This window comes from Brevundimonas sp. AC546 (assembly GCF_979258305.1).
This window is the reverse complement of the sequence record NZ_OZ409849.1, coordinates 562,166-671,676: the sequence shown is the minus strand read 5'-3', so window position 1 is coordinate 671,676 and position 109,511 is coordinate 562,166. Positions and strand designations below refer to the sequence as shown.

The 109,511-nt window shown below is 65.7% G+C and carries 114 protein-coding genes, 6 tRNA genes, 1 other RNA gene and 2 pseudogenes (2 of these 123 running past the window's edge); 70 read left to right on the top strand and 53 right to left on the bottom strand.

The window, feature by feature from the left end:
- The 3 genes in view from ACZZZD_RS03425 to ACZZZD_RS03415 are tightly spaced (each overlapping or abutting the next) and all read left to right on the top strand, a layout consistent with a single transcriptional unit that may run on beyond the window.
- Positions 1–212: the final stretch of a type II toxin-antitoxin system RatA family toxin gene (locus ACZZZD_RS03425; protein WP_463432667.1), read on the top strand. 241 nt of this gene lie to the left of the window's left edge; 212 of the gene's 453 nt are visible here — the last part of the coding sequence; the start codon falls outside the window, past its left edge; the stop codon is at positions 210–212.
- Positions 209–1,324: an NAD(P)/FAD-dependent oxidoreductase gene (locus ACZZZD_RS03420; protein ID WP_463432665.1), complete on the top strand. Its 1,116-nt coding sequence runs from the start codon at positions 209–211 to the stop codon at positions 1,322–1,324. Before ACZZZD_RS03425 ends, ACZZZD_RS03420 begins: the two co-directional genes overlap by 4 nt.
- Positions 1,321–1,878 (top strand): sugar O-acetyltransferase, encoded by a 558-nt coding sequence (locus ACZZZD_RS03415; RefSeq protein ID WP_463432663.1) that lies wholly within the window; start codon positions 1,321–1,323, stop codon positions 1,876–1,878. Before ACZZZD_RS03420 ends, ACZZZD_RS03415 begins: the two co-directional genes overlap by 4 nt.
- Here ACZZZD_RS03415 and ACZZZD_RS03410 read toward each other — a convergent pair.
- On the bottom strand, positions 1,875–2,834 hold the full coding sequence (locus ACZZZD_RS03410) for an NHL repeat-containing protein (RefSeq protein WP_463432661.1): 960 nt from the start codon (positions 2,832–2,834) through the stop codon (positions 1,875–1,877). The two genes, ACZZZD_RS03415 and ACZZZD_RS03410, sit on opposite strands and share 4 nt — an antisense overlap.
- A 230-nt stretch (positions 2,835–3,064) precedes the next feature.
- Here ACZZZD_RS03410 and rpmF point away from each other — a divergent pair, with 230 nt between their 5' ends.
- The 11 genes from rpmF to ACZZZD_RS03355 all read left to right on the top strand — a co-directional run bounded on the left by rpmF (position 3,065) and on the right by ACZZZD_RS03355 (position 13,086).
- Positions 3,065–3,247, top strand: a complete 183-nt coding sequence (gene rpmF, locus ACZZZD_RS03405; RefSeq protein ID WP_035305966.1) for a 50S ribosomal protein L32 — start codon at positions 3,065–3,067, stop codon at positions 3,245–3,247.
- A 109-nt stretch (positions 3,248–3,356) separates the two neighbouring features.
- Positions 3,357–3,974 carry a hypothetical protein gene (locus ACZZZD_RS03400; protein WP_463432655.1) on the top strand — a complete coding sequence of 206 codons (618 nt, stop codon included), beginning with the start codon at positions 3,357–3,359 and terminating at the stop codon, positions 3,972–3,974.
- An 89-nt stretch (positions 3,975–4,063) separates the two neighbouring features.
- The gene (eno, locus tag ACZZZD_RS03395) at positions 4,064–5,341 is read left to right on the top strand and encodes a phosphopyruvate hydratase (RefSeq protein ID WP_372691918.1); all 1,278 of its coding nucleotides are present in this window, start codon (positions 4,064–4,066) and stop codon (positions 5,339–5,341) included.
- A gap of 138 nt (positions 5,342–5,479) precedes the next feature.
- Entirely contained in the window at positions 5,480–5,779 is a 300-nt protein-coding gene (locus tag ACZZZD_RS03390; RefSeq protein WP_463436066.1) for an FtsB family cell division protein, read from the top strand.
- Positions 5,780–5,912: 133 nt separating this feature from the next.
- Entirely contained in the window at positions 5,913–6,941 is a 1,029-nt protein-coding gene (gene pdhA / locus ACZZZD_RS03385; protein ID WP_135195511.1) for a pyruvate dehydrogenase (acetyl-transferring) E1 component subunit alpha, read from the top strand.
- Between the two features lie 3 nt (positions 6,942–6,944).
- Entirely contained in the window at positions 6,945–8,312 is a 1,368-nt protein-coding gene (locus ACZZZD_RS03380; RefSeq protein WP_463432653.1) for a pyruvate dehydrogenase complex E1 component subunit beta, read from the top strand.
- Positions 8,309–8,632 (top strand): DUF5076 domain-containing protein, encoded by a 324-nt coding sequence (locus tag ACZZZD_RS03375; RefSeq protein ID WP_463432651.1) that lies wholly within the window; start codon positions 8,309–8,311, stop codon positions 8,630–8,632. Before ACZZZD_RS03380 ends, ACZZZD_RS03375 begins: the two co-directional genes overlap by 4 nt.
- Before the next feature lie 4 nt (positions 8,633–8,636).
- Entirely contained in the window at positions 8,637–9,932 is a 1,296-nt protein-coding gene (locus ACZZZD_RS03370) for a pyruvate dehydrogenase complex dihydrolipoamide acetyltransferase (protein ID WP_463432650.1), read from the top strand.
- A 15-nt stretch (positions 9,933–9,947) separates the two neighbouring features.
- Positions 9,948–10,427 carry a glutathione peroxidase gene (locus ACZZZD_RS03365; RefSeq protein WP_463432649.1) on the top strand — a complete coding sequence of 160 codons (480 nt, stop codon included), beginning with the start codon at positions 9,948–9,950 and terminating at the stop codon, positions 10,425–10,427.
- Positions 10,428–10,429: 2 nt separating this feature from the next.
- Positions 10,430–11,836, top strand: coding sequence for a dihydrolipoyl dehydrogenase (lpdA, locus tag ACZZZD_RS03360; RefSeq protein WP_463432648.1), 1,407 nt, complete (start codon positions 10,430–10,432; stop codon positions 11,834–11,836).
- An 89-nt stretch (positions 11,837–11,925) separates the two neighbouring features.
- A complete protein-coding gene (locus tag ACZZZD_RS03355) occupies positions 11,926–13,086 on the top strand; it encodes a low temperature requirement protein A (RefSeq protein ID WP_463432647.1) in 1,161 nt (386 codons plus the stop codon).
- 9 nt (positions 13,087–13,095) lie between these two features.
- Here ACZZZD_RS03355 and ACZZZD_RS03350 read toward each other — a convergent pair whose 3' ends face one another.
- The gene (locus ACZZZD_RS03350; RefSeq protein ID WP_428155476.1) at positions 13,096–13,278 is read right to left on the bottom strand and encodes a DUF3606 domain-containing protein; all 183 of its coding nucleotides are present in this window, start codon (positions 13,276–13,278) and stop codon (positions 13,096–13,098) included.
- 159 nt (positions 13,279–13,437) lie between these two features.
- Here ACZZZD_RS03350 and ACZZZD_RS03345 point away from each other — a divergent pair, with 159 nt between their 5' ends.
- Complete coding sequence (locus ACZZZD_RS03345) at positions 13,438–14,805, top strand: DUF4861 family protein (protein ID WP_463432646.1); 1,368 nt, start codon at positions 13,438–13,440, stop codon at positions 14,803–14,805.
- A gap of 7 nt (positions 14,806–14,812) precedes the next feature.
- On the opposite strand, the gene ACZZZD_RS03340 is transcribed toward ACZZZD_RS03345, so the two are convergent.
- The gene (locus ACZZZD_RS03340) at positions 14,813–17,167 is read right to left on the bottom strand and encodes an ATP-dependent helicase (RefSeq protein WP_463432645.1); all 2,355 of its coding nucleotides are present in this window, start codon (positions 17,165–17,167) and stop codon (positions 14,813–14,815) included.
- A 167-nt stretch (positions 17,168–17,334) separates the two neighbouring features.
- On the opposite strand from ACZZZD_RS03340, the gene ACZZZD_RS03335 reads away from it, so the two are divergent.
- On the top strand, positions 17,335–17,523 hold the full coding sequence (locus tag ACZZZD_RS03335; RefSeq protein WP_463432644.1) for a hypothetical protein: 189 nt from the start codon (positions 17,335–17,337) through the stop codon (positions 17,521–17,523).
- Positions 17,524–17,550: 27 nt separating this feature from the next.
- Here ACZZZD_RS03335 and ACZZZD_RS03330 read toward each other — a convergent pair whose 3' ends face one another.
- Both ACZZZD_RS03330 and ACZZZD_RS03325 read right to left on the bottom strand, forming a co-directional pair.
- Positions 17,551–17,775, bottom strand: coding sequence for a ribbon-helix-helix domain-containing protein (locus tag ACZZZD_RS03330; RefSeq protein ID WP_463432643.1), 225 nt, complete (start codon positions 17,773–17,775; stop codon positions 17,551–17,553).
- On the bottom strand, positions 17,772–18,179 hold the full coding sequence (locus tag ACZZZD_RS03325) for a YbaY family lipoprotein (protein ID WP_463432641.1): 408 nt from the start codon (positions 18,177–18,179) through the stop codon (positions 17,772–17,774). The genes ACZZZD_RS03330 and ACZZZD_RS03325 overlap by 4 nt, the downstream gene beginning before the upstream one ends.
- A gap of 106 nt (positions 18,180–18,285) precedes the next feature.
- Between ACZZZD_RS03325 and ACZZZD_RS03320 the strand changes: the two genes are divergently transcribed.
- The gene (locus ACZZZD_RS03320) at positions 18,286–19,170 is read left to right on the top strand and encodes a DMT family transporter (protein WP_463432639.1); all 885 of its coding nucleotides are present in this window, start codon (positions 18,286–18,288) and stop codon (positions 19,168–19,170) included.
- Between the two features lie 4 nt (positions 19,171–19,174).
- Here ACZZZD_RS03320 and ACZZZD_RS03315 read toward each other — a convergent pair whose 3' ends face one another.
- Entirely contained in the window at positions 19,175–19,363 is a 189-nt protein-coding gene (locus tag ACZZZD_RS03315; protein ID WP_463432637.1) for a DUF4169 family protein, read from the bottom strand.
- 2 nt (positions 19,364–19,365) lie between these two features.
- Entirely contained in the window at positions 19,366–20,625 is a 1,260-nt protein-coding gene (locus ACZZZD_RS03310) for a patatin-like phospholipase family protein (RefSeq protein ID WP_463432635.1), read from the bottom strand.
- A 152-nt stretch (positions 20,626–20,777) separates the two neighbouring features.
- Here ACZZZD_RS03310 and ACZZZD_RS03305 point away from each other — a divergent pair, with 152 nt between their 5' ends.
- Together ACZZZD_RS03305 and ACZZZD_RS03300 are read left to right on the top strand one after the other, a co-directional pair.
- Positions 20,778–21,017, top strand: a complete 240-nt coding sequence (locus ACZZZD_RS03305; protein ID WP_159851440.1) for a DUF2171 domain-containing protein — start codon at positions 20,778–20,780, stop codon at positions 21,015–21,017.
- A gap of 99 nt (positions 21,018–21,116) precedes the next feature.
- Entirely contained in the window at positions 21,117–21,503 is a 387-nt protein-coding gene (locus ACZZZD_RS03300) for a YccF domain-containing protein (RefSeq protein WP_463432633.1), read from the top strand.
- 3 nt (positions 21,504–21,506) lie between these two features.
- Here the strand turns inward: ACZZZD_RS03300 and ACZZZD_RS03295 are convergent, their stop codons facing one another.
- Positions 21,507–22,238: an AAA family ATPase gene (locus ACZZZD_RS03295; RefSeq protein WP_463432631.1), complete on the bottom strand. Its 732-nt coding sequence runs from the start codon at positions 22,236–22,238 to the stop codon at positions 21,507–21,509.
- Positions 22,239–22,242: 4 nt separating this feature from the next.
- A complete protein-coding gene (gene fumC / locus ACZZZD_RS03290; protein ID WP_463432630.1) occupies positions 22,243–23,634 on the bottom strand; it encodes a class II fumarate hydratase in 1,392 nt (463 codons plus the stop codon).
- A gap of 107 nt (positions 23,635–23,741) precedes the next feature.
- Here fumC and ACZZZD_RS03285 point away from each other — a divergent pair, with 107 nt between their 5' ends.
- Positions 23,742–24,101 carry a RusA family crossover junction endodeoxyribonuclease gene (locus ACZZZD_RS03285; protein ID WP_346496818.1) on the top strand — a complete coding sequence of 120 codons (360 nt, stop codon included), beginning with the start codon at positions 23,742–23,744 and terminating at the stop codon, positions 24,099–24,101.
- A gap of 2 nt (positions 24,102–24,103) precedes the next feature.
- Here the strand turns inward: ACZZZD_RS03285 and ACZZZD_RS03280 are convergent, their stop codons facing one another.
- Positions 24,104–24,577, bottom strand: a complete 474-nt coding sequence (locus ACZZZD_RS03280) for an SspB family protein (protein ID WP_372691937.1) — start codon at positions 24,575–24,577, stop codon at positions 24,104–24,106.
- A gap of 161 nt (positions 24,578–24,738) precedes the next feature.
- Between ACZZZD_RS03280 and ACZZZD_RS03275 the strand changes: the two genes are divergently transcribed.
- Positions 24,739–25,830: a sialidase family protein gene (locus tag ACZZZD_RS03275; protein WP_463432625.1), complete on the top strand. Its 1,092-nt coding sequence runs from the start codon at positions 24,739–24,741 to the stop codon at positions 25,828–25,830.
- Positions 25,831–25,836: 6 nt separating this feature from the next.
- On the opposite strand, the gene ssrA is transcribed toward ACZZZD_RS03275, so the two are convergent.
- Positions 25,837–26,204, bottom strand: a transfer-messenger RNA (tmRNA) gene (ssrA, locus tag ACZZZD_RS03270).
- A gap of 10 nt (positions 26,205–26,214) precedes the next feature.
- On the bottom strand, positions 26,215–27,087 hold the full coding sequence (gene miaA / locus ACZZZD_RS03265) for a tRNA (adenosine(37)-N6)-dimethylallyltransferase MiaA (protein WP_463432623.1): 873 nt from the start codon (positions 27,085–27,087) through the stop codon (positions 26,215–26,217).
- Positions 27,088–27,161: 74 nt separating this feature from the next.
- On the opposite strand from miaA, the pseudogene ACZZZD_RS03260 reads away from it, so the two are divergent.
- Both ACZZZD_RS03260 and ACZZZD_RS03255 read left to right on the top strand, forming a co-directional pair.
- Positions 27,162–28,228: pseudogene (locus tag ACZZZD_RS03260) on the top strand (Mrp/NBP35 family ATP-binding protein).
- 78 nt (positions 28,229–28,306) lie between these two features.
- Entirely contained in the window at positions 28,307–29,404 is a 1,098-nt protein-coding gene (locus ACZZZD_RS03255) for an NADH:flavin oxidoreductase (RefSeq protein WP_463432621.1), read from the top strand.
- A gap of 19 nt (positions 29,405–29,423) precedes the next feature.
- Here ACZZZD_RS03255 and ACZZZD_RS03250 read toward each other — a convergent pair whose 3' ends face one another.
- Both ACZZZD_RS03250 and ACZZZD_RS03245 read right to left on the bottom strand, forming a co-directional pair.
- Positions 29,424–29,744 carry a YbjQ family protein gene (locus tag ACZZZD_RS03250; protein WP_159851431.1) on the bottom strand — a complete coding sequence of 107 codons (321 nt, stop codon included), beginning with the start codon at positions 29,742–29,744 and terminating at the stop codon, positions 29,424–29,426.
- A 9-nt stretch (positions 29,745–29,753) separates the two neighbouring features.
- Positions 29,754–30,281 (bottom strand): dihydrofolate reductase, encoded by a 528-nt coding sequence (locus ACZZZD_RS03245; protein WP_463432617.1) that lies wholly within the window; start codon positions 30,279–30,281, stop codon positions 29,754–29,756.
- Positions 30,282–30,338: 57 nt separating this feature from the next.
- Here ACZZZD_RS03245 and ACZZZD_RS03240 point away from each other — a divergent pair, with 57 nt between their 5' ends.
- A complete protein-coding gene (locus ACZZZD_RS03240) occupies positions 30,339–30,923 on the top strand; it encodes a hypothetical protein (protein ID WP_463432615.1) in 585 nt (194 codons plus the stop codon).
- 8 nt (positions 30,924–30,931) lie between these two features.
- Here ACZZZD_RS03240 and ACZZZD_RS03235 read toward each other — a convergent pair whose 3' ends face one another.
- The 4 genes from ACZZZD_RS03235 to ACZZZD_RS03220 all read right to left on the bottom strand — a co-directional run bounded on the left by ACZZZD_RS03235 (position 30,932) and on the right by ACZZZD_RS03220 (position 34,252).
- Positions 30,932–31,237: a phosphoribosyl-ATP pyrophosphohydrolase gene (locus ACZZZD_RS03235; RefSeq protein WP_463432613.1), complete on the bottom strand. Its 306-nt coding sequence runs from the start codon at positions 31,235–31,237 to the stop codon at positions 30,932–30,934.
- Between the two features lie 4 nt (positions 31,238–31,241).
- A complete protein-coding gene (locus ACZZZD_RS03230) occupies positions 31,242–32,105 on the bottom strand; it encodes an alpha/beta hydrolase family protein (RefSeq protein ID WP_463432611.1) in 864 nt (287 codons plus the stop codon).
- 14 nt (positions 32,106–32,119) lie between these two features.
- A complete protein-coding gene (locus ACZZZD_RS03225; RefSeq protein ID WP_463436064.1) occupies positions 32,120–32,977 on the bottom strand; it encodes a thymidylate synthase in 858 nt (285 codons plus the stop codon).
- A gap of 732 nt (positions 32,978–33,709) precedes the next feature.
- On the bottom strand, positions 33,710–34,252 hold the full coding sequence (locus tag ACZZZD_RS03220) for a DUF924 family protein (protein ID WP_463432609.1): 543 nt from the start codon (positions 34,250–34,252) through the stop codon (positions 33,710–33,712).
- Between ACZZZD_RS03220 and ilvC the strand changes: the two genes are divergently transcribed.
- Positions 34,251–35,285, top strand: coding sequence for a ketol-acid reductoisomerase (gene ilvC, locus ACZZZD_RS03215; RefSeq protein WP_463432607.1), 1,035 nt, complete (start codon positions 34,251–34,253; stop codon positions 35,283–35,285). The two genes, ACZZZD_RS03220 and ilvC, sit on opposite strands and share 2 nt — an antisense overlap.
- 65 nt (positions 35,286–35,350) lie before the next feature.
- Here the strand turns inward: ilvC and ACZZZD_RS03210 are convergent.
- Positions 35,351–35,427, bottom strand: a tRNA-Pro gene (locus ACZZZD_RS03210).
- Positions 35,428–35,628: 201 nt separating this feature from the next.
- Here ACZZZD_RS03210 and ACZZZD_RS03205 point away from each other — a divergent pair.
- From ACZZZD_RS03205 to ACZZZD_RS03190, 4 genes are all read left to right on the top strand, one after another.
- A tRNA-Gln gene (locus ACZZZD_RS03205) sits at positions 35,629–35,702 on the top strand.
- A 122-nt stretch (positions 35,703–35,824) separates the two neighbouring features.
- Positions 35,825–36,343, top strand: coding sequence for a Dps family protein (locus tag ACZZZD_RS03200; protein WP_463432605.1), 519 nt, complete (start codon positions 35,825–35,827; stop codon positions 36,341–36,343).
- Between the two features lie 55 nt (positions 36,344–36,398).
- On the top strand, positions 36,399–36,779 hold the full coding sequence (locus ACZZZD_RS03195) for a hypothetical protein (RefSeq protein WP_463432603.1): 381 nt from the start codon (positions 36,399–36,401) through the stop codon (positions 36,777–36,779).
- Positions 36,780–36,829: 50 nt separating this feature from the next.
- A tRNA-Leu gene (locus ACZZZD_RS03190) sits at positions 36,830–36,914 on the top strand.
- An 80-nt stretch (positions 36,915–36,994) separates the two neighbouring features.
- Here the strand turns inward: ACZZZD_RS03190 and ACZZZD_RS03185 are convergent.
- Positions 36,995–38,539: an amino acid permease gene (locus tag ACZZZD_RS03185; RefSeq protein WP_463432601.1), complete on the bottom strand. Its 1,545-nt coding sequence runs from the start codon at positions 38,537–38,539 to the stop codon at positions 36,995–36,997.
- Positions 38,540–38,686: 147 nt separating this feature from the next.
- Here ACZZZD_RS03185 and hrpB point away from each other — a divergent pair, with 147 nt between their 5' ends.
- Together hrpB and ACZZZD_RS03175 are read left to right on the top strand one after the other, a co-directional pair.
- Entirely contained in the window at positions 38,687–41,113 is a 2,427-nt protein-coding gene (hrpB, locus tag ACZZZD_RS03180) for an ATP-dependent helicase HrpB (protein ID WP_463432599.1), read from the top strand.
- A gap of 57 nt (positions 41,114–41,170) precedes the next feature.
- Positions 41,171–42,451 (top strand): MFS transporter, encoded by a 1,281-nt coding sequence (locus ACZZZD_RS03175; RefSeq protein WP_463432597.1) that lies wholly within the window; start codon positions 41,171–41,173, stop codon positions 42,449–42,451.
- Here the strand turns inward: ACZZZD_RS03175 and ACZZZD_RS03170 are convergent.
- Genes ACZZZD_RS03170 through ACZZZD_RS03160 form a run of 3 tightly spaced genes read right to left on the bottom strand, consistent with a single transcriptional unit; the run spans position 42,448 to position 45,572 of the window.
- Positions 42,448–43,245 carry a TrmH family RNA methyltransferase gene (locus ACZZZD_RS03170; RefSeq protein WP_463432595.1) on the bottom strand — a complete coding sequence of 266 codons (798 nt, stop codon included), beginning with the start codon at positions 43,243–43,245 and terminating at the stop codon, positions 42,448–42,450. The two genes, ACZZZD_RS03175 and ACZZZD_RS03170, sit on opposite strands and share 4 nt — an antisense overlap.
- On the bottom strand, positions 43,242–44,153 hold the full coding sequence (locus tag ACZZZD_RS03165) for a class I SAM-dependent methyltransferase (protein ID WP_463432593.1): 912 nt from the start codon (positions 44,151–44,153) through the stop codon (positions 43,242–43,244). Before ACZZZD_RS03165 ends, ACZZZD_RS03170 begins: the two co-directional genes overlap by 4 nt.
- 18 nt (positions 44,154–44,171) lie before the next feature.
- Positions 44,172–45,572, bottom strand: a complete 1,401-nt coding sequence (locus ACZZZD_RS03160; protein ID WP_463432591.1) for a glycosyltransferase family 2 protein — start codon at positions 45,570–45,572, stop codon at positions 44,172–44,174.
- Positions 45,573–45,691: 119 nt separating this feature from the next.
- Between ACZZZD_RS03160 and ACZZZD_RS03155 the strand changes: the two genes are divergently transcribed.
- Genes ACZZZD_RS03155 through ACZZZD_RS03140 form a run of 4 tightly spaced genes read left to right on the top strand, consistent with a single transcriptional unit; the run spans position 45,692 to position 48,862 of the window.
- Positions 45,692–46,321 (top strand): TetR/AcrR family transcriptional regulator, encoded by a 630-nt coding sequence (locus ACZZZD_RS03155; protein ID WP_463432589.1) that lies wholly within the window; start codon positions 45,692–45,694, stop codon positions 46,319–46,321.
- Positions 46,318–47,124: an ABC transporter substrate-binding protein gene (locus tag ACZZZD_RS03150; RefSeq protein ID WP_463432587.1), complete on the top strand. Its 807-nt coding sequence runs from the start codon at positions 46,318–46,320 to the stop codon at positions 47,122–47,124. Before ACZZZD_RS03155 ends, ACZZZD_RS03150 begins: the two co-directional genes overlap by 4 nt.
- Positions 47,124–48,110, top strand: a complete 987-nt coding sequence (locus tag ACZZZD_RS03145) for a FecCD family ABC transporter permease (RefSeq protein WP_463436062.1) — start codon at positions 47,124–47,126, stop codon at positions 48,108–48,110. Before ACZZZD_RS03150 ends, ACZZZD_RS03145 begins: the two co-directional genes overlap by 1 nt.
- The gene (locus tag ACZZZD_RS03140) at positions 48,107–48,862 is read left to right on the top strand and encodes an ABC transporter ATP-binding protein (protein WP_463432585.1); all 756 of its coding nucleotides are present in this window, start codon (positions 48,107–48,109) and stop codon (positions 48,860–48,862) included. The genes ACZZZD_RS03145 and ACZZZD_RS03140 overlap by 4 nt, the downstream gene beginning before the upstream one ends.
- On the opposite strand, the gene ACZZZD_RS03135 is transcribed toward ACZZZD_RS03140, so the two are convergent.
- Positions 48,856–50,916, bottom strand: a complete 2,061-nt coding sequence (locus tag ACZZZD_RS03135; protein ID WP_463432583.1) for a lytic transglycosylase domain-containing protein — start codon at positions 50,914–50,916, stop codon at positions 48,856–48,858. The two genes, ACZZZD_RS03140 and ACZZZD_RS03135, sit on opposite strands and share 7 nt — an antisense overlap.
- A gap of 125 nt (positions 50,917–51,041) precedes the next feature.
- Between ACZZZD_RS03135 and dapA the strand changes: the two genes are divergently transcribed.
- Together dapA and smpB are read left to right on the top strand one after the other, a co-directional pair.
- On the top strand, positions 51,042–51,926 hold the full coding sequence (dapA, locus tag ACZZZD_RS03130) for a 4-hydroxy-tetrahydrodipicolinate synthase (RefSeq protein ID WP_463432581.1): 885 nt from the start codon (positions 51,042–51,044) through the stop codon (positions 51,924–51,926).
- On the top strand, positions 51,926–52,399 hold the full coding sequence (gene smpB / locus ACZZZD_RS03125; RefSeq protein WP_463432579.1) for an SsrA-binding protein SmpB: 474 nt from the start codon (positions 51,926–51,928) through the stop codon (positions 52,397–52,399). The genes dapA and smpB overlap by 1 nt, the downstream gene beginning before the upstream one ends.
- A gap of 3 nt (positions 52,400–52,402) precedes the next feature.
- On the opposite strand, the gene ACZZZD_RS03120 is transcribed toward smpB, so the two are convergent.
- Positions 52,403–53,041 (bottom strand): uracil-DNA glycosylase, encoded by a 639-nt coding sequence (locus ACZZZD_RS03120; protein WP_463432577.1) that lies wholly within the window; start codon positions 53,039–53,041, stop codon positions 52,403–52,405.
- Positions 53,038–53,574, bottom strand: a complete 537-nt coding sequence (locus ACZZZD_RS03115) for a LabA-like NYN domain-containing protein (protein WP_463432575.1) — start codon at positions 53,572–53,574, stop codon at positions 53,038–53,040. Before ACZZZD_RS03115 ends, ACZZZD_RS03120 begins: the two co-directional genes overlap by 4 nt.
- On the opposite strand from ACZZZD_RS03115, the gene folK reads away from it, so the two are divergent.
- The 14 genes from folK to recO all read left to right on the top strand — a co-directional run bounded on the left by folK (position 53,573) and on the right by recO (position 65,036).
- Positions 53,573–54,154: a 2-amino-4-hydroxy-6-hydroxymethyldihydropteridine diphosphokinase gene (gene folK / locus ACZZZD_RS03110; RefSeq protein ID WP_463432573.1), complete on the top strand. Its 582-nt coding sequence runs from the start codon at positions 53,573–53,575 to the stop codon at positions 54,152–54,154. The genes ACZZZD_RS03115 and folK overlap by 2 nt on opposite strands.
- 47 nt (positions 54,155–54,201) lie before the next feature.
- On the top strand, positions 54,202–54,639 hold the full coding sequence (locus tag ACZZZD_RS03105; protein WP_463432571.1) for a cupin domain-containing protein: 438 nt from the start codon (positions 54,202–54,204) through the stop codon (positions 54,637–54,639).
- A gap of 84 nt (positions 54,640–54,723) precedes the next feature.
- Positions 54,724–55,083 (top strand): DNA-directed RNA polymerase subunit omega, encoded by a 360-nt coding sequence (gene rpoZ, locus ACZZZD_RS03100; protein WP_463432569.1) that lies wholly within the window; start codon positions 54,724–54,726, stop codon positions 55,081–55,083.
- Between the two features lie 110 nt (positions 55,084–55,193).
- The gene (locus tag ACZZZD_RS03095; protein WP_463432567.1) at positions 55,194–57,377 is read left to right on the top strand and encodes a RelA/SpoT family protein; all 2,184 of its coding nucleotides are present in this window, start codon (positions 55,194–55,196) and stop codon (positions 57,375–57,377) included.
- Complete coding sequence (locus tag ACZZZD_RS03090; protein WP_463432565.1) at positions 57,374–58,132, top strand: LOG family protein; 759 nt, start codon at positions 57,374–57,376, stop codon at positions 58,130–58,132. The genes ACZZZD_RS03095 and ACZZZD_RS03090 overlap by 4 nt, the downstream gene beginning before the upstream one ends.
- 50 nt (positions 58,133–58,182) lie before the next feature.
- On the top strand, positions 58,183–58,767 hold the full coding sequence (gene pyrE / locus ACZZZD_RS03085; RefSeq protein ID WP_463432563.1) for an orotate phosphoribosyltransferase: 585 nt from the start codon (positions 58,183–58,185) through the stop codon (positions 58,765–58,767).
- Between the two features lie 4 nt (positions 58,768–58,771).
- A complete protein-coding gene (locus ACZZZD_RS03080; RefSeq protein ID WP_463432561.1) occupies positions 58,772–59,512 on the top strand; it encodes a pyridoxine 5'-phosphate synthase in 741 nt (246 codons plus the stop codon).
- Positions 59,509–59,910 carry a holo-ACP synthase gene (gene acpS, locus ACZZZD_RS03075; protein ID WP_463432559.1) on the top strand — a complete coding sequence of 134 codons (402 nt, stop codon included), beginning with the start codon at positions 59,509–59,511 and terminating at the stop codon, positions 59,908–59,910. The genes ACZZZD_RS03080 and acpS overlap by 4 nt, the downstream gene beginning before the upstream one ends.
- Before the next feature lie 56 nt (positions 59,911–59,966).
- Positions 59,967–60,872 (top strand): signal peptidase I, encoded by a 906-nt coding sequence (lepB, locus tag ACZZZD_RS03070; protein ID WP_463432557.1) that lies wholly within the window; start codon positions 59,967–59,969, stop codon positions 60,870–60,872.
- A complete protein-coding gene (rnc, locus tag ACZZZD_RS03065; RefSeq protein WP_463432555.1) occupies positions 60,872–61,582 on the top strand; it encodes a ribonuclease III in 711 nt (236 codons plus the stop codon). Before lepB ends, rnc begins: the two co-directional genes overlap by 1 nt.
- Complete coding sequence (era, locus tag ACZZZD_RS03060; protein WP_135196008.1) at positions 61,579–62,526, top strand: GTPase Era; 948 nt, start codon at positions 61,579–61,581, stop codon at positions 62,524–62,526. The genes rnc and era overlap by 4 nt, the downstream gene beginning before the upstream one ends.
- A gap of 6 nt (positions 62,527–62,532) precedes the next feature.
- A complete protein-coding gene (locus ACZZZD_RS03055) occupies positions 62,533–63,780 on the top strand; it encodes a serine hydrolase domain-containing protein (protein ID WP_463432553.1) in 1,248 nt (415 codons plus the stop codon).
- A gap of 48 nt (positions 63,781–63,828) precedes the next feature.
- The gene (locus ACZZZD_RS03050; RefSeq protein ID WP_463432551.1) at positions 63,829–64,305 is read left to right on the top strand and encodes a nuclear transport factor 2 family protein; all 477 of its coding nucleotides are present in this window, start codon (positions 63,829–63,831) and stop codon (positions 64,303–64,305) included.
- Positions 64,305–65,036 (top strand): DNA repair protein RecO, encoded by a 732-nt coding sequence (gene recO / locus ACZZZD_RS03045; RefSeq protein WP_463432549.1) that lies wholly within the window; start codon positions 64,305–64,307, stop codon positions 65,034–65,036. The genes ACZZZD_RS03050 and recO overlap by 1 nt, the downstream gene beginning before the upstream one ends.
- Here recO and ACZZZD_RS03040 read toward each other — a convergent pair.
- Together ACZZZD_RS03040 and ACZZZD_RS03035 are read right to left on the bottom strand one after the other, a co-directional pair.
- Complete coding sequence (locus tag ACZZZD_RS03040; protein WP_463432547.1) at positions 65,033–66,763, bottom strand: cytochrome c biogenesis protein DipZ; 1,731 nt, start codon at positions 66,761–66,763, stop codon at positions 65,033–65,035. The genes recO and ACZZZD_RS03040 overlap by 4 nt on opposite strands.
- On the bottom strand, positions 66,760–67,914 hold the full coding sequence (locus ACZZZD_RS03035) for an NAD(P)H-dependent flavin oxidoreductase (RefSeq protein ID WP_463432545.1): 1,155 nt from the start codon (positions 67,912–67,914) through the stop codon (positions 66,760–66,762). Before ACZZZD_RS03035 ends, ACZZZD_RS03040 begins: the two co-directional genes overlap by 4 nt.
- A 117-nt stretch (positions 67,915–68,031) precedes the next feature.
- Here ACZZZD_RS03035 and parC point away from each other — a divergent pair, with 117 nt between their 5' ends.
- Complete coding sequence (gene parC / locus ACZZZD_RS03030; protein ID WP_463432543.1) at positions 68,032–70,233, top strand: DNA topoisomerase IV subunit A; 2,202 nt, start codon at positions 68,032–68,034, stop codon at positions 70,231–70,233.
- Positions 70,234–70,266: 33 nt separating this feature from the next.
- Here parC and ACZZZD_RS03025 read toward each other — a convergent pair whose 3' ends face one another.
- Genes ACZZZD_RS03025 through metC form a run of 4 tightly spaced genes read right to left on the bottom strand, consistent with a single transcriptional unit; the run spans position 70,267 to position 76,332 of the window.
- Entirely contained in the window at positions 70,267–71,679 is a 1,413-nt protein-coding gene (locus tag ACZZZD_RS03025; RefSeq protein ID WP_463432541.1) for an FAD-binding oxidoreductase, read from the bottom strand.
- Positions 71,680–71,727: 48 nt separating this feature from the next.
- Positions 71,728–73,809, bottom strand: a complete 2,082-nt coding sequence (locus ACZZZD_RS03020; RefSeq protein WP_463432539.1) for a DNA topoisomerase IV subunit B — start codon at positions 73,807–73,809, stop codon at positions 71,728–71,730.
- Positions 73,784–75,130, bottom strand: coding sequence for an O-antigen ligase family protein (locus ACZZZD_RS03015; protein WP_463432537.1), 1,347 nt, complete (start codon positions 75,128–75,130; stop codon positions 73,784–73,786). Before ACZZZD_RS03015 ends, ACZZZD_RS03020 begins: the two co-directional genes overlap by 26 nt.
- Before the next feature lie 23 nt (positions 75,131–75,153).
- Positions 75,154–76,332: a cystathionine beta-lyase gene (gene metC / locus ACZZZD_RS03010; protein ID WP_463432535.1), complete on the bottom strand. Its 1,179-nt coding sequence runs from the start codon at positions 76,330–76,332 to the stop codon at positions 75,154–75,156.
- 91 nt (positions 76,333–76,423) lie between these two features.
- Between metC and ACZZZD_RS03005 the strand changes: the two genes are divergently transcribed.
- Together ACZZZD_RS03005 and ACZZZD_RS03000 are read left to right on the top strand one after the other, a co-directional pair.
- The gene (locus tag ACZZZD_RS03005) at positions 76,424–77,515 is read left to right on the top strand and encodes an amino acid ABC transporter substrate-binding protein (protein WP_463432534.1); all 1,092 of its coding nucleotides are present in this window, start codon (positions 76,424–76,426) and stop codon (positions 77,513–77,515) included.
- Positions 77,516–77,548: 33 nt separating this feature from the next.
- Entirely contained in the window at positions 77,549–78,871 is a 1,323-nt protein-coding gene (locus ACZZZD_RS03000; protein WP_463432533.1) for a dicarboxylate/amino acid:cation symporter, read from the top strand.
- A 3-nt stretch (positions 78,872–78,874) separates the two neighbouring features.
- Here the strand turns inward: ACZZZD_RS03000 and sseA are convergent, their stop codons facing one another.
- Genes sseA through ACZZZD_RS02985 form a run of 3 tightly spaced genes read right to left on the bottom strand, consistent with a single transcriptional unit; the run spans position 78,875 to position 82,389 of the window.
- Positions 78,875–79,699, bottom strand: a complete 825-nt coding sequence (gene sseA / locus ACZZZD_RS02995) for a 3-mercaptopyruvate sulfurtransferase (protein WP_463432532.1) — start codon at positions 79,697–79,699, stop codon at positions 78,875–78,877.
- Positions 79,696–80,916 (bottom strand): class I SAM-dependent methyltransferase, encoded by a 1,221-nt coding sequence (locus ACZZZD_RS02990; RefSeq protein WP_463432530.1) that lies wholly within the window; start codon positions 80,914–80,916, stop codon positions 79,696–79,698. The genes sseA and ACZZZD_RS02990 overlap by 4 nt, the downstream gene beginning before the upstream one ends.
- A gap of 18 nt (positions 80,917–80,934) precedes the next feature.
- A complete protein-coding gene (locus ACZZZD_RS02985; protein WP_463432528.1) occupies positions 80,935–82,389 on the bottom strand; it encodes a cryptochrome/photolyase family protein in 1,455 nt (484 codons plus the stop codon).
- 112 nt (positions 82,390–82,501) lie between these two features.
- On the opposite strand from ACZZZD_RS02985, the gene kdsA reads away from it, so the two are divergent.
- From kdsA to ACZZZD_RS02950, 7 genes are all read left to right on the top strand, one after another.
- Positions 82,502–83,380, top strand: a complete 879-nt coding sequence (gene kdsA, locus ACZZZD_RS02980; RefSeq protein WP_463432526.1) for a 3-deoxy-8-phosphooctulonate synthase — start codon at positions 82,502–82,504, stop codon at positions 83,378–83,380.
- A gap of 18 nt (positions 83,381–83,398) precedes the next feature.
- Entirely contained in the window at positions 83,399–84,856 is a 1,458-nt protein-coding gene (rfaE2, locus tag ACZZZD_RS02975; RefSeq protein WP_463432524.1) for a D-glycero-beta-D-manno-heptose 1-phosphate adenylyltransferase, read from the top strand.
- Positions 84,853–85,854, top strand: coding sequence for an ADP-glyceromanno-heptose 6-epimerase (gene rfaD, locus ACZZZD_RS02970; RefSeq protein WP_463432522.1), 1,002 nt, complete (start codon positions 84,853–84,855; stop codon positions 85,852–85,854). The genes rfaE2 and rfaD overlap by 4 nt, the downstream gene beginning before the upstream one ends.
- On the top strand, positions 85,854–86,945 hold the full coding sequence (locus ACZZZD_RS02965) for a DUF3089 domain-containing protein (RefSeq protein WP_463432520.1): 1,092 nt from the start codon (positions 85,854–85,856) through the stop codon (positions 86,943–86,945). Before rfaD ends, ACZZZD_RS02965 begins: the two co-directional genes overlap by 1 nt.
- A 76-nt stretch (positions 86,946–87,021) precedes the next feature.
- Entirely contained in the window at positions 87,022–88,011 is a 990-nt protein-coding gene (locus ACZZZD_RS02960; RefSeq protein ID WP_463432518.1) for an SPFH domain-containing protein, read from the top strand.
- Between the two features lie 17 nt (positions 88,012–88,028).
- Entirely contained in the window at positions 88,029–88,487 is a 459-nt protein-coding gene (locus ACZZZD_RS02955; RefSeq protein ID WP_463432516.1) for an NfeD family protein, read from the top strand.
- A 31-nt stretch (positions 88,488–88,518) separates the two neighbouring features.
- Positions 88,519–89,916: an MFS transporter gene (locus ACZZZD_RS02950; protein ID WP_463432514.1), complete on the top strand. Its 1,398-nt coding sequence runs from the start codon at positions 88,519–88,521 to the stop codon at positions 89,914–89,916.
- Here ACZZZD_RS02950 and rnhA read toward each other — a convergent pair.
- Positions 89,913–90,365, bottom strand: a complete 453-nt coding sequence (gene rnhA, locus ACZZZD_RS02945; protein ID WP_463432512.1) for a ribonuclease HI — start codon at positions 90,363–90,365, stop codon at positions 89,913–89,915. The two genes, ACZZZD_RS02950 and rnhA, sit on opposite strands and share 4 nt — an antisense overlap.
- Positions 90,366–90,475: 110 nt before the next feature.
- Between rnhA and ACZZZD_RS02940 the strand changes: the two genes are divergently transcribed.
- From ACZZZD_RS02940 to tatC, 3 genes are read left to right on the top strand one after another with little or no spacing between them, the layout of a single operon-like run.
- On the top strand, positions 90,476–90,694 hold the full coding sequence (locus ACZZZD_RS02940; RefSeq protein ID WP_017503863.1) for a twin-arginine translocase TatA/TatE family subunit: 219 nt from the start codon (positions 90,476–90,478) through the stop codon (positions 90,692–90,694).
- Between the two features lie 23 nt (positions 90,695–90,717).
- Complete coding sequence (gene tatB / locus ACZZZD_RS02935) at positions 90,718–91,305, top strand: Sec-independent protein translocase protein TatB (RefSeq protein ID WP_463432509.1); 588 nt, start codon at positions 90,718–90,720, stop codon at positions 91,303–91,305.
- The gene (gene tatC / locus ACZZZD_RS02930) at positions 91,302–92,192 is read left to right on the top strand and encodes a twin-arginine translocase subunit TatC (protein ID WP_463432507.1); all 891 of its coding nucleotides are present in this window, start codon (positions 91,302–91,304) and stop codon (positions 92,190–92,192) included. Before tatB ends, tatC begins: the two co-directional genes overlap by 4 nt.
- Positions 92,193–92,297: 105 nt before the next feature.
- On the opposite strand, the gene glnA is transcribed toward tatC, so the two are convergent.
- Entirely contained in the window at positions 92,298–93,704 is a 1,407-nt protein-coding gene (glnA, locus tag ACZZZD_RS02925; RefSeq protein ID WP_463432505.1) for a type I glutamate--ammonia ligase, read from the bottom strand.
- An 84-nt stretch (positions 93,705–93,788) separates the two neighbouring features.
- A complete protein-coding gene (locus ACZZZD_RS02920; RefSeq protein ID WP_008261682.1) occupies positions 93,789–94,127 on the bottom strand; it encodes a P-II family nitrogen regulator in 339 nt (112 codons plus the stop codon).
- Here ACZZZD_RS02920 and ACZZZD_RS02915 point away from each other — a divergent pair.
- The gene (locus tag ACZZZD_RS02915; RefSeq protein WP_463432496.1) at positions 94,050–95,066 is read left to right on the top strand and encodes an NAD(P)H-hydrate dehydratase; all 1,017 of its coding nucleotides are present in this window, start codon (positions 94,050–94,052) and stop codon (positions 95,064–95,066) included. The two genes, ACZZZD_RS02920 and ACZZZD_RS02915, sit on opposite strands and share 78 nt — an antisense overlap.
- A gap of 110 nt (positions 95,067–95,176) precedes the next feature.
- Here ACZZZD_RS02915 and ACZZZD_RS02910 read toward each other — a convergent pair whose 3' ends face one another.
- Both ACZZZD_RS02910 and ACZZZD_RS02905 read right to left on the bottom strand, forming a co-directional pair.
- Entirely contained in the window at positions 95,177–95,977 is an 801-nt protein-coding gene (locus tag ACZZZD_RS02910; protein WP_463432494.1) for a DUF1365 domain-containing protein, read from the bottom strand.
- Positions 95,974–97,311 (bottom strand): NAD(P)/FAD-dependent oxidoreductase, encoded by a 1,338-nt coding sequence (locus ACZZZD_RS02905; protein ID WP_463432492.1) that lies wholly within the window; start codon positions 97,309–97,311, stop codon positions 95,974–95,976. The genes ACZZZD_RS02910 and ACZZZD_RS02905 overlap by 4 nt, the downstream gene beginning before the upstream one ends.
- Here ACZZZD_RS02905 and ACZZZD_RS02900 point away from each other — a divergent pair.
- From ACZZZD_RS02900 to ACZZZD_RS02890, 3 genes are read left to right on the top strand one after another with little or no spacing between them, the layout of a single operon-like run.
- Positions 97,207–98,055: a sigma-70 family RNA polymerase sigma factor gene (locus ACZZZD_RS02900; protein WP_463432490.1), complete on the top strand. Its 849-nt coding sequence runs from the start codon at positions 97,207–97,209 to the stop codon at positions 98,053–98,055. The genes ACZZZD_RS02905 and ACZZZD_RS02900 overlap by 105 nt on opposite strands.
- On the top strand, positions 98,052–98,690 hold the full coding sequence (gene chrR, locus ACZZZD_RS02895) for a cadmium/peroxide/UV radiation responsive anti-sigma factor ChrR (RefSeq protein ID WP_463432488.1): 639 nt from the start codon (positions 98,052–98,054) through the stop codon (positions 98,688–98,690). Before ACZZZD_RS02900 ends, chrR begins: the two co-directional genes overlap by 4 nt.
- A gap of 50 nt (positions 98,691–98,740) precedes the next feature.
- Positions 98,741–99,490, top strand: coding sequence for a DUF1295 domain-containing protein (locus ACZZZD_RS02890; protein WP_463432486.1), 750 nt, complete (start codon positions 98,741–98,743; stop codon positions 99,488–99,490).
- Positions 99,491–99,497: 7 nt separating this feature from the next.
- Here the strand turns inward: ACZZZD_RS02890 and trhO are convergent, their stop codons facing one another.
- The 9 genes from trhO to ACZZZD_RS02845 all read right to left on the bottom strand — a co-directional run bounded on the left by trhO (position 99,498) and on the right by ACZZZD_RS02845 (position 104,787).
- Positions 99,498–100,454 carry an oxygen-dependent tRNA uridine(34) hydroxylase TrhO gene (gene trhO, locus ACZZZD_RS02885; protein WP_463432484.1) on the bottom strand — a complete coding sequence of 319 codons (957 nt, stop codon included), beginning with the start codon at positions 100,452–100,454 and terminating at the stop codon, positions 99,498–99,500.
- 28 nt (positions 100,455–100,482) lie between these two features.
- Positions 100,483–100,559 (bottom strand) — tRNA-Arg (locus ACZZZD_RS02880).
- Positions 100,560–100,578: 19 nt separating this feature from the next.
- Positions 100,579–100,884: an ETC complex I subunit gene (locus tag ACZZZD_RS02875; protein WP_463432482.1), complete on the bottom strand. Its 306-nt coding sequence runs from the start codon at positions 100,882–100,884 to the stop codon at positions 100,579–100,581.
- Positions 100,885–100,961: 77 nt separating this feature from the next.
- Positions 100,962–101,038 (bottom strand) — tRNA-Pro (locus tag ACZZZD_RS02870).
- Positions 101,039–101,083: 45 nt separating this feature from the next.
- Positions 101,084–101,563: a DUF192 domain-containing protein gene (locus ACZZZD_RS02865; protein WP_463432480.1), complete on the bottom strand. Its 480-nt coding sequence runs from the start codon at positions 101,561–101,563 to the stop codon at positions 101,084–101,086.
- A gap of 21 nt (positions 101,564–101,584) precedes the next feature.
- A complete protein-coding gene (locus tag ACZZZD_RS02860) occupies positions 101,585–102,124 on the bottom strand; it encodes a cold-shock protein (RefSeq protein ID WP_463432478.1) in 540 nt (179 codons plus the stop codon).
- 223 nt (positions 102,125–102,347) lie between these two features.
- Positions 102,348–102,422: transfer RNA gene (locus tag ACZZZD_RS02855), tRNA-Glu, on the bottom strand.
- Between the two features lie 76 nt (positions 102,423–102,498).
- Positions 102,499–104,310 (bottom strand): single-stranded-DNA-specific exonuclease RecJ, encoded by a 1,812-nt coding sequence (gene recJ, locus ACZZZD_RS02850; protein WP_463432476.1) that lies wholly within the window; start codon positions 104,308–104,310, stop codon positions 102,499–102,501.
- Positions 104,311–104,349: 39 nt separating this feature from the next.
- The gene (locus ACZZZD_RS02845; RefSeq protein ID WP_463432474.1) at positions 104,350–104,787 is read right to left on the bottom strand and encodes a hypothetical protein; all 438 of its coding nucleotides are present in this window, start codon (positions 104,785–104,787) and stop codon (positions 104,350–104,352) included.
- A 96-nt stretch (positions 104,788–104,883) separates the two neighbouring features.
- On the opposite strand from ACZZZD_RS02845, the gene phaC reads away from it, so the two are divergent.
- Positions 104,884–106,824: a class I poly(R)-hydroxyalkanoic acid synthase gene (gene phaC, locus ACZZZD_RS02840; RefSeq protein ID WP_463432472.1), complete on the top strand. Its 1,941-nt coding sequence runs from the start codon at positions 104,884–104,886 to the stop codon at positions 106,822–106,824.
- Positions 106,821–107,198: a hypothetical protein gene (locus ACZZZD_RS02835; RefSeq protein ID WP_463432470.1), complete on the top strand. Its 378-nt coding sequence runs from the start codon at positions 106,821–106,823 to the stop codon at positions 107,196–107,198. Before phaC ends, ACZZZD_RS02835 begins: the two co-directional genes overlap by 4 nt.
- Here the strand turns inward: ACZZZD_RS02835 and msrB are convergent.
- The 4 genes and pseudogenes from msrB to rpsI all read right to left on the bottom strand — a co-directional run.
- Entirely contained in the window at positions 107,195–107,698 is a 504-nt protein-coding gene (gene msrB / locus ACZZZD_RS02830) for a peptide-methionine (R)-S-oxide reductase MsrB (protein WP_463432468.1), read from the bottom strand. The genes ACZZZD_RS02835 and msrB overlap by 4 nt on opposite strands.
- Positions 107,699–107,738: 40 nt before the next feature.
- Positions 107,739–108,675 (bottom strand): annotated as a pseudogene (gene argC, locus ACZZZD_RS02825) (N-acetyl-gamma-glutamyl-phosphate reductase).
- 6 nt (positions 108,676–108,681) lie between these two features.
- Positions 108,682–109,056, bottom strand: coding sequence for a hypothetical protein (locus ACZZZD_RS02820; RefSeq protein WP_463432466.1), 375 nt, complete (start codon positions 109,054–109,056; stop codon positions 108,682–108,684).
- 76 nt (positions 109,057–109,132) lie between these two features.
- Positions 109,133–109,511, bottom strand: partial view of a 30S ribosomal protein S9 gene (rpsI, locus tag ACZZZD_RS02815; protein WP_135195973.1) — the 3' portion only. It continues 116 nt past the right edge of the window; the window shows 379 of its 495 coding nt (coding positions 117–495); the start codon falls outside the window, past its right edge; the stop codon is at positions 109,133–109,135.

The following is a 109,511-nucleotide window of genomic DNA, read 5'->3' as shown; positions in this document are numbered from 1 at the left end:
AGGTCGGCCTGCTGCGCGGCCCGTTCAAGCACCTGAAGAACCGGTGGGAGTTCTTTCCGCACCCCGATGGCGCGCGGCTGGAGTTCATGATCGACTTCGCCTTCAAATCGAAGATGCTGGACCTGATGCTGTCGGCCAACTTCGACCGGGCGGTGGAAAAGCTGATCGGCTGTTTCGAGGCCGAGGCGAAGCGGAGATACTCCAGGCCATGAGTTTCGACTTCGACGCGACCGTCGTGGGCGCCGGGGCTGTGGGCCTGGCCTGCGGTCGGGCGTTGTCGAAACGGGGCCTGACGGTGCTGGTGCTGGAGAAGGAAGGCCACATCGGCCAGGGCGTCTCGTCGCGCAATTCCGAGGTGATTCACGGCGGCCTCTATTATCCGACCGGCTCGCTGAAGGCCCGCTTCTGCGTCGAGGGACGGCGCGCCCTCTATGACTTCCTGGCCAGCCGCAAGATCGATCATCGCAAATGCGGCAAGCTGGTCGTAGCGACGCAAGAAGACGAGGTCGAGCGGATCGAGGCCATCTTCGAACAGGCGACGGCGAACGGGGTCGAGGGGCTGCAACACCTGACCGGCGCCCAGGCGCGGGCGCTGGAGCCCGAACTGAATGCTCATGCAGCCATCCTGTCGCCCGAGAGCGGCCTGTTCGACAGCCACGGCTATATGCTGGCCCTGCAGGGCGAGATCGAGGACGCGGGCGGATCGGTTGTGGTTTCGGCCCCGTTTGAGGGCGTGCAGCCCCTGCCGGGTGGCGGGTTTCGTGTTCGTGTCGGCGGGGAGGGGGCGATGCAGATCACCAGCCGCCTGCTGGTCACCGCGCCCGGCCTGTCGGCGCAAACCGTGGCGGCGGCCATCGACGGCTATCCGGCCGGCGACATTCCTGCGGGCCATTTCGGCAAGGGCGTCTATTTCAGACTGGTCGGCAAAGCCCCGTTCGACCGGTTGATCTATCCGCCGCCCATTCCTGGCGCCCTTGGCACCCATTATCGCAAGGACCTGGGCGGGCAGGCCGTGTTCGGGCCTGACCTCGCTTACGTCGAGACCGAGGATTACTCGGTCGATCCGGCGAAGGCGGAGGATTTCGCCGCCTATATCCGCCGCTTCTGGCCTGGCCTGCCCGACGGCGCCCTGACGCCCGACTATGCCGGCATCAGGCCCAAGCTGCATGGGCCGGGCGAGCCGCAACCGGACTTTCAACTCCACGGGCGCGAGCATCACGGCATCGATGGCCTGATGGCCCTGTTCGGCATCGAGAGCCCCGGTCTGACCAGCTCCCTGGCCATCGGCGAGGCCGTAGCCGCCGCTTTGACGGAGACCACATGACCGAGCGCGAGAAGATGCTGGCGGGCCTGCCCTATGATCCGGGCGATCAGGACTTGCGGGACGGTCGCGCCCGCGCGGTCGGCCTGACCGTCGCCATCAACGCCGAACCGGATCGCGAGCGGCGTGGGGCCCTGTTCAATGAGCTGGTGAACGCTGCCGACGGCAAGGCGGTGATCATGCCGGGCTTCTTCTGCGACTATGGCGTCAACATTCACTTGGGCGCGCGGGCCTTCGCCAACGCCAACTGCGTGTTTCTGGACTGCGCCGAAATCCGCATCGGCGACAACTTCCAGGCCGGACCTGGGGTGCAGCTTCTGACGCCGGAGCATCCGCTGGACGCCGTGGCGCGTCGCGGGGAGGAGACGGCGCGGCCCATCGTCATCGGCGACGACGTCTGGATCGGCGGCGGCTCCATCGTCCTGGCCGGCGTCACCGTCGGCGACCGGTCGGTGATCGGCGCCGGCGCCGTGGTGACCAAGGATGTGCCGTCCGATGTCGTCGTGGTCGGCAATCCGGCGAAGATCGTGAAACGGCTGGCCCCCTCGAACATCTAGTCGAAGGCCGACAGCGGGATCGACACCAGGCTGAACGGAAGGACTGGATCGCCAGAGGCGCGCCGGTTCAGTTGGCTGTTGGCGACGATCAATCGGTCGCCGCTGATGGCCGCTGTCGCGGGCCAGGCCAGTTCGGCGGGCTTGATTCGTTTGGTCTCGGTCGCCGTCAGCATGTCGGAAGACAGATTCAGCGCCACGACCTCGCCCGCCGACTGGCGCACGACGAACAGACGCTGACCGTCCAAGACCAGCCCGTCTCCGCTCGAAAGCTCCGAAGATCCCGCATCGATGGCCGCGATTTCTCCGGTGTCGGTGGCGATTCGGAACAGGCGGCCGGCCTTGGCGTGGACGACGATCAGGAACCGACCGTCCGGCGTCGCCGCGATACCGTTCAGATTGGGCGCCTCGCCGAAGTCGAGCGCGGTCCCTTCGAAGTTTAGCCAAGGCTCCAGCACTGCGTCCGCCACCGCGCCCTGCTGCACGCGCCACATCACCGGCCGCAGGGAATCAGTGAAATAGGCGTGGTCCTGGGTCAGGACGACATCGTTGATCAGCCACGGGCCTTCGGGCGTCGTGAAGCGGGCCACGCGGCGGCCGGTAGCGCTGTCCACCACATGCATGGAACCGTCGCGGGCCCCGGCGACCCATATCCGGCCCTCGCCGTCCGATTTCAGCCCCAGGGCGACGGATTTGGGCGTAGCGGGGCGAACGTCGGCCATGTTTAACGGATCGCCGACTATGGCGGCCGAGCCAGTCGCGGGATTCAGCCGTACGATGACGCCTGTGTTGGCGCTGTTGGCGTAGAGGACGCCAGTCGTGGGATCGACGGCCATGCCTTCCGGATAGGCGGCGGCTTCCGGCAGGGGAATGATCCGAATGCCCTCCTGAGCGGTCACAGGCTGGGCCAGTCCAAGGGCGGCGGTCATGGCCGCGCCGACGATCCATCTGGTCTTCATCGTTCGTCTCCCGTAATCGCTTTTGCGCACTGTGCCTGAGCCGTTCGGCCTAGGCTACCGGGCGGCGATGCGGGTTCGGCATTGGTTTGAAGACCCGCCTTGAAATCCTCGCGAGGTTCATGCATAAGCCGCGCCTCGCGTGGCGGCTCTGTTTGGGCCGCCGCTATTGTTTTCGCGCTTGATCAGGCTTCGGCTCTGGGCGGCGCCCGACTTAGAAGATTGATACGGACATGGCCGTTCCGAAGCGGAAAGTATCCCCCTCGCGTCGCAACATGCGCCGCGCCCACGACGCCCTTAGCTCGAACGTCTATGTCGAGGACAAGGACACCGGCGAGCTGAAGCGCCCTCACCACATTGATCTGAAGACCGGCACCTATCGCGGTCGTCAGGTCATCACGCCGAAAGAAGACTAGTCTTCGACTGGCGCCCGGCTTCGGCCGGATGACGATTTTAACGGCGCGCGGTGACCCGCGCGCCGTTTTCGTGCGTTCAATGCGGTGAAGCTTCCTTTGGAGACGCCGCATGATGATTCGTTTCACCGCCGTCAGCGCCTGCGCGCTGCTGACCCTTGCCGCCTGTGACCGTCAGGAACAGCCCGCGGCTCCGGCTCCAGTAGCCGCTGCGCCTGCTGTGGAGACGCCTGCGACGCCTGTTGCGGACCCCAACGCGCTGACCGCCGAAGGGTTGGGTCCTGTGCGAGTCGGCATGACGCGCGCCGATCTGGTGAAGGTCTGGGGCGATGATTCTCAGCCAAACGCCGTCGGCGGCGCCGATCCAGAGGCCTGCGACGAATTCCATCCGGCCAATGCGCCGGCGGACGTGCGGGTCATGATTCAGAACGGCGTCCTGACGCGAATCACTCTGGCGCGCGGGGCGACGACCAAGACCGATCGCGGGTTCGGCGTCGGCGACACCGCCATGGCGATCAAACAGGCCTACGGCGGCGCCATCTTCGCCCAACCGCACAAGTATCAGGACGCGCCGGCCGAGGACCTATTCGCCTGGTCGCGAGGGGGCTCGACCACCTATGTCACCGACCCGGCGGCGCGCGGCGTCCGTTACGAGATCGGCAGCGACGGCAAGGTGATGATGGTCCATGCCGGCGACCCGTCGATCCAACTGGTCGAAGGCTGTTCCTGACGCTAGGCTGCGATGTCGGCATTGGCGTTTGGCGGGGAGGCGGCTAAACCGTCGGACCTCCCCTGCCCCTTGAGCCAAAGAGCCGAGCCATGACCGACATCGCCGACATCGTCGCCCGCCAGATCCTCGACAGCCGGGGCAATCCGACGGTTGAAGTCGATGTCACGCTGGAAGACGGTTCTTTCGGCCGCGCCGCCGTTCCGTCGGGCGCCTCGACCGGCGCGCACGAAGCCGTCGAACTGCGCGACGGCGACAAGGACATGTGGGGCGGTAAGGGCGTGCAGAAGGCGGTCGACGCCGTCAACGGCGAGATCTTCGACGCCCTGTCCGGCATGGACGCCGAGCAGCAGCGCCGCATCGACGAGGCGATGATCGACCTGGACGGCACGCCCAACAAGGCCCGCCTGGGCGCCAACGCCATTCTGGGGGTCTCCTTGGCGGTGGCAAAGGCCAGCGCCCTGTCGTCCAATCAGGAACTGTATCGCTACCTGGGCGGCGTCTCGGCCCGCGTCCTGCCGACCCCGATGATGAACATCATCAACGGCGGCGCTCACGCCGACAATCCGATCGACATCCAGGAGTTCATGATCCTGCCGACGGGCGCCGAGACCTTCTCGGACGCCGTGCGGATGGGCGCCGAAATCTTCCACGCCCTGAAGAAGCAGCTGAAGGACGCCGGCCACAACACCAACGTCGGCGACGAGGGCGGCTTCGCCCCGAACCTGGCCTCGGCTGACGAAGCCTTGAGCTTCATCACCAAGGCCGGGCAGGCGGCCGGCTATCTGGCGGGTGAGGACTTCCACCTTGGCCTGGACGTCGCCTCGACCGAGTTCTTCAAGGACGGCAAATACATCATGACCGGCGAGGGCAAGACCGTCGACGCCGACGGCATGGCCGCCTATCTGGTCGATCTGTGCGAGCGCTTCCCGATCGTCTCGATCGAGGACGGCATGGCCGAAGACGATTTCGACGGCTGGCGCCTGCTGACCGAACGCCTGGGCGACCGCGTGCAACTGGTCGGCGACGACCTGTTCGTGACCAATCCGGCGCGTCTGGCCGCAGGCATCGGCGAAGGTCTGGCCAACTCCATCCTGATCAAGGTCAACCAGATCGGCACCCTGTCCGAGACCCTGGACGCCGTCGATATGGCCCACCGCGCCGGCTACACCGCCGTGATGAGCCACCGTTCGGGCGAGACCGAGGACTCGACCATCGCCGACCTGGCGGTCGCCACCAATTGCGGGCAGATCAAGACCGGTTCGCTGGCCCGTTCGGACCGGGTGGCGAAATACAACCAGCTGCTGCGCATCGAAGAGATGCTGGGCGACCAGGGCGTCTATTTCGGCGATGGCATGCTGCTGAAATAAGAAACTGAATTGTCGGCGGAGAATCAGCATTCTCCGCCGACTATCTTACGGTCAAGCTACATTTCGTTAGGCATTTTCGGGCACGGTTCCTGAACTGTGTTTTCGCGCTCAGAAGGAGCGTTTTAAGTGCCTGAACGGATGAAACCTTACCGCCTGTCCTTCGCCCTGTTGTTGCTGCTTGCCTATCTTGGGGTGCAAGCGCTGACGGGCGAGCGCGGCTTGTTGAGCGGCTCGTCCCGCGATGCCCTGTTGGGGCAGCGCGAGGTCCAATTGGCGCATCTCACCGAGCAGCGTCGCGACCTGGAGACGCGGGTCCGCTATCTGCGCACCGACAGCCTGTCCCGTGATCTGCTGGAAGAGCGTGCGCGCGCCGTGCTGGGCTTTTCCGACCCCCGTGACTATGTGATCCGCGTCCCGGCGCAACCGGTACATGGCTGAGACCTTCTCCGACTTGAACTATTGTTACAGGGCGGCCTGCACCCCTTTGCGTTCCGGGAAGGAAGGCTGCTAAAGCCCCTTTCCGTAACGATAAGAAGGCGTCGGTTCTCGACGCCTAGCCGGGAGATACCGGATGGCGAAAGCCCCAGCCAAATCCGCTCAGACGACTTCGCCTGACAAACTGCCCAACACGCCAACGGCGTCCAAGGAGGACCTGCTTCGCTTCTATCGCGAGATGGTCCTGATACGCCGCTTCGAGGAGCGTGCAGGTCAGCTCTACGGCATGGGTCTGATCGGCGGCTTCTGCCATCTGTACATCGGCCAGGAAGCCGTGGCCGTCGGCGTTCAGGAGAGCGTCAAACAGGGTCACGACAAGATCATCACCGGCTATCGGGATCACGGCCACATGCTGGCCGCCGGCATGGACCCCAAGGAAGTCATGGCCGAGCTGACCGGCCGCAGCGGCGGTTCGTCCAAGGGCAAGGGCGGGTCGATGCACATGTTCGACGTGCCGACCGGCTTCTACGGCGGCCACGGCATCGTCGGCGCCCAGGTGGCGCTGGGCACCGGCCTGGCCTTCGCCGGCAAATATCGCGGCGACGATTCGGTGGCCTTCGTCTATTTCGGCGACGGCGCTTCGAACCAGGGGCAGGTCTACGAAAGCTTCAACATGGCGCAGCTATGGAAGCTGCCGGCCATCTACATCATCGAAAACAACCAGTACGCCATGGGCACGAGCATCGAACGCTCGTCTTCGACCACGGAACTGTATCAGCGCGGCGCCAGCTTCGGCATCCCGGGCGAGCAGGTCGACGGCATGGACGTGCTGGCTGTGCGCGACGCCACGGCCCGGGCGGTGAAGCGCGCCCGTGAAGGCGGCGGCCCCTTCATCCTGGAAGTGAAGACCTATCGCTATCGCGGTCACTCGATGTCCGATCCGGCGAAATACCGGACCAAGGAAGAGGTCGATGAGGTCAAGAAGACCCGCGATCCGATCGATCACCTGAAGATGCTGCTGTCGGCCGCCAATGCGACCGAGGATGAGCTCAAGGCCATCGACACCGAAATCAAGGCGATCGTCGCCGAAGCTGTTCAATTCGCCCAAGAGAGCCCGGAACCCGATCCGTCCGAGCTCTATACCGACGTCTACGTGGAGGCCTGATCCGTGACCGACATTCTGATGCCGGCGCTGTCCCCCACGATGGAAGAGGGCACGCTGACCAAATGGCACATCAAGGCAGGCGACACCGTGTCGGCCGGCCAGGTGATCGCCGAGATCGAAACCGACAAGGCGACGATGGAAGTCGAGGCCGTGGATGAAGGCGAAGTGCTGGAAATCCTGGTCGCCGAAGGCGCCGAGAACGTGAAGGTCAATACGCCGATCGCGCGTCTGGCGGGCGAAGACGGCGCAGCAGCGCCCGCGCCCAAGGCGGCCGAAGCTGAGGCGCCCAAGGCGGCGGCTGAAGGCAAGACTGGCGATCCCGAGAAGGCCCCGGCCCAGACCTCGACCCCCAAGGTCGAACTGCGAGACCCGGAAATTCCGGCCGACGCCAAACTGGTCAAGACGACCGTGCGCGACGCTCTGCGTGACGCCATGGCCGAAGAGATGCGTCGTGACGACCGCGTCTTCCTGATCGGCGAGGAAGTCGCCCAGTACCAGGGCGCCTACAAGGTCAGCCGCGACCTGCTGCAGGAGTTCGGCGACCAGCGCGTCGTCGACACCCCGATCACCGAGCACGGCTTCGCCGGCCTGGGCGTCGGCGCGGCGATGTCGGGCCTGAAGCCGATCGTCGAGTTCATGACGTTCAACTTCGCCATGCAGGCGATCGACCACATCATCAACTCGGCCGCCAAGACCCTGTACATGTCAGGCGGTCAGATCCGCGCGCCCATCGTCTTCCGCGGTCCGAACGGCGCCGCCTCGCGCGTCGGCGCCCAGCACAGCCAGGACTATTCGGCTTGGTATGCCCAGGTTCCGGGCCTGAAGGTGATCGCGCCCTATGACGCGGCCGACGCCAAGGGACTGCTGAAGGCCGCCATCCGCGACCCGAACCCCGTCGTCTTCCTCGAACACGAGATGATGTACGGCCTGGAGTTCGATGTGCCGGACGTCGAGGACTACGTCCTGCCGATCGGCAAGGCCAAGGTGCGTCGCGAAGGCAAGGATGTGACCATCACGGCCCATAGCCGCATGGTCGGATTCGCCCTCCAGGCCGCCGAGAAGCTGGCCGAAGAAGGCATCGAGTGCGAGGTCGTCGATCTGCGCACTCTGCGTCCGCTGGACACCGACACCATCGTCGAAAGCGTCAAGAAGACCAGCCGTCTGGTCTCGGCTGAAGAAGGCTGGGGCCCAATGGGCGTCGGCGCCGAGGTCGTGGCCCGTGTCATCGAACACGCCTTCGACTATCTGGACGCTCCGCCGCTGCGGGTTCACCAGGAAGACGTGCCGCTGCCTTACGCCGCCAATCTGGAAGTGCTGTCGCTGCCGGGCGTGGACAAGATCATCGCGGCCGTGAAGCAGGTGATGGCATGACGGCTGCGGCGCTTCCCATTCCGGAAGAAATCACTGCCGACGGCGAGAGCGTGACCGAACTCGCCAGAGTTTGGTGGAATGGAGACGTTCCCGCGATGGTCATTCGTCCCGCCTTGCGCGATCCGGTGCTGATGGGCGGCGTCCTTGCCGAACTGGCTTGGAACTTCTCCAGAGCCTACGCCGGAAGTCACGGATTAGACCAGGAGCAGGCGCTCCAAGGGATTGTCCAAGGTTGGCAGGACGCGCACAGACGCGCCGAAGGTCTAAAGGGAACGCCCCTGATGCCGAGCGTTTCCGTCGCCAAAATCTCGGGAGAATGATGGCATGACCGATATCCTGATGCCCGCCCTGTCTCCCACCATGGAAGAGGGCGTTTTGGCCAAGTGGCACGTCAAGGTCGGAGACGTCGTCTCTGCCGGCGACGTGATCGCCGAGATCGAGACGGACAAGGCCACGATGGAAGTCGAGGCCGTCGATGAGGGCGAGATCACGGACATCCTGGTCGCCGAAGGCTCGGAAGGCGTGAAGGTCAATACGCCCATCGCCCGCCTGAAGGACGAAGGCGGAGCCGCTGCGCCCAAGGCTGCGGAAAAGCCCGCCGCCAAGACCGAGGAAGCGCCCAAGGCCGAAGCTGCTCCCACCGCTGAAGCGCCCAAGGCCGCCGCCGCGCCGGCTCCTGCTGCACCGAAATCAGATAACGGCGAACGCATTTTCTCGTCCCCCCTGGCGCGTCGCATCGCCGCCCAGAACGGTGTCGATCTGAAGTCGATCAAGGGCACCGGACCGCACGGCCGGATCGTCAAGCGTGACGTCGAGGGCGCGCCGAAGGGCGCCGCTCAACCGGCCGCCGCCTCGACGGCGACCGCCCCCGCGACTTCGGGCATCGAACCGCGGAAGGCTCAGTCGCTGGCCCAGATGGGCATCCCGGACGGCAGCTACGACCTGATCCCGCTGGACGGGATGAAGAAGGCCGTTGCGCGTCGCATGGTCGACAGCATCCAAAACGTGCCGCACTTCCCGCTGTTCATCGATGTCGAGATCGACCAGTTGATGGCCGTGCGCGCCAAGGTCAACAAGATGCTTGAGCCGCAGGGCGTCAAGGTCTCGGTCAACGACTTCGTCATCAAGGCTGCGGCCCTGGCGTTGAAGGCCGTGCCGGAGGCAAACGCCTCCTACACGCCCGAGGGAATCGCCATGCACCACAACGCCGACGTCTCCATGGCCGTGGCCATCGACGGCGGTCTGATCACCCCGATCATCAAGAAGGCCGAGACCAAGGGCCTGGCGCAGATCGCGACCGAGTCCAAGGATCTTGCCAAGCGGGCTCGCGAACGCAAGCTGAAGCCGGAAGAGTTCCAAGGCGGCACCTTCTCGGTGTCCAACTTGGGCATGTTCGGCATCAAGCAGTTCACCTCGATCATCAACGAGCCCCAGGGCTGCATCATGAGCGTGGGCGCGGGCGAACAGCGCGCGGTCGTCAAGGACGGCCAAGTCGTTGCGGCTACGGTCATGACCGTGACGTTGACCTGCGATCACCGCGTGGTCGACGGCGCGACCGGCGCCCGCTTCCTGCAGGCGTTCAAGCCGCTGATCGAAGATCCCGTCGCGATGCTGGCGTAAGGGGAGGGTGAGGTCATGACCTCGGTCTATGACTTCTCCGCCCGCGCCATCGACGGCACGGACGTCTCGCTGGACCGTTTTCGCGGTCAGGCGTTGCTGATCGTGAATACGGCGTCAAAGTGCGGCTTCACCGGCCAATACGACGGTCTGGAGAAGCTGCATCGGACGTTCGCCGACCGGCCGTTCGAGGTGCTGGGCTTTCCCTGCAACCAGTTTGGCGAGCAGGAGCCGGGGCGGGCGGCGGAGATCGCCGCCTTCTGCGCCACCAGCTTCGACGTGACCTTCCCCCTTTTCGACAAGGTGGAGGTCAACGGGCCGAACCGGCACCCCCTCTATGCCTGGCTGACCGAACAGAAGCGCGGCTTCCTTGGCTCTAAAGCCATCAAGTGGAACTTCACCAAGTTCCTGACCGACCGCGAGGGCAGGGTGGTCGCCCGCTATGCCCCGCAAACAGAACCCGAGGCCATCAAGGCCGACATCGAGAAGTTGATCTGATCATGGCTGCTGAATTCGATCTCGTCGTCATCGGCTCGGGCCCCGGCGGTTACGTCGCGGCCATCCGCGCCAGCCAGCTGGGCCTCAAGGTCGCGATCATCGAGCGGGAAAACCTGGGCGGCATCTGCCTGAACTGGGGCTGTATCCCGACCAAGGCCCTGCTGAAGTCCGGCGAGAAGTTCGAAAGCCTGAGCCATCTGAAGGAATACGGTCTGTCCGCATCGGGCGCGTCGTTCGACTTCGACGCCATCATCCAACGCTCGCGCGGCGTCGCGGCGACGATGAACAAGGGCGTCGCCTTCCTGATGAAGAAGAACAAGATTGAAGTCATCGAAGGCGCGGCAAAGCTGGAGAAGGGCGCTACTGCGCCCAAGGTCGTCATCGCGCTGAAGGCTGGCGGTTCGCGCACGGTCGAGGCCAAGTCAGTCATGTTGGCCGTCGGCGCCCGCGCCCGCGCCCTGCCGCAGATCGGCCTGGAAGCCGACGGCGACAAGATCTGGGCCTATCGCGACGCCCTTGCGCCCAAGAGCCTGCCCAAGTCCTTCGTCGTGATCGGCTCGGGCGCCATCGGCATCGAGTTCGCCAGCTTCTATCGCGCCCTGGGCGCCGAGGTGACGGTCGTCGAGGCGGTCGAACGCATCATGCCGGTCGAGGACGAGGAGGTCTCCAAAGCCGCTCAGAAATCGTTCGAGAAGCGCGGCATCAAGTTCAAGCTGGGCGCCAAGGTGACCAAGGTCACCAAGTCGGCCAAGGGCGTCTCCGTCGCCGTCGAGATCGGCGGCAAGGCCGAAACACTTGAGGCCGAGGTCTGCATCTCGGCCGTTGGCATCACCGCCAACACCGACGGCATCGGCCTTGAGGCCTTGGGCGTCGAGTTGGACCGCGGTCACATCAAGACCGACAGCCACTGCGAGACCAACGTCAAGGGCCTGTTCGCCATCGGCGACTGCGCCGGTGCGCCGTGGCTAGCGCACAAGGCTAGCCACGAAGGCATCCACGCCGCCGAGTTCATCGCCGGCTACAAGACCCCGAACGTCCATTCGCCCATCGCCGGCTGCACCTACGCCCAGCCGCAGGTCGCCTCGGTCGGCATCACCGAACAGGCCGCCCGCGCCGAGAAGCGCGACGTCAAGATCGGCCGTTTCCCGTTCCGCGTGAACGGCAAGGCCGTGGCGGCGGGCGAGGTTGACGGTTTCGTCAAGGTGATCTTCGACGCCAAGACCGGCGCTCTGATCGGCGCCCACATGATCGGCCACGAAGTGACCGAGATGATCCAGGGCTATGTCGCCGCCATCACCATGGAAGCGACGGAAGAAGACATCCACGGCATCGTCTATCCGCACCCGACCATGTCGGAGGCCATGCATGAAGCCGCGCTGGACGCGTACGGTCGCACCATCCACCTCTAGGCCGATCTTGAAGCTCATCCTCCGGCGCGATCCGGAGGATGACGGCGCGCGCGCGCGAGACTAGGCTTTTTCCGAACGGAGAATGTCGGATGGTTTCACTGCTGCGTGAACGGGTGAAGGGCCAGCACGCCCACGTCGGCTTCGTCGAATTGTTCTTCGACCTGGTCTTCGTCTTCGCCATTACCCAGATCAGTCATCTGCTGATCCAGCATCCGACGCCGCTCGGCGCGCTCCAAACCCTGATGCTGATCGCCGCCGTCTGGTGGAGCTGGATCTATACGTGCTGGGTAACCAACTGGCTGGACGTGGAACGGGCGCCGGTGCGGATGGCGCTGTTCGCGATCATGGCGGTCGGTTTGGTGATGTCCATCGCGTTGCCGGACGCGTTCGGTGAAAGAGGACTGATCTTCGCGGGCGCCTTCGTCGCAGTCCACGTCGGTCGAGCCCTGTTCATGTTGTGGGCCGCGCGCAGCGATCGGGTTCTGGCGCGAAACTTCCGACGAATTCTGACCTGGGCGCTGCTGTCCGGAGTCCTCTGGGTAGCGGGCGGGTTCGCCGATCCCGAGCATCGACTGTTTTGGTGGCTGGGCGCACTCGTGGTGGAATACGCCGGCCCGGCGTCGGGGTTTCGCACGCCGGGCCTCGGCCGCGCCGACACCATGGACTGGACGATCGAGGGTGCGCATCTGGCCGAGCGTGTCGGCCTGTTCGTCATCATCTGCCTGGGCGAGACCTTGCTTGTGACCGGCGCCACCTTCGCGGAACTGCCTTGGGGCGCCGCGACCATCGCCGCCTTCGCCTCCAGCTTTCTGACCACCATCGCGATGTGGCAGCTCTACTTCGGCCGCAAGCACGAGGCCGCGTCGGAATTCATCGCTGAGGCGCAGGACGCGGGCGCCATCGCACGTCGGGCCTATACCTACGCACCCATCGTCCTGATCGCCGGCATCATCGTGTCGGCCGTAGGCGACGAGTTCGTGCTGGCTCATCCGCTGGGCCATTCGCAAGCGCACATGGCCGTCGCCATCCTGGGCGGACCGGCCATCTTTCTATTCGGATCGTCGCTGGCGGCCTATTGCGTGTGGGGGCGCTGGGCGATTGATCGGCTGGCGGCTTGCGGAGTTCTGCTGTTGCTGATGGCGTCGGCGCTGACGGGCTTGGCGCCTGTGTCTTCGCTCTGGCTCAGCCTGATTTCGACGTTGGTGCTGCTGGTGGTCGTCGCCTGGGAAGCTCGGCGAGGTCGAGACTGAGCCGCGACCTCACCGCTTCTTGCCCAGCTCCGCAGCGATGTCCTTGGTCATGCGGCCGACCTTGCGGTGGGCGGCGCTGATCTGATCCCGCGTCACGCCCCAGCGCTTCATCCAGTATTCGACTGACTGGCGCTCCGAAAGGTCAATCCGATCCTTGTCGATGAAGCCGCGCTTGTCCTTGAGGCCCGCCATGGTCGGCTCCTGTTTGAGGGTTTGATTTCAGATCTTCGTAAGCGCCTTCGCCGGTCTGGCATAGTACATGTGCGTTCCGCGACCCTGACACCGGTAGACATTTCGCAGTTTCCGGTTGAACCTCTGAGGATGTCGGCGTCAGACCGACGAGGAGGAAATATGGCTGGATGGATGTATGGGGCAGCTCTGGTCGGGCTTGCCGCAAGTCTTGCGACCCCGGCTGCAGCGCAGGAGGCCTGGTACGTCCAAGGCGATTTCGCGCCCGGCGAACGTGTCGCCCTCGTGATCGCCAATGATCTGGATGAGGATCGGCCTAGCGCGCCCGTGGTCATCCGCCGCGATCAGTTGCCGATGCTGGCGGACATCCAGGAGCTGACCGTCACCCTGGTCGATCCGGCGGGTGCCGCGCGTCCGGAGCCGTCGCCCGAATTGCTGGCGCGCCAAGGACCGCACGAGCGTAGGGGCGAGACCAACGGCCGGGCGCTGGATTATCAGTTCGACGATCTGGACCGCGACGGCATTTGGGACGAGCTGTTCTTCGTCGTCGATCTGAAGGCAGGGGAGCGCAAGACCCTGCACCTCTATCGCGGCTTTCAGCAGCGCGGCTGGAACGCCCATCGCACCCACGCCGCCATCGGCAGCTACATGCGCCACACCGTCCCGTTCTGGGAAAGCGAGACCGTGGGCTGGAAGCTGTGGTTTCCCACCGACATCGACCTCTATGCCAAGCGCAAGCCGGTCCTGATGTCGAACCGGCTCTATATGGGCAATCTCGACGGCTATGGCGTCGGTGCCGAGAACCCGGACTATGGCGCCGACATCATGTCGGTGGACGACAGCTTCGGCGGCGGAGGCGTCGGCGTGTTCGAGGGCGAGACCTTGGCCCGGCCGCGCTTCACCCCGACGGCCGACTTGGAGAACCGGTTCAACGCCGGGCAGCAATCAGACACCCGCTACAGCTTCGACGTTCTGGTCAACGGCCCGTTGCGCAGCATGGTGCGAGTGCGGACCATGAACTGGAACACAGGGCAGGGCCGCTACGAGGTCGAGCAGATTTACACAGCCTATGCCGGCCAGAACTATTCGACGGCCCAGGTGCGCTTCCCGGTTTGGGAGCCGGGGCCGCAGGGCGCTGATTTCGCTGTGGGAGTCCGCAAGCGACCGGGGCAGGATTTCGAGCGGCGCGAGGCCAACTGGGTCGTCACCACGGCGCCCGAGGCCCTGCGCAACCCCGATGATGTCGAGGGGCTGCAGCAGCAGGCGCCGATCCTTTATGCGGGCACGGCGCTGATCGTGCCGGAGGCGGATCGGCCCGACTATCGTTTCGTCGAGGCGCGGGGCGGCAATCACATCTTCCGCGTTCCGGCACGGACCGACCGCACCTATCGCTACATGCTCGCCGCCGGCTGGAGTGAAGGCGAGGTCCTGAAGACTCCCCAAGCCTTTGCGGACTATGTCGCTGCCAGCGCCCGGAGTTTCGCCAGCCCGCCGAGGCTCGAGGCAGTGCGTGAAGAAGCGAAAGACTAGAGGATGATCACGCCTTCTCGACGAAGCTGTCGATCACCCGTTTCTCGCCGGCCTTCTCGAACTCGACGAGCAGCTTGTTGCCCTCGATGACGCGGACGTTTCCGTAGCCGAACTTCTGGTGGAAGACGCGTTCGCCTTTTTTCCATCCTGAGCTCGACTTGGGATCGGCCGTGGCGATCAGGCGGCCGTCGCCTTCGATGACGGCTTTGCGGGCGGGGATCTTGTTTGGCGTTTGAGCAGCAGTGAAGGATTGGGCGCGTTTCCAGCCAGGGGAGGAATAGCCGCTGCCAAACGACGGCGCGTCGTCCCAGCGGCTCTTGGCCTCCTTCATGCCGGTGGAGGCGCCGTAATAGCCGGTGTCGGATTGCGGATCGACGTGGGCGATCGGCAGTTCATCGACGAAGCGGCTGGGCAGTTGCGAGGTCCAGCGGCCATAGACCAGACGGTTGGCGGCGAAGCTGATCCGCGCATCCTGCTTGGCGCGGGTGACGCCGACATAGGCCAGGCGGCGTTCCTCCTCCAAGCCCTTCTCGCCCTTCTCGTCGATGCTGCGCTGGCTGGGGAAGACGCCTTCCTCCCAGCCGGGCAGGAAGACCAGCGGGAACTCTAGCCCCTTGGCGCCGTGCAGCGTCATGATCTGCACCGCCCCGTCGCCGTTGGGATCGTCGCTGGTGGCCCGCTCCAGATCCATGACCAGCGAGACGTGCTCCAAATAGGCCTGCAGCGTCTCGAACTGCTGCATCGACTGGGTCAGTTCTTTCAGGTTGTCCAACCGGGTCTGGCCGCTGGTCCGGTCGGCCTTCTGCATGTCGGTGTAGCCGCTTTCCTCCAGCACCGTCTCCATGACCTGCCAGTGGGGCGTGGTCTCGGACAGGGCGCGCCAGCGATCCACATCGCGCACGAAGTTGGACAGGGCGGTGCGGGTGCGGGCCTGAAGCTCGTCGGTGTTGATCAGCCCGCGAACGGCGGTCAGGGCGGACAGGCCGTGCTGGCGGGCGAGTTGCAGCACCTTCTGCACGCTGGTGTCGCCGATGCCGCGCTTGGGTACATTGACGATCCGTTCGAAGGCCAGGTCGTCGTCCTCGGACTGGATCAGCCGCATATAGGCGTGGGCGTCGCGGATTTCGGCCCGTTCGAAGAACCGGGGGCCGCCGATGACCGCGTAGGGGATGGCCAGCATGACCAGCCGCTCCTCGAACGCCCGCATCTGGAACGAGGCGCGGACCAGGATGGCCATATCCTTGTACTTCAGCCCCGGCTCGCCCGCGTGGGGGCGACGCGCGGTCTCGATCTCGTCGGCGATCAGCCGGGCCTCGGCCTCGCCGTCCCAGACGCCGCGCACCCGCACCTTGTCGCCGCTGTGGTCCTCGGTCCAAAGGGTCTTGCCCAGTCGATCGCGGTTGGCGGCGATAAGGCCCGAGGCCGCGCCGAGGATATGGCTGGTCGAGCGATAGTTGCGCTCCAGCTTGACGATCTTGGCGCCGGGGAAGTCGCGCTCGAAGCGCAGGATGTTGTCCACCTCGGCCCCGCGCCAGCCGTAGATCGACTGGTCGTCGTCGCCGACGCAGCAGACATTGCCGGTCGAGGCCGTCAGCAGCCGCAGCCACAGATACTGGGCGACATTGGTGTCCTGATATTCGTCGACCAGGATGTAGCGGAAGCGGCGGCGGTATTCCTCGGCCAGGTCCGCGTGCTGCGACAGGATGGTGATGTTGTGCAGCAGCAGGTCGCCGAAATCGCAGGCGTTCAGGCTGCGCAACCGCGCCTGATAGGCGGCGTACAGGCCCTGTCCCTTGCCGTTGGCGAAATCTTCGCCGGGCGGCAGTTTCTCGGGCGTCCAGCCGCGATTCTTCCAGTGATCGATCAGGCCGCTCAGCGACTTGGGCGTCCAGCGCTTGGTGTCGATATTGGCGGCTTCCAGCAGCTGTTTCAGCACCCGCTCCTGGTCGTCGGTGTCCAAGATGGTGAAGCTGGATTTCAGCCCGACCAGTTCGGCGTGGCGACGCAGGATCTGGGCGGCGATGGAGTGGAAGGTGCCCAGCCAGCGCAGCCCCTCGGCCGACGGACCGATCAGATGGGTGATCCGCTCGCGCATCTCGCGCGCGGCCTTGTTGGTGAAGGTGACGGTCAGCAGTTCCCACGGCTTGGCCCGGCCCGTGGCCAGGATGTGCGCCAGGCGCGTGGTCAGGACCCGGGTCTTGCCCGTGCCAGCGCCGGCCAGAACCAGCACGGGCCCCTCGGTCGTCTCGACTGCCTCGCGTTGTTCCGGGTTCAGCCCCTTCAGATAGTCACGCGACGCCTCGCCCTCGGGCGCGCGGGCTCGCGCCAGGTCGGAAATACGGGGGGCGGGGAGATCGGTCACAGGCGCAGAAACATCCGTCAATCAGATTCGAAACCGGAACATAAGGGGACCGAGCGGCAATGTCAGGACCGCCGCCACAATCAAACCTCGGAACCCGGCGGATCGACGACAGGTTCCTAGGTGCGATGCAGCGAAACACTCACACGAGGAAGGCGGCTTTGGGCCGCATGCCGCAGGGCAAGAAGGCGGGTTGGCTGGCCTTCATCCTGGGCATGGCCGGGATGTTCGTGATCATGGCGGTGTGGGTCACGCTGGTCGAAGTGGGCGAAGACCCGCACGCCGAAGCGGAGTTCATCGGACGATCGCAACCCGCCGAAACTAACTCGACAACCTCTGGCGATTTTAGCGCAGATTAGGTCAAGCCTCGTCGCTGGAATGTGTATTCACCCCTGTCGTCCATGATCCGCTACCCAGTCCAAGGCGAGCAGGCGACAGGCGGAAGCGAGGGGGCGGCGACCGCGATTGGCGTCGATTTCGGCCAGAAGCTGAGCCTTGCTGAGCTCACGCGCAGCGGCGATCCGGTCCAGCACGGCCCAGAACTCGGGTTCCAGCGCGACCGAAGTGGCATGGCCCGCCAGGGCGACCGAGCGTTTGCTCAGGCTGCTCAACGCGCGGACTTCAACACAATCTCGGCCGAGGCCGGCGCGCCGTTGGTCAGGATCGCGTGGCGGGTGTCGGTGACGAAGATCAGGGCGCCGGCCGCATCGCGGATTTCGGCCCGCGCGGCATAGGTGTGGCGCGGATCGATCTGAGACGTCGGGAAGCCCAGGGTGACGCGATAGGGCGGGGCGCCGGTCAGCGGCTCGCTGGCCTCGGCCAGCACCTGGGCCGGGGCGTCGGCCAAGCTGACATCCTCGACCTTGACCGTCAGGACATGGCCGGGCGGCAGCATGATGCGCTCGCGATAGCTGGCGGTCACGTTCACGACGGTCGTTCCCGTCGTCATTTCCGGCACCGTCGCACAGGCGGCAAGAACCAGGGCGGCGGGCAGGATCAGGGGGGCGTTTCGCATGACGATCTCCTTTGTGGGGCACAGTGTGTCACACTCCGGCGCAAGACGTGAGCGGCGCCGGCGTCGTTGCGATGATAAGCGGGCTGTCCGCCGCCGGAGATCGACCTTGAGCCGCCCTTTCACGATCGCCGCCATCGCCATCTGCGCCCTGATCTGGGGCACGACCTGGTATGCGATCACCCTGCAACTGGGGCCGGTCGATTCGATCGTGTCCATCGTCTGGCGGTTCGGCCTGGCCTCGGCGGTGCTGTTCGCCTTCTGCGCCGTGACGCGACGGCCGCTGCGCCTGACCCGCGCCCAGCACCTGGCTGCGATCGGGCAGGGCGCCTTCGTCTTCGCGGTCAGCTATGGCTTCGTCTATGCGGCGGAGGGGCAGGTCGCGTCGGCCGTGGTCGCGGTGATCTTCGCTGCTCTGGCCTTCGTGAACCTGATCCTGTTCCGGCTGATGGGCGGACATACGGCGGCGCCTGCTGCATGGATCGGGGCGGCCCTGGGCGTCATGGGCGTGGGGGTGCTGTCGTACGGTCAGATCACGGCGGCCGGCGCAGGCCTCAATCCGGGGCTGGGCGTTATCTTCGCCCTGACCGCCGTCCTGGCGTCGGCGTTCGGCAATTGGTTCGCCTGGAAGGGACAGCAGGCGGGCGCGCCCGTGATGGCTGCGACCTCCTGGGCCATGGCCTACGGCACGGCGATGCTGGCGCTATATGGCGTGGCCACCGGCGTGACGTGGCGGATCGAGCCGACGCCGCACTATGTGCTGTCGCTGCTCTATCTGTCGCTGTTTGGGTCGGTGATCGCGTTCGGCCTGTATTTCACCATCGCCCGTCAGCGTGGCTATGCCCTGGCCAGCTATATCTCGGCGCTGACGCCGCCCATCGCCATACTCGTGTCAGTCATCTTCGAGGGCGCGCGTTTTGGTTGGAGCGCCTTGATCGGGCTGGCGCTGGTGCTGGCGGGGCAGGTGATGCTGATCCGCGCGCCCAAGACCTGAGCCGTCAGTTGTCCGATTTGGGATCCAGCTTCTGACCGTCCAGCAGCTTGTCCGCGCGATGACGTTCCAGAGCGGACAGCGACTTGTCGACCTTGGTTCGACCGTGGGCCACGCGATTGGCGGCCGCCCGGGCCTTGTCCTCGGCCTTGGCGCGCGTCTTTCGCGCCCTGTTCAGATTGACGATCTCGCCCACGACTATTCCTTGGGCGTATCGGCGGGATGCGTGTCGCCAAGCGGCTTTGTCGAGGGTTCGGGCACCAGGACCGCCGGCACCTGGGAGTCCGAGATGGTCGTCTGAGGGATGAAGGGCTGGTCCGCCGGCCGCTCGCCCAGCCGGGTCCAGGCGTCTGGGCCAAGTCCGCGCTGGCGACCCAGTTCGAACATGGCCGTCATGGTTTCCTGGTCGAACTTGAGGCTTGAGGCGGCGACATTGTCGGGAATGGCCGACAGGGCCATGTCCAAACCGTTGCGCCGTGCGAAAGCCGCCGTCACCGCCAGATGGATGCGCAGCGACGACTTGCTCATGCTGTCATAGGTCCGCGCCAGGATGCCGGACAGGCGGCCGGGTGTGACGCCATCGTTGCGACCGACCTGACCGTTGACGATGACATAGAGGGCGCCGACGCGACCCTCGTCCTTGGGCCGGGTCCACAGCATCAGATCCTCGGGTATCCCCAGGAAGGGCGTGTTGACCCCGCCATCGACGTGCATCTCCAGCACGACCTTGTTGTCGTCCTGAAGGCCCGCGATCAGTACGGGCGGGAAGACGCCCGGAATGCTGGCTGAGGCGACCAGCACCTCCTTGAACAGTTCGCGGGCGTTCTCGTCGCCCTGGGTCGCCAACAGGCCCATGTCCCAGATGACGGTCTGCTCGCTGTCCAGATCCGTGGTGGCGACCAGCAGGCGACGGCCCTTGGCGTGCTCGCGCGCGACGGCCTGCATCAGTTCTGGCGTGACGTTCTCATCGACCAGGTTTCGCAGCGCCTGCGACGAGAACAGGCTGGGGTTCAGGAAGGCGGCGAAACTCCGCCAACTCAGCAGATTGTTCGCCCCGCCGCTGGTGTAGGCATGTTGAAGCTCGTCATCCCATTCCGAACCCAGGAAGGCGAAGGGCGCGGCGAGGGCGCCGGTGCTGACCCCCGTGACGACGTCGAATACTGGACGGTCGCCCTGTTGGCTCCAACCGACCAGAAGCCCGGCTCCATAGGCGCCGTTGGCCCCGCCGCCGGACAGGGCCAGGATCGAGGTGGGATGGTCCGGCCGTAACCGTTCGCCGATTTCTCGGGTGAAGGCCTGCAGTCGTGCGCTGTCGTTGGCGCGGATGCGGGGATCCTCTGCCTTGACCAGAGTGCCGTCGGTGATCCTGAGCGGCCCGGTCGGCCGATCCAGGGTGCCGCACGCGGTCAGCGCCAAGGCCATGACGATGCCGAACAGGCCCGATCCGATCCGCCGCATGCGTTTGTTTCCAACCCTGTCTGGAGAAGTGCTCTTTACTGCGTCGGGGCGGCGCCTGTCACCACATCAGAGAACAAGCGTCGCCGTTTGAAACCCCGGCCCGACGCCGCGTGTTTTCACCGACAGTACAAACTGAACTGTTGGAGACAGACATGGTCGACGTTTCGCTCATCAAGGAACACCTCGAAGTCGTAGGCTCGGACGGCGGCCATGTGGGGCGTGTCGATCACGTCCTGGGCGACCAGATCGAGCTGGCAAAGCTGGATTTCGCCGGCGGCTTCAAGCACCACCTGATCCCGGTCAGCTGGGTCGAGAAGGTCGATGACAAGCACGTCCACCTGAACCTGACCCAGGACGACGCCAAGGCGCGCTGGTCGGAAAAGCCGCACTGATCACGGCGACTTAACGCGAATTCACGAAAGGCCCCGCTGCACAAGCGGGGCCTTATCGTTATCTACAAGACGTCGCATAGGCGACGCTGGAGTTTCGCCTTGATCCGCCTGATCCTAAATATTCTCTGGTTCGTGCTCGGCGGCTGGATTTCCGGCCTGCTGTGGCTGTTTGGCGGCGCGATCCTGGCGCTGACCGTCGTCGGCCTGCCGTGGACGTTCGCGGCGTGGCGCATCGCCAGCTATTCGTTCTGGCCGTTCGGCCGCGAGGTCGTGTGGCAGGATTCGCATCCGGTGGCAGGTTGCCTGGGCGTCGTGCTGAACATCGTCTGGTTCGTCGTCGCCGGCTGGTATATCGCGCTGACGCATCTGATCATCGCGGTGGCGGAGTTCGTCTCCATCATCGGCGTTCCCTTCGCCCTGAAGGACCTGGAGTTGGCCAAGCTGGCGCTTGCGCCGGTCGGCCGCACCATCCGCGACAAGGCCTGACGTTCAGTCGAGGTCCAGCAGGATATCCAGCATCATCTTGCGCCGCGTCAGGAAGTTGCGCGTGACCTGATAATGGTCGGTGTCTTCGTACTCGACCCGCTCAAGCCCGTGGTCCGATGCCTGATAGATCCAGGCATTGGGATACCCGAGCAGGATGGGTGAGTGGGTGGCGATGATTAGCTGCGACCGGGCGTTCACCGGCTCGTGCAACCGGCTGAGGAAGGACAGCTGGCGGCTGGGCGACAGGGCTGCCTCAGGCTCGTCTAGGATATAGAGGCCGGCGCCGATGAAACGATTGTCGAACAGGGCGAAGAAGCTCTCGCCATGCGATTGCTCATGGAGCGGCTTGTCGCCGAAACGGTCGGCGCCGTGATCTTCGAGATAGCTGGCCGTGGTAAAGAAGCTCTCGGCCCTCAGGAAAAAGCCGTCCTGAACACGCTGCGGAGACCGCACGGGACGCACGAAACGGTGCAGTGGCGAATGCGAGGTACGGGTCTGGAACTGATGCTCGCGGCCGCCGCCCTCGGCGTTGAAACCCCACGCTACCGCCAGGGCCTCGATCAGCGTGGACTTTCCAGACCCGTTTTCGCCGACCAGAAAGGTGACGTTGGGGTGGAAGGTCAGCCGATCCAGACTGCGCACGGCAGGCAGATTGAAGGGGTAGGCCTCGGCGTCCCAGCCGTCTCGGCGCTCGAAGATGGCTTCGATCCAGTAGGGACGCTCCAGCGCGGTCATGATGTCAGCCCGGCGAGATCATCTTCTCGGGCCGCACCGCCTCGTCGAACTCGGCGTCGGTCAGATAGCCGCCGCCCACGGCTTCCTCCCGCAGCGTGGTTCCGTTCTTGTGCGCGGTCTTGGCGATCTTGGCGCAGAGGTCATAGCCCAACTTGCCGTTCAGGGCGGTGACCAGCATCAGCGAGTTGTTCAGGCCGCGCGCGATATTGTCCTCGCGGGCTTCGATGCCGACCACGCAGTTGTCGGTGAAGCTGATGGCTGCGTCGGCGACCAGGCGTACCGACTGCAGGAAGTTGTAGGCCATCACGGGGTTGTAGACGTTCAGCTCGAAATGCCCCTGCGAGCCGGCGAAGGTGATGGCGGCGTTGTTACCGAACACTTGGACGCAGACCTGGGTCAGGGCTTCGCACTGGGTCGGATTGACCTTGCCCGGCATGATCGACGAGCCCGGCTCGTTCTCTGGCAGGGCCAGTTCGCCCAGGCCAGAACGGGGGCCGGAGCCCAGGAAGCGGATGTCGTTGGCGACCTTGAACAGCGACGCGGCGACTGTGTTGATCGCGCCGTGGCTGAAGACCATGGCGTCGTGCGCGGCCAGGGCCTCGAACTTGTTCGGCGCCGTGGTGAAGGGCAGGCCGGTGATCTCGGCGATCTGGGCCGCGACCTTCTCGGCGAAACCGATGGGAGCGTTCAGGCCGGTGCCGACGGCGGTGCCGCCCTGGGCCAGTTCCATCAGCTTGGGCAGGGTCTGTTCGATCCGCTCGATTCCGTTGGCGACCTGCTGGGCGTAACCACCGAACTCCTGGCCGAGGGTCAGGGGCGTGGCGTCCTGGGTGTGGGTGCGGCCGATCTTGATGATGTGGGCCCAGGCCTTGGCCTTGGCGTCCAGTGCGGCGTGCAAGTGTTTCAGCGCCGGGATCAGGTCGTTGACGACCTGTTCCGCGCAGGCCACGTGCATGGCCGTGGGATAGGTGTCGTTCGACGACTGGCTCATGTTGACGTGGTCGTTGGGGTGGACGGGCTTCTTGGAGCCCATCTCGCCGCCCAGGATCTCGATGGCGCGGTTCGAGATTACCTCGTTGGCGTTCATGTTCGATTGGGTGCCCGAGCCCGTCTGCCAGACGACCAACGGGAAGTGATCGTTCAGCTTGCCCTCGATGACCTCGTTGGCGGCCTTGACGATGGCGTCGGTCAGGGCCGGGTCCAGCTTGCCAAGATCGCGATTGGTCTCGGCGGCGGCGCGTTTGACGATGCCCAGGGCGCGCACCATCGGCAGGGGCTGCTTCTCCCAGCCGATCTTGAAGTTGCCAAGCGACCGTTGCGCCTGGGCGCCCCAGTAGCGATCGGCGGCGACTTCGATGGGGCCGAAGGTGTCGGTCTCTGTGCGGACGTTGCTCATGCGCGGAATCTCGTCTCTCAGGCGTGGCGATGGGTTGCGCGGCGGTGTAGCACGGTCGTCATGCAGGGCAAGAAGAGCGCGGACATCCTCACACCGGCAGGCGTCGCATGACCGCCGGCTGGATCGGAACCGGCAAGGTCCGGGCGCGCGAAGATGGCGACGCGGTCGAGATCGTCATCGACGGTCTGACCACCCAGGCGAAATACTACAAGCCCCTGGTCTATGAGTTCATGCGCAAGGAATGGCGCGCCGCACGGCCGTCCTGGGGCGACCATGTCGTGGAGATCCGTATGGAGCATGTGGGCGAGCCGCCGTGGATGGATCTCGACAACCTGGCCAAGGCCCTGCTCGATTCCATCAAGGGCTATCTGTTCCACGACGACGCCCAGGTCGCGCGGTTGCTGGTCGAACGGCGCGAAGGCGAAAGAGAGCGGATCACGATCCGCTCCTATCCCCGTCGGGACTGACCCTATTTCTTGCGGAACTGGTCCAGCGACACGACCTTGGGGCCGTCAGAGATCGGCGACGGATCCTGAGGCGGGGTCGGCTCTTCCTCGATCTCTTCCAGAAGCTGCGGATCCTCGAACTGCAGCAGGAACTGCACGCTGGGATCATAGAATCGCGTGACCGCCGAATAGGGGATGACCAGGCTCTTGGGCATGCCGCCAAAACGCAGCTTGACCGAGAAACGCTCGGGCTCGACGCGCAGATCGTCGTACTGATGCTGCAGCACGACCGTCATCTCTTCGGGGTATTTCGCCAGGATGTCGGGTGCGACGCTGACGCCGACGGCGCGGGTCTTGAAGGTGATGTAGAAATGATGCGCGCCGGGGAGACCCTCGGCCAGCACCCGTTCCAGCGCCGCGCGCAGGACGCCGCGCAGCGCCTCGTGCGCCAGCCGCTCATACTGCATCTCATCGACCGGAGGGGCCTGGTCGCTCATCGTCACCTCGCAACAGAGCGCGACTGATAGCGGGCCAAGCGTCCCGGCGAAAGATGCGAGGACGCTAAACCGCATCCCATTATTCGACTATCGGCGCCATTGTGCCGTTCGGCGAGGCGGCATGCTCCGCTTCATGGGGCGAGAGGGGCGAACTTATGGATGTGACCAGACGATTCCTGGGTATCGGCGCCGGCGCGGTTCTGGCGTCGCCGGGCGTTGCTGCTGCGGCGGTTCGCGCCCCGTCGGATGCGATCCTGTCGTCCGCCTTCATCTATGATGACGCGCCCTATCCTCAGGCCCACGCCTCGACCGTTGTTCAGGTTGCCGACGGCACCATCGCGGCCGCCTGGTTCGGCGGGACGCACGAGAAACATCCCGACGTCTGCATCTGGTTCGCGCGTCTGGATGGCGGGAACTGGGATCAGCCGATCCAGGTGGCCGATGGCGTGCAAGCGGACGGCAAGCGCCACCCGACCTGGAACCCGGTGCTGTTCCAATCACCGGGCGGACCGTTGATCCTGTTCTACAAGGTGGGACCCGATCCGTTCTCCTGGTGGGGCATGGTGGTCGAATCGCAAGATGGCGGCCGGACGTGGTCCACGCCGCGACGGCTGCCCGACGGCGTGTTGGGGCCGATCAAGAACAAGCCGGTCGTCATGGCCGACGGCGCCTGGATCTCGCCGTCCAGCACCGAGGCGGGCGAGGGTATGGGCAGCCATGTCGGGGCGAACTGGCGGCTTCATTTCGAGATCAGCCGTGATCAGGGACGAACCTGGAGCCTGACCGAGCCGGTCGATTCGCCGCTGAACATCGACGCCATCCAGCCCAGCGTCTTGTTGCATGAAGGAGGGCGGCTGCAGGCCGTGGCGCGCACGCGACAAGGCGCGCTGGCTTCGACCTGGTCGCGAGATGGCGGCCGAACCTGGAGCCTGCTCGGCGCCATTGATTTGCCCAATCCCAACTCTGGAACAGACGCGGTCACGCTGAAGGATGGGCGTCATCTGCTGATTTATAATCACGCCGCCCATGCGCCCGAGACGCCCGGAAAGGGACCGCGCTGGCCGCTCAACCTCGCTCTCTCAGACGACGGGGTCGCCTGGCGCAATGTTTTGACGCTGGAGGCGGAGCTGGTTCCGGCCGGCTATGCCTATCCGGCGATCATCCAGGCGGCGGACGGCCGTGTCCACGCGACCTGGACGCATGACCGCCGGCGCATAAGCCACGCGGTAATCGATCCATCGAAACTGGGATAGGGGGAAAGCGCCGGGATTCTGTTGCCAGGCTCCCGACAGGCCCCGCCCAAGGATCTGAACCCCTAGGACTTAAGATTCGAAATCACCCGAACCGCATTACGCGGCGAGAGCGACTTCTCCAGCGAAGTTATCGTTCGCAGTTAGAAAATGGCCCGATACGGTGGGCCAGGACGAGCGAAAGCAATCCTCTTTACACGTCCGTCGATGCTAGTCGGCCCCATGCTGCCTCCGCCGATAACGCGGGGAGAAAGTTGGTGGAGCCGCCGGGAATCGCACCCGGGTCCGGTCCGCTTATTACAAGCGCGTTTATCGCTATAGTCCGGCCGAAACCGGACAGAACCAATATAGGCGCTGTCCGAAGGCATTCCAAGCGCCGCGTTGCGTTCACGCGCGGGTCCAGTCGGCCGTCTGGTTTCGAAACCACGTCAGTTGGCGTTTGGCGTAGTTGCGCGTCGCCTGTTTCAGGGCCGAGACCGCATCGTCGCGGGTCAGTTCGCCAGACAGGTGGGCGGCCAGTTCTCGGACGCCGACCGCCTTCATGGCGGGCAGGGCCGGACTCAAGCCGCGCGCCAGCAGAGCCTGAACTTCGTCTAGAGCACCCTGAACCATCATCGTGTCCACGCGCAGGTCGCAGTTCTCGTAAATCCGTTGACGATCGGGTTCGATGACCCGTCCCGTCCATGATCCGGGCGGCAAAAGCGGCAGGGTCTCGGCTTTCCAGGCGCTCAACGACCGCCCGCTGGCGGCGAAGACGCTCATGGCGCGGACAAGTCGCTGCCGGTCGCCCTGTTCGATGGTCTTGGCTGCATCGGGGTCGATCTGGCCCAGGCGAGATCGGAAAATCGCCTCGCCTTGCGTCGCATAGTCGGCCTCGACCATTTCACGTACCGTGTTCGGCACGGCCGGAATGTCCGCCAGACCTCGGGTCAGGCTCATGAAATAAAGGCCCGTTCCGCCGACCAGGATCGCCGGTCGTCCTTCGGTGCGAAGATCGTCGAGCAGCGACAGCGCCTCCCGGCTCCAGCGTCCGACGGACCAGGCTTCCACGGCGTCGGCGACGCCATACAATCGATGATCGGCCAAGGCTTCGTCATCGGCCGATGGCCGGGCGGTCAGGACGCGCAGGTCTGCGTAAAGCTGCTGGCTGTCCGCGTTGATGATCACCGCACCGGTTTCGCGCGCCATCTTCAGCGCGAGCGCCGATTTGCCCGATGCAGTTGGGCCGGCGATCAGGGTGATTGAGGGCGGCTGGGACAAATCGTGGCTCGCGGGACGGGTTCGAGGGCGATAGAACGCGCGCATCATCGCCTGCAAGTCTTCTGGAGACCGCCTTGGTCGAACGTTCCGCCGTCATCGCCGCCCTCGACGCCGTCATCGACCCGGTTTCCGGTCAGGGTCTGGTCGCCGCCGGTCTGGTTCAGGGGCTGGTGGTGGCCGACGACCGGGCAGGATTCGCGCTGGAGGTCGATCGCAGTCGGGCCGCCGCCTATGCGCCCGTCCGCGACGCGGCGGAAGCGGCGTTGAAGGCCATTCCCGGCATGGCGCGCGTGTCCGTCATCCTGACCGCCGAGACCAAGCCCGCTGCTGCGCCGCGCACGGCCGGCCTGTCCAGAGCGGCGGTCGATCAGGGCCGCGCCAAGGCGCCGGTCCCGACCGATCGTCCGGCCCATGTCCGTCGTGTTCTGGCCGTCGCCAGCGGAAAGGGCGGAGTGGGCAAGTCCACGGTCGCCGTCAATCTGGCTGCGGCGCTGGCGGCGCGCGGGCTTTCGGTCGGCATCCTCGACGCCGATGTCTATGGCCCGTCGTTGCCGACCATGCTGGGGATCAGCGGCCAGCCGGCCTATGAGGACGGCGCCATCGTCCCGCACGTCGCCCATGGTCTGAAGGCCATGTCGGTCGGTCTGCTGACGAAGATGGACGACGCCATGATCTGGCGCGGTCCTATGGCGTCCCAGGCCATCACCCAGATGCTGACCCAGACGCGCTGGGGCACGGCAGAGGCGCCGCTGGACGTGCTGGTGGTCGATCTGCCGCCGGGCACAGGGGACGTGCAACTGACCCTGATCCAGAAGACGCCGCTGGACGGGGCGGTCATCGTCTCGACGCCGCAAGAGGTGGCGCTGGCCGACGCTCGCCGCGCCCATACGCTGTTTCAGCGCGTCAACGTGCCGACGCTGGGCCTGATCGAGAACATGAGCGGGCCGGTCTTTGGGCAGGGTGGAGCGAAAGCCGAGGCCGGCCGCCTGGGTATCCCGTTCCTGGGCGACCTGCCGCTGGACGTCGCCCTGCGCGAAGGGGGGACGCTGGTCGTCCGCCTGTCGCCATCCACCAATCGGGAGACGTCGCCGCACGATTCAACGCCATTGCTGGTCAGATCGTGGCTGCTCTCAACCTTTAGAAAATATCTGCGGAGGCGGGGTTTTCAAACGCAACCCTATTCGCCACCTTGGGTCTTACCGATACCCAAGGAGATCCGATGAGCGTCGACGCCCTGTTCAGCCCATTCACCATCAAGGGGCTGACCCTTCCCAACCGCATCGTCATGGCGCCCATGACGCGGTCTTTCTCGCCGAACGGCATCCCGACCTCGGACGTCGCAGCCTACTATCGCCGTCGCGCCGAGGGCGGGGTGGGCCTGATCGTCACCGAAGGGACGGTCGTCGAACGGCCGGCGGCGCGCAATGACGCTGCGGTCCCGGTCTTCCACGGCAAAGCCCTGCCGGAATGGAAATCTGTGGTGGACGAGGTCCATGCGGCCGGTGGCCTGATCGCGCCGCAGATCTGGCATGTCGGTTCGGCGCGCGGTCGCGGCGACGATTGGGCGCCGTTGGGCAAGGTCGACAGCCCCTCGGGGATGACCATGCCGGGCAAGACGAAGCTTGAGCCGATGACCGAGGAGGACGTCGCCGACACCATCGCCGCCTTTGGTCGCTCGGCCCGCGCCGCCCGTGACCTGGGTTTTGACGCCGTTGAGATCCACGGCGCCCACGGCTATCTGATCGATCAGTTCTTCTGGGGCGGACTGAACGCCCGCGACGACCGCTGGGGTGGTCCGACCATCGCCGACCGCGCCCGTTTCGGCGCCGAAGTCGTCAAGGCGGTCCGCGAGGGCGTGGGTGACGACATCCCTGTCATCCTGCGCCTGTCGCAGTGGAAGCTACAGGACTACACCGCCCGCATCGCTGAAACGCCGGACCAGATACTCGAATGGCTGACGCCGCTGTCGGACGCCGGCGTGGATGTCTTCCACTGTTCGCAGCGTCGCTTCTGGGAGCCGGAGTTCGAGGGATCGGGCCTGAACTTCGCCGGCTGGACCAAGAAGCTGATGGGCAAGCCGACCATTACGGTCGGGTCCGTGGGCTTGGACGGCGAGTTCATCGCGGCCTTCGGCGGCGAAGGCTCCAAGCCTGCATCGCTGGACGGTCTGCTGCGTCGTCTGGAGAACGAGGAGTTCGATCTGGTGGCCGTCGGCCGGGCGCTGCTGGCCGATCCTCAATGGGTCAACAAGATTCGCGATGGCCGTTCGGACGAACTGCGTAACTTCGAGCGCGCGGACCTGATGACCCTGTCCTGACCCGATCAGTCGAGCCGGTTTAGGCCGGTTCGACGATCACGCCCGTGCCGTAGCAAAGCACCTCGGTCACGCCCGGCATGATCTCGGTGGCGTCGTAGCGGACAGCCAGAATGGCGTTGGCGCCGTGCGCTTCGGCGTGTTTGACCAGTTCGTCATAGGCTTCCTGACGCCCGGCCTCGGCCAGTTTCACATAGGCGCCGACCCGGCCGCCCAACATCGACTGAACCCCGCCGATGGCGTCGGAAATGGCGTTGCGCGACCGTACCGTCACGCCGCGCACCAGCCCGATGTGGCGGGTGACGCGAAAGCCGGGCAGGTCGTTGGTGGTGGTGACGTACATCTGTCTCTCCTAGCGGCGTTCCAGCACGCGGAAGGTGAAGGCGTGATCGTCCTTCTCCCCCGCCGGGTGCGCTTCCGAAGATACCTCGACCCAGGCCGTTTCGTCGAACGCCGGAAAGACGGCGTCGCCTTCGGGGGCTGCGTCCACCTCGGTGATATAGAGGCGCTTGGCGCGGAGCAGGGCGGCCTCGAACAGGGCGGTGCCGCCGATGACGCAGATCTCGTCCACGCCGTCCTCTTCGGCCGTCTCGCGCCCGATTTCGATGGCTTCATCCAGGGTGGCGCAGACCAGGGCGCCCTTGGACATCCCGTCGGCCTCGTAGGATTCGTCACGCGTCATCACCAGGTTCAGTCGGCCGGGTAGGGGCTTGAGCGGCAGGCTCTCCCAGGTCTTGCGGCCCATCAGGCAGGGCTTGCCCACGGTGATCGCCTTGAACCGCTGCAGGTCCGACCTAAGCCGCCAGGGCAGGTCGCCGTCGCGGCCGATGACGCCATTGCTTCCGCGAGCGACGACCAGAGAAATGATGGGCTGGGGCAAGAACCTTGACCGTATCGATGCGTTGAGGTGGCCCATCCAATGGACGCGAGCCCTGTTATGAGCAAGTACATCCCCGCCATCGCCGTCGGTTTCCTGGTCGCGGCCTTGGTTAGTTTTGGTCTGGCGTTCTTTTTCTCATCCGCGGGCGCGGACGCGGGCTATCTGCCGATGATGGTCGGCGCGTTCCTGGGCGTCTTTACGGCCTATATCATGGCCAATCTGGCCGGGACCAAGCTGGGCAAGGCTGCGACGCCGGAGCAGAAGCAGGCGGTTCTGGAGTCACGGCCCGAACCGGGACAGGCGCTGCTGATCGTTTACCGCGAGGGTTTCGTGGGCAAGGCAGCTGGCATGGACCTGTCGGTGGACGATCGGTTCGTGGCCCAGCTGAAGAGCCCGCGTTTTACCGCCATTTCAGTCTCGCCGGGCGGCCACCAGCTGTCGATGGCGTTCGGCGGCCTGGCGGGCAAGCAGAACAAGCCCACGCTTGAGGGCTTCATCGCTGCGCCGGGCGACGTGATCGCCTTCCGCGCCACGATGCAGATGGGGATGATGAAAAACCGGATCGTGGTGGAACGCATCGAGAGCGACGACGCCCTGATCCAGCGCCTAAAGCCGATGATCATGATCGCGCCGGAAGCTTAGGTCTCGGCCTAGGCCCCGACTTGGGGCTCCAGCCACTTCAGCCATTTGCGCTGCATGGCCTGGTCCAGATCGACCCCGGCCTGCGCGCAGTAGATCAGCAGCATGCCCAGCACGTCCGCCGCCTCGTCGCCCAATGCCTGGGCGTCGGGCGTGCCCCGCGCGCGGTTGGTCAGGCGCAGATGCTCGGCCGTCAGTTCGCCCAACTCCTCCTGAAGTTTCAGTAGCGCCCAATCCCGGTCGCGGTCGATGTCGTGTTCGGCGGCGTAGATGTCGGAAATCCGCAGGACCGAGGCGGTCAGGTCTTTCAGGTCCATGTGTTCAGCGCCACTCCACCGTCACGCCATCGGCGGCGAAGGTCGGGAGCCGCGCGCGAGCGGCGGCATCGTTCAGGGCGTAGGCGTCGAGGAAATCCTCGGTCGCGCGAACGATCTGATCGAATCGCTCGCCGTCCGCCGTTCCCGGCAGTTGATGGTCCGCCCCGGAGAAGATCAGAAGGGTCTTGTCTCCGGAGGGACTGGCGTCGAAGGCGGTGCGATGATCCCGCCAATCGTCGGCGAAACCCGGAACCAGATCCCGGTCGCCGGTGATCATCAACAGCGGACCGGCGAGGGTGCGATAGGTGTCGGGCGTCACGACGTTGGGAATGTTCCCGGCCGAGGAAAAGGCGATCACGCCCTTCACCGCCGGATCGCCGATAGGGCCTGCGACAGTCACGGCCCCGCCCTCGATCAGGGACATCAGGGAGCCGAAGGAATGGCCCGCAACGATCAGGGGCTTGTCAGGATGCGAGCGCGCAGCCTCGGCGCGGGCGACGCCGAGATCGACCAGGCGCGTCACGAAGGCGACCTGGCCCGTCGCGTCGCGATGCGGGTGTTTTTGAGAATCGACATGCAGCGGGGCGATAACGGTGAAGCCATGTTGCGCCCACGCCGACAACAAACGCTGGTAGGCTTCCGGCGCGCCGCCGAAACCATGACTGAAGACGACGACGCCGCGTTCGTCGGGCGCGGCCCAGACGTCCAGCAATACGGTGCGACCGTCCGGGGCAGGAACGGACAGGCGGGTTGAGGTGACCGCAGCCGCTTGCTGGACTGAAACAGCCTGAAGGGCCGCTGCAGGCGTGACGGGCGCGGCGAGAACGAAGAGAGCGGCAAGGCTGGCCAGGGCAGGGCGCATCGGCATCGATAAATCCGAGATCAGACCGCGACCTGAGCCTTGATGTGCGGCCAGGCTTCGTAGCCTTCGAGTGTGAAGTCGGACAGGTCGAAGGCGAACAGGTCGGTCTTGGGGGCGATCTGCATGACCGGGAGGGACAGGGGTTCTCGGGTCAGCTGGAGCTCGGCCTGTTCCAGGTGGTTCAGATACAGGTGGGCGTCGCCAAAGGTGTGGACGAAGTCGCCAGGCTCCAGGCCTACGACCTGGGCCAGCATCATGGTCAGCAGGGCGTAGGATGCGATGTTGAACGGCACGCCCAGGAAGACGTCGGCGCTGCGCTGATACAGCTGGCAGCTCAGCTTTCCATTCGCGACGAAGAACTGGAACAGGCAGTGGCAGGGCGGCAGGGCCATGTCGTCGACATCGGCCGGGTTCCAGGCGGTGACGATGTGGCGGCGGCTGTTGGGGTTGGTCTTCAGGCCGTGAACCAGTTTCTCGATCTGGTCGATGACGCGGCCGTCGGGGGCGGTCCATGAGCGCCACTGCTTGCCATAGACCGGACCCAGCTCGCCGTCGGCGTCGGCCCATTCGTCCCAGATCCGGACGCCATTGTCCTTGAGCCAGCCGATATTGGTCTCGCCGCGCAGGAACCACAGCAGTTCGACGATGATCGAGCGCAGGTGCAGCTTCTTGGTTGTCAGGACCGGAAAGCCCTTGGACAGGTCGAACCGCATCTGACGGCCGAAGACGCCCAGGGTTCCGGTGCCGGTGCGGTCGTCGCGACGCACGCCATTGTCCAGGATGTCGCGCAGCAGGTTCAGATACTGCCGCTCGGGATGATCGGCGGGCGCGGCGGCGATGCGGGCCTGGACGTCGGCCCCAAGCGTGGCATGGATCATCTGGACGGTCATAGGTTCAAGGTGCCTCAGAATTCGATTCGCAGTCCCGGCAAATCGGCGTCTTCCACAGGAATTGATTCGCTCGGACAAGGGTGATCGTCCTCGCGCTTTCGCAGCGAAGTTATTGGAGGGCTGGGCGGAGCGCCGGGCCTTCGCCCGGAGTTGTCTTGTGTTGTTACCGTTTCGACGAAGGGTTGACGCTCCGCGCGGGTGGTTGGCCTGCTGATCCTCGGGTCAAGCCCGAGGACGGGGCGTCGAGCGGTGGCGGTCTTATCGCCTAACCCCATAAGCCTGCGACGGGTCGGCGGGGTCTGCGAACCCCGTCCCGAGTGCGATCGAGTATCCCCCTCGACCCTCCGACACCGCTCCATGAGTCGTGTCAGCGCGAGCCGTTTCAGACCCGCTCCCGTTCCATCCGCTCCCGCCGCCGCAAGGTCGCAGGCCAAGCGAGCCCTCCGGGCGACGGGACGGGTCTAGAATACGCGCGTTTCGGAGGGGGGATGGGAGACGGGGGACATAATTCGGCAAGCGATTGAAATCATTGCGAATGAACCAGCGTCATTGTGATGGTTGACCATCGTCTCCTCCCCATTTCATGGGGAGGTGGCTCGAAGCGTAGCGAAGAGACGGAGGGGGTCTTCATGCATCACCGACGCCTGTGGGACTTCAAGAACCCCTCCACCACGCTGCGCGCGGTCCCCCTCCCCACGATGTGGGGAGGAGATGAGGTGCTCAGCCGCCGAAGCCGCCTTCGTCTAGGAAAATCTGCTCTTCGGCCGTCGTTTCGCGGCCCAGGGCGGCGTTACGGTGGGGGAAGCGGCCGAAGCGGACGATGATGTCGCGGTGGAGATTGCCCCATTTCTCCAGCTCTTCGTCGCCGGCGATCAGGGCCATGTAGCGGTCCTGATCCTCGATCCGTTCGGAGTGTTCGAAGGGCAGCAGGAGGAAGTTCTTCAACTCGGGTTCGACCTGAAGATGCAGGTCGCGCGCCACGGCCTGATTGGCGAACATCAGGGCCAGAGGGTCGGTTGCGAACTGATGCGCCGTGCCGCGAAAACTGTTGCGCGGATACTGGTCCAGCAGGAGCAGCAGGGCGAGAGCGCCGTCCGGTGTTTCCATCCAATCGTCCAGTTCGCGGCGCGCCGCAGCCCAATGGACCGCGCGGCCGCGGTCACGGAACAGGGTGTCGAACGCCTCGTCCTTGGCGAACCACTTTTCGGGACCGGCCTCTTTCCAGAAGGCGACGACGGACGAAGGGGTTATGAAGACGGTCATGAGCCAGACCTTATCCAATCCGCTGCCCGTCTTCCATGACCGTGACTGCGACCTTTCGATCATTCGCGGCAAGCGCGTGGCCGTGATCGGTTACGGCAGCCAGGGACGCACCCACGCGCTGAACCTACGCGATTCGGGCGTGACCGACATCGTCGTGGGGCTGAAGGCTGCCTCCAGGACCCGCGACTTGGCGCGCGCGGACGGATTCGCGGTGATGACGGCCGGGCAGGCCGCCGCCGGCGCCGACGTGATCGCGGTCATGACCTCGGACGAGGCGCATCGCGACCTGTGGCGTGACGAGCTGGAGCCGAACGTGCGGACCGGCGCCGCGTTGGTGTTCGCCCATGGCCTGTCGGTCCGGTTCGGCCTGGTCCAGCCGCGTGCGGACCTGGACGTCATTCTGGCCTCGCCCAAGGGCATCGGGCCGCGCATCCGCGACCTGTACGAGGCGGGGGAGGGGGTCTTCTGTCTGTTCGGGGTGCATCAGGACGCGACGGGCGGCGCCCATGCGCTGGGCCTGTCCTATGCGGCGGCGCTGGGGTGCGGGCGCAAGGGCATTCTGGAAACGACGATGCGCGACGAGTGCGAGAGCGACCTGTTCGGCGAACAGGTCGTGCTGTGCGGGGGGATCGCCGAACTGATCGATTCTGCCTTCATGAAACTGGTGGACGCCGGTTATCCGCCCGAGGTGGCGTGGTTCGAGTGTTTCTATGAGACCAAGCTGGTGACCGATCTGATGTACGAACGCGGCATCGCCGGGGCCTTCGCGAAGATCTCCAACACGGCGGAGTACGGCGCCTATCTGACCGGGCCGCGCATCATCAACGCCGCGTCGCGCGAGGCTATGAACCAGGTGCTGACCGAGGTTCAGGACGGAGGTTTCGTGCGCCGGTTGATGGCGGATTATGACGCCGGGTCGCCCGATTTGCTGGAGCGGCGCAAGGCGTTGGACGTGCGACCCATCGAATCGGTTGGCGCGCATCTGAACGCCGTGGGGCGCCAGGCAATGGAGACAGCGGCGAACGATGACTGATGTGGCAGCCCAGCACGGCGGGTGAAAACCCGCCGTCGCGTCGTCGATGTCTTGAAAAGAGAAGATGGTCGGAGTGAGAGGATTCGAACCTCCGACCCCTGCGTCCCGAACGCAGTGCTCTACCAGGCTGAGCCACACTCCGACCGTGGGGGCGGGCCTGGCGGCGTCGCCCCGAAGTGAGGACGCGGCTTATAGCCATGGGTTCGGGAGGCCGCAAGCGTCCTTTTCACCCCATCTTCCTGGCGCGCGAAAATAGTCCTGAACGAGGGTGTTGCATCCCAAAACAGCTTGGCGTATCTGACCGCCTCCGCCGCACAGAGTGCTTCGGAAACGCCGGTCCTGCTGGGGAATGGTGTAATGGTAACACTACGGTTTTTGGTACCGTCATTCTAGGTTCGAGTCCTAGTTCCCCAGCCATCCGCCGACAAAGGTCGGCGCCGCCGAACCACTTCACAGCTTCAGCATTATGATCTGCACAAGGGCTTCCGTTCGGATGTTCGGCCGCCTAGCTTGACTGCACACCGCTGCTGAGGAGAACGATGATGGTCACCGCCCGTGAAAAGCGCTTGGCGCCGCTCAGAACGCCTACCAGCCTGTCGGAAGAGGCGACGCGAGACATTTCCGCCGCACTGACCACGCTGCTGGCGGATACGTTCGCCCTCTACATCAAGACCAAGAATTTCCATTGGCACGTGTCCGGACCGCATTTCCGCGACTATCACCTGATGCTGGACGAGCAGTCGGCCGAAATCCTGGCCATGACGGACCCGATGGCGGAGCGGGCGCGCAAGATCGGCGGCCCGACCCTGAGGTCGATCGGTCAGATCGCCAAGGAATCACGCGTGGTCGACAATGACGCCGACTATGTCGATCCGCTGGACATGCTGGCCGAGCTTCGCGACGACAATCACGAAATGATCAATCGGATGCGCGAGGTGCACGACCTCTGCGACGAGCATAATGACATCGCCACCGCCAGCCTGCTGGAAAACTGGATCGACGAAAGCGAGACGCGCGTCTGGTTCCTGTTCGAATCAGGACGCCGCGGAAACGGCTGATTGAGGAACCGCTTCGCTTGCGTCGTCTTATGTATCGTCGATAGTCGATGCAGAGATGGCGCAGGAGATGCGTGTGAAGCAGGGTTTCTTGATCGGTGGCCTGGCCTTGGCCGGGGTGCTGGCGGCTTCGCCGGTGTCGGCCGATATGTCCAAGGCGTTTGGAAATACGATCATCTCCCACTATCCGAATGGGCAGTGGGTGAAGCATTACTTCGAGCCGGACGGTCTCTACACGTCGCAATTTTCGGACGGGCGGCGGCTGAATGCACGCTGGACAGCCGAAAACGGCAAGATCTGTCTGAGCGGATTTAGGCCGCGCCAGATACTGCCGCGCTTCTGCAGCCGAATGGTCGAGGCCGATGTAGGTGACACCTGGCAGGCGCGCGACCCGCTGGGGCGGTCCATTCGCAACGAACTGGTCGCCGGACGCCGCTGAGCCCTTGCCCTGACCGTCGTCACCCTCTAGAGGCGACGGCCTACCTCGATGCGGATGTGGCGGAACTGGTAGACGCACTAGATTTAGGTTCTAGCGCCGAGAGGCGTGGAGGTTCGAGTCCTCTCATCCGCACCAAAGCAAAAAGGCCCCGGATCGCTCCGGGGCCTTTCTTCTTTTTGGGCCTATCGCCCTTACAGGCTGATTGAGGCCGTGTTCTAGCTGATCGGCGGGACAGGCGGCGGCGGGGCGTCGCTGTCCGTCTCGTGGACCTCGACCAATCCGAGCGCGACGTGGCTCTTGCGATAGCCATAGGCGAAATAGACGACCAAGCCGATAGCGCCCCAAATCGGCAGAACCAGCTGGGATTCGGTCGGCAGGTTGAAGAACAGACCCAAGGTGCCGAGCACCGCCAGAGGAGCTACGACCCAGATCAGGGGCGTCTTGAACGGGCGGTGACGGTTCGGCTGCGTGACGCGCAGGATCATGACCGCGATCGCCACCATAAAGAAGGCGAACAGGGTGCCGGAGTTGGATATGTCAGCCAGCTTACCCACTGGCAGGAAGGCGGCGAAAATGGCCACGGCGACGCCGGTGATCATGGTGACGATGTGCGGCGTCTTCCACTTGGGATGAATGGAGGCCAGGAAGCTGGGCAGCAGGCCGTCGCGGGCCATCACGAAGAAGATGCGCGTCTGACCGAACAGCATGATCAAAATGACCGAAGGCAGGGCCAGGAAGGCTGCGATGCCGATCAGGTCGCCAACCCGCTCGTGACCGACGACACGCAGGACGTGGGCCAGGGCTTCACGCGAGCAAACCAGAGGCTCCTGCATCGACGAGAAGGTTGAGCATTGGGCGGCCAAGGCGGACGAACCCGCGTGCAGAACTTCGCCGCCAGGTCCGACCAAGGGTTGAGCGCCGACGGCGCCGATCGCGCCCGCTGCGACAAGCAGATAGAAGACGGTGCAGATTCCCAGCGATGCGATCAGACCGATGGGCACGTTGCGTTGTGGATTTTTGGTCTCTTCCGCCGCAGTGGATACGGCGTCGAAGCCGACGTAAGCGAAGAAGATCGAGGCGGCGGCGCCGACGACCCCAAGGCCCGCGCCGTGCCCATCGCCGAACCAGCCGTTTGGTGTAAACGGCGTGAAGTTGGCGCCATTGATGACGGGCAGGGTCAGAACGATGAAGACGGTCAAGGCCGTGACCTTGATGGCCACCAGCACGGCGTTGACGCGCGCGCTCTCGCTCGTGCCGAGCATCAGCAGGCCGGTGATTAGCAGGGCGATCAGCAGGGCGGGCAGGTTCACGATGCCGCCGGCATAGGGGCCGACGGCTATGGCCTGAGGCAATGTCACGCCCCAACTCTGTAGCAGCCCGATGAAATAGCCGGACCACCCCACCGAAACCGCCGAAGCCGCGACCGCATATTCAAGGATGAGCGCCCAGCCCACCATCCAGGCCAGAAGTTCGCCCATCACGGCATAGGTGTAGGTGTAGGCGGAGCCGGAAACCGGCACCATGGAAGCGATCTCTGAATAGCAAAGCGCCGCCACGGCGCAGACCGCAGCGGCGATGACGAAGCTCCACATCATGCCCGGGCCGGCCTTCTGGGCCGCCTCCGACGTCAGGACGAAGATTCCGGTGCCGATGATCGCGCCCACACCCAGCAAGGTCAGCTGAATGGGGCCAAGGGATCGGGTTAGCGATTTTTTCTCCGCAGATGCGAGAATCGCATCCAACGATTTGACGCGCCACATAAAAGAATTTCCCCACGTTAGTGGCAGCCCCTCGGCTGCTTTGGGCGGACGCTAGCGGCGGATGACGTGGCGCGCAACGCGCATGACGGGGTGGTTAAGGCGTGACGACGCTTTCGTGATCGCCCCGCAGCAGGCTAGAGGCCAGGAATGCTGCCCATCCACGCCGTCCTGGAACCACTGAAAGCCGCCCTTGCGAGCGGCAATACGGCGGTGTTGGCCGCGCCTCCGGGAGCCGGCAAGACGACGGTCGTGCCCCTGGCACTGCTGGATCAGCCGTGGCTGGAGGGCAAGGTTCTGGTGCTGGAACCGCGACGCCTGGCCGCACGGGCGGCGGCCGACCGGATGGCGAAGACACTGGGCGAACAGGCCGGCGGGACCGTCGGGTATCGCACCCGGTTGCAGAGCCGCATCGGGCCGAAGACGCGGATCGAGGTGATCACCGAGGGGGTGTTCACGCGGATGATTCTAGACGATCCGGGCCTGGAGGGCGTGGGCGCGGTTCTGTTCGACGAGTTTCACGAACGCAGCCTGGACGCTGACCTGGGGCTGGCGCTGGCGCGCGAGACGCAAGGTCTGCTGCGCGAAGATCTGCGTTTGCTGGTCATGTCGGCGACGCTGGATGTGGTGGGGGTGTCGCGACTGCTTGACGGCGCGCCTGTCATCGAGGCCGATGGGCGGGCCTGGCCGGTCGAGACCCGGTATCTGGGCCGCAATCCGTCTGAGCGGTTTGAGGAGGCCGTGGCGCGGGCCTGTCTGAACGCTCTAGGCGAAGAGACGGGGTCGGTGCTGGTCTTCCTGCCGGGTCAGGGCGAGATCCACCGGGTTGCACGGCTGGTGAGCGACCGGCTGCGACTGCCGAACGTCGATGTCGTGCCATTGTATGGCGGGTTGGACCGCAGCGAGCAGGATCGCGCCATCGAGCCAGCGGCGCCGGGACGACGCAAGCTAGTGCTGGCGACATCGGTCGCGGAGACCAGCCTGACCATCGAGGGCGTGCGGGTGGTGATCGACGGCGGCCTGTCGCGGGTTCCGCGCTTCGAGCCGTCCAGCGGCCTGACCCGGCTGGCGACGGTCAGGGTCAGTCGGTCCTCGGCCGAACAGCGGCGCGGCCGGGCCGGGCGCACCGAGTCGGGCGTCTGCTATCGCCTGTGGGACGAGGAACAGACGCGCGGTCTGGTCCCGCATCAGCGGCCGGAAATCCAGGAAGCGGACCTGACCGGACTGGCGCTGGACCTGGCGCGATGGGGCGCGCGGTCGGTCGAGGGGCTGGCCCTGCTGGACCCGCCGCCGGCCGGCGCCATGGCCGAGGCCCGCAAGGTGCTGACGCGGCTGGGGGCGCTGGATGCGGACGGGGGTCTGTCGAAACATGGGCTGCGGCTGACGCGGATCCCGCTGTCGCCGAGGCTGGCCCATATGGTGGCCGTGGCGTCGGACGGGGGCGATGCGATGAAGGGCGCGCGGATCGCGGCGGTGCTGAGCGAGCCGGGGCTGGGCGGATCGGGCGTCGATCTGGCGGATCGGCTGATCGGGCTGGAGCGGGATCGGTCGCCCAGGGCGCGCGATGCGATGAAGCTGGCGGATCGCTGGGCGCGGGCGGCGGGCGGCGGTTCGGGTCGCACGATTGATGCGGGCCTGCTGCTGGCCGAGGCCTTTCCCGAGCGGATCGCCAAGGCGCGGGGCAAGGCGGGCGAACTGTTGCTGGCCAGCGGGCGCGGGGCGGTGCTTGAGGCGACGGATCATCTGGCGCGCGAACCTTGGCTGGCGGTGGCGGAACTGGGCGGGGGCGACGCGCGCGACCGGGTGCGGCTGGCGGCGGCGCTGGATGCGGACCGGATCGAGAGCGAACTGGCGCGGCTGATCTCGGTCGAGGACCGGCTGGTGCGCGAACCGTCGGGACGTTCGGTGATCCGTCGGTCGCGGCGGATCGGCGCCATCGTGCTGGATGAAAAAATCGTCGGCGCGCCGGACGCGAAGACGCTGGCGGCCGCCCTTAGAGCCGAGGTCGAGGCGGACGGGTTGCGCGCGCTGAAATGGGGCGAGCAGGCGTCAGGGCTACGGGCTCGACTGGCTTTCCTGCATGACGGCGACCCGGCTTGGCCAGACGTGTCGGACGCCGCGCTGCTGGCGGCGCGAGAAGACTGGCTGTGGCCCTTGCTGGAAGGGGCCAAGTCGCTGGAGGGGATCGGCGACGACCGTCTGGTCGAGGCCCTACGCGGTTTGATCCCCTGGGATTTGCAGCGACGGCTGGACGACCTTGCGCCCACGCGGTTGGTCACCCCGCTGGGATCAGCGGCCATCGATTACGGCGCCGAGGGCGGCCCGCGCGTCGACATTCGCGTGCAGGAGCTGTTCGGCGTGAAGACTCATCCGACCGTCGGCGGCGTGCCGTTGACCCTAGCCCTGTTGTCGCCGGCGCGACGGCCGGTGCAGGTGACGAAGGACTTGCCGCGCTTCTGGGGCGGTTCCTGGGCTGCGGTTCGGGCCGAGATGCGCGGGCGGTATCCCCGCCACCCCTGGCCGGAGAACCCGGCCGAGGCGCAACCGACGAACCGGGTGAAGCCTCGCGGAACCTGATCGCCTTGACGCCAAGGCAGGGAAACGGGCATCGCTGAGGGCAACTGGGAGCCGATGATGTCCGACGCCGTCCTGCCGAAGAACTCCACCGGTCGCGTGCTGTTCGCCAGCCTGATCGGCACGACGATCGAGTTCTTCGACTTCTACATCTACGCCACGGCCGCCGTGCTGGTGTTTCCGGCGTTGTTCTTCCCCGGCGAGGATCCGGGTACGGCGCTACTGTCGTCGTTCGCCACCTTCTCCATCGCCTTCTTCGCGCGACCGATCGGCGCCTTGGCGTTCGGGCATTTTGGGGACCGGGTGGGGCGCAAGGCGACACTGGTCGCAGCGCTTATGACCATGGGGTTGTCGACAGTGGCCATCGGCCTGTTGCCGACGCACCAGCAGGTGGGCCTGCTGGCGCCGACGCTGCTGGCGCTTTGTCGGTTCGGCCAGGGGTTAGGTCTGGGCGGCGAATGGGGCGGGGCGGTGCTGCTGGCGACCGAGAATGCGCCGCCGGGAAAGAAGGCCTGGTTCGGCATGTTCCCGCAACTGGGCGCGCCCATCGGCTTCATCCTGTCGACGACCTCCTTCATCGTCCTGACCTCGACCATGAGCGAGAGCGCGTTCGAGGGTTGGGGCTGGCGGATTCCGTTCCTGGCCAGCGCCATCCTGGTGTTCGTCGGCCTGTGGGTGCGGTTGAAGATCACCGAGACGCCCGAGTTCCAGAAGGCCGTGGATCGCGACGAGCGGGTCAAGGCGCCGGCCGTGACCCTGTTCGCCCATCACAAGGCGGCGCTGGTGCTGGGGACATTCAGCGGGGTGACGACCTTCACGCTGTTCTATCTGATGACGTTGTTTGCGCTGGGGTGGGCGACGACGGGGATGGGGTTGGCGCGGGCCGATGTGCTGCCGATCCAGTTGATCGGCGTGCTGTTCTTCGCCGCCTGTATTCCAGTGACGGCGCTGCTGGCGGACCGATACGGGCAGGTGAAGGTGCTGATCTGGTCCTCGGCGGGGATCGGCCTGTTCGGCTTCCTGTTCGCGCCGTTGTTCGGGGGCGGTCTGACCGGGCTGCTGATCTTCTTTGCGCTGGGGTTCGCCCTGATGGGCTGCACCTATGGCCCCATCGGGGCGGCCATGGCGCGGCCCTTCCCGACGGCGGTGCGCTACACAGGCGCGTCGATGGCGTTCAACCTGGCCGGCATCCTGGGGGCGTCGCTGGCGCCCTATATCGCGCTGAAGCTGGCGGAGCGCTTCGGGCCGGGGGCCGTCGGCGGCTATCTGGTGATTTCGGCCCTGGTCACCATCGTCGCCCTTTGGGGAATGAGCCGTGTGGCGCCCGAAGAGAAGCGTTAGGCCTCGTCGGTCGCGGCGTAGACCATGATGCCGGTGGCGATGGCCAGGTTCAGGCTGTCGGCCCGGCCGCGCATCGGGATCTTGACGTTGACGTCGCAGGCTGCGGCCAGATCATCGGTCAGCCCGGCCTGCTCATTGCCCATCAGGATCAGCGACGGCTTCTGCATCACCGCCGAGCGGTGGCTGACCTTGGCGTCCAGGCGGGTGCCGACGACGCTGCCGGGCCAGGTCTTGCACCAGGTCAGGAAAGCCTCGGGCGTGGTCTTGGTGATCGAGACGGCGAAGACCGACCCCATGGTGGCCCGAACCGCCTCGACCGAATAGGGATCGACGCAGTCGCCGATCAGGATCACGCCGCCGCAACCGGCCGCGTCCGCCGTGCGGATGATGGTGCCAAGATTGCCCGGATCGCGCACCTGCTCCAGCGCGACCCAGCAGGGGGCCGAGGCGGGGTTCAGGCTGTCCAGCGGAGCATAGGCCTGTTCGAACACGCCCAGCACGGTCTGCGGATTGTCGCGGCGGCTGATCTTTTCCAGGATGGCGTGGGTGACGACGACGATGTCGCCGCCGGCATTGATCGTCGCGGCCTTGGCGCGGTCAAGCAGGGGGTGAGGACGAGCGTCCTCGCCGACCAGCAGCATCCTGGGCGCGCGGCCCTGGTCCAGCGCCTCGCCGATGAACTTCAGACCCTCGGCCAGGAAGGTCCCGGCCAGGTCGCGTTCCTTGCGCATATGCAGGGCGCGGACGCCCTTGACCGTGTCATTGGTCAGGGAGGTGATGACGCGTTCGGTCATTTGCTCCACCGGGCGAAGAAGGACAGGCCGATGGCGCGAGCGTCCGGGCCGTCTTCCGACAGGGCCAGTTCGCCCCAGTCGATTCGTCCGCCGCGATCATGGGTCGCCTCGACCATCAGGTGCGCCAGCGAAAGGCCCGACACGCGCGCCGCATAGGCGTTCAGCAGCAGGAAGTCGGCGTCGTCGGCCAGCAGGGCGGCGCAATCCTTGAGCAGGCTCGGCATGTCCTCGAACAGGCGCCAGACCTCGCCGGTCGGGCCGCGTCCGTATTTAGGCGGGTCCAGAATGATGCCGTCGTATTTCGATCCGCGACGGACCTCGCGGGCTACATATTTGCGGGCGTCTTCGACGATCCAGCGGATCGGATGTTGAGCCAGGCCCGACTGTTCGGCGTTCTCGCGGGCGTAGGCGACCGACTTCTTGGAGGCGTCGACGTGGGTGACCTCGGCGCCGGCTGCGGCGAGGGCCAGGCTGGCGACGCCGGTGTAACCGAACAGGTTCAGGATCTTGGGTGCGCGGCCGGCCGAACGCGTGAACTCTCGCACTCGACTGTCCAGCCATTCCCAGTTGGCGGCCTGTTCGGGGAAGAAGGCCAGGTGGCGGAAAGGGGTGAAACGGCCGGTGAACTTCACGTCGCGCCATTTCAGGGGAAAGGCGTCGATGTGGCCGTGATGGTCGAACTTCCAGCGGCCGCTGTCTTCCTCTTCCTGCTGCGGATCGAACAGGGCGGTGGCGTTCTCGAACGCGGCCGGATCGCGGGGCGACCAGAAACATTGCGGCTCAGGCCGAACCACAGTGTAGCGGCCATAGCGTTCCAACTTCTTGCCGTCGCCGCTGTCCAGCAGGGCGTAGTCGGACCAGCCGGAGGTCACGAGCGTTTCGGGAGTTTTTGAAAGGACGGGCGCCATCGTCGGGCTGATAGGCGCTCAGGCGGCCTCGCGTCCAGACTCCTGCGCCACGACGGTCATTTCCTGCGCCTGGGCGTCGCCGTCGTGCGGGGTCTTGTCCCAGACGTGAGGTTCGACGACCAGGCGCCAGGCGGCGTGGACGAAGGCCAGACTGAGCAGGGACCAGTAGGCGGGCGCGGCCAGCATGTCGCCCAGCCGATAGTCCAGGCCCGCACGCTTGGCGCCGACGGCGCAGCCCATCCAGGCCGCGATGACGCCCAACGCCAGCACGCCCAGCGAACCCACAGGCGTCGCTGGCGCGATCCCCGCATGAAGCCCGACCATCAGCGCTGAAGCCAGCCAGGCCAGGGTGGGGGCATGGGCAGCCGCCGACAAGATGCCCGCGCCCAGGGTCATGACCAGGGACAGCAGTCCCCGTCGCCCCAGACCCAGCGGGCGTCGGGTGTGGACGCCCCAGGTCTGCATATAGCCCTTCAGCCACCGGGTCCGCTGAGGCAGCCAACGGTCCAGCGCCCCGGGCGGGGTCTCCCACGTCGGGCAGTCGACGACGTCCAGCTTCCAGCCGAGCGACCACAGCCTAAAGCCCAGGTCGGCGTCCTCGGTCACATTGTGCGCATCCCATCCGCCGGCGGAGCGCAGGGCGGTCATGCGGATATGGTTGCTGGTGCCGCCCAGCGGGAACGGCAGGCCCAGCCGCGCCATGCCTGGCAGCGTCACTTCGAACAGGGCGGCGTACTCGAAGGCGAACTGCCGATCCAGGAAAGCTGAACCGGCGCGACCCGAGGGGCGGATGCGTAGCGGCGCCTGGAGGCAACCCAGCCGAGGCTGAGCCACGAAACGCGCCGCCGCCTGACGCAGTTGTTGCGGATGGGGTCGATCTTCGGCGTCGTAGATGGTGACTAGATCGCCTGTGGCCTGCCTCAGGGCGTGGTTCAGCGCGCGTGGCTTGGTCAGGGGCAAGCCGGGCGGGACCACCACGATCTTGATCCAGGACGGGCGCGGCGTGGCCTGGGCGGCGGCGAGAGTGGCGTGATCGTGCGTTTCCAGGACGATGAAGGCTTCAATCCGATCGGGCGGATAGTCGATGCGGGCCAGGTTTGCGATCAGTTGCGGGGTGACCGCCGCCTCGTCATGCAACGCCGCCAGTATGGTGTAGCGCGGCCATACGATGGGACGCGCGCAGGCTTTGGGGCGGCGCAGACTGGCGATGGCGATGACGGTCTTCCAGATCGCCGAGACGACGAAGGCGGCCTGGAACAAAACAAGCAGCGTCAGAAAAGCGGCATGAGGCCAGCGGACCAGGGCGGCGGCAGAGCCCAGGGCCAGCAAGATCATCGCCGTGATCTGGAAACCGCTGGGCATGCGCCGCGCGGCGCCGTTCCTGCGAGGCGTGATCCCCGGATGTGTCCAGACCTCCATGTCGTCGCCCCCGCATCTCCACAACCGTTAATCGCTATTTGAAACAACCTCGTTCGGCAAGCTGGTTGGCGTCTGGGACGGATTGTCGCTATTCAGGGCGCCTCACCCGGAGCAGCCGCTTGTCTGACGTTTCGAACTCTTCGCGCACGACCCGAAAGCCCAAGGGCGAAGGCCATTCGCGGCGCGGCGAAATTCTGACGGCGGCCGAGCGCATCTTCGTCGAGCATGGCTATGAGGGCGCGACGATTCGCAAGATCGCGGACGAGGTCGGCCTATCGTCCACGGCGCTCTATATGCATTTCCCCGACAAGGGTGCGATCCTGCAGGAGATCTGTCGCGACGCCTTTTCGCGCCTGATCGCCGCCAATGCGGCTGTAGCGGACGAGGATGCGCCGCCGATACGCCGGTTGCGGCGGATGATCGACGGCTATGTAGATTTCGGTTTCGCCCATCCCAACGCCTATCGCCTGATCTATCTGACGCGGCCGGTCGAGGCGCGCGAGGGCGCCCAGGACATGGCGCGCGAACTGGGCGGCGGCTTGTTCACGACGCTGGAGGCGACGGTGGCGGACGCAGTGGCGGCCTGCGACCTGAAAGGCGATCCCAGCGTCCTGGCCCAGGCCATCTGGGCGACGGCGCACGGGGTCGTGTCGTTGATGATCACCAAGCCGTATTTTCCGTGGGCGGATCGTCAGACGCTGGTCGACACGATGTTGGACGCGCTGTTCGCAGGTCTGCCCCGGCCATGAAGCGAAGCCTGATGGCGTTCGCGGCCATGATCTTGATCGCCACCGCAGGCGTGGCCCAGGCGAGGCCTTTACGGGTCATGGCGCTCGATCAGTGTGCGGATCAATATGTTCTGGCGCTTGCGTCCGACGCGGAACTGGCGCTGTCGCCGCGCGCGGACGATCCCGACGCCTGGCTGCGGCGCGAGGCGGCAGGGCACAGGCGGTTGCGGCCGACGCTGGAGGCGGCGGCGGGTTTCCGACCGGACGTGGCGGTCCGCTATTGGGGCGGCGAACCCCGACTGCTGGCGGCGCTGGAGCAGCGCGGGGTCAAGGTGATCACGATCAATGACGCCGTCGATCTGGAGGGTGTTCGCCAGAACATCCGCGCGTCGGCGCGCGATCTGGGCCAGGTCGAGCGGGGACGCCGGCTGGAGCGGCGGATGGACGCCCAGCTAGCGCGGGCGGCGCCGGCTGGCGGGACGGCGAAGGCGCCGGGCGCGGTCTATCTGACCTCGGGGGGGTTCACCTCCGGGCCGGGCACGCTGATGGATGCGATGATGCGCGCGGCGGGATTTCGCAACCTGACCACCGCCCCCGGCTTCGGCGCCGTCAGCGTGGAGCAGATCGCCCTGAACCCGCCGGCGCGGTTCATTCTGGGCTTTTTCGATCAGTTGCGGGCCGACCTGCGCGGGCCTGGACGGCATCCGGTCGTTCGCCGGGCGGCCGAGGGACGGACGGCGGCGCGATTGCCGGCGGCCAGCCTGACCTGTCCCGCTTGGTTCGCGGCCGATGCGGTTGCGATGATGGCTGAGGGCCGGCCGTGATCGCGACGGTGCGACTGTGTTTGATCCTGGGACTGTTGATCGTGGCGGCCTTGGCGCTGGCGATCCTGGCGGGCGAGACGGCGTTCAGCGGGGCGCAGTATGCCGCCGCGTTCGGCGATCCGACGTCAGGACCGGCCGAAGTGTTGTGGCAGGTGCGGGCGCCGCGTGCGGTCTGCGCCCTGGTCGTCGGCGCGGCCCTGGGGCTCGCGGGCGCTATCATGCAGGGGCTGTTGCGCAATCCACTGGCCGATCCGGGCGTGCTTGGGGTGTCGGCGACTGCGGCCCTGGGCGCGGCGCTGGCCATCGTGCTGGGCGCGGCGGCCGTGCCGGGATTGGTCGAGGTTTCGGCGCTGGCGGGCGCGGCGTTGGCAGGGGGACTGTTGATCGCGGCGTCCAGGGCCATGCGGGCGCCCGAGGCGCTGATCCTGTTCGGGGTGGCCCTGTCCAGTTTCGCGGGCGCGGCGACGGCATTGATCTTCAACCTGTCGCCGTCGCCGATCGCTTCGGCGGAGGTGATGTCGTGGCTGTTGGGGTCGGTGCAGAACCGCAGCTGGGTCGATGTGGCTTGGGTCACGCCGGCGGTGATCGTCGCGGGCGTGTTCGCCGGCCTGTCGGGGTCGGGTCTGCGGATGTTGACCCTGGGCGACGAGGGGGCGGCGGCGTCGGGCCTGAGCATGGGACGGCTGAGGGTTTTCGCCCTGATCACTGCCGCGGTGGCGACGGGGGCGGCGGTAGCGGTGGCGGGCGTCATCGGCTTCGTGGGTCTGGCCGCGCCGCATCTGGTGCGGGCGGCGGTGCGGGGCGATGCGAAGCGGATATTGGCGCCCTCGGCGCTGGCGGGCGGGTTGATGCTGATCGTCGCGGACCTGTTGGCGCGGCTGACGCCGACGGATCAGGAGTTGAAGCTGGGCGTGTTCACGGCCCTGATTGGGGCGCCGCTGTTCGCCCTGATCGCCTGGCGCGCGGCGCGGGACTGGCGGCTGTGAGTTTGTTGTCGCTGGAGAAGATTCAGGCGCGGCTGGGCAAGGCCGTGGTTCTGGATGGGGTCGATCTGTCTGTTGCGGCAGGCGAGGTCGTCGCCCTGTGCGGGCCGAACGGGGCGGGCAAGAGCAGCGCCATCCGCGCCGCTGTGGGCTTGCTGGCGATCACCGGCGGTCAGGTCAGGCTGGGCGGGACGCCCATCGCAGACCTCTCCCATCGTCAGAGGGCGGAACGGGCGGCCTATCTGCCGCAGGAGCGGCGGATCGCATGGAACTTGCCGGCGGTCGAGGTAGCGGCCCTGGGCGCGCCGTTCCTGTCGGGCGCCGAGGCCTTGGCGCGGGCCAGAGCGGCGCTGGACGAGGTAGGCGCCCCTCATCTGGCGGATCGCGGCGTGGCGGAGATGTCGGGGGGAGAGCGGGCGCGTGTGCTGCTTGCGCGGGCCCTGGTGGTCGACGCGCCTTTGCTGCTGGCCGACGAGCCGATTGCAGGACTGGACCCGGATGCGCAGAGGTTGGTGCTGGAAAGGCTACGGGCGCGGGCGGACCGGGGCGCCGGGGTGCTGGTCAGCCTTCACGATCTGACTTTGGCCGCCACGGTGGCGGATCGCGTCGTAGTGCTGGATCACGGTCGGGCGGTCGCCGACGCCCAGCCGATGGAGGCGTTGGCCCCCGCCGTCCTGCGCGACGTGTTCGGGCTGGACGGCGGTTGGATCGAGGGACCGAACGGGCCGCTGCTGGCGGCCCGTAGGGTTCAGTAGGCGACGTAGGGACGCGCGCCGGCCGCCGACCCGCGTGCGATGTCGGCCGAGGGCGTCAGCGGAGCCACTCCGCCATTCAGGCGCGCCTTGTACACGGCCATGTTCTCCATCACCCGCATCATGTAGTTGCGCGTCTCGGTGAAGGGCGCGCATTCGATGAAGTCGATGGTCTTGACCGCATCGCCGCGCGGGTCGCCACAGCGGGCGATCCACTGGCTGGGCCGCGCAGGGCCGGCATTGTAGCCGACCGTCGCCAGCAGCATGGAGCCGTTGTTCGACGCCATCAGCTCGCCCAGGTGATAGCTGCCCAGCGTCATGTTGTAGTCGGGATCCCAGAGCTGATCGGCCGAATAGCTCATGCCCAGGCGGCGCGCGACGCCCGAGGCGGTGGACGGCAGGAACTGCATCATGCCGCGCGCGTCGGCACCGGAACGGGCGCGGGGGTCGAAGCTGGATTCCTGGCGGGTGATGGCCTGGGTGAACTCCAGCGGCGCGGCGCCGCCGACCTGGGGTGGGATGCGGATGGGATACATGCGCTCGGGCATGACGAAGCCGCGCTGGCTGGCGGCGCGACCCACCATCATGGCGGTGAAGCCTTCGCCATAGCCCCGCGACAGGTCCATCAGCAGGGCCAGGTCGTTGATCGTCGGCAGGTCGTTGTCGAGTTGATAGGCGAAGACGCGCAGCAGGCTTGTTTCGCCGGTTTCGCCCAAGATACGGGTGGCGCGAACGATCTCATTGCCTTCGAAGCGGGCGATGTCCGCCTGAGACGGGACGGGTTCGCCCGGCAGCTGAAGCGTGGTCATGCCCGCCTTCTCGGCGGCCAGCTGACCATAGAAGGTCTGCCAGTGCTGGGCGCCGTTGCGATAATAGGCGAGGGCGGCGTCGCGTTCGCCGCGCGCCTCGGCCGCCCGACCCAGCCAGTAGAAAGCGCGACCTTGCGTGATCGGCGTCGATGAGGCGGTGCGCAGGGCCTCGAAGTGGCGGGCGGCGACCTCGGGCTGGTTCAGCTTGGTCAGGGCGACCCAGCCGGCGAAGAACTCGGCATCCACCATCCGGTCGCCCGAGGTGAAGCCGTGACCGTTCATGGCGTCATAGGCGGCGCGCCAGTTGCCTTGCTGCAGGGCGTCGAGGAAATAGTTGCGACGCTCGCTCCACAGTGTGTTGTCGCCGGCCGTGTGGGCCGGTGCAGGCGGCAGATTGGCCAGCAGGGCGAAACCCTCGGACTGGCGGTTCTGTGACCGCAGGAGACGGACGCGTTCAAGAACGACGGCGGGATCGGCCGCCTGAGCAGGCGTCAGATTGGCGATGACGGCGTCGGGGCTGTAGGCCGAGCGCAGAGTCATGACGGTGTTGGCGATGGCGGCGCGATCAGGCGAGACCAGATTGACCATGCTGCGCGTCGCCGGCCCGTGCGGACCGAGCAGCAGCATGTTCAGCCGCGCCTCGTGATCAGCAGGCGTAAGCCAGGAGCCCCACTGGCCGAGGATGCGCGACTGCGGCGCGTCGTCGAACGAGCGGGTGCGCCACCAATCGCGAACCAGGGCGCGGGCTTCGTCCTGACGGCCGCGTTGCTCAAGCGCCGAGGCGTAGGCGATGGCTCCTTCAACCGTCGTGGGCTTGCCGTCGGACATCAGGGCCAGGGCCGCATCGGCGCCCATGCCGGAACGATCCAGAACCTTCTCGGCGGCGGCACGACGTGATTCGCCGCGCGGCCAGTTGGCCAGGTCGCTCTGACCGCGCGCCAAGTCGGCGTAGGATAATTGCTCACCGGAAGTGTCGATCAGCGCCCATTCGACCAGCTTGCGCGCCGAGGCGTCCCTGATCTGCGACATGGCGGACTGGGCGCCGAAGACGTCGCGGGCGCGCGCCGCCGCCAGGCCTTGGCGAAACAGCGCGGTGTCCTGATCGTTCAGCACGCGGCCCTGATAGGTGGCGGAATAGCCGGGCACGGACGACGACGCCGAGGCGTCGGGAACAGGCTGGCTCGGCAGGACGTCCTGCGGGTTCGGCGCAAGAACGGCGAGGGCCGCCGCCAGACTGGTCGCTATCATGATCTGTCCTGTTCTCATTCAATCCGGTTGCGGCGAAGCCGCTGGCGACCTAACGTCCCGCGCTCATTGCAAAGGCGATGAACATCCGTCCATCGTCCCTCCCCACGCAGGCCAAGTTTAGTCTCATGACCGCCCCCTTGTTCAAGGGCGTGATCACCGCCCTGATCACACCACTTCGTGACGGAAACGTGGACGAAGCCGCATTCGCCAAATTGCTGGAGCGCCAGATCGCCGCAGGGGTCCACGGCGTCGTGCCGATGGGCACGACGGGCGAGGGCGCCAGCATGGATCTGGACGAGCAAAAGCACGTGATCGAACTGTGCGTGCGGCTGACGGCCGGGCGCGTCGCGGTCATCGCCGGTACGGGATCGCCCTATACGAAAGAGGCTATCGACCTGACGCGGCACGCCAAGACGGTGGGTGCGGACGGGGCGTTGATCGTCACACCCTATTATATTCGGCCGTCGCAGGCGGGCATGGCGGCGCATTTCGAGGCTGTGGCCGACGCTGTTCAGTTGCCGATCGTGCTCTACAATGTGCCGGGGCGAACCGGGGCCGATCTGGCCAATGAGACGGTGGCCCGGCTGGCGGCCCATCCGAACATCGTCGGCATCAAGGACGCCACCGGCGACATGAGCCGGGTCAGCTGGATGCGGACCAATATCGGCGGCCAGTTCGACCTGATCTCGGGCGATGATCCGAGCTATCTGGGTTATCACGCCACGGGCGGGGTCGGGCTGATCTCCGTGGCGTCCAATGTCGCGCCCGAAGCCATGGTCGCGCTGCATAATGCGGCGGCGGCGGGCGACTACGCCACGGCCCGCGATTGGCAGGACCGGTTGATCGGCCTTTGCAAGGCACTGTTCCTCGACAACTCGCCGGCGCCGACGAAATACGCCTTGGCCCGGCTGGGCCTGTGCGGCGAAGAAGCGCGTCTGCCGCTGTCGCCGACGTCGGATGCGGTCAAGCCGCTCATCGACCGCGCCATGGCGGATGCGGGCGTCGGCTGATGGCGCCGCAAGCCCAGTCCAAATCCAAGGTCATCGCCGAGAACCGCCGCGCGCGATTCGACTATTTTTTGGAAGAGAATATCGAGGCCGGAATCCAGTTGCTGGGCACCGAGATCAAGGCGCTGCGGGACGGGCGGGCCAATATCGCCGAAAGCTATGCGGCGGTTGAGGGGCGCGAGATCGTGCTGATCAACGCCGACATCCCGCCATACAAACAGGCCAATCGCTTCAACCACGAGCCGCGCCGGCCCCGTAAGCTGCTGCTGCATAGGAAGCAGATCGACCGCCTGATCGGGGCGGTTCAGCGCGACGGCCAGACGATCATTCCGCTGAAACTTTACCTGAACGACGCGGGCAAGGCGAAGCTTGAGATCGCCCTCGCCAAGGGCAAAAAGCTGCACGACAAGCGCGAGGCCTCGGCTGAACGCGACTGGCAGCGGGACAAGGCCCGGCTGATGCGCGACAAGGGCTGAGCCTCAGGCGTCGATCAGGGTGCGAACCCGCGCGAAGATGTCCTCGAACATCTGAGGCGTCAGACGACCGGTATTCGTGTTCAACCGCGAGCAGTGATAGCTGTTCAGGATGACATAACCGCCGGCTTCGCCCTGGGCGCCGTGGCCGGCGGGCATGGCGGATGCGGGACGGCCGAACGCCTTCAGGATATTGCGGCGCGACACGTCGCCCAGGGTCACGATCACCTTCAGATTGGGCAGCAGGGCCAGCCGGTCGATCAGGAAGGGTCGGCAGGTGGTTTCCTCGATCGGCAGAGGCTTGTTACCGGGCGGGGCGCAGCGAACCGCATTGGTGATCATGCAGTCCGTCAGCGTCAGGTCGTCGTCGCCGTTCGGGTCGTAATGACCGTGCGCGAAGCCCGTCTTCTTCAGGGTATCGTACAGCAGCCAACCGGCATGATCGCCGGTGAAGGGCCGGCCCGTGCGGTTCGCGCCGGTGCGGCCGGGGGCCAGACCGGCAATCAGCAGGCGCGCGTTCGGATCGCCGAACGAGGCGGCGGGACCGTTCCACCAGTCTGGGTTCTGGCGCGCATTCTCCTGGCGGTAGGCGACCAGGCGCGGGCATAGCGGACAGTCGCGGGGCGGCTCGGGCGTCAGCATCATTGGGCGCCCTTGGGACGGCCGAACTCGGCCATCATGTCGTTCAGATCGATGAAGGCGTCGGCCTGGCGACGCAGTTCGTCGGCGATATGCGGCGGCTGGGTCTTCTGGGTCGAGACGACGGTGACGCGCACGCCCTTTGCCTGGACCGCCTGCACCACGCGTCGGAAATCCCCGTCGCCGGAGAAGAGGACAGCGTGGTCGATGTGCGGGGCCATCTCCAGCATGTCCACCGCAATCTCGATGTCCATATTGCCCTTGATCCGGCTGTGACCCTGGCCGTCGGTGAAGCGCTTCACCGGCTTGGTCACGACCGAGAAGCCGTTGTAGTCCAGCCAGTCGACCAAGGGCTTCACCGGCGAGAATTCTTCGCCTTCGACCACGGCCGTATAGTAATAGGCGCGCGTCAGGATGGATTTCTCGCGGAACCAGTCCAGCATCCGCCGGAAGTCCATATCGTGCTGCAAGGCGCGCGCGGCGGAATAGAGATTTGACCCGTCGATGAAGATCGCCAGCCGGTCGGTGGAATGAAACATGGTCTATGCCGTCGAAAGAGATGAAAAATTGGGCTGTGCGGCCGCGCAAGGCGTCGATGTCGGAATCGACGACGGGTTCGACCTGAATGATGCAGTCATCGTGGCGCTGGGCTGCAATGACAAGGGGGCATGGTCCTCGTGCCGGGAAGCGCTGGAGGCGGCGTTGGCGAGATTTCGTAGCGAGGGCATCGATGTCGTGGCGCGGTCGTCGTGGTGGTCGTCCCTGGCGTGGCCCGATCCACACGACCCGCCCTTCCTGAATGGCGTCGTGATGGTGCGCACCGCCCATGATCCGCACGAACTGATGGCGGCACTGGGAAGGATCGAGGACGCTTTCGGTCGCGAACGCTCGGTTCGCAATGCGCCACGCACGTTGGATCTGGACCTGGTCGCATACGGGCGGCTGAGCGGCGATCTGGACGGGCTGATCCTGCCCCATCCTCGCGCGGCCGAGCGACGGTTCGTCATGGGGCCTATCGTCGAGATCGCGCCGCTCTGGCAGCATCCGATGCAGGGCGGCACGGCGAGCGAACTGGTCGATACCGCGTCGGTCGGTCGCGACGCGCATCCCTTGAAGTAGGCGATCGTTCGTGAGCTGATCTCGATCCTGACACCGGGAGACATTTAATGCTCATCCTTTCGCTGACCGTCCTGCTCACTGCCGGGGCGATGCAGGAATCGCATCCTGCGCCCGCCTCGCCGCCGGCCGGCGTCGGCCTGGTGATCCATGAGGCGGATACGATGGTGCGCCAGCCGCCGCCACACAACGGCACGGGAATGAGCACCGCCTACCGAATCTCCGGCGTCGCGCCGAACCGGTCGATGGAGTTCAGGAAGCGCGTCATGCATCCGGGCTCGTCCATCGGCCTGCACGTCATCGCCCACGACGAGGTCTATCATGTCGTCAGCGGGCAGGGGGACGTGACCACGGACGGCGTCACCACCCGGATGAAGGCCGGCGATACGGCCTATCTGTACGACGGCGGCGATGTCGGCATCCAGCAGGTGGGCGAGGACGATCTGGTGCTGATCATCGCCTATCCTCTGGCGCGTCGGACTGACTGACGCCGCACTTTCGCCCCTGTGGCGTTGCAAAAGTCAGTCCCCATCTGTATTTGACGCGGTTCTCCCCCGCGTTCGAGGAAATTCATGGCCCGCGTCACCGTCGAAGACTGCATCGAGAAGGTTCCGAACCGCTTTGGTCTGGTGCTGGTTGCCGGCCACCGCGCCCGCAGCATCGCCAATGGCTCCCCCCTGACGATCGACCGCGACAACGACAAGAACCCCGTCGTCGCCTTGCGTGAGATCGCCGACGACACCGTCGTGCCAGATGAGTTGATCGAAACCATCATCACAACACTGCAACGTGTCGATGAGCGTACGGAAGCCGAGGACGAGGCGGAAACGGTCGCCCTGCTGGCCGCGCCGCAGCACATGAACATGGCCGAGGCGGAACTGATTCGCGCCCTGCAAAGCGACCGCGACGGCGGTCAGGAGGAGCGGTACTGACGCCCGAGGGAGCCCCTGGCGTCACTATCCTGCCGGCGCGGACCGAAACGGTTCCGCCGGCGCCCCAAGCTGCAAACAAAAACGACCCGAAATCGTCGGCCTCAGATTCTTTGGCGCCGGTCAAGCGCGCGCCGATTCTGCGCCAGTTCGAGCTGATCGAGGCCGTAAAGGCCTATGATCCGACCGCCGACGAAGCGCTTCTGAACCGCGCCTATGTCTATGCGATGAAGATGCACGGCTCGCAGCTGCGGGCCTCGGGCGATCCCTATTTCGCGCACCCGATCCAGGTCGCGGGGATCCTGACCGACTACAAGCTCGACACCGCCACCATCGTCACTGCTCTGCTGCACGACGTGGTCGAGGACACCTCGGCGACGCGCGATGACATCGCCGGCATGTTCGGCGAGGAGGTTGCGGTCCTGGTCGAGGGCGTGACCAAGCTGAGCCGGCTGGAACTTCAGGCCGAGCACACGCGCCAGGCCGAGAACTTGCGCAAGTTTATCTTGGCCATCAGTCGGGACGTGCGGGTGCTGCTGGTCAAGCTGGCCGACCGTCTGCACAACATGCGCACGCTTCAGTATGTGAAGCCGGAGAAGCGCGAGCGGATCAGCCGCGAGACATTGGAAGTCTATGCGCCGCTGGGCCGGTCGATCGGCATCCACTCCATCGCCTCCGAGCTGGAAGAGCTGGCCTTCACTCACCTGAACCCGACCGCCAAGACCGCTATCGAGCGGCGGTTGGAGGCGTTGAAGCTGGAGCACGGCCGCGCCATCGAAGGCGTTGCGGACGAGGTCGAGCGGGTGCTGTCCGAGGCGGGCCTGAAGGCCAATGTCTATGGCCGGCAGAAGACGCCCTATTCGATCTGGCGCAAGTTGCAGCGCAAGTCGGTCGGGTTCTCATCACTGTCAGACATCTATGGCTTCCGCGTTATCGTCGAGGCGGAAGACGACTGTTATCGCGCGCTGGGGGTGATTCACCGCGAATGGCCGATGGTGCCTGAGCGGTTCAAGGACTTCATCTCGACGCCCAAGTCGAACAACTATCGCTCTCTGCACACGACCGTCGTCGGGCCGCGTGGCCTGCGCATCGAGATGCAGATCCGAACCGAGGACATGGACCGGATCGCCGAGGACGGCGTCGCCGCCCATTGGCGCTACAAGAACCAGTCGTATGGCTTCGACCGCGAGGCGATGGAACAGGGCGGTGGGCGAGACCCGCTGCAGAACCTTCGCCATCTGGTTCAGGTGATCGAGCACGGCGAGGGGGGCGAGGACTGGGTCGAGCACGCCAAGCTCGAAATGTACCTGGATCAGGTGTTCGTCTTCACGCCCAAGGGTCAGCTGGTGACCCTGCCGCGCGGTGGGATGCCGCTGGACTTCGCCTATGCCGTCCACACCGAGGTCGGGGACACGGCGGTCGGGGTCAAGGTCAATGGCGAGCTGAAGCCGATGCGGACGCCGCTTCAGAACGGCGACGTGATCGAGATCATTCGCGGATCGAAGCGCGAGGTGCCCGCAGACTGGCGCAGTCTGACGGTCACCGGCCGCGCCCGCTCGGCCATCCGTCGGCATATCCGTACCTCCGAACGCGAAGAGTTCATCAAGCTGGGCCGCGTTGCGCTGGATCAGACGCTGGGGCGGGTGGAAAAGTCCCTGACCGATGTGTCGCTAAAGCCGGTGCTGGAGACGCTGGCGGTCGCTGACGACGAGGATCTGTTCGAGGGGTTGGGCCGAGGGCGGCTGTCGCCCACGACCGCCGCCGAGATCCTGTTTCCCGCGCTGAAGGGACGGCTGAAGGCCGGGCCGGAGAAGCAGCGGATCGAGGGCGACAAGGCACGGCTGTTCGTGCGCGGCGGCGGACTGACGCCCGGTGTGACGGTGCATTTCGGTCAGTGTTGCACGCCGGTGCCTGGCGACCGGATCGTGGGCATTCTGGAGCCTGAATCCGGCCTGACGGTGCACACCATCGACTGTCAGACCTTGGCCAATTTCGCGGACGACGATTCGGTCTGGCACGACCTGCAATGGACGCCTCAGGCCGAGACCGACGCCGTCGCCGCCGCCCGCATTCGCGCCACGATCCGCAATGCGCCTGGCGTACTGGGCCAGGTCACGACCCTGATCGGTGAGGCGGGCGGCAACATCATCAACCTGTCGATGGCGCACCGTCAGCAGGACTTTTTCGACGTGGACGTGGATGTCGAGGTCGAGGACGCGAAACACGCCACCATGATCATGGCGGCGCTGCGAGCCAATCCTTCCGTCGATTCCGTCGAGCGCGCCCGAGGCATATGAGCGATCCGTTGAAGCCGAACGCGGCCCAGATGGCGTCGCCCTCCTATCGCATGGCGGCGGTGGATCAGGACTTCCTGCTGGGCGATTCCATGCGCGGCGTCCGCTTCCTGATGGAATACGCCAAGCCGGAAGAGGCGCTGAGGGCCTGGGGCGTGCGGTCCACCATCGTCGTCTTCGGCAGCGCCCGCATCCGTGAAGGCCATCGCTGGTACGAGGAGGCGCGCGCCTTCGGTCGGCTAGCGTCGGAGCGGGGCGGGGCGTTTCGCGGTTCGGTTGGCGAGCCGCGCGACAACGTCATCGCCACCGGCGGCGGGCCAGGCATCATGGAGGCGGCCAATCGCGGCGCGGTGGAGGCCGGCGCGCCTTCTGCGGGGTTCAACATCGTCCTGCCGCACGAGCAGGAGCCGAACGCCTATTCGACGCCGGAATTGACCTTTCTGTTCCACTATTTCGCGATGCGGAAGATGCATCTGGCGATGCGGGCCAATGCGCTGGTGGTGTTCCCGGGCGGGTTCGGCACCTTCGACGAGATGTTCGAGATGCTGACCTTGCGGCAGACGAAGAAGGCGCCGCCCGTGCCGGTAGTCCTGGTGGACAAGGCCTACTGGACCTCGGTGATCGGTTTCGACGCCCTGGTCGAACATGGGATGATCGCGCGCTCGGACCTGGACCTGATCGGTTTCGCCGAGGACGCCGAGGGCGTCTGGGCCGAACTGCTGGCGCGCGGGCTGCGGCCGAACGAAAACATCGAATGAAGCGTCGCCGGAGGGTTCATCCGAGCGCCATCCGGGTCTAGAACCCCTTCATGAACACCCAAGATGTCCTCAACGAGTTTCGCGACGCCGGCGCCCTGCGCGAAGGCCATTTTGTCCTGTCGTCGGGCCTGCACAGCCCGGTCTTCCTGCAGAAAAACCTGGTCTTCATGGACGGGGCGCGCTGCGAGCGGCTGTGCAAGGCGTTGGCCGACAAGATCGTCGCCACGGTCGGCCCGGTCGATGTCGCCATCTCGCCGGCCGTGGGCGGCATCATTCCCGGCTATGAGACGGCCAAACACCTGAAGGTCCGTTCGATGTACGTCGAGCGTGAGGGCGGTCAGTTCAAGCTCCGTCGCGGCTTCTCGGTCGAGCCTGGCGAGAAGGTCGTGATGGTCGAGGACATCGTCACGACCGGCCTGTCATCGCGTGAATGCATCGCCGCCATCCATGCCGCCGGGGGCGAGGTGATCGCCGCCGCCTGTATCGTCGACCGTTCGGGCGGCAAGGTGGACGTGGGCGTGCCGCTGATCGCCCTTGCCTCGCTTGAGGTGCCGGCCTATGCGGCCGACGCCCTGCCGCCGGAACTGGCCGCGCTTGCGGTGGAAGATCCCGGCAGCCGCAGATTGTCGAAGTAGAGCCATGCGCGAACGGGTCAGGCTGGGCGTCAACATCGACCACGTCGCCACGGTGCGAAATGCGCGCGGCGGGACGCATCCCGATCCGGCCCGTGCAGCCGAGGCGGCCCTGGCGGCCGGGGCCGACGGCATCACCGCCCACCTGCGCGAAGACCGTCGCCACATCACCGACGCCGACATCGACGTGCTGAGCGCCCTGTGTGCGCGGGCGGGCAAGCCGTTGAACTTCGAGATGGCGGTGACAGAGGAGATGCTGGCCATCGCCCTGCGACACAAACCGCATGCGGCCTGCCTGGTGCCCGAGCGGCGCGAGGAGGTGACGACCGAGGGCGGTCTGGCGGTCGCCGGTCACGAAGCGCGGATCGCGCCCGTGGTGAAGACGCTGACGGACGCCGGCATCCGGGTGTCGCTGTTCATCGAACCATCCGAAGAGCAGGTCGAGGCCGCCGCCGCCGTGGGCGCCCAAGTGGTCGAGTTTCACACCGGCCGCTATTGTCACCTGACCGATCCCGGCGAGCGTGAGGTCGAGTTCGAACGTCTGGCCGCCGCCGCCGACCAGGCCGACATCCTGGGCCTGGAGGTCCACGCCGGGCACGGGCTGGATTACGACACGGCGCCGCGCATGCTGGCGATCCCCGAAGTTCGGGAGTTGAACATCGGCCATTTCCTGATCGGCGATTCGATCTTCATCGGCCTGGACGGCGCGATCCGCCGCATGCGGGCTGCCATGGATGCGGCGAAATGATCATCGGCGTCGGCGCGGACCTGTCGGACATCCGCCGCATCCAGGCGTCGCTGGATCGGTTCGGAGATCGCTTCAAGATTCGCTGCTTCACCGAACTGGAACGCACCCGCTCGGATCGCAAGCCTGATCCGTCCTGGAGCTACGCCAAGCGGTTCGCGGCCAAGGAGGCCTGCGCCAAGGCGCTGGGCACCGGAATGCGGGCCGATGTCTATTGGCGCGACATGGGGGTGGTGAACCTGCGTTCGGGTCAGCCGACGATGGCTTTGACCGGCCATGCAGCGGAGCATCTGGCGCGCCTGACGCCGGCGGGGCACGAGGCGAAAATCCACCTGACCCTGAGCGACGAACATCCCTATGCACTCGCCTTCGTGGTGATCGAAGCCTTGCCGCAGTCGTAATCAGGTTATAGGCGTGCGCGACGACCGCGAACACGCGGCAAGGGATGCCTGATCGCATGAGCGAAGACCAAAAGCCCGACGACGCCCGGCCCGACAGCAAGCGCGACGCCACCCCTGAGGAAGTCTTCGCGGCCTCGGAGGCCGATGCGCCGGTCGAGGCGGTCAAGGCGCCGACCACGTTGAACCAGAAGGTCTATGCGCAGAAGGCTGGCGGTCGCGACAAGACGCCGTCGGCCGCCAGCGAGACCGGCGAGATCTTCAAGACCATCGTCTTCGCCCTGTTGATTGCGATGGTGCTGCGGATTTTCCTGTTCCAGCCCTTCACCATTCCGTCGGCCTCGATGGAGCCCAACCTCTACGAAGGCGACTATATCGTCGTGTCGAAGTGGTCTTACGGCTTCTCGAAACACTCGATCCCGTTCAGCCCGCCGCTGTTCGACGGTCGGATCATGGGCTCGGCGCCCAAGCGCGGCGATATCGTCGTGTTCAAGCTGCCGCGCGACAACAAGACCGACTTCATCAAGCGCGTGATCGGTCTGCCGGGCGATCGTATCCAGATGATCGCCAACAAGCTGTATATCAACGACAAGCCGGTTCAGGACGTCGTGGTCAGTGAGCAGGAGATCAACGACATCTTCGGCCCGCGCCCGGTGACCGAGGTTCGCGAGACGCTGCCGGAAGGCAAGAGCTTCATGACCCAGGACTTCGGCCCCGGAAACGACCTGGACGACACCCCGGTCTATGAGGTTCCGGCCGGCCATTACTTCATGATGGGCGACAATCGCGACAACTCGATCGACAGCCGCGTCGAACAGTCCAGCGGCGTGGGCATGGTCCCTGCCGAAAACCTGGTCGGCAAGGCGCAGATCATCCTGTTCTCCTGGAAGCCCGGCTCATCGCTGTGGAACCCCGTCAGCTGGTTCAACGTGCGGCTCGACCGGTTCTTCAACGTCCTGAAGTAATGGCGAATACGCGAGCCGAAGCCGTCGCGACGCTGGAAACGCGCCTGGCACACACGTTCAAGGACAAGGCCCTGCTGGAACGCGCCCTGACCCACGCCAGCGTGGGCGAGGGGGCGCCGGTCGGGATCCATGGCCCGCGCGACAACGAGCGGCTGGAGTTTCTGGGCGACCGGGTGCTGGGCCTGCTGGTGGCCGAGCGGCTGTCGGCCGAATTCCCAACGGCCGACGAGGGTCAGCTGTCCTCGAGCCTACATGCCCTGGTCGACAAGACCGCCTGCGCCCGTGTCGGCGAGGCTTTGGGCGTCGGCCCGGCCCTTCGTCTGTCGCCCGGCGAGACAAAGACGGGCGGGCGCCGCAAGGCGGGCGTCATCGCAGATGCGGTCGAGGCCATCCTGGCGGCGGTCTATCTGGACGGCGGCCTTGATGCGGCGCGGAGCTTCTTCGAAGTCGCCTGGGCTGACGAACTGTCGGCGCCGCCGTCGCGCACCGTGACCAATCCCAAGTCGGCGCTTCAGGAATGGGCGCAAGGCAAGGGCAGGCCGCTGCCAACCTATCGCGTGTCGGATAGGGCGGGTTCGGATCATGCGCCCACATTCACCGTCGAAGTTTCCGTCCAGGACGTGCAGCCCTTGACCGCGCAAGGGCGTTCGCGTCAGGAGGCGGAGAAGGCGGCCGCAACGGCTCTCCTCAAACGTGAAGGCGTCATTTGACCGATTTCGAAAACCAGCGCGCGGGCTTCGCCGCCATCATTGGCGCGCCGAACGCCGGCAAGTCCACGCTGGTGAACCGGCTGACCGGGTCCAAGGTCTCGATCGTCACCCAGAAGGTGCAGACCACGCGCTTTCCCGTGCGAGGCATCGCCATGGAAGGCGACGCCCAGATCGTGCTGGTGGACACGCCCGGCATCTTCACCCCGCGCCGTCGTCTGGACCGGGCCATGGTCGCCTCGGCCTGGGGCGGCGCGCAGGACGCGGACATCGTCGTCCACCTGATCGACGCCCAGTCGCACATCAACTCGGAAGGCCGTGAAGGCACGGCGGCGGATCGCCGCTCGGCCGAGGACACCGAGACCATCATCGCCAACCTGCAGTCCACCGGCACAAAGGTGGTGCTGGCGCTGAACAAGATCGACGGCATGCGCCGCGACACCCTGCTGGCCCTGTCGCAGAAGATGTTCGAGAGCGGCGTCTATTCCGAGGTCTATATGATCTCGGCCGCCAACGGCGATGGCGTCGAGGACCTGAAGCAGCGTCTGGCCCTGTCCATGCCCAAGGGGCCGTGGCTCTATCCCGAGGATCAGGCGGCCGATGTGCCGGTGCGGGTGCTGGCCGCCGAGATCACCCGCGAGAAGGTCTATCTGCGCGTCCACGAAGAGCTGCCCTATTCGGCGGCGGTCGAGACGACCAGTTTCGAGGAGCGCGCCGACGGCTCGGCCCGGATCGAACAGACCATCTATGTCGAGCGCGAGAGCCAGCGGCCCATTGTACTGGGCAAGGGCGGCCAGACGCTGAAGTGGATCGGCCAGAAGTCGCGCGAGGAGCTGAATGAGCTGCTCGGTCGCCAGGTCCACCTGTTCCTGACCGTCAAGGTCGATCCGAAGTGGCAGGATTCGCGGGCGCTTTACGCCCAGTTCGGTCTGGATTTCGACGTCTGAGTTCCTGTGTTTGAAGTACCGCGTACCGCCGGGGGCCATCCCCGGCTCGTTCTGGGCGTCCTCGGGGCGCTGATCCTAGGCGGCGCGGTCTGGGGCGGCATCGCCACGGCGGTCGCGCCCAAGACCGATGCGGACCTGGCGACCGAGCGGGCCGATGCGCCGCCGCGCCCGCCCGTGGTCGTGGTTCAGGACTTGCCGCAACTGGCGGCGCGCCTGGATCGCGAGGCGGCGGCAGGTCGGTTCATGGGGGCGGTTCTGGTGGCCAAGGGCGACCGGGTCTTGTTCCGCCAGGTCTATGGCAAGGCGAACTACGAGCGGGACGAGCCGCTGGCGCTGGACTCGCGCTTCCGCCTGGCCTCGATCTCCAAACAGTTCACGGCGACGGCGATCCTGAAGCTTCAGGACGAAGGCAAGCTGAACGTCTCCGATCCTGTCTGCAAATGGATCCAGCCCTGTCCCCAGGCCTGGGCGCCGATCCGCATCAGCCACCTGCTGTCGCACACCTCCGGCATTCCCGACCTGATGGCGCGGCCGGGTTGGGGCATGCGACGCACGACCCCGGCGACGCTGGACGAACTGACCGAGGATTCGAAGCGGTTCGGCCTGCAGTTCGAACCGGGGACCGAGGTCCGATACGACAACGCCGCCTTCAACCTGGCCGCTGCTATCGTCGAAAAGGCCAGCGGCAAGCCGTATCAGACTTATATGCGCGAGACCTTCTTCAAGCCTCTGGGCATGAAGGACAGCGGGCTGGATCTGGACGGCGGCGATCACGGCGTCATCATGGGCTACGCCAACTTCCCAGGCGGTCTGGCGGCCCAGCCGAACGCCAATACCTCCATCGTTGCGGGGGCGGGCGCGGTCTATTCGACCCTGGACGACCTGCTGGTCTGGCAAAGGGCGCTGCACCGCGGCGCGCTGCTGACGCCGGGCAGTTACCAGCAGATGCTGGCCGACCATGCGCCAGCGGACATGAAACCGAACGAGCGCAGCCATCCGCGTCGGGACTGGGGTTTCGGCATCTTCGCCAATCGCCTGGGCGATCAGGTGCAGCCCAGCTTCCAGGACCGCCAAATCTATCACACTGGCAGCTGGGGCGGGTTCCGCAACCTGATGCTGTATCAACCCGACGCCGACGCGACGGTGATCGTCCTGTCCAACAACTATCATCTGCGCGACCAAGTCTTCCTGATCAGCCAACAGGCGATGGCCGAGGCCCTGGGCCGCGAGTTCCCGACCACGCTGGCGCGCTGAGGCATCCGCCTGGTTTCCCAATGGGGAGAACAGGACTAGAACAGACGCATGATAGCTCTTTTCGCTGCTCTTGTTCTGTCCACTTCGCCGATGCCGGCTTCGGATGACCCCGCTGTCGCCGCAGGTGTCGTTCTGGACCGGATGCATGAGGCCGCGTCGCGCGCGGATGGCGACGCCTATTTCGACCTGTTCACCCCCGACGCCCGGTTCATCGGCACGGATGCGACCGAGCGTTGGTCGCTGGCTGAGTTTCGCGCCTATGCGACGCCGTTTTTCTCGCGCGGCAAGGGCTGGACCTATCGCCCGCATGACCGGGTGGCGACCCTGGCGCCGGGCGACTGCCGCTGCATCGTCTGGTTCGACGAACTGCTAGACAACGACGCCTATGGGCTGACGCGGGGATCGGGCGTCCTGCGCCTGACCGACGAGGGCTGGAAGATCGAGCAATATGTGCTCAGTTTCACCGTGCCGAACGACAAGGCCAAGGATGTAGTCAGGCTGATCGTCGAAGGTACGGCGGACTGATGGACTTCCACGAAGAGGCGTTCGTCCTGTCGGCGCGCAGCCATGGCGACACCGGGTCCGTGGTGGATCTGTTGACGGAAACCCAGGGTCGGCGGTCGGCCTATGTCGCGGGCGGGGCGTCGCGCAAGATGAAGCCGTTCCTGCAAGCTGGAGCGCGGGTGGTGGCAGACTATCGCGCGCGCACATCGGACCATCTGGGCGCCGCGCGGCTGGAGCCGGTAGGCGAGGGCCCCAGCGCCCTGTTCGACGACGCCCTGGCGCTGACCGGGCTGGCGGCGGCGGCGGGGATAGCGCAAGGGGCGCTGCCGGAACGCGAGCCGCATCCCGGCGTCTTCTTAGCCTTCGAGGCGCTGATGGCGGCATTCGCCTTGCCAGACGTTTGGCCGGCGATTTTCGTGCGGTTCGAGGCGGGGCTGCTGGAAGACCTGGGCTTTGGGCTCGACCTTTCGAAGTGCGCCGCGACGGGCACGGCCGACGATCTGATCTACGTCAGTCCACGCACCGGCCGGGCGGTCAGCCGTGACGCCGGCGCGCCCTATGCCGACAAGATGCTGATCCTGCCGCCCTTCATGCTGGGCGCCCAGGCGGGGTTGATCGAGGGCGACGTGAAGGCCGGGTTCGACCTGACCGGCCATTTCCTCGAACAGTTCGTGTTTCACCCGCAGAACAAGCCCCTGCCGGCCGCGCGCGTCTGGATGTTGGACAAGCTGGGTGACGCCGGACGGCTCTAGCCGAAGGTGAAGGCGAAGACCTGAACCCCGGGATCCAGGAACTCGATCTCGAACGTCCGTTCGCGCACCGCGCCCGTTTGGCGGACCAGTTGATAAAGCCGTTCGCCGTCGATGCGGCCCATACCTTGGGCGTCGATGTCGCTGCCTGCGTTCGGGCCGGGCGCAGCGCCATCGACAAGGACACGGAAACGCGGCTGTTCGCCGCTCTTGCTCGGACCCATCACCAGGTGCAGGTCGCGCGCCTTGAAGCGGAAGGCGACACGCCCGCCGGCAGCCTGAAGGTCGGCGTGCTCGCGGGTGACCGTCCAGCGGCCGGACAGGTTCCAGCCGTTCAATTGCAGCGGCGCGGCGACGTAATCCTTGATCACGTCATTGGCCAGGCCGCCGGGCGAACGGAAGTTCTCGGCGCGGCCATAGCCGACATAGGTTTCCGGCGATTCGACCTGGGCCATGTCGGCGGCTGCCTCTGCGCCCTGGGCCTGAACGCTGACGACATTGCTGGCGACATTGGCGGCCCCGGCTTCCTTGAGCAGTTGCTGGATCACCCGTTCGGAGCCGGCGTAGTCGCCCTCGCCGAAGTGGTGGTGACGAATCTGGCCCTTGGCGTCGATGAAGTAGTGGGCGGGCCAGTACTGGTTCTTGAATGCACGCCAGATGCCGAATTCGTTGTCCATGGCGACGGGATAGGTGATGCCCAGCCGCTGGATGTTCTGGCGCACGTTGGTCTCGGATTTTTCAAAGGCGAACTCTGGCGTGTGGACGCCGATCACCACCAGACCCTGATCCTTGTACTTCTCGGCCCAGGCGCGGACGTAGGGGATGGAGCGGATGCAGTTGATGCAGGAGTAGGTCCAGAAATCGACCACCACCACCTTGCCCTTCAGTTGCTCCGTCGTCAGGGGCGGGGTGTTGATCCAGGTCGTCGCCCCGGTCAGCGGCGGCATCACGCCCTCGACCGGCAGATTGGCCAAATCGGTCGGCGCTTCGTTCGTCGGCATGCCGCGTCCAATCCCGCCCAGCAGCGCCTGTTCGATCCGGCCTGTGCTGGCGGCTGAAATCCGCGTCAGCAAGCCGGTGTCGGCGCCCAAGCCGATGATGACGACGCCGATCAGGACCAGCACGCCCAGGCCGCGCCGCACCCATTCGCCGACGCCCAGCGCGCCCTTCATGGCCTTGAACACCCGACCTCCGACCAGCAGGGCCAGGCCCAGGGACGTCGCTGCGCCCGCCGCATAGGCCAGTAACAATACCGTCGTGCCGACCCCCGCGCCCTGAAGCGCCGCGCCCGTCAGGATCACGCCCAGGATGGGCCCCGCGCAAGGCGCCCACAGCAGACCCGTGGCCACGCCCAGCAACAGCGAAGACCGCACCTCGCCTTCGTCGCCGCCCTGACGTTCGGCCCGGTCGGTCAGCCAGGACCCGGCGGCGACGAAAGGCCGCATCAGACGGTCGCCCACAGCCGGGAACAGCAGGCTCAGGCCCAGGACGGCCATAACCGCCAGTGCGACCCAGCGCCCGACCTCATTGGCGCGCACAGCCCAGCCACCGCCCAGCGCCGCCAGGGTCGCTACGCCCGCGAAAGTGACCGCCATGCCGACGAGCAAAGGCAGGCCGTTACGGATGAACGGTCGATCTGCGCGGGCGAAGACGAAGGGTAGAACCGGCAAAATGCACGGGCTGACGATGGTCAGGACGCCGGCGAGATAGGAGAGCAGGAACAGGATCATGGCGCGGCCTGACGAGGAGGGTGGTTCTCCCCTACGTTCGAACCGACGGCGCGGTTGGTTTCATCGCTGCGGAAAATATTTGTGGCGCGGTCGATTTCATCAGCCAGGGTCCGCACGAGTTGATCCGCAGGCATGATACGGGACAGCGGCGCGCCCTGTCCGGCCCACTGTGCGGCATAGCCGTCGTCGCCTGCCCCCTTCGCGGCCGCGTTCAGCGCCTTGCCGATGTCATAGGCGCGCGGATAGGCGGCGACCCGGTCGGGATCGGCGGACTGCATGAAATCGTTCTCCAGCCCGCGCGCTGGTCGTCCTGATATGACCGCCGAGACCCGCGTCCGGTGGGCGTCCGACCCCGCCATGGCTTGTCGATAGGCCTCGTCGGCCGCCGATTCCGGGCAGGGCACGAAGGCGGTGCCCAGTTGCGCGCCGGCCGCCCCCAACATGATGGCCGCCGCCACGCCTTGCCCGTCCATGATGCCGCCGGCGGCGATCACCGGGATGGTCAACTGGCGGGCCAGCATTCGCGTCAAAGGCAGGGTTGAGAGCCGCTGGTCGTCGGCGGGATCGAACACGCCCCGATGGCCGCCGGCCTCCCAGCCCTGGGCGACGACCATGTCGATCCCCGCCGCCTGGATCGCCTGACCTTCGGCAAGCGATGTCGCGGTGGCCAGCAGGACGATTCCCGCAGCCTTCAGCGCGGCGATCTGGCTCGGCAGCGGCAGGCCGAAATGAAAGCTGACGGCGGCCGGGCGTTCGTCCAGCAGCACCTGCAGCTTGGCTTCGTCCGTCAGAAAACTGGCGTAGATATCGCGCAGGTGCTCAGGCGGTCTGGCATCGAACCGGTTGAACAAGGGCCGCAAACTGTCGATCCAGCTCTGGTCGCCGTCGGGGTCGGGCGCGGCGGTGGCATGGCAGAAGACGTTGACGTTGAACGGCCTCTCGGTCAGGGCGCGGGTCGCCTGAATCTGGCGTCTGGCGTCCTCTGCCGTTACGGCGCCGATCGCGATGGAGCCGAGTGCGCCGGCGTTGGAAACGGCGGCGGCGAGGGCAGGCGTCGATGTGCCCGCCATCGGCGCCTGGATGATCGGATGTCGGAGGCGGAAGGCTTGCGTCAGGCCAGTGTTCACGGTGCGCTCCTTGCTGATGTCCACTTAGGCGCCTGCGACACGATCCAAAAGAGCGTCCATGCGTTGGTCGCGCCAACTATCCCCGACTTAGGCGCGGCTTCGGGCTAGACTTCCGGCTTCCCATCCCCGATTCGCTGGCCCATGACGATCCATGCCCCGCCGCCGGAAGGCGGCCGTATCATCGACGAGCCGATGGAGACGGCGCTCAGCCGCCGCTATCTGGCCTACGCCCTGTCGACCATCACCAACCGGGCGCTGCCGGACGTGCGCGACGGGTTCAAGCCCGTGCACCGGCGCATCCTGTACGCCATGCATCAGATGCGGTTGAACCCGCAGGCGGCGGCGCGCAAATGCGCTAAGGTCGTCGGCGAGGTCATGGGCGGATACCACCCGCACGGCGACGCCTCGATCTATGAGGCCCTAGTGCGCCTGGCCCAGGATTTCGCCCAGCGCTATCCGCTGGTCGACGGTCAGGGCAATTTTGGCAATATCGACGGCGATAGCGCCGCCGCCATGCGCTACACCGAGTGCAAGCTGACACCGGCCGCTGTGCTGCTGCTGGACGGGATCGATCAGGATTCGGTCGATTTCCGCGCCACATACGACGATCAGGACGAGGAACCGATCGTCCTGCCGGCAGGCTTCCCCAATCTGCTGGCCAACGGCTCGTCCGGCATCGCCGTGGGCATGGCGACCTCGATCCCGCCGCACAATGTTGGCGAACTGATCGACGCCTGCCAGACGCTGCTCGACCGGCCCGAGACGTCGACCGCCGAACTGGTGCAACTGGTGCCGGGTCCGGACTTCCCGACCGGCGGCGTGGCCGTTGAAGGCCATGCCTCGATCCTGGACGCCTATGAGACGGGCCGGGGCGGGGTGCGTCTGAGGGCGCGCTGGGAGACCGAGGACCTGGGCCGTGGCGTGTGGCGGATCATCGTCACCGAGATGCCGTACCAGGTGCAGAAGTCACGTCTGATAGAGGCGCTGGCCGACCTGATCGAGCACAAGAAGGCGCCGCTGCTGGGCGACGTGCGCGACGAGTCAGCCGAAGACATCCGCCTGATCCTGGAGCCCAAGAACCGCACCATCGAGCCTGAAATGCTGATGGAAAGCCTGTTCAAACTGTCTGATCTGGAGGTCCGCTTCCCGATCAACATGAACGTGCTGGACGCCAGCGGCACGCCGCGCGTCATGGGGCTGAAAGACTGCCTGCGCGCCTTCCTGGATCACCGTCGCGTGGTGCTGAACCGGCGCTCGCAATGGCGGATCGAGCGGGTCGAGAAGCGGCTGCACCTGCTGGAAGGCCTGCGCATCGTCTTCCTCAACCTGGACGAAGTGATCCGCATCGTCCGCGAGGAGGAGCAGCCCAAGGCGGTGCTGATCGCCCGCTTCGGCCTGACCGAAGCCCAGTCCGACTATATTCTCGACACCCGTCTGCGTCAGTTGGCGCGAATCGAGGAAATGGCGATCGAGAAGGAGTTCAATGCCCTGTCGGAAGAGCTTGCGCATCTGCAAGCGCTGACGTCGTCGGAAGGCAAGCAATGGAAGGCCGTGTCCAAGGAGCTGGAGGTGGTGCGAAAGGCGCTGATCTCGCCACGCCGGACCACCATCGCCGAGGCGGTCGATAGCTCGGCCTTCGTCGCCCCCGAAGCATTCATCCCGCGCGAGGCGATCACGGTCATCCTGTCGGAACGCGGGTGGATCCGCGCCGCCAAGGGCAAGGTCGAGGATCCGTCGGAGCTGAAGTTCAAGGAAGGCGACCAGCTGGCCTATCTCGTGCCGGCCTATACGACCGACAAGCTGCTGGTCGCGGCGTCCGACGGGCGCATCTTCACCATCGGGGCCGACAAGCTGGCGTCGGGTCGCGGGCATGGCGAGCCGCTGCGCCTGATGATCGACCTGGATGAGAAGGCCGAGATCATCAACGTCTTGGCGCACCAGCCGGGCGGCAAACTGCTGATCGCGTCCAAGGCCGGCTATGGCTTCATCGCGCCGGAAGACGAAACCTTGGCCCAGAAGCGGGGCGGCAAACAGGTGCTGAACGGCGAGCTGCTGGCCGTGCTGCGCGTGACCGGAGACCATGTTGCGACCATTGGCGAGAACATCAAGGCGCTGATCTTCCCGCTGGCCGAACTGCCCGAGATGGGGCGCGGCAAGGGCGTGCGCCTGCAGAACTTCAAACAGGGCGGTTTGGCCGACGTGACCGTGTTCAACGCCGAACAGGGGCCGGAATGGGCCGACGGCGGCGGACGTCGCCGCAACTGGCCCGACTGGAAAGACTGGCTGGGTAAACGCGCCGGCGCAGGCCGCCAGGGACCGCGAGGGTTGAGGAAGTTCAGGTAAAGTTGAGTTGTCTCTTGGTCGCGATCCGTCGGTCTAGAACAGCACCGACGGGTTCATGATCCTGTTGGGATCGATGGCGCGGCGGATGGCGGCCATGGTCTCGATCTCCAGGGGCGACTTGTAGCGCTTGACCTCTTCGGTCTTGAGCCGGCCTAGGCCGTGCTCGGCCGAGATCGAGCCGTCGTAGGTTCCGACGACGTCGTGAACGACTTGAGAGCCTTCCTTCCAGCGGCCGATGAAGGCGGGGATGTCCTGGCCCACGCCCGGCAGAATGTCGTAGTGCAGATTGCCGTCGCCGACGTGGCCGAAGACCGAGATGCGGGCCCCGGGATGGAAGCGTTCGACGGCGGCCGAGGCTTCGTCGATGAACTCGGCGATGCGGCTGATGGGGACGGAGACGTCGTGTTTCCAGCCGCCGCCCTCGGGCTTCAAGGCCGCCGAGTGCTCCTCGCGCAGGCGCCAGAAGGCGGCGCGCTGGGCGTCGTTCTGTGCGATGGCGGCGTCGGTGATCAGGCCTTGCTCGAAGGCGACTTCCAGCAGGGTCTCCATCTGGGCCTCGGCGCCGCCGGGCGTGCCCGAGGCGATCTCGATGAGAACATACCAGTCGGGCGTCGAGTCCAGCGGCTCGCGGGTGTCGGGGATGTTTTTGAGCACCAGTTCCATGCCCAGGCGCTTCATCAGCTCGAAAGCCTCGACCCCGCCGCCGGTCTCGGCCTTGGCGCGGGCCAAAAGCTCGACCGAGGCGGCGGCCGTCTCCAGACCGACGACGGCGACGGCGCGCGAACGCATGATCGGGAACAGTTTCAGGGTGGCGGCCGTGACGACGCCGAGCGTGCCCTCGGCGCCGATCAGCAGCTGCTTTAGGTCATAACCGGTGTTGTCCTTGCGCAGCCGCTTCAGGCCGCGGAAAATCTCGCCGTTTGGCAGGACAGCCTCGATGCCCAAAACCAGATCGCGCATCATGCCGTAGCGGAGCACCTGGGTGCCGCCGGCGTTGGTTGAAATGACGCCGCCGATGGTGGCCGAACCCTCGGCGGCCAGGCTGAGAGGAAAGTAGCGGCCCGCCGCCGTCGCTGCTTGCTGGGCCTCCAGAAGGGTCAGGCCCGCCTCGACCGTCATGGCGTCGTCCAGGGGGGTCACGTCGCGGACGGCTCGCATCTTGCGTGTGGACAGCAGGACTTCGCCGAACGGGATCTGGCCGCCGACCAGGCCTGTGCCTCCGCCATGAGGTGTGATGGCGACGCCTTCGCGAGCGCAGATGGTCACGGCCTTCGCCGTTTCCTCAGTGGAGCGCGGGGTCAGCAGGATCGGCGTGTGGCCCGTCCAGCGGTTGCGCCATTCGGTTAGCGACGGGGCGATGACGTCCGGATCCTGGGTCCAGCCGCCCGGACCCAGCGCGGCCTTCAGTTCGTCGAGCACGGCGGAGGAGGGGGCGGGCGTCTGCATGCCCCCTTTTGTCAGGCGTCGCCTTGCGTTGGAAGGGCCGCGAGGGCCTCAGACGTCGAGTTCTTCTTTCACGAACTGTGCATTTTCCTGAATGAACTGGAAGCGGGCGTCGGCGCGCTTGCCCATAAGGCGTTCGACAAGGTCCTCGATGTCGGCCTCGGCGTCAGGCACGGTGATGCGGGCCAGGGTGCGTTTCTTGGGGTCCATGGTGGTCTCCTTGAGCTGCGAGGCCATCATTTCGCCAAGGCCCTTGAACCGGCCGATCTCGGTCTTCTTGCCCTTGAAGACGGTGGCCATCAACTCGTCGCGGTGGGCGTCGTCACGGGCGTATTCGCTCAAGGGGCCAGCGCTGATACGGTACAGCGGCGGCAGGGCCATGAAGACCCGGCCCTGGCGGATCGTCTCGGGCATGACGCGGTAGAAGAAGGTGATCAGCAGGGCCGCGATGTGGGCGCCGTCCACGTCGGCGTCGGTCATGATCACGATCCGCTCGTAACGCAGGTCGTCGATGTTGAACCGATTGCCTGGCTGAACACCCATAGCCAGGGCCAGGTCAGACAGTTCCACGTTCTGGCGCAGTTTGTCTGCCGTGGCCGAGGCGACGTTCAGGATCTTGCCGCGCAGGGGCAGGATGGCCTGGGTCGTGCGGTCGCGCGCCTGTTTGGCCGAGCCGCCTGCCGAATCGCCTTCGACGATGAAGAGTTCGGTGCCCTGGGCCGACTGGCGGCTGCAGTCGGACAGCTTGCCCGGCAGGCGCAGTTTGCGAGTGGCGGCGGCGCGCTGGACCTCCTTGTCCTTGCGGCGACGCAGGCGGTCTTCCGCGCGGTCGACGACGAAGCCGAGCAGGGCGTTGGCCTGTTTGGGGCTTTCGGTCAGCCAGTGGTCCAGCGGATCGCGGAGCAACTGCTCCACGATGCGCGTGCCCTCGGGCGAGGATAGACGATCCTTGGTCTGGCCCTGGAACTCGGGATTGCGGATGAAGACGCTGATCAGGGCGCCGGCGTTGGCGATGACGTCCTCGGCCGTGATGATGGCGGCGCGTTTCTCGTTGGTCAGTTCGCCGTAGGATTTCAGACCCTTGACCAAGGCGGCGCGGAAGCCGGCCTCGTGCGTGCCGCCGTCGGGCGTCGAGACGGTGTTGCAATAGGACTGAATGAAGCCGTCGGATTCGCCGAAACCGATGGGCGACCAGGTGACGGCCCATTCGAAGGCGCCCGCCTCGCCCTGGCGCTCGGCGCGGCCGGCGAAGGTGGGGGTGACGGTGTCCAGTTCGCCGATACGGTCGACAAGGGCGTCGGCCAGGCCGCCGGGGAAGTGCAGGCTGGCCTGGGTCGGGGTGGCGTCGGTGATGCGCTCTGGCGCGCAGGTCCATCGGATTTCCACGCCGCGAAACAGATAGGCCTTGGAGCGTGCCATGCGGAACAGGCGGGCGGGTTTGAACGCCGCGCCCATGCCGAAGATTTCGTCGTCGGGCTTGAAGCGGATCAGGGTGCCGCGCTTCTTGGACGGGCCGATCTGCTGGATGGGGGCCAGCACGGCGCCGCGGCTGAACGCCTGTTTCCACTCGAAACCGTCGCGCCAGACGGTGACCTCGACGCTTTCGCTGAGCGCATTGACGACCGAGACGCCAACGCCGTGCAGACCGCCTGAGGTTTCATAGGCTTTGCCGGAGAACTTGCCGCCCGAGTGAAGGACGGTCATGACCACTTCCAGCGCGGACTTGCCGGGGTGTTTGGGGTGAGGATCGACGGGAATGCCGCGCCCGTCGTCGCGGACCGACAGATAGCCCTCGGCGTCCAGGTCCACGGTGATCAGCTTGGCGTGTTTGGCCACCGCCTCGTCCATGGCGTTGTCCAGGACTTCGGCGAACAGGTGATGCAGCGCGCGCTCGTCGGTGCCGCCGATGTACATGCCGGGGCGTTTACGGACGGGTTCCAACCCCTCCAGCACTTCGATCGAGGAGGCCGAATAGGCGTTGGCGCTGCCGGCCGTCGGCGCGGCGGCTGCGGTCGGGGCAGGGGATGGCGCAGGCGCGGGCGGCGCCTCGGGCGGTTTCACCGCGACAGGTTTGGGCGGCTCGGGTTTGCGAGCTTCGGGTTCGTCGTCAAAAGCGAAGAGGTCGGCGGCCATTTACATAGTCTGAGGCGATTCGGGACCGGGTCTGGTAGGCCCGTGAGGCCGGTCGAGCAAGCGGCGCGCGAACAGGGGCCGGATCGAAGGTCACGGCGCGGGCCATGATCGCTAGCATCAGGATCCACGGCAGGTTGGCGTGGGTCAGCAGGACGCTCTCCGACAGGCTCAAGGCTGTGAACACGGTCAGATAGGCGATGCTCCAATAGCCTTCGCGCGCGCCCTGGCCGTTCAGCCGCGCAATGATCAGGATCGCGGAGATCGCCATGACGGCGCCGACAGCCACCGCGCCGGGCCAGCCCAGCTGGACCAGCAGGTCGATCCAGCCGTTGTGCGCGGACGGCACGGGCCACTGGGTCTCAATGCGGATTTCGCGAGCGGGAATGGAGTCCACGCCCCAGAAGGCGCTGAAGCCGTAGCCGGTCCAGGGACGCTCGGCGACCTTTCGCATCAGAGCTTCCCAAATCAGTGTGCGGCCGGTCAGGGACGGATCCTTGCCGAGGGCTTCCAGGATCGCCGCCGAATCCGAGTTCCATAGCCAGGTTGCGGCCCCCGCCGTCACGACGCCTAGCCAGATCCCGGCGACCGTGATGACTGCGCCGCCCTGTTTCAGCGTCCACCAGCCGCCCACCATGCCCAGGCCCAGGCCCCAGCAAAGGAGGGATGTCTTGGATTGGGTGGCGAGCACCAGAAGCGTGGTCAGGCCCAGCGTCAGCAGGCACACCCAGAAACGGTTGCTGCGTCCGGCGATATGATCGGCGGCCAGGGTCGCGGCGGCCGAGACGGCGCCGATCACCATGACCAGACCCATCTGGTTTTTCTCGTACCAGAGCCCGCGCCAAAGGCCGGCGTTGTCGAACTGGTGCACCCCGACCTTTGGATAGCCGAACACCATGATCAGGCTGCCGACGGCCATCACCAAGCAGGTGTACATCAGGACGCGGGGCAGGGCGTCGTCGCGGAAGCGGGCGCCGAGGTAGATGGCGAAGGCGCTGTTGATGGCCATGGCGATCACGCGGCGCTCGGTCACGCCGGGATCGATGGACCAGTATTTCGAGACGAAACACAGGGCGACTAGGCCAAACATCATCAGCCAGGCGGGCCAGGCGCGGATGACCTTGTCGAAGCGAAAGACGATCAGGCCCGCGATGACGGCGTAGACCGGCAGCCAGATGAAGCGCAGGATCGGCGTCTCGACCTGGGTCGGCGCGATGACGGGCGCGATCAGGGCGCCGGTCAGCATGAAGACGACGAAACCGGCCGCCCACTGTTCCCACAGCGGCGTCGAATCATCCTGAATCTGAACGGGCGGTTCGCGCACGGGCGCACAGTCCTTTGCGGCGCTTAAGGAACCGTGAGCGCGGCGGTGAAGGCGGTGAGGCCCTGTTCCAAATCAGCGATCAGGTCGGCGGGGTCTTCCAGCCCGACATGGAGGCGGATCAGTTCGCCCTCTAGCACGGGCGGGTGGTCGCGATAGGCCATCTGGTGCGTCTCGTGGGTGATCAGACTTTCGAACCCGCCCCAGGAATAGCCTAAGCCGAACAGGGTGAGAGCGTTCAGGAAGGCCTCGCCCGCCGCCTTGTCGCGGCCCTTCATGACTACGCCCATCAGGGACGCCGCGCCGGTGAAATCCCGCCGCCACAGATTATGGCCCGTCGAGTCGGGCAGGGGCGGGTAGAGGACGCGGGAAACCTCGGGCCGCGCTTGAAGCCATTCCGCGACGATCAGGCCCGACCTGGCCTGTTCTGCATAGCGTAGCGGCAGGGTTCGCAGGCCGCGCAGCGCCAGCCAGGCGTCGTCGGGCGAGACGTGCCAGCCGAGATCCTCGATGGTGTCGCCGATGGCGCGCAGGCAGGCGGGATCACTGGCGGCGATACTGCCCATCAGCACATCGGAATGACCGCCGACGTATTTGGTGACGGCCTGGACGCTGATGTCCACGCCCTGGGTCAGCGGTCGATAGGCCAGGCCGGCGGCCCAGGTATTGTCGACCACCGTCAGTATACCGCGCGTGCGGCAGGCTTGGGCCACGGCGGCGACATCGACCATTTCGAACGTCAGGGACGACGGCGACTCCATCAGCACCAGTCGTGTCCGGTCGCTCAAGGCCGCGATGATGTCGGCTGCATTGGCGCCGGCGGGCAGGAATCGGGTCGTGACGCCGCGCGCGGCCTGATAGCGGCTGAGGAAGCGGCGCGTCGGGCCATAGACGGCGTCCGTGGTGATCACCTCTTCGCCCGGTCGCAGCAGGGCCAGCAGCGGAACGGTGACGGCCGCCAGGCCAGAGGGAACCAGGAAGGCGTCCTGGGCGCGCTCCAGATCAGCCAGGGCGCGTCGAAGGTCACGGGCGGCGCTGGTTCCGCTGAGGCCATAGGTCGGGCCGTCCGTTTCGTCGCGCATAACGCCGGCCGTGTCGCTGAGCATGGTCGAAGCGCGTTCGATGGGGGGATTGACGCCCCGCCGCCCTTGCCCCCGGCGTGTGGCGGCGGTGATCAGGCGGGTGCGGTCCGAATGCGGCGACATGGCGTTTCCGATGGGTTGCGGAAGGGTTGCGGATCAGGGCCTAAAGGCCTCTAAAGCCAGCGGGGCGCAAGCGGCGAGGGATTGGAACGCGATGCGGTGCTGGATGATCGGAGCGATGGCGGCGGTGCTGCTGACGGCCGCGTGCGGGCGCGAGGACGCCGACCCAACGCCGGATGCGACCGATGTCGCACCGACCGCGACTACGCCCAGCGCCGTTCCCGAAAGCCCGACCCTGGCGGCGATCAAGCGGCGCGGCCGCCTGAACTGCGGCGTGCATCAGGGACTGGTCGGGTTCGCCTATACCGACAATCGCGGGCAATGGCGTGGGTTCGATGTGGACTTCTGCCGTGCGACGGCGGCGGCCGTATTGGGGGATGCGAACGCCGTGCGGTTCGTACCTCTTTCGGCGTCGGATCGGTTCGCGGCGTTGAACGACGGCCGGATCGACGTGCTGTGGCGCAACTCGTCGTGGACCATGAGCCGTGACGCCGGCGAGGGATTCGTCTTCGCCGGGATCAACTATTACGACGGCCAGGGCTTCCTGGTGCGGCGTTCGCTGAACCTGAACAGCGCGACGGAGCTGAACGGGGCGCGGGTGTGCGTCCAGTCCGGCTCGACCTCGCAGGCCAACGCCGCCGATTATTTCCGGTCGCGCGGTGTGGAATATCGGCCTGTCGTCTTTGAAACCGAGGAGGCGGCGCGCGACGCCTATGGCCGCGAGGACTGCGACGCCTTCAGCGCCGACATCTCCGCCCTGGCCGCCGCGCGGACCGTTCTGACCAACCCCAACGAACATGTGATCCTGTCGGACGTGGCGTCCAAGGAGCCGTTAGGACCAGTCGTCAAGGCGGGCGACGAAGGCTGGGCTTCGACCGTGCGCTGGACCTTGAACGCCCTGATGCTGGCCGAGGAGCTGGGGGTGAACAAGGCCAGTGTAGAGGCGCAGTCAAAGACCGCGACCGACCCGCGTGTGCGCCGTTTGCTGGGCGTCGAGGGCGAGTTCGGACCGATGCTGGGACTTTCGAAGACCTGGGCCAAGGACGCCGTAGGCGCAGTCGGAAACTACGGCGAAATCTTCGAGCGAAATCTGGGCCAGCAATCGGCGCTCGACCTGGCGCGCGGTTTGAACGCACAATGGAACGCGCGTCCGGGCGGCTTGATCTATGGTCTGCCGATCCGATAAGCGCCGACGCTTGTATCGCTTCCTGGGGGACAGATGACCGAGACCAAACGCGGCGGCCTTGCGCTGCACTGGCTGATGCTGATCGGTTTCGCAGTCGGCCTGGGCGGCGGTCTGATCGTCAACCTGACGCTGGGCGCGGACACGGGCTGGGTCGTGTGGCTGACGGACAATGTCACCGGGCCGCTGGGGCAGATCTTCCTGCGCCTGCTGTTCATGATGGTGATCCCGCTGCTGTTCTCGGCCCTAGTGGTCGGCGTGGCGGAGATGGGCGACCTCAGTTCGCTGGGACGCGCGGGGATCAAGACCCTGCTGCTGACGATCCTGGTGTCCAGCATCGCCGTGGTGATCGGCCTGGTGATGGTCAATGTGTTCCAGCCGGGGCGCGGCGTCGATCCGGCGCTGGCGCAGCAATTGCTGGACCAAGGGCGGGACGGCGCGGCCGGCATCGTGCGCGGAGCGCCCGAGACCATCCAGCTGGGCGATTTCTTCCTTGAGCTGATCCCGTCCAACGTCTTCACGGCGGCGGCCGAGAACCAGATCCTGCCGGTCATGGTGTTCGCCCTGTTCTTCGGCATCGGACTGGTGATGGCCAAGTCGCCGGCGACGGATCGGCTGCAGCAGGTCATCGAGGGCCTGTTCGAAGTCACGATGAAGCTGATCAACCTGTTCATCAAACTGGCGCCCATCGCCATCGCCTGCCTGATGTTCAACCTGGCGGCCCTGTTTGGATGGGACCTGCTAGTGCGGCTGGCGGCCTATGTCGGCGTCGCCGTTGGCGCCATGGCGATCCATATGTTCGTGGTCTATCCGCTGGTGATCTGGATCCTGGGCGGTCGGTCGCCCATCGCCTTCTTCAAGGGCGTGCGCGAGCCGATGGTGGTGGCCTTCTCGACCGCCTCATCCAACGCGTCGCTTCCGGTATCGCTGAAGGCGGCCGAGGAAGAGTTGAAGCTGCCGCGCAAGATCGCCCGGTTCGTTTTGACGGTCGGCGCCACCGCCAATCAGAACGGCACGGCCCTGTTCGAGGGGGTGACGGTGTTGTTCCTGGCCCAGTTCTTCGGCGTCGATCTGACGATCACCCAGCAGGTCATCGTCATGCTGGTTTGCATACTGGGCGGGATTGGCACGGCAGGCGTGCCTGCGGGTTCGCTGCCTGTCGTGGCGATGATCCTGGTGATGGTTAAGGTGCCGCCGGAGGGGATCGGCCTGATCCTGGGGGTGGATCGCTTCCTGGACATGTGCCGCACGACGCTGAACGTCACCGGCGACCTCGTGCTGGCGACCGTGGTGTCACGTGGCGAAGAAGACGATGCCGTCGAAGCCGACGATGTTGTCCCGGTGGCGCCGCCGGCCTGAGGTTCAGCCCGTCTCGACCGGGGTGTCATCGCGGGCGCCCCATTCGGACCAGGACCCGTCATAGAGGCGTGACGAGCGATCAAGCTCGGCCATACCCAGGGTCAGAATGGCGGCGGTGACGCCGGAGCCGCAGGTGGTGACGATGGGCCGGTCTATGTCCACGCCTGCCTCGACGAAGGCCTGCTCCAGCGCCGAACCGCGCTTCATCGTGCCGTCCTCGTTCAGCAGACGGCCGTAGGGCAGGTTGAGCGCGCCCGGCATATGTCCGCCGCGAACACCGGGGCGGGGTTCGGCGGCCTGACCGCTGAAGCGCGCAGCGCCGCGCGCATCGACGATCTGGACGCCTTGGGTCAAGGCGTCGCGGACGTCATCGAGCGAAGCGATGGCCTCACCGGGATCTGCGGCCTCGAAACTGGTCGCGACGACTTCCGATTCGCCAGTCTGCACGGGGTGGCCCCGCGCCAGCCAACGCGGGAGGCCGCCGTCCAGCACTTGGACGTGTTTGGCGCCCATCGTCCTCAACATCCACCAGACGCGGGCTGCCGAGAACAGGCCGGCCGTGTCGTAGACGACGAGCCGGTCGTCGCTCCCGATGCCGAGGGCGCCAACCGACGCCGCGAACGATTGCGGCGACGGCATCATGTGGGACAGGGGGCTATCGCGGTCGGACACGGCGTCCAGATCGAAGAAGACGGCGCCGGGAATGTGGGCTTGCTCGAAGTCAGCGCAGGCGTCCCTTCCGTCCAGATGCCAACTGCCATCCACGATGCACAGGGCGGGTTCGCCAAGGCGGGCGGCGAGATCTTCGGTGGAGATCAGAAAGCTCATGGTCGGGACAGGGCCAGTTGGATGACATTGGTGCGGCCGGAGCGGAAGCCGGCCTCGCAATAGGCGAGATAGAAGCGCCATAGCCGCCGGAAACGCGCGTCGAAACCGGGAATTCTGCTGATCTCGGACCAACTCGCCTGGAAGCGTTCGTCCCAGCGTTTCAGGGTGGAGGCGTAGTCGAGGCCGAACCGCTCGACCGCCAGCCATGATAGGCCGGCCGCGGCGGTGACGGGCGCCAGTCGCTCCTCAGACGGCAGCATCCCGCCGGGGAAGACGTACTTCTGGATGAAGTCGGTCCGGGCGTTGTATTCCTCGAACAGGGCGTCCTGGATGGTGATGATCTGCAGCCCCGCGATGCCGCCCGGCTTGAGGACATCGTGGACCTTGTCGAAATAGACGGGCCAGTATTCCTTGCCGACCGCCTCGAACATTTCGATTGAGGCCACGCGATCGAATTGGCCCTGGACGTCTCGGTAATCGACCAGCTCGATCCTCGCCTTGTCCGTCAGACCCGCGTTGAACAGCCGTTGTTGCGCGAAGTCGTGCTGCTCCTTGGAGATGGTGATGCCGGTGACGTTCGCGCCGATCTCGCGCGACGCGAACTCGGCGAAACCGCCCCAGCCGCAGCCGATTTCCAAGACCGACATGCCGGGTTTCAGGTCCATCATCCGGGCCAGGCTGGCGTATTTCTCGCGCTGACCGGCTTCCAGCGTCTCGTCCTCGCGACTGAATCGCGCCGATGAATAGGTCATCGAGGCGTCCAGCCAGTTCAGATAAAAGGCGTTCCCCAGGTCGTAGTGGGCGTGGATGTTCTTCTTCGAGCCCGTGCGGCTGTTCCGGTTGCTGCGATGCGACAGCCAGTTGACCGCCATCATCAGCCAGTTGCCGTCGAACAGGCGTCGGATGTGGTCGTAGTTATCGACCAGGGTCTCCAGCAGGGCGGCCAGATGCGGGCTGTCCCACTCTCCGGCCATGTAGCCCTCGGCGAACCCGATGTCGCCTGCGGCAAGAACACGGCGAGCGAAGTCATAGTTCCTGACGTGCATCACGCCGCTGGGGCCGGCCTGTTTGCCTTCCAGCACATGAGTTTCGCCGTTGGGCAGATGAACGGTCAGCCGCCCGAACGTCCAGTTGGAGGCGAGCAGGCGTAGCAGCATCGCAAAGACGCGGGGCGTCCGGGCGGCGGCGGCCTCCAGGTCGGTCGTGGCGAGACTCATGATGAACCTTTCTGCGCGTCAATCACGGTCGGTCGTGTCGTCGCCGCGTCCCGACACCGTCTTGAGGGCGTCGAGGGCGCGGGCGCGAGCTTGGCCATGATCCAAGATGGGGTGGGGATAGTCTTTGCCAAGCCTGACGCCGGCGTCGCGCAACACCTCGGCCGGGGCGGTCCAGGGAGCGTGGAGCCAGCGGTCGGGCAGGGCGCGCAGTTCGGGAACCCAGCGGCGGACATAGCCGCCCTTGCCGTCGAACTTCTCGCCCTGGGCGATGGGATTGAAGATACGGAAATAGGGCGAGGCGTCTGCGCCGGACCCGGCGACCCACTGCCAGTTCTGCACATTGCTCGCCAGATCGGCATCGACCAGCGTGTCCCAGAACCAGGCCTCGCCCTCGCGCCAGTCGATCAGCAGGTGTTTGACCAGGAAGGAGGCGACGACCATCCGCACGCGATTGTGCATCCAGCCGGTCGCCCAGAGTTGGCGCATCCCCGCATCGACCAGGGGATAGCCGGTGCAGCCGCGTTCCCAAGCCTCCAGCCCCTCGGGATCGTCGCGCCAGGGCATGGCGTCGTACTCGGGCCGAAAGGCGCGCTCGGGCATGGTCGGGAAATGGTGCAGCAGGTGGGCGGAAAAATCGCGCCAGCCGATCTCGGCGACGAATTTCTCGGCCTCGGCGGCGGGAACCTTGCCCGTATCCGCCGCCTCGCGCGTGCGTTCGACGGCGCGCCAAGGACTGATCTCGCCCCAATGCAGGTGTGGCGAGAGGCGGCTGGTCGCTGGACGGTCAGGATGGTCGCGGCCAACAGCGTAGGTCTTCAGCCCGGTGGCGATGAAGTCGGACAGGGCGGCGGAGGCGCCGTCTTCACCAGGCGTCCAGTCGAAACCCTTGGACCAGTCCGGTCCGGTCGGATGAAGTTTCCAGTCGTCGATCAATTCGCTCTCGACGGCGGATGGCGTGTCGATCACGCGCGGACCAGTCGTGTGAGCAGGCGGCTCGGCCTTGGTCAGAAGCGCCTTCAGGAAGGGGGTGAAGACCTTGTAGGGGCCGCCCGTGCCGTTCAGCACCGCGCCGGGGCGGCACAGCAGCGATCCGTTGAATCCGCCGCAGTCGATGGCGTCGGCTTTCAATGCATGGGCGATCTCGGCATCCCGCTCAAACGCGTGCGGCTCGAACAACCGGTTCAGGAAGACCGCGTCGGCGTCGGTCTCGTCGATCAGACTCTGAAGCTGGAGCAGCGAATCGCCGCTGCGCAGGATCAGCCGCGAACCTCGCGCCTGTAGCGCCGCGTCCAACGCCCGCAACGACTTGTCGAGCCACCACAGGGCGGCGGCGCCGGTCGGGCGATCCGGGGTGCGATCCAGGATGAAGACGGGCAGGATGGGCCGCCCCGTCTCTGCGGCATGGTTCAGGGCGGGGTTGTCGTGCAGGCGCAGGTCGCGACGGAACCAGAGGATGACAGGCTTGGTGGCCACGCGGGCGAACTCCGTGATAACTTGCGCTCAACCGTTCAGAGCGCCACCTGATGGCCCAATAGCTGCGGCAAACACCGCCTCCACAACACCCGAACTTCGAAAGAACAGCCCCGTGAGCCGACCCAACGCTGTCATTACGTTGTCCGAAGGTCTTCGGACGCCTGTCGCCATCGGCGGCGGCGCCAGAATTGCCTTCATCGCCGGTCCTTGCCAGATGGAAAGCCGTCAGCACGCGCTGGAAACGGCCCATGCGCTGAAGGAAATCGGCGAGCGTCTCAACGTCGGCATCATCTACAAGACCAGTTTCGACAAGGCGAACCGCACCAGCGCCAGCGCGGCGCGCGGCATCGGCCTGAAGGAAGCCATGCCGATCTTCGCCGAGATTCGCGAGGTGACAGGCCTGCCTACCCTGACCGACGTCCACTCTGAGGCCCAGTGCGGTCCGGTGGGCGAGGTCGTCGACGTGCTGCAGATTCCGGCCTTCCTCAGCCGCCAGACCGACCTGCTGCTGGCCGCCGCTGCGACAGGCAAGGCGATCAACATCAAGAAGGGTCAGTTCCTGGCCCCCTGGGACATGAAAAACGTCATCGCCAAGGTCGTCGGCGCCGGCAATCCCAACGTCATGGCCTGCGAGCGGGGCGCCAGCTTCGGCTACAACACCCTGGTCAGCGACATGCGGGCGCTTCCGGTGCTGCGCGAGATTGGCTGCCCCGTCGTGTTCGACGCGACCCACAGCGTCCAGCAGCCGGGCGGGCAGGGCACGTCCTCGGGCGGACAGCGCGAGTTCGTGCCGGTTCTGGCCCGCGCCGCCGTCTCGGTCGGCGTGGACGCGGTCTTCGTAGAGACGCATCCGGACCCGGACAACGCCCCGTCGGACGGCCCCAACATGGTGCCGCTGGACCAGTTCGAGGCCCTGGCCGCCCAGCTAATCGCCTTCGACGACCTGGCCATCAAGATCGGGGCCAAGGCGCCGGTGGCGCAGGCCGCCTGAATCCTCTAGGTCGGACCTATGTCTGACACCCTGGACCTGGGCGCCCTGCAAAGCCTGCTAGAGCGCGTGCGCGGCCTGAAGATCGCCTGCGTCGGCGACCTGATGCTGGACCGCTACGTCTATGGCGAGGTCAGCCGCATCTCGCCCGAGGCGCCGATACCGGTGCTGCGCGCGACCCGCACCGTCGCTATGCCCGGCGGCGTCGGCAATGTGGCGCGCAATATTGCCGCCCTGGGCGGTGTGGCCCGCCTGGGCGCCGTCGTAGGGGACGATGCGGCGGGCGCGGAACTCACTGCTCTCATCACCGCCGAGCCGCGCATCGAGGACGCCGTGGCCCGTCCCGCAGAGGCCGCGACCATCGTCAAAACGCGGTTCGTCTCGGCGGGGCAGCAGTTGTTGCGGCTCGATGATGAAGGCGCCCCGGTGTCCATCAAGAATTCCGATGCGTTTACCGGTGCTTCCGTCTATCTTCTGTCCGACTATGCCAAGGGTATCGTAGGCGACGCTCTGATCGCATCGGCTTTGACGGCGGCTCAGGCGTCGGGCGCGCCGGTCGTGGTCGATCCCAAAGGCCGCGACTTCGCCCGCTATGGGGCGGTCGATGTAATCAAGCCCAATGCTTCGGAACTGGCCGGCGCGACCGGCCTCCCGGTCGGGACGGACGCCGAGGTTGAGGCGGCGCTGGAGGCCTTGCTGGCCGGAACGACCGCAAAGGCCGTGATCGTGACGCGGGCGGGCAAGGGGATGAGCCTGGCGCGGCGCGGTGAGGTGGTGAAGCATTTCCCCGGACGGGCGCGCGAAGTGTTCGATGTCTCGGGCGCCGGTGACACCTGCCTGGCCGCCATCGGCCTGGCCCTGGGCGCAGGAGCCTCGCTGGAGACGGCGGTCGAGTTCGCCATCCTGGCCTCGGGCGTGGTGGTCGGAAAGGCCGGGACGGCCGTGGTGACGCCCGCTGAACTGATCGAAGCCGAACTGAGCCAACACGCCACCGCCGCCGTCGCCAAGGTGACGCCGCTGGATGAGCTGGCGGCCGAGGTGGAGGCCTGGAGGCGTCAGGGGCTGAAGGTCGGTTTCACCAACGGCTGTTTCGACATTCTGCACCGTGGCCATGTCGCCTATCTGGCCCAGGCGCGCAGTTGGTGCGACCGGCTGGTGGTGGCGCTGAACACCGATGCCTCGGTCAAAAGATTGAAGGGCGAGGGCCGGCCGGTCAACGATCTGGACAGCCGGGCGGTCGTTATCGGCGGTCTGGCCAGTGTGGACCGCGTGACCAGTTTCGATGATTCGACGCCGGTCGCCTTGATCGAACGGCTGAGACCCGATGTGCTGATCAAGGGCTCGGACTATACCCGCGAGGGCGTGGTGGGCGGCGATCTGGTCGAGAGCTGGGGCGGCGAGGTCAAGCTGGCTGATTTCAAGGATGGATATTCGACTACTCGGACGATCGAGAAGATGACCACAGGACCCCAGCAATGACGCCTCGCATGATCGTCGTCACCGGCGGCGCCGGCTTCATCGGTTCGAACATCGTGGCGCGCCTGACGGCCGAGACGGCCTATGACGTCGTGGTCTGCGACCGGCTGGAGACGGCGGACCTGGCCAAGTGGAAGAACGTCGCCAAACACGCCATCGCCGACTTCTGGTCGCCCGAAGAACTGTTCGAACAGCTGGAGCGTTACGCCGAGCGGATCGAGGCTGTCGTGCACATGGGCGCCATCTCTTCGACGACCGAGTCGGACGGGGACCTGATCCTGCGCACCAACTTCACCTTGTCGCGTGACCTATGGGACTGGTGCACGATCCGGGACGCCAGGATGATCTACGCTTCGTCGGCCGCCACCTATGGCGACGGCGAGGCGGGGTTTGACGACGACGATGATGCGGAGTCATTGTCGAAGCTTAGGCCGCTAAACGCCTATGGTTATTCGAAAATGCTGTTCGACCAGCATGCCGTGCGCCAAGCGGATCGTGGCCAGGCGCCGCGTCAGTGGGCCGGACTGAAGTTCTTCAACGTCTATGGGCCGAACGAGGGCCACAAGGGCGGGATGAAGTCGGTCGTGGCCCAGATATGGCCCAAGCTCGAGGCCGGCGAGGCGGTCAGCCTATTCCGGTCGCACAATCCGAACTATCCAGATGGCGGCCAGCTGCGCGACTTCGTCTATGTCGACGATGTGGTTGATATCATCGAGTTTCTGCTGCAATCGCCCGAGGTGTCCGGCATCTTCAACGCCGGGTCGGGCCAGGCGCGGTCGTTCGCCGATCTGGCGCGCGCGACCTTCGCCGCCGCCGGCAAGGAACCGTCGATCCAGTACATCGACATGCCCGAAGTGATCCGCGACCGGTACCAGTATTTCACCGAAGCCCGGATGGACCGTATCCGCGCCGCGGGGTTCGAGGGACAGTCCACGCCGCTGGAAGAGGGCGTGCGGCGATACGTGCAGGACTTCCTCTCCACTTCTGATCCCTACCGCTGATGCGCCGGCTGACCTTCAGGCAATGGGTCGGCTATGCGGGCTTCGCCGCCGTCTTCGCCCTGACCGCCGCCGTAGCGGTCTGGAGCGGGGATATCCTGCGTGCGGGGTTGGATCCGCAGGTGCCGTTCCAGACCTACAAGCCCCCGCCGGCTCCGGATTATCGCCAGGCGTCATCCTGGGCGCTGATGGATGAGGGCGCCCCGGACCAGGCGGCGGTTTTCTTCGTCATGCCGACGACCTTTGACGGCGGTGCGGAATGGAATGGGCCGATCGACGATGCACGGGCGAACGCCTATCTGCGCCGCGTCGTCCTGCCGAACTACGCCTCGCCCTTCGCCAGGGAAGGCAAGGTCAGCGCGCCGCTCTATCGCCAGGCCAGCCTCTATACGCGGCTGACCCTGCGCGACGATGCGCGTGAGGCGCGGGCCTTCGCCTATGAGGATGTAAAGGCGGCCTTCGCGCTCTGGCTTCGCAATCATCCGACCGGACCGATCGTGATCGCCGGGGTGGAGCAGGGCGGCGAACTGTCCGCGCTGCTGGTGCGCGACGCGCTTCGCTCCGATCCGAAGCTCAAGGATCGGCTGGTTGCGGCCTATCTGATCGAGACCCTGGTCAGTCGCGAGATGTTCCAGCAGAGGGTCGCGCCCTGCGACGCCTCCGACGAGACGGGGTGTATCATCGCCTGGTCCTCGGTCGAGAACGGCGACGAACCGGCGGCGCGGCGCAAGCTGCGGCGAGCGCTGGACTGGAACGATCGGGGCGAGCTTGTTGGGCTGACGACCGCGCCGATCTGCGTCAATCCGGTGACAGGCTCGACACAACAGCCGCGCGCCGAGGCCCGGCAGCACAGCGGGGCGACCAATGCGACGGGGTTGGAATGGGGGGCGCGTCCGGCACTAACCGGGCGACTTATTTCGACCGAATGCCGAGGCGGCCTTCTGTGGCACAGCGCACCCGACGCGGACTTCCTGACCGCCGGCGGAAGCTGGGCGGATCGGCGCAAGATCGTGCCTTACAACCTGTTCTACGGCGACATCGAGCGCGACGTCAGCGTTCGCTTGGCGGCATGGCGGGCCAAGCGCGGCCTTTAGCCTCCATCAGGTCGTTCGGTTTCTGTGGCGCCGCTCGCGTCCAACGCGTAGGCTGACCGCCTCAGGGAGGATCTGAATGGACGTCACCACCATATTCGCCGGCGTAGTGTTGCTTCTCGCCATCGTACTCTTGATCAGCGTGATCAAGATCGTGCCGCAAGGCCGTGAATTCACAGTCGAACGCTTCGGCAAATACACCAAGACGCTGAGCCCCGGCATTGGCTTCCTGACCCCGTTCGTGGAGCGGGTCGGCCGCCGCATGAACATGATGGAGCAGGTGCTGGACGTCCCGACCCAGGAGGTCATCACCAAGGACAACGCCATGGTGAAGGTCGACGGCATCGTCTTCATTCAGGTGATGGATTCGGCCCGCGCGGCCTATCGGGTGGACAATCTGCCCTACGCCATCTCTCAGCTCTGCATGACCAATCTGCGGACCGTCGTCGGGTCGATGGAACTGGACGAGGTGCTTAGCCAGCGCGACAGCATCAACACACGCCTGCTGCATGTCATCGACGCCGCGACCGAGCCGTGGGGCATCAAGGTCAACCGCATCGAGATCAAGGACCTGACGCCGCCCACCGACATCACCAACGCCATGGCCCGTCAGATGAAGGCCGAGCGCGAACGCCGCGCCGTCATCACCGAAGCCGACGGCGAGAAGTCCGCCGCCATCGCGCGCGCTGAAGGCGCCAAACAGGCCGCCATTCTTCAGGCGGAAGGCCGCAAGGAAGCCGCATTCCGCGACGCCGAGGCTCGCGAACGCGAAGCTCAAGCCGAGGCAAAAGCGACTGCCATGGTGTCGGAAGCCATCGCACGCGGCGACGTGAACGCGATCAACTACTTCATCGCCCAGAAATACGTCGAAGCCTTTGCCGAACTGGCCCGCAGCCCGCAGCAGCGCACGGTCATCGTTCCCGCCGAAATGGGCGCCCTGGTCGGCACCATCGCCGGCATCGGCGAGATGGTCGGGCTGGCCAAGGATCAGAACACTTCCACCGCGCCGCCTGTCCGTCCCGCGCCGCCGCGTCGCCCTGCCGGCGGCGCAGTCCCACCCTCGGCCTGATCGAAGGAAGCTGACCGATGATGTCGCTCGCTGATCTCTATGCCGCCCAGCCGTTCTGGATCTGGCTGGCCGTCGGGGTTCTGCTGCTGGCGGTCGAGGCGATGTTCTCGACCGAATGGTTGCTGTGGCCCGCCGTTTCCGCCGGCGTCGTCGCGGTCATGACGGCGGCGGGCGTGCGGCTGGGTCTGCCAGGCGAGGTCGCGGTCTTCGCCGTGCTGACGGTGATCGCGACCCTGCTGTCCCGACGGTTGATCGCCAAGGCCACCCCCGACGGTCCCGACATCAACGATCGCGACAGCCGTCTGATCGGCCAGCGAGCGCGGGTCGTGGAGGCCTTCGTCTCGGGGCGCGGCCGCGTCTTCATCTCGGGAGCCGAATGGCCGGCCGAGGTCGAGGGCGAAGCACCGGTAGAGGGGCAGGACGTTGTGGTGACGCGCGTCAGTGGGTCTTTGCTGACGGTGCAGTCCCCAGTCTGAAACGACGCGGCCCGAGAGGCGTTCGTCAGAAATGACAGCCAACCAGAACGCCGCCTTGGACGGTCTGCCCACGCCAAGGCGGTATTGGGCCATTGCGTCCATCGGCCTGGGGATCACCCTGGCCGTTCTGGACGGGGCCATCGCCAACGTCGCCCTGCCTTCCATCGCGCAGGATCTGCAGGCGTCGTCGGCAGCCTCGATCTGGATCGTCAACGCCTATCAGATCGCCATCGTCGTCGCCCTACTGCCGCTCGCGTCGCTGGGCGAGATCGTCGGCTATCACAGGGTGTCGCAGGCGGGCCTGGCCGTCTTCACCCTGGCGTCCATTGCTTGCGTCTTCGCCAATTCCATCGAGGCCTTGAGCCTGGCGCGCGTGATCCAGGGTTTCGGCGCCGCAGGCATCATGAGCGTCAACGGCGCCCTGGTCCGGTTCACCTATCCACAAAGCTCGCTGGGTCGGGCGGTCGGGATCAACGCCGTGATCGTGTCGCTGGCGGCGGCGGCTGGGCCGACCATCGCCAGCGCCATCCTGGCGGTCGGACATTGGCGCTGGCTGTTCGCGCTGAACATACCCATCGGGCTGCTGGCCGTGTCCCTGGCGGGGTTCACCCTGCCGCACAATCCGCTGCAAAAGCGCAAGCTGAACTGGACCGGGGCTGCGTTGAACGCGGCGGCGTTCGGCTTGGTCATCACTGGCTTGCAATCCTTGGCGCATGGCGAGGCGGCCGTGTTGGGATTTGGCCTGACGGGTGCAGGGCTGGCGGCGGGCGTCCTGCTGATTCGCCACGAGCGGTCGCGGGCGTCGCCCCTGATCCCGCTGGACCTGCTGGCGCGGCCGATGTTCAGCCTGTCGGTGGCGACGTCGGTGATCTCGTTCACCGCACAGATGATGGCCTTCGTCGCCTTGCCGTTCTTCCTTCAGGGATCGCTGAAGCTGACGGCCGTCGAGACGGGCCTGCTGATGACCCCCTGGCCGCTGGCGACCATGTTCGCGGCGCCGCTGGCCGGTTATCTGTCGGATCGCTATTCGGCGGGCGTGCTGGGCGCGATCGGGCTGGTCGTCTTCGCCTGCGGCCTGATGGCGTTGAGCTTCCTGAACGCCGATTCGACGCATTTCGACATCGCGTGGAGAATGGCCGTTTGTGGCACGGGCTTCGGCTTCTTTCAGTCACCCAACAACCGCGCCATGCTGTCCGAGGCGCCAAGAGAACGGGCAGGGGCGGCTGGCGGAACCCTGGGTATGGCGCGCGTGGTGGGACAGTCGCTCGGTGCGGTCGTGGTCGCCTTCCTGTTGTCGGCGGCGCCCGTTTCCGGCGTCGCGCACGCCTATCAGATCGCAGCGGTCACGGCATTGTTCGGCGCGGTGATGAGCGGATCGCGCGTTCGGCGGCGTCCGGCCGAGCCGGAAAAGGAAGTCGAGGCGGTCTAACGCACCCTGAGATCGGCCACGCCGCGATTCGCCAGCTGGTCCGCGCGCTCGTTCAATTCGTGTCCCGCGTGACCCTTTACCCAGCGCCATTTTACGTCATGGCGCATGCGGGCGGCGTCCAGACGCTGCCAAAGGTCGGCGTTCTTGACCGGCTTCTTGTCCGCCGTCAGCCAGCCGCGCGCCTTCCAGCCCCGAATCCATTCCGTGATTCCCTGCATGACGTATTTGCTGTCGGTATGCAGTTCGATCTTGCAGGGCCGTTTCAGGGCTTCCAGCGCCATGATGGCGGCCATCAGCTCCATACGGTTGTTGGTGGTGTTGGGTTCTCCACCCCACAGCTCCTTCTCGTGACCGCCACCGGTTTGGAGCAATGCGCCCCAGCCGCCCGGGCCCGGATTGCCCTTGCAGGCGCCGTCGGTGTGGATGATGACGTGATCGGAGAGACTCATGGTCGCGCAGACCTACAGCGTCCCTTGGCGTGGGGCCATCACTGCGCCTATATGCGGATCGAAGAATAGTGGATGGGATCGGATGACCGGTCCCCGCGAGGAGATTAGCCATGGGCTCCATGAGCATCTGGCATTGGGCCATCGTCATTGTCGTCATCGCGCTGCTGTTCGGCGGCCGGGGCAAGCTGTCGGGCATCATGGGCGACGCCGCCAAGGGCATCCGCGCCTTCAAGGATGGCCTCAAGGACGAAGACAAGAAGGATGGCCCGCACGAGGGCGTCAGCTCGCTGCCGCGCACCGAGGCGGAGAAGGAAGAGCTGAAGCGCTAGTCGTCGTCTGTAAGGGCTGACGCATGGGCGGGCTCGGCCCCGGTATCGGGGGTTTCGAATTAGTGGTGATCGGTCTGGTGGCCCTGCTTGTGGTGGGGCCAAAGGATCTGCCTGTTCTGATGCGTCGCGTCGGCCAGATGGTCGCCAAGGCGCGCGCCATGGCCAACGAGTTCCGCTCGAGCTTCGACGAAATGGCGCGTCAGTCCGAGCTGGACGACCTGCGCAAGGAGGTCGAGGCGCTGCGGACCGGGCAGGGGGCCATGTATCCCCTGGGCGCCGAGGCGGACGCCGCCTTCAAGGACATCAATGCCGGGCTGAAGGCGCCGACATCCACGAACGCCCTGCCTGCGCCTGCGCCTGCGCCTGCGCCTGAGCCGGATGCGCCGGTCATGACGCCGGCCGCCGACGAATGGCCGGATACGCCGGCTGAGCCCGTCGCGAAAACGAAACCCAAACGGGCGGCCTCGAAGGCGAAGCCGGCGACGACCGCCAAAGCCTCGACGACCAAGCCGCGCGCACCGGTCAAGCCCAAGGCGGCAGCACCTGCCGCCAAGACCACGCCTGCGGCAGCCAAACCCAAGACCCCGCGCAAGAAGGCCGCTGATCAGTGACGTCTCCCGATCGTGACGAGGCCGAGATCGAGGCGTCGCGCGCGCCCTTGATGGATCACCTGATCGAGCTGCGCGGGCGGCTGCTGATCTGCGTCGTGGCCTTCTTCCTGGCGTTCATCCTGTGCTTCGCCTTTGCGAATCAGATTCAGATCGCCCTGATCAAACCCTATCAGGCGGCGGTCGCAGTCCATGCTGCGGCCATGGCGAGCGGCGGTCACGCCAACCCCCTCGAGTTGATCGCCGTGATGACGGGGCTGAAGCCCTATCCCCCCGGCAGCGCCGCCGTTGTGCAGCTGATTGCGACGGCGCCGCTGGAGCAGCTGTTCACCAAGATGAAGATCGCGGCCTTCGGCGCCGCCGTCCTGACCTTCCCGGTCATGGCCTGGCAGATGTACCGCTTCGTCGCACCGGGCCTGTATCGCAACGAGCGCGGCGCCTTTTTGCCGTTCCTGATCGCCGCGCCGGTCATGTTCTGCCTGGGCGGGGCGCTGGTCTATTATGTCATGCTGCCGTTCGTGATGCTTTTCTCGTTGAGTCAGCAGGTGGCCAGCGACGGCATTTCGGTCGCCCAGACGACGAAGATCTCCGATTATCTCAGCTTGGTGACCTCGCTGCTGCTGGCCTTTGGTCTGTGCTTCCAGTTGCCGGTCGTGACGACCCTGCTGGGCCTGGCCGGGCTGATCAACTCCAAGGTTATGGCCTCTGGCCGTCGCTACGCCATCGTCGCCGTAGTGGTGGTCGCCGCCGTGGTCACGCCGCCGGATCCGATCAGCCAACTGATGTTGGCCGTGCCTCTGGTCATCCTCTACGAGGTATCGATCTGGTGCGTGCGTCTGATCGAACTGCGCCGCAAAAAGGCCGACGATCTGGAAGCCGAAGTCGCCTGAACTGTCGAATGCGACGGTTTGTCGTCGACTCAGCTTCGATGCGGGCTGAATTGAAAAAGGGCCGGGGATTGCCCCCGGCCCTTTGTCGTTGCAGCGATCTGAAGATCAGCAGCTATAGTACATGTCGAATTCTACCGGGTGCGGGTGCAGTTGCAGACGCATCACCTCTTCCATTTTCAGCTCGATGTAGCTGTCGATGAAGTCGTCATCCATGACGCCGCCCTTCTTGAGGAAGGCGCGATCCTTGTCGAGGTTCTCAAGCGCTTCTTTCAGCGAGCCAGAGACCTCGGGGATCGAGCCGCGCTCTTCGGGCGGCAGGTCGTAGAGGTTCTTGTCGGCGGGTGCGCCCGGATCGATGCGGTTCTCGATCCCGTCCAGACCCGCCATCAGCAGAGCAACGAAGGTCAGATAGGGGTTGCCCATCGGGTCAGGGAAGCGGGCTTCCAGACGCTTGGCCTTGGGCGAGGAGACGTGCGGGATACGGATCGAGGCCGAGCGGTTGCGGGCCGAATAGGCCAGCTTGACCGGGGCTTCATAGCCTGGGACCAGACGCTTGTAGCTGTTGGTGGTCGAGTTGGCGAAGGCGTTGATGGCCTTGGCGTGCTTGATGATGCCGCCAATGTACCACAGACATTCCTGCGACAGGCCGGCGTACTGGTCGCCGGCGAACTGGGGCTTGCCGTCCTTCCAGATCGACATGTGGACGTGCATGCCCGAGCCGTTGTCCGCGAACATGGGCTTGGCCATGAAGGTCGCCGACTTGCCATAGGCGGCTGCGACGTTGTGGATCACGTACTTATAGAGCTGCAGGCGGTCAGCCATGGTCAGCAGGTCCGAGAACTTGAGACCCAGTTCGTGCTGGGCCGGCGCCACCTCGTGGTGATGCTTCTCGGGCTGAAGGCCCAGGTCGCGCATGACGCCCAGCATTTCGCCGCGCAGATCCTGGCCCGAATCGACCGGGTTGACGGGGAAATAGCCGCCCTTGGCGCCAGGGCGGTGGCCCATGTTGCCTTCGGTGTATTCGGCGTTGGTGTTGGCCGGCAGTTCGGTCGAGTCATACGAGTAGGACGTGTTGTGCGGCTGGGTCGACCAGCGCACGTCGTCGAAGATGAAGAACTCGGCTTCCGGGCCGAAATAGACCACGTCGCCGACGCCCGACGATTGCACGTAGGACAGCGCCTTCTTGGCCATCGAGCGGCTGTCGCGGTTGTACGGCTCGTTGGTGTCGGGGTTCAGTACGTCGCAGAACAGGAACATCGTCTTCTGCTGGTAGAACGGGTCGATATAGGCCGTGGTCAAGTCCGGCTTCAGCAGCATGTCGGACTCGTTGATGGCCTTCCAGCCTGCGATGGAGGAGCCGTCGAACATCGTGCCTTCGTTCAGGAAGTCCTCGTCGACCAGGTCGATATCGAAGGTGACGTGCTGCAGACGGCCGCGCGTGTCGGTGAAGCGGACGTCCACATACTGGACCTCCTCATCCTTGATCTGTTTGAGGATCTTGCTGGCGCTCATTCTCGGAAGTCCTGTTTCTTGTCGTTTTGGGGAGGAAACCGGTCAGCGACCCGAAGGGCCGAGGGCCGGGGAGGGTGGTCGAACTCAGACGGCCTGGGCTCCGGTCTCGCCGGTGCGGATACGAATCACCTCGGCGACGTCGGACACGAAGATCTTGCCGTCGCCGATCTTGCCCGTGCGGGCCGAGGTCTGAATGGCCTCGACGACGGCGGGTGCGAGATCGTCGGCGACGACCACCTCGATCTTGATCTTGGGCAGGAAGTCGATGACGTATTCGGCGCCGCGGTACAGTTCGGAATGACCCTTCTGGCGACCATATCCCTTGGCCTCCAGCACAGTCATGCCTTGCACGCCCACGTCCTGGAGCGCTTCTTTGACGTCATCCAGCTTGAAAGGCTTGATGATGGCTTCGATTTTCTTCATGGCGACCCCGGAGCGGCGCACGGAATGCAGCGGCGCTCGGGCCCGAATGGGACACAGCAAGGGCGTTCAAAGCAAGCGGTTTTCGCAGAAAAGCCACGGATAATCGGAACGCGGATGATAGAAACCAACGACCCGGCGATCTGGCGCAATTTTCTGCCTTGGCCGAGCGCGGAAACGCACAAGCATACGCGGGGCCGATTGGTGGTCGTGTCGGGAAAGGCGCATCAGACGGGCGCTGCACGGCTTGCCGCGCACGCAGGGCTGCGAATGGGCGCCGGCGTTGTGCAAATCCTGTGCCCGCCAGACGCCGTCGCCGTCGTCGCGCCGGCCGTCCAGGCGATCATGCTGACGCCGTTCTCTTCACCTGAAATCTTGGGTCGTGAAGTCGCCGGAAGCGACGCCGTCGTGATCGGGCCGGCTGCCGGAATGGAAGACGCGACGATCGCCAACATCCAGGCCTTGGCGTTGAGCGGCGCTGTCCTGGTGATCGACGCCGACGGCCTGTCGGTGTTCAAGGGCCGAACCGCGGAACTGTTCGCCGTCTTGGATCGCGACGACATCCTGACACCGCACGAGGGCGAGTTCGAGCGGCTGTTCCCAGGTCTGCTGGCTCAAGGCCGCGAAGCCGCCGCCATCGAAGCCGCGCGTCTGACCCAGGCCACCATCGTCTTGAAAGGCGCCAAGACGATCATCGCGTCGCCCGACGGACGCGTCCGTCGCAACGAGAACGGCTCGGCCTGGCTGGCCACTGCTGGAACCGGCGATGTCTTAGCCGGAATGATCGGCGGACTGGCGGCCCAGCGCATGGACAGTTTCGATGCGGCATGCGCGGCGGTCTGGATTCATTCCGATGCGGCGGAGCGTTTTGGACCGGGATTGACCTCTGACGATCTGAGCGATGTTCTGCCCAAGGTTCTGTCGTCTTTATGGAAAGGCTGAGCCAAAAGGATGCAGGGCCGTTCCACTGCTCACATTCATGTTTCGCATAATATATCTTAGGCGATAACCTGTTCGGTATATATCTTAGGCGATAACCTGTTCGGTGTAGCTTATTGCCCCAGCCGGCTTTCTTGCGCCTGCTTCTGGATCGTCACCGGCGTTTTCGCGCGTGGCGGTTGGCGCGTCAGTCTGACGCCTTTCAGCCAGAGTTTAAGCGCCTCGTAATGGATGGCGGCGACCACTTTGAACGTCATGAGCGGGATCGCCGCTGTGGCCCCTGCGATTTGACGGTCGTCGAGGATCTGGCGTTTAGCGGACATGGCCGCCGTGATCAGCACGCCATCGTTATCCAGGCCGTCGATCGTCATGTTGAGCCGTTCAGCCGGTGCATGGCCGCGGAACCTGTAATCCATCTCCATGCCCATGAAGGGCGAGACATACAGGGCCTTGGCGGCGCCTTGTCGGATTAGGCCGGACGTTTGATCCTCGGCCGGGACGGGAATGACGTAGGCGTGGCGGACGCCAAAGGTGCTGGTCACCTCGTATACCATAGCAGCCAATCGACCGTCGGCGTGGTGGCAATAGTAGAGGCTGATCGGGTTGAAGACGTAACCCAGCACGCGCGGCATGGTCAGCAGGCGGATGGTGCCGCCGTCGAGGTCAATGCCTGCGCGCTCCATCCAGGCCTCGACCTGAGGCCGCAAAGCGCCGGAACCGTCGCCGTAATCGCCGTCGTGGAACGACAGCAGGTTGAAGTGATTGCGCGAGAACAGCCTCAGCCTTCGATCCAGCTCATCGATCTCGGCCAGATCCAGCAGCAGCCAGAAGACGCGGTAGTTCAGCTGGTGCGTCTTTGGGCGCAGGCGTCGGTGCATGACCCGGCCACGATAGAGGGCCGAGGCCTGGGTCACGCGGCCCGCTCGAATACCGGGGTCGGCAGCGGAGACAGATGGATGCGGCCGCTCTCGTTCTGGACCGACCACGGGCGACCGACGCCGCCGAGTTGTTCGGCGACCGCCAAGCCGGATTGCAGCCCATCCTCGTGGAAGCCGGCGCCGAAATGCGCCCCGCAATACCAGACACCCCCCTGCCCTTGCAGGCTCCAGAGCTGCTTCTGAGCGTCGATGGCGGCGGGATCGAAGATGGGGTGTTCATACAGTTCGCTGCGCAACAGGGTGTCTGCGCGCGGCGGGCGCGGCGGGTTCAGCGTCACGAATAGGTCGTCGCCAGGCAAACCCTGTAGCTTGTTCATCCAGTAGGTGACGCAAAGTCCGTCGTCGGCGCCGATGTAGTTCCAGCTGGCCCAGGCGCGACGGCGTCGGGGCATCAGGGTGATGTCCGTATGCAGGACGGTCAGGTTGCGGCTGTAGCGGAAGGCCCCCAGCAGGGCTTTTTCCTTGGCCGTGGGTTCCGTCAGCATGGCCAGAGCCTGGTCGGCGTGGGCGCCGATCACCACTTGGTCGAAGCGTTCTACGCCCCCTTGGCTGTCATGGACGAAGACGCCCTCCTGCGTGCGCCGCACCGATGTGACGCCGTGATCCAGGCGAACGTCGTCGATGGCGCGCGCCAGATGTTCGACATAGACCCGGCTGCCGCCCTCGACGGTGCGCCACATGGGACGGCCCACCAGCTTGAGCAGACCGTGATTGCCGCAGAAGCGGAGGAAGGACTCAGCCGGATAGTCCATCAGCGTATGGGCCGGCGACGACCAGATGGCGGCGGCCATCGGCAACAGATGGTCGTCGCGGAATGCCTCGCTGAATCCTTCCCGCTTGAGGTATGCGCCAAGGGTCAGCGACGGATCGGACATGCCGGCCAAATCCTTCGGCGCATCGCGATAGAAGCGTAGGATCTCGCTCAACATCGACCAGAACCGGGGCCGCAGCGCATTGCGACGCTGGGCGAACAGACCCGGCGCCGCATATTCGAACCGACCGTCGTCCAGCGAAACCGCGAACGACATGTCGGTGGCGCGGGTCGCGATGCCCAGATGTTCGAACAGGGCGATCAGATTGGGATAGGTCGCATCGTTAAAGCAGATGAAGCCGGTATCGACGGCGATGTCGCCTGACGACACGCCCGCTGTCACGGTGTTGGAGTGGCCGCCCAACCGATCGGCCTTCTCATAGATCGTCACCTGATGCCGCTGGGACAGAAGCCAGGCCGACGACAGGGCGGCCACGCCGGAGCCGATGACGGCGATCTTCAGGCGATCGGCAGAAGGATTCGCGGGCGACAGGGACATGGAAACTCCGAATACACGCCCGCTGGCGCAAGCCCAGGCATGAACGGATTACGGGCCGGCCTCATGATCGGATCGCGATTGATCCAGACATTTCCGCCAGGCGTATTAGGGTCCATGCATGTCGAGTCACTGCCCTTTACGTCGAAGCCGTGCCGGTCCCCGCGCATGAAGACACTCGAAAATTCTTCCGACCCTTTCTTTCATGATCGGCTGATCGAGGCGATTGCGTTACGGCGCGACCGAGACGCCTTCGCCGCCCTGTTCGCCTATTTCGCGCCGCGCCTGAAAGCCTGGCTGATCAAGTCAGGGGCCACGCCGGGCGCGGCCGAGGACTTCGCCCAGGACGCCATGTTGACCGTATGGCGAAAAGCCGACTTGTTCGACTCTTCCAAGGCCCGCGCAGCGACCTGGATCTTCACCATCGCCCGCAATCGTCGCCTGGACATGTTGCGTCGCGACGCGCGCCCCTTACCGACGCCGGAGATCGAATTGGCGGGCGAGGACGTGCGCCGCCCCGACGAACTGTTGTCAATGTCTCAGGACGCCGACCGCGTTCGAGACGCCCTCTCTCGCCTCACCCCGGATCATGTGGAGGTGCTGCGCCTCGCCTTTTTCATGGATAGCTCCCATTCCGAAATCGCCAAACACCTCGACCTGCCGCTCGGCACCGTCAAATCCCGTATTCGTAACGCCATGACCAAACTCCGCCTGATCCTAGCGCCGTCCGAGGAGGCCGCGCGATGAACCCGCAACGCAATCCTTCGGAAGAACGCCTGCTCGCCTATGCCGCCGGAACGCTCAGCCCGCCTGAGGCCGTGGTGATGGCTGCGCATCTGGCGATGCGGCCGGCGAACGACGCCTGGGTGCGTGATCTTCAGGCCGTAGGCGGCGAATTCCTCGACGAGGCCGTGCCGTCCGCCCTGTCGCAGGATGCGCTCGCCCTGGCGATGGCGCGGATCGAGACGGACGCGGGCGAGGTGAAGGCCCTCGCCCCGTTGAACGACATGCCCGAACTGCCTGAGCCGCTGCGCCGCTATGCGCTCAGCCCCTGGCGCTGGGTCGGCCCCGGCATGCGGGTGCGCGATGTGCATGCGCCGCGTGATGGCGACTGTCGCGTGATCCTGCTGAAGATCGAATCCGGCCAGGAGACGCCCAAACACACGCATGGCGGTATCGAACTCACCTGCGTCATCTCCGGCGCCTATGCGACGGAGACCGAGCGGTTCGACGTGGGCGACTTCGAAGAAGCCGATCCGAACGTGCTGCACCAGCCCCGCGTCGTGTCGGACGAGGCCTGCCTTTGCGTCGTCGCCTTGGATGGCCAGATCCAGTTGGATGGCTGGATGGGCAAGCTGATCCAGCCGTTCGTTCGCCTGTGACCAGCCTGGCGACCTTGTGGGGCGTTGCAGCCCTGTTTCTTGTCATAGTGATGTCGGCGGCCTGGCTGGTGCAGAAACGCACGGGGCAAGGCGGCTGGGCTGACGCCTTCTGGTCGCTGGGCCTAGGCGCGGCAGGAGTAGGCGTCGCGCTGTTTCCGATCGACGGCGCGGCGCCGTCGTTGCGGCAGTATCTTGCGGCCCTGCTGATCGGCCTGTGGGGGCTTCGTTTGGGCTCGCACATCGCCGCCCGGGCCGCACAAGAGGGCGAGGACGCCCGCTACGCCCGGCTGCGCCAGGATTGGGGCGGTGGGTTTCAGGTCAAGATGTTCGGCTTCCTGATGCTGCAAGCAGGGGCTGCAGCCTTCCTGGCGCTCAGCGTCATGGCCGCCGCCCGCAATCCGACCCCCGGACTGACCCTTCAGGACGGTCTCGCGACACTGATCTTCGTCGGCGCGCTTGTGGGCGAGGCCATCTCGGATCGGCAGCTGGCGGCTTTCAAGCGCAATCCTGCCAATAAGGGCGGGGTCTGCGATGTCGGCCTGTGGGCCTGGTCGCGCCATCCGAACTATTTCTTTGAGTGGCTGGGCTGGTGCGCCTGGCCCCTGTTCGCCATCAATCTGAGCGGCGAATGGCCGTGGGGTTGGCTGGCGCTGACGGGGCCGGCATACATGTATTGGCTGCTGACCCAGGTGTCTGGCGTGCCCTTGCTGGAAGAGCATATGCGGCGCTCGCGCCCGAAGGCGTTCGAGGCCTATGCCGCCCACACCAGCGCCTTCTTCCCTCGCCCGCCGCGTCGTTGAACCGACCTCAGTCCTTGCGCGCGGTCCCGAGGTGAACGTCGCCGCGCTTGCGGGCGATTTCCATCTGCCTGTGGCGTTCGGCATAGCGTTCGCGCTGACCTTCGTCTCGCGTCGCGTGACAGCGGTCGCAGCAGACGCCCTCGACGTAGTGGGTCGAGGCCCGACCGGCGTCATCCACGGGCAAGCGGCATCCTCTGCAAAGTGTATGGGGGCCCTGGCTCAATCCGTGGCCGACCGAAACCCGCTCGTCGAAGACGAAGCATTCACCGCGCCATAAACTCTTGTGTTCATCCACCGTCTCAAGGTAGCGCAGGATGCCGCCTTCCAGATGGTGAACGTCTTCGACACCCTCTGCCTTCAGGAAGGCTGTCGATTTTTCGCAGCGAATGCCACCGGTGCAATACATGGCCACCCGCTTCGCGCCGGTCTGCTCCAGCAGGGCGCGACCCTCGGTACGGAACCAGTCGGGGAAATCGCGGAAGCTGCGGGTGTTGGGCTGGACCGCGCCTTCGAAAGCGCCGATTTCGCCCTCGTAGTCGTTGCGCGTGTCTATGACCAAGGTCTCGGCATCGGCGATCAGCGCGTTCCAGTCCGTCGGCGACACATAGACGCCCGCCTGTTGCGCAGGATCCAGATCCAGCTGGCCCATGGTGACGATCTCGCGTTTGACGCGCACCTTCATCCGGTGAAACGGCAGGGCGTCCGTCCAGGCGTATTTGAGCTCAAGCGTCTCGAACCCCGGCATGGCGTGGATCGCCGACAGCACAGCCTCTATGGCCGCCTCCGACCCGGCAATGGTGCCGTTCAGTCCCTCGGGCGCGACCAGCAGCGTCCCCCTCACCTCCCCTGCGTCGCAAACGGCCTGAAGCGCCTCGCGAACAGCGGAAGTATCGCCGACGGGTGCGAAACGATAAAGAGCCGCGACGCGGACGGCTTGATCGGGCGGCGTTTGAATGTCGGTCATGGATCAGGCCCCTCGAAGGCGCCGGGGATGGCGCGCCCAGCAGGACTCGAACCTGCAACATCCCGCTTAGAAGGCGGGTGCTCTATCCGGTTGAGCTATGGGCGCTCTTGCAAGACGTCAGGCGTCAGTGCGTCCAGGACTGCTTGCGGTTGGTGGCGAAGTTGTCGGCATAGGCCTTGATGATCATCGGCGGATCGTTCGGCTCGGACAGGCGGAAGGCGATCCCGTGACGTTCGGCGTATTCGACCGCTTCTTCCTTCAACTCAAAGGTCAGGCGGACCTGACCGTTCATGTCGCTGGAGCTGGTCCAGCCCATCAGCGGGTCGATAGTGCGCGCCGAGGCCGGTTCGAATTCCAGACGCCAGTCGCGGCTCTTGGCCTTGCCCGACTGCATCGCGGTTTTGGCCGGGCGGTAGATGCGAGCCAGCATGGCGAAATCCTCAGTGACGGCGGACCCTCTGGCCCTGCCATAACGCGCGCTGGAAATGAATTCCAGCGGCCTTCCGTTGGTCGGGGCGAGAGGATTCGAACCTCCGACCCTCTGGTCCCAAACCAGATGCGCTACCAGGCTGCGCTACACCCCGGACCGAACGGAGCGCTCTATTGGCACTTCGCGCGGCGATCCGCAATCAAGGCTTGAAATAAGGATGTAAAACTTTGTCACCGGGTTTGGCGTTTATCTCGGCAGCCCGCCCTGCGCGCAATTCGAGCACGCCGTTGGCGGCGCCGTTCGACGCAATGGGCGCCTCCGAGAAGGGGGTGGCGTGCGACGCGATCGAGACGATTCGCCCTTGAGGGTCGATGTAGAGAATGTCCAGGGAACTGGGCGTGTTGCGCATCCAGAAGCTCTGTTCGCGCGGCGCTTCGCCTGGCCATTGGAACAGCATGCCACGGTCGCCTTCCAACGGAGGACGGAACATCAGCCCGCGTTGCCGCTCAGGCTCTTCGTCGGCGATCTCGACCCAGAACGGATGTTCGCCAGAGGTGGTGACTATGGCCAGTTTCTGCAGTGGCTCGCCATTGGGGCCAAGCGGCGCCTTGGCGGCGCAACCGGCGACGGCCAGAATCAGCAGGCCCGCCATCAGAAAACGTCTCGTCGCCTCGATCATTCGCCTCTCCTGGGCGCCGGATCAGTCGCCCGTTCTGATGTCCGCGACCACCAGGCCTTTCGGGCCGTCAGCGAATCGCACCCGCACCGAATCGCCGGGAATCAGATCTTCCAGGCCGCAGCGACGCAGGGTCTCGATATGGACGAAGATATCGCCAGGTTCGCGATCGCGCACGACGAATCCGTAGCCCTTGGTGCGATTGAACCATTTGACCAGAGCCGTCTCCAGCTCTTCGTCGGTGTCGACGGGCGAACGAGGCGCGGTCGCAACGGCGGGGCGACGCGCAACCTGGACCGCTTCGCCCTCCCCCAGATCGTGGATTTCGACCGTCTGCCAGCCCTTCGAGCGTTTGACACAGTCGCAGGTGATGGGCGCGCCCTCATCTGCGGCGTCGCGGCCAAGGTCGCGCAGGCTGCTGATGTGCAGCAGAACGTCTCGCATTTCCGTCAGGGCGGGATCGTCCGGCACGATGAAGCCATAGCCCTTCACCGCATCGAACCACTTGACGCGCCCAGTGACGCGAACGGTCTGCGCCGTCTCCGTCTCGCTATATTCAGACACTTATAAGCACCCCCGCCCGCGCCTCCAGCGGACTCCACTTATGTTTAACACTGTTCCGCGAAAGTTTGAAAAGCGGAAAATGCACGCTCGGGGCGAAGGTTGCGTCTCGGGGGAATGACGATGCAGGCGCGCCACAATGGATTAAGGCCGCTGTGCATCGTCTGAAATGTAAGTTGTTTCCGTGGCCAAGGAGCCTTGTGGCTCAACCGGCGAACTGCCCGCGTGGCAGTCCCTAGGGGAGTCGAACCCCTCTTTTCAGGTTGAAAACCTGACGTCCTAACCGATAGACGAAGGGACCGCTGCGCGGGAGAGCCGGCGATATAGCCGCGCCCTCGGGACGGTGCAAGCGTGGATTTCGAGTTTTTTGGACGTCGTCAGATCATCCGGGGATCGGCGACATCCTCGATCTCGAACTGCACGCCCTTGCGGCCGTTCCAGTCGTCGGCCTTCAGCCGCCCCACAATGCTCAGGCCGCCCTGCCCCGACAGCAAGGCCTGGCCCGACTGGAGATCGGCGCAACGCCAGGCGATGGCCTTCACCGAAGCGCCGTCCGCGCCGACCAGGCGACAACGGACATGACCGCCGTTCATCGCCACAGGTTCGCGCGCTTGAACGCCGGTCAAGGCAAAGCTCGGTTCGGGGTTGGCGGGACCGAAGGGGGCCAACTGCTCGAACGAATCGAACAGCGCGCGGGTCGCTGCCCCAGGATCGATCAGAGCGTCGATTTCCAGCACGTCCTGGGCGACCGCCTCGACACGTTCAGAGGCCAGCCGTTCGTTCAGGAAGGCAGTCAGTTCCGCGACGCGCGCACTGTCCATCGTCAAGCCGGCGGCCATGGCGTGACCACCCCCCGCCATCAGGATGCCGCTCTCCCACGCCGCCTGGATCGCGCGGCCCAGGTTCATGCCGTGCTGGGATCGTCCCGAGCCCTTGCCCAGACTCGTCACCGGATCGACGCCGATAACGATGACCGGCTTGCGCCATCGTTCGCGCAGGCGACCGGCGACGATGCCGACGACGCCGGGGTGCCAATCCTCGCCTGCGACCACGACGACTGCAGTGTCGTCGGCATGGCCGCCGGTCGCCTCAACTCGTCGCACGGCGGCGTCAGTGACGGCCCGCTCGACGTCGCGGCGAGACAGGTTCAGCGCGTCCAGCTCGATCGCCAACGCCTCGGCCTCGGTCGGGTCGTCCGTGGACAGCAGCCGCGCGCCCAGGTCCGAACGCCCGATCCGGCCGCCGGCGTTGATACGGGGGCCCAGGATGAATCCAGCGTGATTGCTCTTGGCTGGCCCCGGCTCCGCCCCTGCCGCCGCCAGCAGGGCGCGCAGACCCGGATTGCGCCAGTCGCTCATGACCTTCAGCCCCAGCCCCGTCAGGGCGCGGTTGAAGCCGGTCAGTCCGGTGACGTCGCAAATGGCCCCCAGCGCCGCCAGATCCAGCCACTGGCGAATGTCCGGCTCCGGCCGGTCGGTGAACAGGCCCCGTCGCCGTCCCTCGCGGTTCAGGGCGGCCAGCAGCACGAACACCACGCCTGCCGCCGCCAGATTGCCCTGACCGGAGTTGCAACCCGGCCGATTCGGATTGACGACCGCCAGCGCCGTCGGCGGCTCACTGCGCATCAGGTGGTGGTCGATGACGACGACGTTCAGGGCGATGGCTGCGGCATGAGCCAGCGCCTCGTTCGCCGCCGCCCCGCAGTCCACCGTGATGACCAGGTCGGCGCCCGAGCCCTTCAGCGTGTCGAAGGCCTTTGCGCTGGGGCCATAGCCTTCGGTCAGGCGGTCGGGCACGTAGATCGACAGTTCATGGTCCATCGCCCGGAACCAGCGCACCAGCAGAGCTGCGCTGGACGCCCCATCCACGTCATAGTCGGCGAAGATGTGGATGTTGGCCTTGGCTTGGAGAGCGTTCAGGATCGCATCGGCCGCTACATCCATGTCCATAAAGCTGGACGGGTCGGGGAACAGGGCGCGCAGGGTCGGCGTCAGGAAGTCAGCCCCCTGATCGGCCGATACGCCACGTGACGCCAGGGCGCGGGCCAGAAGCTCGTCCAGCCCAAGGCCCTGCATGTGGGCGCGAGTCGTCGCCGCATCCGCCGGCCGCTGACGCCAGGCGCGGCCTGAGAGGGACCGGGTCACGCCCAGGAATGCGTTCAGTGTCTTTGCGCCGCCGTCATCCGCCATCAGCGCATCATCGCGGGATTCTGCATCCCCGGCGACCGGTCATTGCGTCGGGCGACGGTCGAGCGTCGGCGGCGCCTTGGCGCGGTCGCGCAAGCTTTGGGCGAAGGCCTCGATGTCCGCCTGGGTGCGGGCGGCGTCGGGCGAGACCGGTACGGATTGAACCGCCGCAGCCGTCTCGGCGGCGAGGGCCTCAGGGTCTGTCAGCGTCCAGTCTATCCGCGCGATCTCGTTGTTCAGCGTCGCACTGTCATTTTGCAGACGCTGAGCATTGGCGGCGACCTGGGCAACGGGCGGCAGGTCGGTGGGCGAGGCCGGGAAATCCTCCCAGCGGGGATAGTGGCGATTGGCATCGACCAGTTCCTGAACGCGCGGCGCCAGAGGCGAAACGGGCTCGGTCTTGGACGCAGAGGCGCCGATGCAGCCGGCCAAGGGCGCTGCGATCGCGACTGCGGCGATCAGGGTCATCTTTTTCGACATCAGCGCGTTCATTTCCTGGCTGGTCTTATGCCATCATCGCCACGCGCGGAAGAGCGGATGAACCGGCCTCTGCTGCAGGAAGCGCGAAGGACGATCATGGCCAAGCTCCCGAAGACGCCGACAGACGCCGCCGAACGCCCGGCGCGCAAGGCCGGACGCCCCACGTCCGCCAAGCCCCGCCCGCCGCGCCAGCCCGAGCCGAAGCCGGCCGAACCGCAGGACGCGCCGCCGGAAACCGTCGCCGAAGCCGTGCCTGAAGCAGCTTTCCCTGGCGCAGCGCAGGCCGAACTGATCGAAACCCTGTCGATAAATCTGGCCAAGGCGGCCATGATGGCCCAAAGCGCGATTGCAGAAGCCGCCCTGACCCAGGCTGACCGACCCGCCGCCCTGTCGGCTGACCCGTTCAACGTCGCGCCCGCCATGACCTCGGTGATGACCAGCTTGGCGGCCCAACCCGACAAGATGATGCAGGCGCAGGCCGACCTGTTCGGTCGATATATGCAGCTCTGGTCGTCCACGGCGCGTCAGGCGGCGGGCGAAGCTCCCGATCCGGCACCCGTCGATAAGCGGTTCAAGGATCCGGCCTGGTCCGAAAACCCGATGTTCGACATGATGCGGCGGTCCTATCTGCTGACGGCGGACTGGATGAACGGCCTGATCGCGGGGGTGGAGGATGTCGATCCGACGCTGAAACGCCGAGCCCAGTTCTTCACGCGTCTGCTGACCGATGCCTTCTCGCCGTCGAACTTCCTGGCCTCCAACCCCGTGGCTCTGAAAGCCTTGGCGGAAACCAGCGGCGAATCACTGGTGAAGGGGATGCAGAACTTCGCCGCCGATCTGGAACGCGGTGGAGGCTCGCTGCGCATCAGCCAGGCCGACTACGGCAAGTTCGTCGTCGGCGAGAACGTCGCCACCGCGCCGGGTCAGGTCGTCTGGCGCGATGAGTTGTTCGAACTGATCCAGTATGCGCCGACGACCGAGACCCAGCACGAAATCCCGCTGCTGATTTTCCCTCCGTGGATCAACAAATTCTACATCATGGACCTGCAGCCGGCGAACTCGCTGATCCGCTGGCTCTCGGCCCAGGGCTTTACGGTGTTCGTCTGTTCCTGGGTCAATCCGGACAAGGACAAGGCCGGTTTCGGCTTCGACCAGTACCTGGAAAAAGGCATCTATCGCGCGGTCGAGAAGACGCTGGAACAGTCGGGTACGAAACAGTTGAACGCCGTCGGCTACTGCATCGGGGGCACCCTGCTGGGCGCCGGCCTCGCGCACATGGCGGCCAAGGGAGACAAGCGGGTCGCCGCCGCCACCTTCTTCGCCGCCCAGCACGACTTCGCCGAGGCTGGCGACCTTTTGCTCTTCACTGACGAACACTGGATCGCGGAAATCGAGCGTCAGATGGATGCGGCCGGCGGCGTCTTGCCTGGCGCAGCCATGGCCGAGACGTTCAACGCCTTGCGCTCAAACGACCTGATCTGGTCCTTCTTCATCAGCAACTATCTGCTGGGCAAGGATCCGCCGGCCTTCGACCTCCTGTTCTGGAACGCCGACCAGACGCGGATGCCCAAGACGCTGCACTTGGAGTATCTGCGTCAGATGTACGGCGCCAACGCCCTGGCCCAGGGCAGCTTCCAGATTGGCGGTCTGACGGCGAACCTTTCGAAGGTATCAATCCCGCTCTATTTCCAGGCCAGCCGCGAGGATCACATCGCGCCGATGAACTCGGTCTATCGTTCCGCCAAACTGTTTGGCGGCAAGGACGTCACCTTCACCCTGGCCGGGTCGGGCCATATCGCCGGCGTCATCAACGCCCCCGCCGCCAGGAAATATCAGCACTGGACGAACGCCGCCCTGCCCGCGACCCTGGCCGAATGGCAGGCCGACGCGGTAGAGCATCCCGGCAGCTGGTGGGAGCATTGGGCGGCCTGGCTCGGCGAGCGCGCCGGGCCTCAGATCCCCGCCCGCGATCCTGAACAAGGGCCGCTCAAGCCCATCGAGCCGGCGCCCGGCAGCTATGTGAAAGTGAAGTCTTGAACCGTCTCGAACCGAACGTCCTGCTCGCCGTCAGTACTGCGGTGGCGCTGATCTTGCTGCTCATGACGGCCAGCCTATTCGGAGAGCCGGGCAATACGGTCAAATATGTGATCTCGGCCATCATCTGCTCGGTCGCTTTCGTCCTGCTGAACGGTCGGCTGGCGCGGATAATGAAACGGCCCGACGCCCAGCCGCTGATCCATGCCAGCGCACCAGGCACAGCGGTCTGGGCCGGACTGTTTCCGTTGATGGTCATAGGAATGGCGTGCGCGCCGGTGTTCTTTTCCGGCCACGACTATGGGCTGCTGGTCATCATCGCCTCGGTCATCTTCGGTCTGACCGTCGATTCCGCTATTCGGGCGCGGCGCGGCTAGGCTGCGACGAACTTCAGCGCTACGCCGTTGTTGCAGTAGCGCAGGCCGGTCGGACGCGGGCCGTCGTCGAACACATGGCCCTGGTGCGCCAGGCAGCGGGCGCAGTGATATTCCGTGCGTGGGATGCCGATGGCCAGATCACCCTTGCGGCCGATGTTGGCGGCGATCACGTCATAGAAGCTGGGCCAACCTGTGTGGGAATCGAACTTCCACTGCGACCGGAACAGCGGCAGGTCGCAGCCCTTGCAGATGAAGCCTCCGCGCCCGTGCTGGTCGTTCAACGGGCTCGAATAGGGCAGCTCCGTCCCCTCGTGCCGCATGACGCGCCACGAGGCGTCACCGAGCCGCCGTCGCCAGTCGGCATCCGACACGCGGCGATAGGGCGAGGTTGCATATTGCCCGTCCCCCGCCTCGGAGGTTTCGGGAGAACAGGCGGACAGGGCGAGCGCGCCGGCGCTCATCAGAAGGCCCCGGCGATGCACGATCAGGGACTGGGTCATGCCCTTCATACGAAGGGCATGGCGAAATGGTTTCAGCCGTTCAGATCAGGCCGGTCGTCTCGTCCAGTCCCAGCATGATGTTCAGGTTCTGCACCGCCGCGCCTGACGCGCCCTTGCCCAGGTTGTCGAGCAGAGCCACCAAGCGCGCCTGCTCGCCATTGCGGTCGCCGAAAACGTGCAGACGCAGGCGGTTGGTGCCGTTCAGAACTCTCGGGCTCCAGTCCCGACATGGCCTCGGTTTCTTCCAGATCCGCGACCTCGACGAAGCGTTGTCCTTCATAGGCCTCGACTAGTGCGCCATGCAGTCGTTCGACGGATGGCGTTTCCGGCAAGGCGGCCAGATGCAACGGAACCTCGACCAACATGCCCTGACGATAGTTTCCGACCGCCGGGGCGAACAGGACGTCGCGTGTCAGCCCCGTGTGTTTCGTCATCTCCGGCACATGTTTGTGCTTCAACGATAGGCCATAGGCGCGATAGGCGGTCGCCGCCTCAGGCGCCTCGAACTCGGCGATCATCGCCTTGCCGCCTCCGGAATAACCCGACACCGCATTGACCGTGACCGGATAGGTCGCCGGAACCAACCCCGCCTTCACCAGCGGCCGCATCAGCCCGATGAAGCCGGTGGGATAGCAGCCGGGGTTCGAAACGAACGACGACCGCGCGATCAGATCACGCTGACCTGCGTCCATCTCGGGGAAGCCATAGGCCCAGCCTGGCGCGACCCGATAGGCGGTCGAGGCGTCGATCACCTTGACCGACGGGTTCTCGATCATGGCCACAGCTTCGCGCGCCGCATCGTCGGGCAGGCACAGGATCACGGCGTCGGCGCCGTTCAGGGCCTCGCGCCGCGCATCCACGTCGCGACGACGATCGCCCAGCAGGACCAGTTCCAGATCCGGGCGCGCCTCCAGCCGTTCGCGAATCTCCAGCCCCGTGGTGCCGGCCTCGCCGTCGATGAAGATGGTGTGGGTCATGTCAGTTCAAAAATAGAAGCCGACTTGGGAATCTTGCGGTCCAAGAACGGCTCCTGCCTCATACGGCTGGAGATCGGAATGGACGATCACTTGCCGACCGCCCTCGAAAGTCAAAGTCATGGTTAGCTGGTCTGTCTCGACCTTGTGGAGCGGCGTTTCCAGCAAGCGATGGAAGTTGATTGGCCCTTCATCGAACCACTCCCGATCATGGATGGTCCTGACGCCGTCCTCAGAGACATACTCCAACGTGACACCCGCATCGATACGACAGCCATTCGCGAACATGAACGATACGCTCGTCGCGTTGATCACGACTTGGCTGATCGAACAGTCGCCCTCCAGAAGGAAGGCGAGATTCTCGCTCGGAGGGAAGGGCGTCAATGGTGTCTCCAGCCAAAAGAAAAAGGGCGCTCCGGGTCTCCCCGAAGCGCCCCAAATCCAAACCGCGTGAACGCGATTAGCGCTTCGAGAACTGGAAGCTGCGGCGAGCCTTGGCGCGGCCGTACTTCTTGCGCTCGACGACGCGGCTGTCGCGGGTCAGGAAGCCGTGCGGCTTCAGGACCTTGCGCAGTTCCGGTTCGAAGTGCGTCAGGGCGTGCGACAGGCCGTGGCGGATGGCGCCGGCTTGACCCGACAGACCCGAACCTTCGACGGTGCAGATCACGTCATACTGGGTGGCGCGGTCCGAAACGGTCAGCGGCTGGGCGATCATCATGCGCAGCACGGGACGAGCGAAATACTGCTCCTGGTCCTTGCCGTTGACGGTGATCTTGCCGGTGCCCGGCTTGACCCAAACGCGCGCGATGGCGTTCTTGCGTTTGCCGGTCGAATAGGCG

Excerpts from the sequence above, each read along its gene's own strand:
- ACZZZD_RS03225 (WP_463436064.1), bottom strand. The coding sequence starts at position 32,977 with ATGATCCATGCCACGCTTGGGGCCGACGTCCAGGCCCGCATCGCCGCC.
- ACZZZD_RS03080 (WP_463432561.1), top strand. The coding sequence starts at position 58,772 with ATGCGCGAACGGGTCAGGCTGGGCGTCAACATCGACCACGTCGCCACG.
- ACZZZD_RS03220 (WP_463432609.1), bottom strand. The coding sequence starts at position 34,252 with ATGACCGTCTTCATAACCCCTTCGTCCGTCGTCGCCTTCTGGAAAGAG.
- ACZZZD_RS03255 (WP_463432621.1), top strand. The coding sequence starts at position 28,307 with ATGAGCGTCGACGCCCTGTTCAGCCCATTCACCATCAAGGGGCTGACC.
- ACZZZD_RS03295 (WP_463432631.1), bottom strand. The coding sequence starts at position 22,238 with ATGACCGCGCTGGAGCGTCCCTACTGGATCGAAGCCATCTTCGAGCGC.
- hrpB (WP_463432599.1), top strand. The coding sequence starts at position 38,687 with ATGCTGCCCATCCACGCCGTCCTGGAACCACTGAAAGCCGCCCTTGCG.
- ACZZZD_RS02905 (WP_463432492.1), bottom strand. The coding sequence starts at position 97,311 with ATGTCCCTGTCGCCCGCGAATCCTTCTGCCGATCGCCTGAAGATCGCC.
- ACZZZD_RS02965 (WP_463432520.1), top strand. The coding sequence starts at position 85,854 with ATGCGCCGGCTGACCTTCAGGCAATGGGTCGGCTATGCGGGCTTCGCC.
- rnc (WP_463432555.1), top strand. The coding sequence starts at position 60,872 with ATGGCGAATACGCGAGCCGAAGCCGTCGCGACGCTGGAAACGCGCCTG.
- ACZZZD_RS03285 (WP_346496818.1), top strand. The coding sequence starts at position 23,742 with ATGACCGCCGGCTGGATCGGAACCGGCAAGGTCCGGGCGCGCGAAGAT.
- ACZZZD_RS03120 (WP_463432577.1), bottom strand. The coding sequence starts at position 53,041 with ATGATGCTGACGCCCGAGCCGCCCCGCGACTGTCCGCTATGCCCGCGC.
- ACZZZD_RS02900 (WP_463432490.1), top strand. The coding sequence starts at position 97,207 with ATGCCGCTGGGACAGAAGCCAGGCCGACGACAGGGCGGCCACGCCGGA.
- acpS (WP_463432559.1), top strand. The coding sequence starts at position 59,509 with ATGATCATCGGCGTCGGCGCGGACCTGTCGGACATCCGCCGCATCCAG.
- ACZZZD_RS03240 (WP_463432615.1), top strand. The coding sequence starts at position 30,339 with ATGAGCAAGTACATCCCCGCCATCGCCGTCGGTTTCCTGGTCGCGGCC.
- eno (WP_372691918.1), top strand. The coding sequence starts at position 4,064 with ATGACCGACATCGCCGACATCGTCGCCCGCCAGATCCTCGACAGCCGG.
- ACZZZD_RS03415 (WP_463432663.1), top strand. The coding sequence starts at position 1,321 with ATGACCGAGCGCGAGAAGATGCTGGCGGGCCTGCCCTATGATCCGGGC.
- ACZZZD_RS02865 (WP_463432480.1), bottom strand. The coding sequence starts at position 101,563 with ATGATCGAGGCGACGAGACGTTTTCTGATGGCGGGCCTGCTGATTCTG.
- lepB (WP_463432557.1), top strand. The coding sequence starts at position 59,967 with ATGAGCGAAGACCAAAAGCCCGACGACGCCCGGCCCGACAGCAAGCGC.
- metC (WP_463432535.1), bottom strand. The coding sequence starts at position 76,332 with ATGTCGCCGCATTCGGACCGCACCCGCCTGATCACCGCCGCCACACGC.
- lpdA (WP_463432648.1), top strand. The coding sequence starts at position 10,430 with ATGGCTGCTGAATTCGATCTCGTCGTCATCGGCTCGGGCCCCGGCGGT.
- ACZZZD_RS03345 (WP_463432646.1), top strand. The coding sequence starts at position 13,438 with ATGGCTGGATGGATGTATGGGGCAGCTCTGGTCGGGCTTGCCGCAAGT.
- glnA (WP_463432505.1), bottom strand. The coding sequence starts at position 93,704 with ATGAGCGCCAGCAAGATCCTCAAACAGATCAAGGATGAGGAGGTCCAG.
- rpmF (WP_035305966.1), top strand. The coding sequence starts at position 3,065 with ATGGCCGTTCCGAAGCGGAAAGTATCCCCCTCGCGTCGCAACATGCGC.
- pyrE (WP_463432563.1), top strand. The coding sequence starts at position 58,183 with ATGAACACCCAAGATGTCCTCAACGAGTTTCGCGACGCCGGCGCCCTG.
- tatB (WP_463432509.1), top strand. The coding sequence starts at position 90,718 with ATGGGCGGGCTCGGCCCCGGTATCGGGGGTTTCGAATTAGTGGTGATC.
- ACZZZD_RS03280 (WP_372691937.1), bottom strand. The coding sequence starts at position 24,577 with ATGAGCGACCAGGCCCCTCCGGTCGATGAGATGCAGTATGAGCGGCTG.
- ACZZZD_RS02920 (WP_008261682.1), bottom strand. The coding sequence starts at position 94,127 with ATGAAGAAAATCGAAGCCATCATCAAGCCTTTCAAGCTGGATGACGTC.
- pdhA (WP_135195511.1), top strand. The coding sequence starts at position 5,913 with ATGGCGAAAGCCCCAGCCAAATCCGCTCAGACGACTTCGCCTGACAAA.
- ACZZZD_RS02990 (WP_463432530.1), bottom strand. The coding sequence starts at position 80,916 with ATGAGTCTCGCCACGACCGACCTGGAGGCCGCCGCCGCCCGGACGCCC.
- rnhA (WP_463432512.1), bottom strand. The coding sequence starts at position 90,365 with ATGAGTCTCTCCGATCACGTCATCATCCACACCGACGGCGCCTGCAAG.
- ACZZZD_RS03400 (WP_463432655.1), top strand. The coding sequence starts at position 3,357 with ATGATGATTCGTTTCACCGCCGTCAGCGCCTGCGCGCTGCTGACCCTT.
- ACZZZD_RS03005 (WP_463432534.1), top strand. The coding sequence starts at position 76,424 with ATGCGGTGCTGGATGATCGGAGCGATGGCGGCGGTGCTGCTGACGGCC.
- ACZZZD_RS03355 (WP_463432647.1), top strand. The coding sequence starts at position 11,926 with ATGGTTTCACTGCTGCGTGAACGGGTGAAGGGCCAGCACGCCCACGTC.
- ACZZZD_RS03390 (WP_463436066.1), top strand. The coding sequence starts at position 5,480 with ATGAAACCTTACCGCCTGTCCTTCGCCCTGTTGTTGCTGCTTGCCTAT.
- ACZZZD_RS02940 (WP_017503863.1), top strand. The coding sequence starts at position 90,476 with ATGGGCTCCATGAGCATCTGGCATTGGGCCATCGTCATTGTCGTCATC.
- ACZZZD_RS03305 (WP_159851440.1), top strand. The coding sequence starts at position 20,778 with ATGGTCGACGTTTCGCTCATCAAGGAACACCTCGAAGTCGTAGGCTCG.
- sseA (WP_463432532.1), bottom strand. The coding sequence starts at position 79,699 with ATGAGCTTTCTGATCTCCACCGAAGATCTCGCCGCCCGCCTTGGCGAA.
- ACZZZD_RS03020 (WP_463432539.1), bottom strand. The coding sequence starts at position 73,809 with ATGGCCGCCGACCTCTTCGCTTTTGACGACGAACCCGAAGCTCGCAAA.
- ACZZZD_RS03195 (WP_463432603.1), top strand. The coding sequence starts at position 36,399 with ATGGCGCAGGAGATGCGTGTGAAGCAGGGTTTCTTGATCGGTGGCCTG.
- fumC (WP_463432630.1), bottom strand. The coding sequence starts at position 23,634 with ATGAGCAACGTCCGCACAGAGACCGACACCTTCGGCCCCATCGAAGTC.
- ACZZZD_RS03185 (WP_463432601.1), bottom strand. The coding sequence starts at position 38,539 with ATGTGGCGCGTCAAATCGTTGGATGCGATTCTCGCATCTGCGGAGAAA.
- ACZZZD_RS03420 (WP_463432665.1), top strand. The coding sequence starts at position 209 with ATGAGTTTCGACTTCGACGCGACCGTCGTGGGCGCCGGGGCTGTGGGC.
- parC (WP_463432543.1), top strand. The coding sequence starts at position 68,032 with ATGACGATCCATGCCCCGCCGCCGGAAGGCGGCCGTATCATCGACGAG.
- ACZZZD_RS03050 (WP_463432551.1), top strand. The coding sequence starts at position 63,829 with ATGATAGCTCTTTTCGCTGCTCTTGTTCTGTCCACTTCGCCGATGCCG.
- ACZZZD_RS03150 (WP_463432587.1), top strand. The coding sequence starts at position 46,318 with ATGAAGCGAAGCCTGATGGCGTTCGCGGCCATGATCTTGATCGCCACC.
- ACZZZD_RS03235 (WP_463432613.1), bottom strand. The coding sequence starts at position 31,237 with ATGGACCTGAAAGACCTGACCGCCTCGGTCCTGCGGATTTCCGACATC.
- ACZZZD_RS03090 (WP_463432565.1), top strand. The coding sequence starts at position 57,374 with ATGAGCGATCCGTTGAAGCCGAACGCGGCCCAGATGGCGTCGCCCTCC.
- ACZZZD_RS03365 (WP_463432649.1), top strand. The coding sequence starts at position 9,948 with ATGACCTCGGTCTATGACTTCTCCGCCCGCGCCATCGACGGCACGGAC.
- ACZZZD_RS03025 (WP_463432541.1), bottom strand. The coding sequence starts at position 71,679 with ATGCAGACGCCCGCCCCCTCCTCCGCCGTGCTCGACGAACTGAAGGCC.
- ACZZZD_RS02890 (WP_463432486.1), top strand. The coding sequence starts at position 98,741 with ATGTCGGCGGCCTGGCTGGTGCAGAAACGCACGGGGCAAGGCGGCTGG.
- ACZZZD_RS03375 (WP_463432651.1), top strand. The coding sequence starts at position 8,309 with ATGACGGCTGCGGCGCTTCCCATTCCGGAAGAAATCACTGCCGACGGC.
- rfaD (WP_463432522.1), top strand. The coding sequence starts at position 84,853 with ATGACGCCTCGCATGATCGTCGTCACCGGCGGCGCCGGCTTCATCGGT.
- ACZZZD_RS03160 (WP_463432591.1), bottom strand. The coding sequence starts at position 45,572 with ATGGAGGTCTGGACACATCCGGGGATCACGCCTCGCAGGAACGGCGCC.
- rpoZ (WP_463432569.1), top strand. The coding sequence starts at position 54,724 with ATGGCCCGCGTCACCGTCGAAGACTGCATCGAGAAGGTTCCGAACCGC.
- ACZZZD_RS02845 (WP_463432474.1), bottom strand. The coding sequence starts at position 104,787 with ATGTCGAAAAAGATGACCCTGATCGCCGCAGTCGCGATCGCAGCGCCC.
- ACZZZD_RS03250 (WP_159851431.1), bottom strand. The coding sequence starts at position 29,744 with ATGTACGTCACCACCACCAACGACCTGCCCGGCTTTCGCGTCACCCGC.
- ACZZZD_RS02955 (WP_463432516.1), top strand. The coding sequence starts at position 88,029 with ATGATGTCGCTCGCTGATCTCTATGCCGCCCAGCCGTTCTGGATCTGG.
- ACZZZD_RS03370 (WP_463432650.1), top strand. The coding sequence starts at position 8,637 with ATGACCGATATCCTGATGCCCGCCCTGTCTCCCACCATGGAAGAGGGC.
- ACZZZD_RS03325 (WP_463432641.1), bottom strand. The coding sequence starts at position 18,179 with ATGCGAAACGCCCCCCTGATCCTGCCCGCCGCCCTGGTTCTTGCCGCC.
- ACZZZD_RS03105 (WP_463432571.1), top strand. The coding sequence starts at position 54,202 with ATGCTCATCCTTTCGCTGACCGTCCTGCTCACTGCCGGGGCGATGCAG.
- chrR (WP_463432488.1), top strand. The coding sequence starts at position 98,052 with ATGAACCCGCAACGCAATCCTTCGGAAGAACGCCTGCTCGCCTATGCC.
- ACZZZD_RS03335 (WP_463432644.1), top strand. The coding sequence starts at position 17,335 with ATGCCGCAGGGCAAGAAGGCGGGTTGGCTGGCCTTCATCCTGGGCATG.
- ACZZZD_RS03350 (WP_428155476.1), bottom strand. The coding sequence starts at position 13,278 with ATGGCGGGCCTCAAGGACAAGCGCGGCTTCATCGACAAGGATCGGATT.
- ACZZZD_RS03230 (WP_463432611.1), bottom strand. The coding sequence starts at position 32,105 with ATGCCGATGCGCCCTGCCCTGGCCAGCCTTGCCGCTCTCTTCGTTCTC.
- ACZZZD_RS03310 (WP_463432635.1), bottom strand. The coding sequence starts at position 20,625 with ATGCGGCGGATCGGATCGGGCCTGTTCGGCATCGTCATGGCCTTGGCG.
- ACZZZD_RS03175 (WP_463432597.1), top strand. The coding sequence starts at position 41,171 with ATGTCCGACGCCGTCCTGCCGAAGAACTCCACCGGTCGCGTGCTGTTC.
- folK (WP_463432573.1), top strand. The coding sequence starts at position 53,573 with ATGGTCTATGCCGTCGAAAGAGATGAAAAATTGGGCTGTGCGGCCGCG.
- phaC (WP_463432472.1), top strand. The coding sequence starts at position 104,884 with ATGGCCAAGCTCCCGAAGACGCCGACAGACGCCGCCGAACGCCCGGCG.
- ACZZZD_RS03115 (WP_463432575.1), bottom strand. The coding sequence starts at position 53,574 with ATGTTTCATTCCACCGACCGGCTGGCGATCTTCATCGACGGGTCAAAT.
- recO (WP_463432549.1), top strand. The coding sequence starts at position 64,305 with ATGGACTTCCACGAAGAGGCGTTCGTCCTGTCGGCGCGCAGCCATGGC.
- ACZZZD_RS02950 (WP_463432514.1), top strand. The coding sequence starts at position 88,519 with ATGACAGCCAACCAGAACGCCGCCTTGGACGGTCTGCCCACGCCAAGG.
- smpB (WP_463432579.1), top strand. The coding sequence starts at position 51,926 with ATGGCGCCGCAAGCCCAGTCCAAATCCAAGGTCATCGCCGAGAACCGC.
- ACZZZD_RS03200 (WP_463432605.1), top strand. The coding sequence starts at position 35,825 with ATGATGGTCACCGCCCGTGAAAAGCGCTTGGCGCCGCTCAGAACGCCT.
- ACZZZD_RS03165 (WP_463432593.1), bottom strand. The coding sequence starts at position 44,153 with ATGGCGCCCGTCCTTTCAAAAACTCCCGAAACGCTCGTGACCTCCGGC.
- ACZZZD_RS02875 (WP_463432482.1), bottom strand. The coding sequence starts at position 100,884 with ATGCTGGCTCGCATCTACCGCCCGGCCAAAACCGCGATGCAGTCGGGC.
- ACZZZD_RS03410 (WP_463432661.1), bottom strand. The coding sequence starts at position 2,834 with ATGAAGACCAGATGGATCGTCGGCGCGGCCATGACCGCCGCCCTTGGA.
- ACZZZD_RS03040 (WP_463432547.1), bottom strand. The coding sequence starts at position 66,763 with ATGATCCTGTTCCTGCTCTCCTATCTCGCCGGCGTCCTGACCATCGTC.
- ACZZZD_RS03000 (WP_463432533.1), top strand. The coding sequence starts at position 77,549 with ATGACCGAGACCAAACGCGGCGGCCTTGCGCTGCACTGGCTGATGCTG.
- recJ (WP_463432476.1), bottom strand. The coding sequence starts at position 104,310 with ATGGCGGATGACGGCGGCGCAAAGACACTGAACGCATTCCTGGGCGTG.
- ACZZZD_RS02960 (WP_463432518.1), top strand. The coding sequence starts at position 87,022 with ATGGACGTCACCACCATATTCGCCGGCGTAGTGTTGCTTCTCGCCATC.
- ilvC (WP_463432607.1), top strand. The coding sequence starts at position 34,251 with ATGAGCCAGACCTTATCCAATCCGCTGCCCGTCTTCCATGACCGTGAC.
- trhO (WP_463432484.1), bottom strand. The coding sequence starts at position 100,454 with ATGACCGACATTCAAACGCCGCCCGATCAAGCCGTCCGCGTCGCGGCT.
- msrB (WP_463432468.1), bottom strand. The coding sequence starts at position 107,698 with ATGACCCAGTCCCTGATCGTGCATCGCCGGGGCCTTCTGATGAGCGCC.
- ACZZZD_RS03170 (WP_463432595.1), bottom strand. The coding sequence starts at position 43,245 with ATGACCGAACGCGTCATCACCTCCCTGACCAATGACACGGTCAAGGGC.
- ACZZZD_RS03135 (WP_463432583.1), bottom strand. The coding sequence starts at position 50,916 with ATGATAGCGACCAGTCTGGCGGCGGCCCTCGCCGTTCTTGCGCCGAAC.
- dapA (WP_463432581.1), top strand. The coding sequence starts at position 51,042 with ATGACCGCCCCCTTGTTCAAGGGCGTGATCACCGCCCTGATCACACCA.
- rfaE2 (WP_463432524.1), top strand. The coding sequence starts at position 83,399 with ATGTCTGACACCCTGGACCTGGGCGCCCTGCAAAGCCTGCTAGAGCGC.